Raw genomic sequence first — 95,001 nt, 5'->3', positions numbered from 1 at the left:
GGAGGCGTAGGAGGCGCCGCCGCCGCCGTGGACGTGCAGGTCGACGAAGCCGGGGACGACGGTGTACCCGGTCAGGTCGAGGTCGCCGGGTTCGGTGTCGCCGCCGAGGCCGGCGATGCGCTCGCCCTCGACGGCGAGGCGGTCGCCGTCGACGACGCCGCCGGGCAGGACCAGGCGGGCGCCGGCCAGGGCAGTTCGGTCACGGTCCGCGGTGGTCACGCGGTCACCTCCATGGTGAGCAGATCCCAGGCGAGCAGGCCTGCGCCCAGGGACGCGGCGGTGTCTTTGAGCATGGCGGGTACGACCTTCGGGGGCATCTGGAAGGTCAGTCGCTCGGTGACGGCCGCGCGCAGCGGAGTGAAGAGCGTGTCGCCGGCCTCCGCCAGCCCGCCGCCGACGATCACCGTGGACGGGTCGAGCAGGCTCTGGGCCAGCACGATGCCGTCCGCGAGGGCGTCGACGGCCTGCTGCCAGACCGCGAGGGCGCGGTCGTCCCCGGCGTCCACCGCGGCGGCGCAGGATGCCGCGTCGGCGTCGGGGTCGCCGCTGGCCTCGGCCCAGGCGCGGGAGACGGCGGAGGCGGAGGCCAGTGTCTCCAGGCAGCCGCGGGCGCCGCAGCCGCACGGCGGTCCGCCCGGGCGGACCACGACGTGGCCGATCTCGCCGCCGTAGCCGTGCGCGCCCGCCTCGATCCGGTCCCCGATGCCGATCGCGCCGGCGATGCCGGTGCCGAGGGCGATGAACAGGAAGCGGTCGACGCCGCGACCGGCTCCGAGCCGGCCCTCGGCCAGGCCGCCGGAGCGCACGTCGTGGCCGAGGGCGACCGGCATCGGGCCGCCGTCCGGTCCGGCCAGGCGCTCGCCGAGGAGCTTGCGCAGCGGGAGGTCGCGCCAGCCGAGGTTGGCGGAGAAGACCGCGATGCCGTTCTTCTCGTCGATCGTGCCCGGGACGGCGACGCCGGCCGCGAGCGGGGCGACGCCGAAGCGGCTGCGGCCCTCGTCCGCCAGGTCGGCGGCGAAGTCGAGGATGGCGGCGACGACGGCGTCCGTGCCGTGCTCCCGCCCGGTCGGTCGGCGTGCTTCGAACAGCACGGAGCCGTCCTGGGCGAGCAGCGCGGCCTTCATGCCGGTGCCGCCTACATCGAGTGCGATGACGTGCTTCACGGAGGACAGTTTCCCTTGGGCGGGTCGAAGAGGTCTAGTCCAGTTGTCGGATTGGTCTGGTCCATACTGGGTGAGCTTTGTCGCAGCTGCGGGGGTGTGCGGGGCTTTGCGCCCGGGGGCGGGGCCGGGAGCCGAACGGGATGTGCGGGGTGGGGGCGGGGGTTTTGTTGCGCATTGTGCAATGACTCCGCGCACTTCGATAACTACCGGGGCGACCCCGGTCGGTGGTGTGGACCGGTGGTCGGCGGGTTTGGCAGTGTTGCGCCTCCCCCCGCCGGATTTCCCCCGATCCGGTCGACGTACATCCACGTTCATCCCCCCGAAGGCGGTACCCGCGTTGAACAGGCGCGTCCACGTTCCCACCCGTGTGCTCGGCGGTGCGCTGGCCGGAGCACTGGTCCTCACCGCGGTCAGTGCCTGCGGCGGGCAGGACGACGGACCGGTCACCCTCAGGCTGGTCGCGGCCGACTACGGGGAGAGCCCCGAGACGAGCTCCCAGCACTACTGGGACACCGTCGCCAGGGACTTCGAGGCCGCGAACCCCGGGATCAAGGTCAGCGTCGAGGTGGACAGCTGGACCGAGATCGGCAAGAAGGTCGAGGACATGATCGCGGCCGGCAAGTCGCCGGACCTGCTCCAGACCGGCGGCTTCGCCGACCAGGTCGCGGCGGACCGGCTCTACCCGGCCTCCGACGTGCTCTCGGTGGACACCCAGGCCAGGTTCCTGGACACCTTCGCCCACGCCGGGCAGGTGCTCGGGACGCAGTACGGGATCCCGTTCGTCTCCTCGTCGCGGGTGCTCTTCTACAACAAGGCGATGTTCCGGCAGGCCGGGATCACCCAGCCGCCCGCCACCTGGAACGAACTGCGGCAGGACGCGGAGAAGATCAAGGCCAAGGTGCCGGGGGTGACCCCGTACGGGCTGCCGCTGGGGCCGGAGGAGGCGCCGGCCGAATCGATGCTGTGGACGCTGAGCGGCGGCGGCAGCATCTCCGACGACGTCGGCAACTACACCATCGACAGCGCCCAGAACCAGGCGACCTTCGGCTGGCTGAAGAGCAACCTGGTGAGCACCGGGCTGACGTACCCGGACCCGGGCGGGATGAACCGCACCCCGGTGTTCCAGGACTTCGCCGCCGGGAAGGTCGCGATGCTGAACGGGCACCCGACGCTGCTGCGGATGGCGACCGCCGGGAAGATCGACTTCGGGACGGCGCCGATCCCCAAGAAGGACGGCGTCGGGCGGACCGGGAGCCTCGGGGTCGCCGACTGGATGATGGCGCTCAAGGCGAACGGGCACAAGAACGAGATCAAGAAGTTCCTGTCCTTCGTCTACGGCAAGGACAACCAGCTGAAGTTCGACGAGCAGTACAACCTCCTGCCGGTCACCCAGGACGCCTTCGCCCAGATGTCGTCGGACCCCAAGCACGAGGACCTCAAGCAGTTCGCGGTCGGGCTGGCCAACGCGAGCTTCTACCCGTTCGGCGACCCGGCCTGGGGCGAGGTCAGCAACGGGATCAAGGCGGGGATCGGGCAGGCCGTCACCGGGGATCCCAAGCAGGTGCTCGGGGGACTGCAGGACGCGGCGGTGAAGGAAGCGGCCAAGGTCCGCAAGTAGGACCGGGGGCCGGGGCGGGGTCGGGACCCGCCCAGGCCCCGGCGGGGGTGTGCTTCAGGGGAGCGTGATGGCGTAGGCCTTGCGGAGGGTCTCGTGGACCGTCCAGGTGGTGCGGTCGCCCTCGCGCAGGACCGCGCAGTCGCCGGGGCCGACCTCCAGGGTCGGGCCGCCCTCGATCTCGATGGTGGCCCGGCCGCTGAGCACCACGAACATCTCGTCCGCCTCCACGTCGGTGACCACACCGGGGGTGATCTGCCAGAGACCGCGCAGATGGCGGCCGTCGGCCGACTCGGACAGCACCTTGCCGGTGACCTCGGGAGAACCGGAGACGACCTGGGACGGGTCCAGCGGATCGGGGTCGAGGTCGGCGGTGGGGACGTGCAGGGCGAAGCTGGGCGTGGTCATGGGGGTGACGGTAGCCGGGCGCGGGGAGCGGTGGGGCGAGCAGGGTGTGTCGGGGTCGCGCGCGAGAATGACACTCCGTAGCGGTGGACGGAGGTGGTTCCGGTGGGCGAACCGGGCGGGCTGAGTGAGCGGGAGCGGGCGGTGCTGGCGCTGGAAGGGCGGCAGTGGCGTACGGCGGGGGCCAAGGAGCGGGCGATCCGGGAGGAGCTGGGGCTCTCCTCGACGCGGTACTACCAGGTGCTGAACGCTCTGCTGGACCGGGAGGCGGCGTTGGCGCACGCGCCGGTGCTGGTGAATCGGTTGCGGCGGGTTCGGGAGGCCCGGCGGGGGGCCCGGTGACGGGGCGGCTCTCGGAAGGGCGGCTGGGCGCCGGGGTGGGGGAAAGGGGTTGCGGGCGCCACGCGGGTGGGTGCGGAGGGGGCGGTCCGGGGTAGGGGCTTCGGTATGGGTTTTGAAGAGATGTTCGTGCCGGGGACCGAGGCTGGGCGGGACGGGGTGCGGGCCGTCCTGGCGGCGCCCGGGGATGCCGTGATCGGGTTGGACTTCGACGGGACCTTGGCGCCGATCGTGGCGGATCCGGGGCGGGCGCGGGCGCATCCGGGGGTGGTGGGAGCTCTGCGGCGGTTGGGCTCGGTGGTGGGGGCCGTGGTGGTGGTGACGGGCCGGCCGGCCGCGGTGGCGGTGGAGTACGGGGGGTTCGCGGGGCTGCCGGGGGTGGTGGTGCTGGGGCACTACGGGGCCGAGCGGTGGGAGGACGGGAAGCTCTCGGCGCCGGAGGCGCATCCGGGGGTGGCGCGGGTGCGGGACGTGCTGCCGGTGGTGCTGGAGCGGGTCGGGGCGCCCGAGGGGACGTGGGTGGAGGACAAGGGGCGGTCGGTGGCCGTGCACACCCGGCGGACGGCGGCGCCGGAGGAGGCGCTGCAGCTGCTGCGGGCGCCGGTGGGGGACCTGGCGGCCGAGCACGGGCTGGTGGTGGAGCCCGGCCGGCTGGTGCTGGAGCTGCGGCCGCCGGGGGTGGACAAGGGGGCGGCGCTGACCGGGTTCCTGCGGGAGCGGGGGGCCCGTGCGGTGCTCTACGCCGGGGACGACCTGGGGGACGTGGCGGCCTTCGTCGCGGTGGAGAAGCTGCGGGGCGAGGGCGTGGCCGGGGTGCTGGTGTGCGCCGGTGCGGTGGGGGACGCGCCGGTGCGGGAGCTGGCCGACCGGGCGGATCTGGTGGTCGCCGGGCCGGAGGGGGTGGTGGAGCTGCTGGGGGCTCTCGGGGAGGCGCTCACAGGGCGTTGAGCTGGTCCAGGAACCACTGCTGCGGGGGGAGTGCGGTGGCCGCCGCGGCCAGGCGCCCGGTGCGGTCGGCGCGCTCCTTCGGGTCCATGGTGAGAGCGGCGTGGAGGGCGTCGGCGGTGGCGATGACGTCGTAGGGGTTGACGGTGAGGGCGTCGTCCTTGAGTTCGGCGTGGGCGCCGGCCTCGCGGGAGAGGACGAGGGCGCAGCCGTTGTCGGAGACCACCGGGACTTCCTTGGCGACCAGGTTCATGCCGTCGCGGATGGGGTTGACCAGGGCGACGTCGGCCAGGCGGTAGGCGGCGAGCGAGCGCGGGAAGTCGTCGTCGACGTGGAGGAGCAGCGGCTGCCAGGCGGGGGTGGCGAATTCGGCGTTGATCTCGTCGGCGAGAAGCTGGACGGTGGCCGTGTAGTCGCGGTACTCGGCCAGGTCGGTGCGGGAGGGGTAGGCGAAGGCGATGTGCACCACCCGGTCGTGCCACTCGGGGCGGGTGCGGAGCAGGTGCCGGTAGGCCTGGAGGCCGCGGACGATGTTCTTGCTCAGCTCGGTGCGGTCGACCCGGACGATGGTGCGGCGGTCGCCGACGGTCCGGCGGAGGGCGGCGAGGCGTTCGTCGACGTCGGGGCGGTGGGCGCGTTCGCGCAGGAAGTCGGCGTCGGCGCCGAGGGCGTGGACGCCGAGGCCCGTGGTGCGGCCGTCGAGGGTGACGGTGAGCGCGTCGAGGTCGACGGTCGCGTCCAGGAGGTCCTCGCAGCAGGCGGCGAAGGCGCGGGCCCAGCGTTCGGTCAGGAAGCCGGCCCGGTCGGCGCCCAGGATGCCGGTGAGGACGGCCCGGGCGACGTCGTCGGGCAGCATCCGGTAGTACTCGGGCGGGGCCCAGGGGGTGTGCGAGAAGTGGCCGATCCGCAGGTCGGGGCGGGCCGCCCGGAGCAGGGCCGGGACCAGGGAGAGGTGGTAGTCCTGGACGAGGACCGCGGCGTTCGGGGCGGCCTCGGCGGCCAGGGCCTCGGCGAAGGCCTCGTTGTACGCCCGGTAGGCGGCCCACTCGGTGCGGAAGCCGGCGTCGAAGGCGGGTGCCGTGGGGGTCGCGTAGAGCAGGTGGTGGACGAACCACAGGGTGGAGTTGGCGACGCCGTTGTAGGCGCGGGCGAAGGTCTGCGGGTCGATGTCCAGCATCCGTACGGCCTGGCCGCCGACCTCGTGGCCGGCCAGGTCGAGGCGGCCGTGCGGCGCCTCGGCGGCGGCTCTGCGGTCGGCGTCGTTGAGGGCGGCGCAGACCCAGACGGCGTTCGGGTCCGCGATGGCGGAGAGGCCGGAGACCAGTCCGCCGCCGCCGCGGCGCAGGGTCAGCGTGCCGTCGTCGGCGGTGCTGAAGGACACCGGTCCCCGGTTGGAGGCAACCAGGACGGGGGCGGTGCCGGTCGCGCTCGAACGGTTGGTCGTGAGATCGCCCATGGTTGGGATGTTGCCGGGGGTTCGGGGCGGCAAACCCCTCAATGACGGGTCGCGTATTCGGGGACGGTGTGCATCGGGGGGCGTTCCAGGGCGGTCACCGGGTGGGTGTGGGCGGTGAAGGCGCGGGTTTCCGGGTCGCGGGTGAACTGGGTGAGTTGGGGGTGGACGAGGTCGGCGGAGGCCTTGAGGCGGTGGGTGCGGTCGAGGCGTTCCAGGGCGGTCCGGTAGATGGTGGCGGCCATCCGGCCGAGGGCCTGGCCGTCCTGGTGGCGGTGGTGCCGGACGCCGACGTCCACCTGGGCCAGGGCGTCCAGACCGGCCAGTTCCAGGGCGTCGACCAGCAGGCCGAGTTCGACGCCGTAGCCGGTGGGGAAGGGCAGCCGTTCGAGCAGTGAGCGGCGGGCCGCGTACTCGCCGCCGAGGGGCTGGACGAAACCGGCGAGTTCCGGCCAGTGGAGGTTGAGCAGGGGCCGGGCGACGAGTTCGGTGACCCGGCCGCCGCCGGCGGGCAGGACGGCGCCCTCGGATTCCAGCGGGCGGTCGTACATGGCCTTGACCAGTTGGATGGACTCGTCGGTCAGCAGCGGGCCGAGGATGCCGGAGACGAGGGCCGGGTCGAATTCGCGCAGGTCGGCGTCGACGAAGCAGACGATGTCGCCGCGGGTGACCAGCAGCGAGCGCCAGAGCACCTCGCCCTTGCCGGGGACGGCGGGCAGCCGGGGCAGGACGGCGTCGCGGTGCTCGACCCGGGCGCCGGCCTCGGCGGCGACGGCGGCCGTGGCGTCGGTGGAGCCCGAGTCGACGACGACGAGTTCGTCGACGAGCGGCAGGCGTTCCATCAGCTCGCGGCGGATGGTGCGGACGATGTCGCCGACGGTGGCCTCCTCGTCCAGGGCGGGGAGGACCACGCTGACGGTGCGGCCGGTGCGTTCCTTGGCGGCGAGGAGGGTGTGGACCGGCCGGTCGGCCGCGCTCCAGGAGCGGCGGCGCAGCCAGGACGCCGCCTGCGGGAGGAGCTCGGGAATCGGTTCGGCGGGCACGGAGGTCTCCTCGGCGGGGTCGGTGGGACGGGTCATCTCGCGTGGCGGACGGACCCGTTCAGGATTGACGCCTTCGGATACAGTCTTCGTACAGCGGTCGGACCTTTGCACGCCGGGGTCGCCGTTGAGCATCACCACAATTTCACAAGCTCATCCAGAGGGACTGAGGGAACGGCCCGTTGACGTCCCGGCAACCTTCCCGCGCGGCTGTCTGTCGACAGGCCCCGGCGGGACAGGTGCCAATTCCGGCCTGTGGCGCGACCGTGCCACGGGGAAGATGAGGAGAGAGGCCTCGCCATCATGGCTATCGACACCGCCGCACCTGTTTCCGTCGACCTCGGCCCCGCCGCCGCGCTGTCCTGTCGCGAGTGCGGCACCCGCTTCCCGCTCGGCCCCAGCTTCGCCTGCCTGGAGTGCTTCGGCCCGCTGGAGATCGCCTACGAGTTCGGCAGCGAGGGCGCCGAGGAGCTGCGCAAGCGGATCGAGGCCGGTCCGGCGTCCATCTGGCGGTACGCGCCGCTGCTGCCGGTTCCGGCCGACGTGGCGTCGAAGCCCAATCTGAACCCGGGGTGGACCCCGCTGGTGAAGGCGGACAACCTGGGCCGGGAGCTCGGTTTCACCGCCCAGCTGCACGTCAAGGACGACTCCGGGAACCCGACGCACTCGTTCAAGGACCGGGTGGTCGCCTGCGCGATCGAGGCGGCCCGGGCGTTCGGGTACACCACGCTGTCCTGCTCCTCCACCGGCAACCTGGCCGGCGCGGTGGGGGCGGCGGCGGCCCGGGCCGGGTTCCGGTCCTGCGTGTTCATCCCGCACGACCTGGAGCAGGGCAAGGTCGTCATGGCCGGGGTGTACGGCGGCGAGCTGGTCGGCATCGAGGGCAACTACGACGACGTGAACCGCTTCTGCTCGGAGCTGATCGGCGATTCGGCCGGCGAGGGCTGGGGCTTCGTCAACGTGAACCTGCGGCCGTACTACGGCGAGGGTTCCAAGACGCTGGCGTACGAGATCTGCGAGCAGCTCGGCTGGCGGCTGCCGGAGCAGATCGTGATCCCGATCGCCTCGGGCTCGCAGCTGACGAAGATCGACAAGGGCCTCCAGGAGCTGATCAGGCTCGGCCTGGTCGAGGACCGGCCGTACCGGATCTTCGGCGCCCAGGCCGAGGGCTGCTCGCCGGTGTCGGCCGCGTTCAAGGCCGGCCGGGACGTGATCAAGCCGGTCAAGCCGGACACCATCGCCAAGTCGCTGGCGATCGGCAACCCGGCCGACGGCCCGTACGTGCTGGACATCGCCCGCCGCACCGGTGGCGCGGTGGAGGACGTCACGGACGCCGAGGTCGTGGCGGCGATCCGGCTGCTGGCGCGGACCGAGGGCATCTTCGCCGAGACCGCCGGCGGGGTGACCGTCGGCGTGCTGAAGAAGCTGGTCGAGACCGGGCAGCTGGATCCGGCCAAGGAAACCGTCGCGATCAACACCGGCGACGGCCTGAAGACCCTGGACGCCGTCTCCGACGCCGGGATGACCGCCGTCATCCGCCCGACGCTGGACTCGTTCCGCGCCGCCGGCCTCGCGTCCGTCTGAACCACCCGATCGGCCCCGCCCCCGCAAGGAGAGTCATGAGCGCCAACGTCCGCATTCCCACCATCCTCCGCACCTACACCGACGGTGCCGCCGTGGTGACCGCCGAGGGTGCCACCCTGGCCGAGGTCGTCGCCGACCTGGAGAAGAACCACCCGGGCATCTCGGCCCGCATCCTGGACGACACCGGCAAGCTGCGCCGCTTCGTGAACGTCTACGTGAACGACGACGACGTGCGTTTCGCCGAGGGCCTGGCGACCGAGATCGAGGACGGCGCCGGCATCTCGATCATCCCGGCGGTGGCCGGCGGCTGCTGAGCCTTCGCGACCAACCAGCGGTCGCCCGCGCGTACGGAATTCCGTTTCCCGTATGCGCGGGCGACCGCTGGCATTCCGGCCGGAATATTTCCCGGTCGAGTCGGAGTAGAGTGTGGCTCGGTTGGGAACAGGGTTTCCCTTTCGGCCCCCGCAGTGCTCGGCCCGGGGGCGTCCGGCCGGCGGGACCGGCCCGTGAAACATGTCAGGCGGATGTCAGAATTCCCGCGGACATTTGAGTAATTCGTCCGCTATGTCCGGCGTGAAATGCCGAGATTATTCCGATTCGGCCCGTCCTGTCCCTTGACATCGAGGCGGAATTACCGGTGGTTGGCCCTGTTGCAGAGGGCGTCGATCCGGATACATTCAGCGGCGGTCGACGCAATCACCCGCTCGCCGGAAGCCGCCTGGCGTCCTGCACGGAGGGTTGCGGCGTGCACGGCTGCGCCCAGGGGGGGTTCCCCGGGCCGGCCTTCAACCAATCCGGGCCCGCGACCTGCGGGCGCGTGAAGGGCCAGCACAGCACTAGGGGAGTTCGGAATGGCTCAGGGCACCGTCAAGTGGTTCAACGCGGAGAAGGGCTACGGCTTCATCGCGGTCGACGGTGGTGCGGACGTCTTCGTCCACTACAGCGCGATCCAGATGGACGGCTACCGCACCCTCGAGGAGGGCCAGCGGGTCGAGTTCGAGATCTCTCAGGGACAGAAGGGCCCGCAGGCGGACATGGTCCGCGCCGCGGTCTGACCCCTTCCGACCCCAGGAGCTCGGCGCGGCCCTGCGGCTGGTGACCTCTCGCTTCTCGACGGGCCCGTGCGACTCGTGTCGCACGGGCCCGTCGGCGTTCCCGGGCGGCCCCGGCGGCGGCTCGCGGATTGCCGATTGGGCTTGCACTCGCCCACCCGGAGTGCTAATCATTGGCGTTAGCACTCACAGTGTGAGAGTGACAGCGGACCGGGTCGGTGAGGCCCCCGGGAGCGGAGGGAATGGACCTCCGCGCACCAGGGCCGTCCGTCGCGGGCACCCCTTGGTCCGAGCAGTCGACCGTGTCCCGGAGGACCACTTCTGATGGCCAAGATCATCGCCTTTGATGAGGAAGCTCGCCGCGGCCTTGAGCGTGGCATGAACCAGCTCGCCGACGCGGTGAAGGTCACGCTCGGCCCCAAGGGCCGCAACGTCGTGCTGGAGAAGAAGTGGGGCGCCCCCACGATCACCAACGACGGTGTCTCCATCGCCAAGGAGATCGAGCTCGAGGACCCGTACGAGAAGATCGGTGCGGAGCTCGTCAAGGAGGTCGCCAAGAAGACGGACGACGTCGCGGGTGACGGCACCACCACCGCCACCGTGCTCGCCCAGGCCCTGGTTCGCGAGGGTCTGCGCAACGTCGCCGCCGGCGCCAACCCGATGGCCCTGAAGCGCGGCATCGAGAAGGCCGTCGCCGCCGTCTCCGACCAGCTGCTGGCCCAGGCCAAGGACGTGGAGACCAAGGAGCAGATCGCCTCCACCGCCTCCATCTCGGCCGCCGACACCCAGATCGGCGAGCTGATCGCCGAGGCCATGGACAAGGTCGGCAAGGAAGGCGTCATCACCGTCGAGGAGAGCAACACCTTCGGTCTGGAGCTTGAGCTCACCGAGGGCATGCGCTTCGACAAGGGCTACATCTCCGCCTACTTCGCCACCGACCTGGAGCGCATGGAGGCGACGTTCGAGGACCCGTACATCCTCATCGCCAACTCCAAGATCGGCTCGGTCAAGGACCTGCTCCCGCTGCTGGAGAAGGTCATGCAGAGCGGCAAGCCGCTGGTCATCATCGCCGAGGACGTCGAGGGCGAGGCCCTGTCGACCCTGGTCGTGAACAAGATCCGTGGCACCTTCAAGTCCGTCGCCGTCAAGGCCCCGGGCTTCGGTGACCGCCGCAAGGCCATGCTCGGCGACATCGCCATCCTCACCGGTGGCACCGTCATCTCCGAGGAGGTCGGCCTCAAGCTGGAGAACGCCGGCATCGACCTGCTGGGCACCGCCCGCAAGGTGGTCATCACCAAGGACGAGACCACCATCGTCGACGGTGGCGGCGACAGCGAGCAGGTCGCGGGCCGCGTCAACCAGATCCGCGCCGAGATCGAGAACAGCGACTCGGACTACGACCGCGAGAAGCTCCAGGAGCGCCTCGCCAAGCTGGCCGGCGGCGTGGCCGTCATCAAGGCCGGCGCGGCCACCGAGGTGGAGCTCAAGGAGCGCAAGCACCGCATCGAGGACGCCGTCCGCAACGCCAAGGCCGCCGTCGAGGAGGGCATCGTCGCCGGTGGTGGCGTCGCCCTGCTGCAGGCCGGTGTCGCCTTCGACAAGCTGGAGCTGGACGGCGACGAGGCCACCGGTGCCAACATCGTCAAGGTCGCGCTGGAGGCCCCGATCAAGCAGATCGCGACCAACGCCGGCCTGGAGGGTGGCGTCGTGGTGGAGAAGGTGCGCAACCTCCCCGCCGGTCACGGCCTGAACGCGGCCACCAACACCTACGTCGACCTGATCGCCGAGGGCATCATCGACCCGGCCAAGGTCACCCGCTCCGCGCTGCAGAACGCCGCCTCCATCGCGGCGCTGTTCCTCACCACCGAGGCCGTCATCGCCGACAAGCCGGAGAAGGCCGCCGCGGCCGCCGGCGGCGGCATGCCGGGCGGTGACATGGACTTCTGATCCTGATCGTTTCGATCGGATCGGTTGGACCTCGTCCGTGTGGGCGGTTCCCTTCGGGGGGCCGCCCACACGGCGTTTCGGCGTTCCGGTCGTTTCGGTGTTCCGGACGTGTCGACGGAGAATGGACGGATGGCTGCTGACGACATCGAGACCGCCCTGCACAACGCACGGGCACTGATCCTGGCCGACCTCACCGCGCGGGACGTGGCGGACGCCGCCGTCGTCTCGCTGGTGGAGCAGGCCGTGACGCACCGCCGCTGGTGGCTGGAGCAGTGGCCGGACGGCACCGAGTACGTGCTCGGGCTGGTCGCCCAGGACGTCCAGGACGCGCTGCTGGAGGCGTACGGGCGCTGGCCGCTGTGCGCCGACTGCGCGGCCGACGGGGACCCGCACGCCCTGGGCGTGGAACCCGAGCTGGGGCCGGACCCGCACTGGGTGTGCGGCAAGCAGGGCGCGGTGGTGGCACCCGTGGGGAAGCTCGGGTAGACCCGTGCGTACGGTGGCGGCATGAGGCGCTGGGTGTGGGGTGCGGCGGGCGGGTGCTGCGGGCTCGGGCTGTGGTGGGCCGCGGTGGAGCTGTCGGGGGCCGACCAGGACGCGTGGTGGGCCGTGGTGGGTCGCCTGCCCGCGGTGCTGGCGGGAATGGCCGCCGCGGACCGGGTGCTCGCGCGGCGGGGCTGACGGGCGTCAGAGGGCGCCGAGTTCGGCCGTCAGATTGGTCCGCGCGGCGGCCGTGAAGCGCTCGCGGGCGGCGGGGGTGCGGTAGAGCGCGGGCAGGGCGAGCAGGTGGCGCAGGACGGCGGCCCGGCCGGCCGAGAAGTCCGGCGCGGGGACGAAGCCGTACTCCTCGCGGACGGCGGCCGCGTACGCCGCGTACGCCTCGGGGCTGCCGCCGAGGACGGCGAGGTCCGCGTCGCAGAGCACCTCGCCGTTGCGGTCGCCGGGCGCCGGGTCGTGGCCGACGGTGAGCAGCACCAGGCGCTCGACCTCGGCGACCCGCTCGGCGGGCAGTCCGGCGGCGGTCAGCGCGCGGACGGCCAGGGCGGCGCTGCGCTCCTCGTTCTCGGTGCGGTCGGGGCGGTGGACGGCGTCGTGGAACCAGGCCGCGAGCCGGACGGCCTCCGGGTCGTCGGCGTACCCGGCCAGCTCGTCGACGTGTTCCAGCACGGCGTGCAGGTGGGTGACGGTGTGGTAGCGGCGCTGCGGCTCCGACCAGCGGCGCAGCAGCTCCCGGCCGTACGGTTCGGGCTCGACGGCGGCCCCGCAGCGGTGCAGCAGGGCGGTCCAGGCGGCGAGCAGGCCGTCGGTGAGCGGGCCTTCGGTGAGCGGGCCTTCGGTGAGCGGGCCTTCGCCGAGCGGCCGGTGCCCGGGGGCGGACGGTCGGTGCCCGGCGGCGGACGGGTCGTGCTCGGTGGTCGGCATGGCGACCATTGTGGCGGCCCGGCCGGGCGCTGGACCTATAGGTAGGTTGACGATATATGTAGTCGTATGACTGAACGCTCCATGCAGGAGCCCACGCTGCTGCTGCTCACCGCGCTGGCCGACGCCCCGCGGCACGGCTACGCGCTCATCCAGGAGATCGCCGCGATCTCCGACGGCCGGGTCAGGATGCGCACCGGCACGCTCTACGGGGCGCTCGACCGGCTGCTGGGCCAGGGCCTGATCGAGGTCGCCGCCGAGGAGGTGGTGGACGGCCGTGCCCGGCGCAGCTACGCGCTGACCGGGGCCGGCCGGGACGCGCTGGCCGCCGAGGCGGAGCGGCTGCGGGCGGTGGCCACCGAGGCCGAGCGCCGGCTCAGCAGGATCCGGTCGATGCTGCCGGGCAAGGCCGGGTCGCAGGGGCGGCCCGCGGCGGGGGGAGGCCTCTCATGAGTACGCCGGCGATCGGCACGGCGCCCGCGGCGGTGCTGCGGGCCGCGCTCCAGCTCTACCCGGAGCGGTACCGCCGCGAGCGCGGCGAGGAACTGGCCGAGGTGTTCGCCGACACGACCGCGGCCGGCGGCCGGCTGGCGGTCGCCCGGGAGGTCCTCGGCCTGGCGGTGTACGGGCTGCGGGTGCGGCTCGGACTGACCGGGGCCTCGCCGACCGGGCGGCTGCTGGCGCTGCTCGCGCCGATGCTCGCCGGGGCGGTGGCCGGGGCGGCCTTGGCGGCCTGGCTGACCACGGCGGACCGGGTCGCCAACCGGTTCGCCTGGGACGACTCGTTCGGGACCCGGTTCGCCATGTTCTGCCCGCCGGTGGCCGCCGCGCTGCTGGTGGTGGCGGCCCTCCTGGGCCGGTGGGCGGCGGTGCGGGGCAGCGCGCTGATCCTGGGCGCGTCGGCGCTGTACGAGCTGGGGGGTGCCGTGTGGCACGACCTGGCGGACGCCGCGCTGTACCCCCGCTTCGACCTGTGGTGGAGCGGCTACATCGGGATGGCCACGCTGCCGTTCGTCGGGGCCGCGCTGCTGCTGGTCGCGGCGCCGACCGACCTGCTGCCCCGGCCGACCTGGCGCACGGGCGGCCTGGTGCTGGCCTCGGTGGCGGTGGGCGCACTGCTGGAGGCGGCCCAGAACTGGGACGACACCGACTTCCCGCTGGACCTGGGGTGGGTCGTGGTGATGCTGATCGTGCCGCTGCTGCTGACCCTCGCCGGGCTGCGCGGTCGGATGGCGCCGGCGGCGGTGGGGGCGGCGGTGCTGGTGCTGACCGGTCCCGGCTCCCTGTTCAACATCTGGCGCGAGTCCCGCGGGGTCTCGCACCTGCTCCCGGTGGTGGCGCCGACGGTGGCCGTGCTGCTGCTGGTGGCGGTGGCGGTGCACCGGTTCGGGCGGCGGGAGGCGGTCGGGGCGGTCCAGGAGCCGGCCTGACCGGGAGGAGCGGGGAGGCCGTTTCCGGGTGACCGGAACGGCCTCCTCGGAGTTTCCGGGGGCGGACGGATGTGGCAGGCTGTCGAATATGTCTAGACCAATTTTCGAAGTCATCGCGCTGACGCCCCAGGACGCCCAGGCCGCCGAGTCGGGCGGCGCCGACCGGCTCGAACTGGTCACCGACATGGCCGCCGACGGGCTCACCCCGTCCGTCGAGGACTTCGGCCGGATCCGGGCCGCCGTCGGCATCCCGCTGCGGGTCATGCTGCGGATCCGGGACGGCTTCGCCCCCGGTGACGTGGACGGGCTGTGCGCCCGGGCCGCCGCCCTGCGGGCCGAGGGGGCCGAGGAGTTCGTCCTCGGCTTCCTCGACGCCGACGGCGCCGTCGACCTGGCCGCCACCACGGCCGTCGCCGGGGCGATCGCCGGCTGCCGCTGGACCTTCCACCGGGCGATCGACCACAGCGCCGACCGGGCCGCCCTGCGGGCCGCCGTCGGCGGGCTGCCCGGCCTGGACACCTTCCTCACCTCCGGCGCGGCCGCCGGGGTGGACGCCGGGCGCGAGGTGCTGTCGGCCGAGCTGGCCCGGGCCGGCGAGCCCGGGTACCGGCAGCGGATCCTGATCGGCGGCGGCCTGCGGGCCGAACACCTGAAGGAGCTGCGGGCGGAGGGCTTCGACGCCTTCCACGTCGGCGGCGCGGTGCGGGTCGACGGCTGGCGGACGCCGGTGGACGCGGCCAAGGTCGCCGAGTGGCGGGCGCTGATCGACGCCTGAACGCCCGCGGCGGGCGCCGTACCGCGCGCCCGCGGTGGCCGGCCGCGGGCGGCCACCGGGCGAAAGGGCCGGTCCCCGGACCGGCCCTTTCGCCCGCTACCGCAGCTGCTCCGGCAGCGGCTCGCCGTGCAGCACCGTCAGCCCGGAGACGGCACGGGTCAGCGCCACGTACAGCCGCCGCAGGCCGGTCCGCTCGTCCGGCTCCCCGGCGATCACCGCGGCCGGCTCGTCCAGCACCACGTAGTCGTACTCCAGGCCCTTGGCCAGCGAGGCCGGGACGAGGGTGAGCCGGGCCTCCGCGCTGGTCTCGGCGCCGGGGGAGAGGTGCGGCAGGCCCGCGGCGGTCAGCGCCTCGGCGAGCCGCGGGATGCGGGCGTCGGCGGCGATCAGGCCGGTCGATCCCTCGTGCCCCAGCGCCTTCCGGCAGGCCGCCAGGACCGCCTCCGTGGTGTCCCCGTCGGCGACCCGGCGGATCGTCAGCGAGCCCGGGGCCTCACGGACCGAGGAGGCCGGGGCCAGACCGGGGGCGATCGCCGGGAGCAGCCGGGAGGCGTACGCGATGACCTCCTCCGGCACCCGGAAGCCCTTGGTCAGCTCCTCGATGTGCGCCTCCGGCTTGCCCAGGTGACGCAGCGCCTCCGGCCAACTCGCCGTCGCCCACGGGGTGGTGCCCTGGGCGAGGTCGCCGAGGACGGTCGCCGAGCCGGTGGTGCAGCGCCGGCCCACCGCGCGGTACTGCATCGGGGAGAGGTCCTGGGCCTCGTCCAGCACCACGTGCCCCAGCGAGGGGGTGCGCTGCACCAGGTCGGTCGCCTCGTCCACCAGGACGGCGTCGGCCGCCGTCCAGCGGGCGGTCCGCACCGAACGGTCGGGCTTGGGCCGGAGCACCGCCTGCTGCTCCTCGGGCGTCAGCACGCCCTCGGCGCACGCGGCCAGGAACTCCGGCTCGGAGAGCAGCCGCAGGACGACCTTCGCCGGATCCACGGCCGGCCAGCACTCCTTGACCACCGCCTTGACGGCGCTGTTGCGGGCCACCGCGTCCTGCACCCGGTCGTCCGGGGCCTCGCCGCCCTGCTCCATCTTCAGCAGCACGGCGTGCGCGATGCGCTGCGGCAGGGCGTCCCGCGCCGCGCCGTAACGGACCTCACGGCCCTTCAACTCCTCGATGATCTCGGCCAGTTCGTACACCGGCACGCGCCAGCGGCGGGAACCGCGGACCACCACGCAGGGCTCGGTGGGCAGGGTGATGCCCGAGCGCACCGCCCGGCGCAGCACCTCGGCCATCCGGGCGTCGCCCTTCAGCCGGGCCGCCCGCGGGTCGTCCTCGCCCCTCACCTCGACGTGCCCGACCAGCTGCTGCACGGTGGCCTGGGCGACGTCCAGCTCGCCGAGGGCCGGGAGCACCTGCTCGATGTAGGACAGGAAGGCGTTGTTCGGCCCGATCACCAGGGTGCCGGTACGGGCGAGGCGCTCGCGGTGCGCGTACAGCAGGTAGGCGACGCGGTGCAGGCCGACGGCGGTCTTCCCGGTACCCGGCGCCCCCTGGACGCAGATGGTGCCCGTGATGTCGGAGCGGACGATCTCGTCCTGCTCCGGCTGGATGGTGGCGACGATGTCGCGCATCGGGCCGACGCGGGGCTTCTCGATCTCGGCGGCCAGCAGGGCGGAGGCGGTGTCGTCCTCGGCCGGATCGCTGAGGTGCTCGTCCTCGTAGGCGGTGAGCTCGCCGCCGGTGTAGCCGAAGCGGCGGCGGCGCTCGACGTCCATCGGCGCGGTGCGGCTGGCCCGGTAGAACGGCTGGGAGACCGGCGCGCGCCAGTCGATCACCATCGGGTCGCCGTCGGCGTCGTGGACGTGCCGGCGGCCGATGTAGAAGTTCTCCCCGCCTCCGCCCTCGCTCAGTTCCTCGCTGATCGCGTGGAGGTAGTCGAGGCGGCCGAAGAACAGCGGGGTGTGCGAGAGGTCGGCCAGTGCGGCGATCCTGGCCTCGATCTGGTTCTGGAGCACGAGGGCGGTGACCCAGGTGCCGGTCACGTCGCGGATGTCGAGCGACTCGACGTCCTCGCGCATGGCGCGCAGCGCGGCCCGGGACGCGGCCAGGTGGTCGCGTTCGCGCTGGAGGGGGTCGGTGATGGGGGTGGCGGGCACAGCGAACCTTCCCGGCTGCCCCGGTGGCGGGCGCAGCGGATCGTAGGAGCTCACAGTGGGCACGCCGACCGGTTGCCGTGCGGTCGGCACCTCCCCCGGCTGCCTGCGGGACTTCAGCAGGTACCACGGTTCGGGAGGGGGCAGACGGACGATCCTAGACCCGTCCGCCCGGCGGTTCCAGCCCGGTGGCTCCCGGGGTCGGCCCCTGCGGGGTCTCGGGGTTCCTCCCCGCGGGGCGTCGGGGACCGCCGTACACCGGCAGGACGACCCGTGCACCTGCGGATACGGCCTTTGGAGTGATGCCGTCGGCCGTCCGGGTGCCTACCGTTGAAGACATGAGCACCACGAACCGCATCCCCCGATCCGGCCCGGCCGGCGCCACCGCCGTCTCCGGGCGTCACCGCAATCCGCTGAGCACCGTCGTGCGCAACGTCGGCATCGCCCTGGACACCGCCGCGCGCGTGATCTTCCTCGGGCGCGACGGTGTCCGGTACTGAACGCGACGGTGTCCGGTACGGAACCGGTGCCGGACAGCCGTCCTACAGCACGTCGTCCGCGTCGATGATCCGGTACGCGTAGCCCTGCTCGGCCAGGAAGCGCTGCCGGTGGGCGGCGAAGTCCTGGTCCACGGTGTCGCGGGCGACCACCGAGTAGAAGTGCGCCGCGTGGCCGTCCGCCTTCGGGCGCAGCACCCGGCCGAGGCGCTGGGCCTCCTCCTGGCGGGAGCCGAAGGTCCCGGAGACCTGGATGGCCACGGTGGCCTCGGGCAGGTCGATCGAGAAGTTCGCGACCTTGGAGACCACCAGGACGCCGATCTCCTTGTTCCGGAAGGCGTCGAAGAGCTTCTCGCGCTGGGCGTTGCTGGTCTCGCCCTTGATCACCGGGGCGTCCAGGGCCTCGCCGAGCTCGTCCAGCTGGTCGATGTACTGGCCGATGATCAGCGTCTGGTCCTTCTCGTGCTTCCTGACCAGCGCCTCCACCACCCGCCGCTTGGTCGCCGTGGTGGCGCAGAAGCGGTAGCGCTCCTCCGGCTCGGCGGTCGCGTAGGCGAGCCGCTCGGAGTCGGTCAGGGTGACCCGCACCTCGCAGCAGTTGGCGGGCGCGATGTAGCCCTGGGCCTCGATCTCCTTCCACGGCGCGTCGAAGCGCTTGGGGCCGATCAGGCTGAACACGTCGCCCTCGCGGCCGTCCTCGCGCACCAGCGTGGCGGTCAGGCCGAGCCGGCGGCGGGCCTGGAGGTCGGCGGTGAACTTGAACACCGGCGCGGGCAGCAGGTGCACCTCGTCGTAGACGACCAGGCCCCAGTTGCGGGCGTCGAACAGCTCCAGGTGGGCGTAGACGCCCTTCCGCTTGGTCGTCATCACCTGGTAGGTGGCGATGGTGACCGGGCGGATCTCCTTCTTCGTCCCGCTGTACTCGCCGATCTCGTCCTCGGTGAGCGAGGTGCGCTTGACCAGCTCGTGCTTCCACTGGCGGGCCGAGACGGTGTTGGTGACCAGGATCAGCGTCGTCGACTTGGCGTGCGCCATCGCGGCCGCGCCGACCAGCGTCTTGCCGGCGCCGCAGGGCAGTACGACCACGCCCGAGCCGCCGTGCCAGAAGCCCTCGACGGCCTGCGCCTGGTACGGGCGCAGCTGCCAGCCGTCCTCGTCCAGGTCGATCGGGTGCGCCTCGCCGTCCACGTAGCCGGCGAAGTCCTCGGCGGGCCAGCCGAGTTTGAGCAGCACCTGCTTGATCTGCCCGCGCTCGGAGGGGTGCACCACCACGGTGTCGGGGTCGACCCGGGCGCCGACCAGCGGGACGATCTTCTTCGAGCGCAGCACCTCCTCCAGCACCGGCCGGTCGGTGGTGGTGAGCACCAGCCCGTGGGTCGGGTGCTTGAGCAGCTGGAGGCGGCCGTACCGGCCCATGGTGTCCGCCACGTCCACCAGCAGCGCGTGCGGCACCGGGTAGCGCGAGTACGTCACCAGGGCGTCCACCACCTGCTCGGCGTCGTGCCCGGCCGCCCGCGCGTTCCACAGGCCGAGCGGCGTCACCCGGTACGTGTGCACGTGCTCGGGTGCCCGCTCCAACTCGGCGAACGGCGCGATGGCGCGACGGCAGTCGCCGGCCTTGGGGTGATCGATTTCCAGGAGAAGAGTTTTGTCGCTCTGGACGATGAGCGGTCCGTCGTTCACGCGGGGAAGCCCTCCACTGGCTGACAGGGTGGATTGACGCAGACCCTCCAGTGTCGCGCATTCCGCCGCGAGCGTGGGCGGGCCGGTTCCGGGCGGCTACTTCCACTCGTAGAACTTGCCGGTGATCTTGCCTCCGGCGTCCGTCTCGAACTCGAAGACGCCGACGACGCCGTTGAGGCGTTCGAGGGCGGGCGAGGCGGTGGAGAAGAAGATCGCGCCGCGGAAGCCGGTGCCTCCGCCGTCGGTGAAGTGGCCGATGCCGCTGCCGTGCCAGCCGACGCCCTGGCCGTCGGCGGTCATGTCGACGCCCTGGCCCTCGCCGAACAGGGAGCCGTCGGAGCGCAGTTCGGACTCGTAGGTGGCGATGGTGCTGACGGCGGTGCCGTAGTAGCTGCCGGTGCCCTTGATGGACACCTCGACGACCGGGTGCCCGTCTCCGGCGGAGAGGACGCGTCGGCCGGTCTCCTCGCCCTGGATCTCACCGATCAGTTCGCCGAGCATGGTGGGTGCCTCCTTGTCGGAATCCCCTGCTTCCGGACTACGCCGATGGGACCGGCCCGTCAATTACTTCGAGTGACCACGGTGCGTACTCGCTCGTTGAGCCGGCCATGAAGAAGTCGAAGCGTGTTCTCACCGCCCTCGCCCTGATGGGCTCGGCCTTCGCGGCCACCGCCTCCTCGGCCGGTTCGGCCCACGCCCTCGCGGGCATCGGCGAGGGGCCCGGCGGCCTGCTCGCGGCGCCCGGGTTCCTGCTGGCGGACACCGTCACCGGGGGCTCGATGCCGGTCGGGCAGGGGCAGATCGGCAGCCTGGCGGACAAGGCCGTCCAGGACAAGATGAAGGAGGCGCAGCAGGGGCACTGAGGCCCCGTACTCACTCGTCGAGTTCCGCGACGCCGGTGATGCGGTGCAGGGCGAAGGTGCGGAGTTCGTCGGCGTGGTGGTCGAAGGCGGTGACGAAGCCGCCTTCGACCTTGACCGGGTCGATGATGCGCTGGCTGGCGATGCCCTCGGCGTTGAGGTAGCCGATCCACATGCGCTCGCCGAGCAGGACGGCCGTCTGCAGGGCGGCCAGGGTCTCCGCGGCGGCGGTGCGGGGGAGCCGGCGCGGGTCGGAGGCGGGATCGCGGCGGGTGGCGGTGGCCGCGCGGTCGCCGGCCCGGATGGCCTTGATGGCGGCCGCGAGCAGGGTGTCGTCGGGCGAGGGCGGGCCGTCGGGGACGGGCACGGGAGCCGTCCGGGGCGGGGTGCGGTGGCTGTCCGGGCGGGTGATCAGTACGTCGCCCTCGGCGGATTCGGCGGCCGGGGCGTAGCCCATGGTGCGCAGGGTCGCGAGCAGCACGTCCGGGGCGGCCTGGGAGGCGAGGACGGTGGGCGCGAGCAGCCGCAGCCGCAGGTCGGCGGAGCGGCGGTCGGCGAGCACCTCGCCGAGCAGGGACGGGTCGTCGCAGCGCAGGTAGGAGGAGGCGGCGCCGACCCGCAGGACGCCGTGCCGGCGGGCGATGTCGTCGATCAGGTAGGCGAGCGGCTGCGGGACGGGCGTGCGGCTGTGCTGCTCCAGGAAGGACCGCAGGTCGGTGGCGGTGCGGCCGGCGTCGAGGGCACGGCGCACCGAGGCCGGGGTGAAGCGGTAGACGGTGGCGCCGCCCTTGGACTCGATGTCGGCGCACAGGGCGAGGGCCTGGGCGAGCGGGGTGAGCAGCGGGCCGGGGGCGATCGCGGTGAGGTCCGGCTGGAGGATCACGTGGTCCAGCGGCTGGGGGAGCAGCGGGGCGAGCACCTCGGCCGGGTCGGACTCGGCGGTGAGCAGGGCACGGGCGGGGGCGGCCAGGGCGCCGCGGCCGGTGATGCCGAGGAGTTCGGCCTCGTCGAGGGTCCAGGCGGTGAGCTCGTCGCGCAGTTCGCGGCCGTCCGGGCCGGTGGGGCCACCGCGCAGCGGGCGCTGCCAGCGCAGGGTGGGGAGCAGTTCCTCGGCGGTGGCCGGGGTGCCCGGCGGGAGTTCGGCGAGCAGGGCGAGGGCGGCGCGGCGGACGGAGGGGGCGAGGGTGCGGTCGAGTTCGGGGCCGAGGGCGGCGCGCGGCTTGCCCCGGCCGTCCGCGGTGCCGGTGAGGGCGGGGACGCGGGTGGCGGCGAGCCAGGCGGAGGCCAGCACGGACCAGCGCTCGGCGGTGTCCAGGTGCAGCCAGGTGTCGTACCCCGGGGTGGGGGCCCAGCGTTCGTCCACCTCGCCGTCGGGGGCCAGCAGCCCCGCGGTGTAGGCGAGTTCGAGCCAGAAGGCGGTCTGCCGCTCGGTGCTCTCCAGGGCCTGGGCGGTGCGTTTGAGGTCGCGCACGCCGAGGCCGCCGGCGCGCAGGGTCAGCGGTGGGGTGAGGCCCCAGCCGTCCAGCAGTTCCTCGACGGTCTTGACCGCGGTGTGCGCCTGGCCGGCCGCGGCGCCGTCCACGGCCCGGGGGTCGCGCGGGGCGGCGGCGGGCGCGGGCTCGGGCTGGACCGGTTCGACGGTGCGGTGGGTGCGGCCGCCGCGCAGGTGCAGGGCGAGTTCGCGGGGCAGCACGACGCTGCCGGGGCTGTTGGGCAGCAGCAGACCGCGGGCGAGCAGCCACTCGACCGGGCTCTGGGCGTCCTCGGCGGTGACCGGGCGGGCGGCGTCCGGGACGGTGCCGGTGGGCGGGCCCCAGACCAGCCGTTCCAGCAGCCGCCGCGCGGCCTCGGGCGCGGTGTCGAGCAGCGCCGCGCAGCGGGTGCGGTCGGTGAGCAGTGCGGTGAGCGCGGCGACGGCGCTGACCGGGTCCGGGGTGGCGGGCTGTCCGGCGGAGGCGAGCAGCTGCTGCAGCCGGGCCGGGGACATGCCGATGGTGGCGTCGGCGAGGGTGGGGCCGAGGCCGGTGCGGCCCGGGTTGCCGGTGGTCGGGGCGAGCGCCTCGCGGACGGCGAGGACCAGCCGCAGCCCGTTGTCCGGGCCCCAGAGCAGCGCCCGGTCGCGCAGGGTGGCGATCGCGCGCGGCAGGGCGGTGGCGACGGCGGACCGGTCGGCGGGGGTGAGCGGGCTCGCGCCGGGGTGCGGCTTGACCTTCGCCGGGCCGGTCAGCAGGGTGCGGACGGTGCTCAGCGAGGTGCCGTCCGGGGCGGTGGCCAGCGCCTCGGCGACCTGGAGGGTGAAGCGGTCGAGCCGCTCCAGGGCGCGCAGCGCGGAGGCGCGCGAGGAGAGCCGGGCGGACAGCTGGGTGAGGTCGCCGGGGACGGGGTTCAGCAGGTCGGGGCGGGAGCGGAGCAGGGCGGCGAGCGCGTCGTCCGGACGGGCGCGCAGTTCCTCGGCGAGGGTGCGCGGGCCGGTGGCGGACCTGCTCCGGCGTTGAGGGCCCTGCTGTGTGGTCATTCGACCTAGGTTAGTCGGGCGCGGGGACGACGGGGTGTCCCTCGTCCCGCCGCACCCGCGGCGCACCGCGGACCCGCGGACGGACTCGCGCGGGCGGGGGCGGGGTGGGTAGCGTCACGCCGAGGGCGGTTCGGTGGGCGGCCGGTACGGGCGAGGCGGGGTGGTCGGTGATGACGGACGGCGAGTGGTGGCGCAAGAGCGGGCCGTGGAGCGAGCGCTCGGGCGGCGGCCCGGAGGCCGGCGCGGGCTCCGGTTCCGGCGGCGCCGCGGAGGCTCCGTCCGCCCCCTCCTCCGGTCCCGTCCCCGCCCCGGGGCCCGTGCCGGACTTCGACCCCGACAGCGTGTACGACCCGCCGGCGCCGAGCGCGGCCGGCATCCCGTCCGTACCGCTGGACCCGCCGGACCTGGCCACCGCCGAGGCGCGGGCGCACGCGATCCCGCCGCCCACGGTGTCGAGCACCGGCCCGTGGACGATGACCCTCTTCGACTTCTCGGACGGGCCGCGGCCCGCGCCGAAGCCGATCCCCGAGCAGCGCACCGGGGAGGAGGCCGTGCCCGCGCCGGAGCCGGCGGTGCCCGCCGCGGACCTGAGGAAGAAGCCGCGCAGGGGCCGGATCGAGCAGACCCCGGCGGCGCCCGCCGCCCCTGCCGGGAAGGCCGCGGGCCAAGCGAAGGGTAAGGGGAAGGCGAAGGGCAAGGGCCAGGGCCAGGAGGCGCAGAAGGACGCGCCCGCCCGCAAGCCCTCCCCGCTGATCCTGCTCTCCTGCGGCCTGCTGGTCGGCGGGGCGGTCTCCGGTTTCCTCCCGGCCATGCTGGCCGGCTGGGGCCTCGGCTACCTGTCCCGCCAGATCTCCGACCTGATGCGCAAGTTCGTGATCCTCGGCATTCCGCTGGTCACGATGAGCGCGACCACCCTCTACTCCATGCGGCAGGCCAAACAGGCCGGGGGGCAGGGCGGCGGCCTCCAGTCGGGCTCGCCGCTGGGCCAGATCAGCTGGTCGTCGGCCCCGAACGTGCTGCGGCTGGCCGCGGTGCTGTCGGCGGTGGTCCTGCTGCTGCTCGCCATGCGCCGCCGCCCGCCGCAGCAGGGCTGAGCCGGGGGCGGTCGGCGGCGGCCGCCGGGTGACGGCCGTTCGCGGCTCGGCGGCTCCATGGTTCGGGCGCTCACGGCTCGGGTGACGCCGACGACGGGGCACGGGCCGGGCGTCAGTCGTCGGCGAGGTGGACGAGGCGGCGGAAGGTCGCCGGGTCGCCGAGGTGGCCGACGATCCAGTGCGCGACGGTGGCGCGGGTGGCGGTGCCGGCGCGGGGAAGCGGCCGGTCGTAGGAGATCTGCGGGCCCACGGACGGCGGTCCGTCCTTGAGCATCGGTACCCGGACGACCGTCCAGGCGGTGTCGGAGCCGGCGAGCACCGCCTCCATCCGGGCGAGGTCGTGATGGATCTCCCGGTACAGCCGGTCGACCACCAGCCTGGTCACCACCCGCTGGGCGAACGGGAGCCGGCTGGTGTCCAGGCCCGCCGAGCTCATCGTCACCAGGTGCCGGACGCCGCCGTCCCGGACCGCCGCGGTCAGCTCCCGGGCGCCGTCGGAGAAGACGGTGGTGGCCCCGCGGCCGGTGCTGCCGAGGGTGGCGACTACGGCGTCCTGGCCGTTCAACGGGCCGTGCAGGGAGCCGGGTTCGCCGACGTCGGCCCGCGCGGTGAGCGCGCTGCCGTGCGTGTGCGCCGGTAGCCGGGCGGGGTCGCGGGCGACGGCGGTGACGGTGTGTCCGGCCGCCAGTGCGAGGTCGACCACCAGGCGGCCGGTGCGTCCGGTGGCGCCCACGACTGCGATCCTCATCGGTTCCTCCTCAGGATTCCGGGACTCGGGGACTTCGGGACTCGGACGGTCCGGGGTCGGTGCTCGGCCGGTGTCCGGGTCGGGTCGGTGCTTGTCATTCATTCAGACGGACTGTATGAATGAAACCAAGTGAACCACAGCACACCGCGAGTGCAAGTCCAAAGGAGCGATGGGACATGGGAGTTCTGCAGGCTCGGTACCCCGATCTGGCCGGCCGGGTGGTCGTGATCGCCGGCGGCAGCCGCGGCATCGGTGCGGAGACCGCCCGCGCCTTCGCCCGGCAGGGTGCGGCCGTCGCCGTCCTCGGCCGCGACGAGGCGGCGCTGAAGGAGGTGGCCGGGGAGCTGCGGGCGGAGGGCGCCCAGGCACTCGGACTGGTCGCCGACTGCACGGACGCGACGGCGCTCGGCTCCGCCGCCGCGCGGATCGAGCAGGACCTCGGCCCGGTCGACGTCCTGGCCGCCTTCGCCGGCGGCGACGGCTACCCGGTGCCGACCGTCCGCGAGACCGAGGAGCACTGGCGGGCCGTGCTGGACGGCAACCTCACCGCCACCTTCCTCACCGTCCAGGCCTTCCTGCCCGGCCTGCTGGCCCGCGGCAGCGGTTCGATCGTCACCATGGCCTCCACGGCGGGCCGGCTGCCCAGCGGCGCCTCCGCCGCCTACGCCACGGCCAAGGCGGGCGTGCTGATGTTCACCCGGCACCTCGCCCTGGAGGTCGCCGGTGAGGGCGTGCGGGTCAACGCCGTCGCGCCGGGTGCCGTCCGGACCGAGCGGACGGCGGCGCAGATGCCGCCCGAGGTGCAGGCCGCGGTCGCCGCCGCGCACCCGCTGGGCCGCCTCGGCGAGCCGGTGGACATCGCCTCGGCCGTGCTCTTCCTGGGCTCCGACGCGTCCTCCTGGATCACCGGGCAGACCCTGGACGTCAGCGGGGGGCGAGTCATCCTCTGAGCGGTGGGGCCGTCCCTGCGGATGCCGGGGCGGCCCCGCCCGGGGGAACCGATCGGCGATACTGCCAGTTCACGCGGACGAGCGGAACGAGTGGAGGCGAGCGGGATGAGCCCCCGGTCCTACCGGATGGGACAGCGGCAGGCGGAGGTCGACGAGACCCGCGCCCGGATCGTCGCGGCCGCCCGCGCGCACCTGGCCGAGACCGGCGGGGTCTCGCTGGACGCCGTCGCCCGCCGCGCCGACGTCGCCCGGGCGACCGTCTACTACCAGTTCGGCTCCAAGGCGGGCCTGCTGGAGGCGGTCTGCGACGCCCTCGCCGCGCAGGGCGGCATGGCCGGGCTCGCCGAGGCCTTCACCCTGGCCGACCCCTGGGCGGCGGTGGACCGCTTCGTCGAGGTGATGGGCGGCTTCTGGGCGGTCGACCGGGTCTGCACCCGGCGGCTGCGGGCCCTCGCCGCGCTCGACGAGGAGGTGGGCCGGGTCATCGCCGACCGCGACGCCCGCCGCCGCGAGGGTGCCGCCGTCCTGGCCGGCCGGCTGCCCGCCGCCCCGCCGGACGCGGCGAGCCTGCTCTTCGTCCTCACCGCCTTCGAGACCTACGACGCGTTGGAGGCGGAGGCGGAGGCGGGGAAGGGGACGGAGACAGGGACGGGGACGGCGGGCGCGCCGGACGGCGGTGGTGGTGGTCCGGCCGCCGCCACCCCGGCCGTCATCCGTCTGGTCCGCGCCGCGCTCGGTGGGCCGGTGGAGCGGCCGTAGCGGCGGCGGGCCGCCCGTCGGCCCCGGCGCCGCCGGGAGCCGCGCCCCGGCGGCCGCCCCGGTCAGCCGGTCTGCCGCGCGGCCATGCCGAGGATCCCGGCGGTGACCGCCGCGGGGTCGTCGGTGGGCAGCGAGTGTCCCGCGCCGGGGACGATCTCGACCCGGGCGGCGGGCACCAGCTGGCGCAGGCGGTCGGCGACGGCCCGGGAGTCGTGCAGGGCGCTGCGTTCGCCGAGGAGGAAGAGGGCGGGGGCGGTGAGTCGGCCGAGTTCCTCGTCGGTGAGGGTGGCGGCCGGGGGCAGCCGGCGGCGGAAGCCCACCGAGGCGCGGACCAGGGCCATCAGTTCGGTCTCCAGGACGGCGCTGTTGCCGACCAGTCGGGCCAGCCTGGGGCGCAGCGGTCGCGGCGCCATGGCGGCGAGGCCGCCGAGGATCATCCAGGTGTAGAAGCGGCGGTCCAGGTCGGCCAGGCCCGCCGTGTCGACCAGGGTGAGTCCGGCGGTCCGGCCGGGGTGGTGGATCTGGTGGTTGAGGGCGATCCAGCCGCCGTAGGAGCAGCCGACCAGGTGGGCGGTGGGCAGGTCGAGGGCGGTGAGCAGGTCCTCCAGCCAGGCGGCGGCGTCGCGGCCGTCCGTGATGGGGGCGCTCTGCACGCTGGCGCCCGGTTCGCCGACGGTGTCCACGGCGATCACGGGGTGTTGTGCGGCGAGGGTGTCGAGGTGGCCGTGCCACATCAGCGCGTTGCCGCCGGAGCCGGGCAGCAGCACGATCGGCCGTCCTTCGGCGGGGCCGGTGCGGTAGACGCGGGTGGTGCCGTAGCCGGTGGGGACGTCGAGCGGCGTCCACGGCCGGGGCCGCAGTTCGGTCAGCGCGCGCTCGTAGGCGGTGCGGAAGCGGGCTTCGGCCTTGCCGTTCCTGAACTCGCTGATTCGCATGGTACATGTGTATCACATGCATGATACGGGTGTACCAGGAGAACGGGTCGGACGTACGGAGGCCGGAACATGACCGCGAAGGTCGACCACGAGGAACGCCGCCGGCAGATCGCCGAGGCCCTGCTGCGCATCGCCGACACCCAGGGCCTGCAGTCCGCCAGCATGCGGGCGGTCGCGACGGAGGCCGGCGTCTCCCTGCGACTCGTGCAGTACTACTTCACGACCAAGGAGGGCCTGCTCCTGGACGCCCTGGCCAGGCTCGGCACCCAGCTCCAGGCCCGGATAGAGCAGTGGATCGGCCCGGCGCGCGCCCCCCGGGAGGTGGTGACGGCGGTCCTGTCCTGCATCCTGCCGACGGACGCCGAGAGCCGCCGGATCACCAGGACGTACGCGGCGTACTACACGCTGGTCCTCGGCGACCCCGAGGTGCTGGAGAAGCAGGCCGCGCAGCCGCCCGCCGTGCTGGAGGGCTTCCTCGCCAAGCAGCTGCGCGCGGCGCAGCAGGCCGGGGAGATCGGGCCGGAGCGGGACGTCGACACGGTCGCGGCCGGGCTGCTGGCGATGGTCAACGGACTCGGCTCCAGCGTCCTGGGCGGCCAGCGCACCGGTGAGCAGGCGCTCGCGGTCCTCGCGTACCACCTGGACGAGCTGTTCGGCCGGCCGGAAGCCTGCTGAGGGGCCCGGCTCCCCGATCCCCGTCCCGCCGGTTCTCCGCCCGCCGGTTCCCCACCCCGCCGCCTCCCCGCCCCGCCGATCCCGGCGGCGGGCCGGCACCCCTCGCGGCACGGGGGTTAACACCCGTACGGGACGGGTGCTTTCCCCGTTCTGCGGGCGGGCGGGCCGCCGCCAGAATCGGGGCATGCCCGCGCAGCCCGTGATGACGACCGAAGCGCCCGAAGCCCCCTCCCCCCGGCCGGGGAGCGGCGGCAGCGACTTCGCCCAGTTGACCCGCCGGATAGCCGCCGAGGGCCTGCTCGACCGGCGCCCCGGCTACTACGCCGTCCGCGCGGGCCTGGTGCTCGCCGCCTTCCTCGGTGGCTGGTACGCCCTGTTCGCGCTGGGCGACACCTGGTGGCAGATCGGCCTGGCGGCGGCGATGTCCGTCGTCTTCGCCCAGATCGGCCTGCTCTCCCACGACCTGGCGCACCGCCAGGTCTTCGACCGGCGGCTGCCGAGCGAGATCGGCGGCCGGATCGCCGCCAACCTGCTGATGGGCATGAGCTACGGCTGGTGGATGAACAAGCACACCCGCCACCACGCCAACCCGAACCACGAGGAGCGGGACCCGGACGTCGCACCCGAACTCCTGGTGTGGTCCAAGCGGCAGGCCCGGCAGGCGAGCGGCCTCGCCCGGTTCATCGGCCGCCGGCAGGCGTACCTGTTCGTCCCGCTGCTCCTGCTGGAGGGCCTCAACCTCAGCTTCAACAGCTTCCGCGCGCTGCGCAGCCCCGTCATGAAGCGCCCGGTGCTGGAGGGCGTGCTGCTGGTGGTCCACTTCGCCGGCTACTTCGGCCTGGTGTTCGCGGCGCTCCCGGTCGGCAAGGCGGTCGCCTTCCTGGCCGTCCACCAGGCGCTGCTCGGGGTCTACCTGGGGTGCGTCTTCGCCCCGAACCACAAGGGCATGCTGATGGTGACGCCCGGGATGAAGCTCGACTTCCTGCGCCGCCAGGTGCTCACCTCGCGCAACGTCCGCGGCGGGGTGCTCATCGACTCGCTGATGGGCGGCCTCAACTACCAGGTGGAGCACCACCTGTTCCCCAGCATGCCGACCCCGGCGCTGGGGCGGGCCGCCCGGATCACCCGGGAGTTCTGCGCCGAGAAGGGCGTCCCGTACTGCGAGACCGGCCTGTTCCGCTCCTACCGGGAGATCTTCGCCCACCTGCACCGGGCCGGCGAGCCGCTCCGCTCCGACGGGTGACCGTCACCTCCGCCGCGGCGGCCGGCGGTCACCTCCGCCGCGGCGGGAGGGGTGGGAGGGCGTGAACGCCGCTGTCCCGCGCGGGAGCTCGGACCGGCCGACGTCCCGTGCGGACCGGCCGTCCTGCGGTACCGCCCGTACGGTTGCGCGTTCGCGCCCGTACGATGCCCGAGCGGGGTGGGCGGAGGCCGGAGGTGGATGTGGTTCGGTTCTGGCTGCGGTGGGTGATGATCGCGGTCCTGGGGACGGCGGTCGTGTTCGGCGGCTGGGCGGGGTGGCGGCTCTACCGCGCCACGGCCATCCCGGCCCCTCCGGACGTCCCGGGGATCGCACAGGCCCCGGTGACCGGGGAGGCCCGCCGGGCGGCCGAGGAGCGGATGGCCGACCGGATCGACCGGCTGCCCGAACTACTGCCGTGGGCGCAGGGGTTGGGGAGGTCGACGGTCGACGTGTGCCGCACCGACTACCGCGGTGATCTGTTCAGCCGGGGTACGTGGCTGCCGGTGGCCTGCGAGCGGACCGTGAACGTCTACCTGGCCTTCGACGGGGGTGACGTCCGCTCCCGGCTGGCCGATCTGGACCGGTACCTGGACGGCCAGGGCTGGCGCAGCTCACAGAGGTGGAACAGCCTGGTCGCGGCCGACGAGTACGACCACCAGCCACCCGCCGACCCGACCCCGGAGGAGGCGGCGGAGGCGGCGGCCAGGCCGATCGCCCCGTCCGTGGAGTTCGCGCTGGCGACGGGCGAGGCGGTGCGGACGGAACTGGCCGTGAACGTCACCCGGCCGCCCGGCCCCGAACTCCTGACCTCCGGTGAGGACTACTGGTACGAGAAGTACGGAAGCCGGCGCTACCGGAACGACGAGGGGCAGCGGTCCGAGTACCTGACCTGGCAGCCCGTGCGGCCGAGCGAGGTCACGAAGGCGGCCGAGGGCCGGTACGTGGCGGTCCTGGGCTTCACGACCAGGTACGCGCAGCACGAGGCCGGGTAGGGCCGGCCGGCCGCGGCCGGTTCTGTCCCGGGCCTGCCGGGCCCATGCCTCGGGCCCTGCCGGGCCCCGGGCCCGTCGGTCTCAGGCCTTCCGCTCGAAGCCGGCCAGCAGGCCGCGCGGGTCGAAGGTGACCCGGATCCGGGCGATCCTCCCGTCCTCGACGTGCATCCAGTTCGCCGTGGGCGCCGGCGGGGCGATGCTCGTGCACAGCTCGAACCAGGTGATCACCTCGTCGCCCTCGGCCACCCGGACCTTCACGTCGATCTTCTCCAGCACCTGCCCGAGCCCCTTCAGCCCGGCCAGCGCCTCCTCCACCCCGGAGGCCGTCCCCAGCGCGCCGACGAAGTCGACGTCCTCGGCCAGCAGTCCACGGACGGTCTCGAAGTCGCCCGCCTCCCAGGCGGTGAAGTAGGTCTCGGCAAGCTCACGCGCGGTCTTCGTCGTCGTCATGCCTCCATCCTCCCGGCCACCACGACCATCCGTCCAACAGATGAATCAGATGGCTTCTATCTCTGCTGATGATGAAAGAAGGATGCGCTGCGTGACCGGTGGGCCACGACTGTCACGCTGAGTGAAGGTCAGCTGAGGTGGTTTCGGACCGTTCGGGCCGGTAAGGCGCTCATCGCTGGAATGCGAAGGAGGCGTGAATCGTGATCACCGAACAGCAGGCCCGCTCCATGCTGCACCAGCCCGTCCGCGACGTACGGGGCAGCCGGATCGGCAAGGCGGACCACGTGTTCCTCGACGACGTCACCGGCAAGCCGGAGTGGGTCAGCGTCAAGACCGGATGGTTCGGGGCGGGCGAGTCGTTCGTGCCGATCCGCGACGCCCGGGTCGTCGGCGACCACCTGGAGGTGCCGTACCCCAAGGAGAAGGTCAACAACGCGCCGCTGGTGGACGTGGACCGTGGCGGACACCTCTCCGAGCGCGAGGAACATCGGCTCTACCAGTACTACGGCATCGGGGACGGGGCCCGGAAGGCGGCCGACCGGCCCGCCGCGGGCACCGGCACCACTGCCGCGGCCGCCGCTGCCGGAACCACCGTCGCGAGCGGGCACACCGGCACCACGGGCCGCACCGGTGCGGTCGGCACGGCCGGTCCCGCGGGCATGACCGGAGCTGCCGCCGAGACCGGCCGTGCCGCCGCGACCCCGACCGCCACCACGCGTGCCGCCGCGGCTCCGGGCGCCGCCTCCGCCGCCGGGCGGACCGGTGTCCACCCGGGCAAGGGCGGCGTGATGACCCGTTCCGAGGAGCGGATGCGCGTCGGCGTCGAGCGGTACGAAACCGGCCACGCGAAGCTGCACAAGTACGTCGTCACCGAGGAGGAGCGGCAGACCGTGCCGGTGCGGCACGAGGAAGTCCACGTCGAGCACGAACCCATCGCCGAGGCCGACCGCGGTGCCGCGATGACCGGCGAGCTCATCTCGGAGGCCGAGTACGAGGTCACCCTGCACGCGGAGCGGCCGGTCGTGCGCACCGAGGCCGTCCCGGTCGAGCGCGTGCGGCTGGTGACCGAGGAACGCGTCGAGGAGCAGACCGTCACCGGCCGGGTGCGCAAGGAGCGCATCGAGGCCGACCTGCCCGACGGCGGGACGGCACGGACGCAGGGCAAGGAGATCCAGGGCAAGGAGATCCAGAGCAAGGAGATCCAGGGCAAGGACCGCCGCCGGTGACGTCGGCCGGGCCGTGACCGCCCCGCGCGGCCGCGGTCCGTCCCCGCGGGTCGTTCGAGGCGGTCCGTCCCCGCCGGGTCGTCCCGTCAGGTCGCTCGTCCGGCGGACCGATCGGCCGAGCGGATGGAGCGCCCGGTCGAATATCGTCACCGGTCATGGAGATGCACCAGCTGCGCTACTTCGCCGCCGTGGCCGACGAGGGGACCTTCACCGCCGCCGCGGCCCGGCTGCACGTGAGCCAGTCCGGCATCAGCACCCAAGTGGCCAAGCTGGAGCGGGAACTGGGCCAGCTGCTGCTCGACCGGGCGGGCCGGCAGGTGCGCCTCACCCCGGCCGGCGAAGCGGTCCTCCCGCTGGCGAAGAACGCCCTGGCCACCCTCGACGCCATCCAGCACACCGCCGCCGAGTTCGCGGACGCCGTCCGCGGCCGGGTCCGGCTGGGCATGATCACGGGCTGTTCGATCCCGCCCTTCCTGGACGCCGTCGCCGACCTCGGCCGCAGTCACCCCGGCATCGAACTCAGCCTGCACGAGGGGCACTCCGAGGACCTCCAGGCGCAGGTCCTGGCCGGCTCGCTCGACCTGGCCCTGATCGGCTACGCGGGCGAGGTCTTCCCGGGCCTGGAGGCCACCGTCGCCATCGACGAGCCGATCGCCGCCGTCGTCCCGGTCGGGCACGCCCTGGACCGGGCGCGGCTGCGGCTCGCGGACCTGCGGGGCGAGAAGATCCTCTGCCTCTCCCCGGGCACCGGCATCCGTGCCGCCTACCGGGGCTCCTGCCGGCGGCTCGGCCTCGACCCGCGGGTGGACATCGAGGCCAGCTCCCCGGTCGCCCTGCTCCGGCTCGCCGAGCGCGGCGCGGGCGTGGCCGTCCTCAGCCCCTCCTCCGCCGCGGGCGACGGACTGCGGGCCGTCCCGCTGGTCGACGCCGCCATCCGGGCCCGGCTCGGGCTGGTCGCCCGCCGTGATCAACCCTCCCCGGCCGTAGGGCTGTTGATGGCCCGCCTGAGGGAGGCGCTGCGTCAGGGCTGATCCCGTACCGCTCGTGCGGCCCGGCCCGGCCCGGCCCGGCCCGGCCGGGTCCGGTGTCCTCGGCTCAGGCCTTCCCGTGCGGGTCGCGGCCCGAGGCGGCCAGCGCGCGGTCCCACGCGGGGGCGCCCTCCGGCAGGGCCACCGCCTCGGCGAAGCCCGCGTACTGCCGGTACAGCTCGGCGTTCTCCGCCACGATCTCCCCGGTCAGCAGGGCGAGTTCCTCGTCGACCTCGATCCGCCCGCCGGTCGCCCGGGCCACGTCCCAGCCGTGCAGCAGCAGCTCCAGGATCAGCATCCGGGCGATGCCGACGGCCGGCATCGGGGTGCCGCCGAGGTCGACGTCCCCCTCCCAGGCGGCCGGGTCCGCCCAGGCCGCGACCGCGCGCTCCAGCTGGGCCGCGTAGGCGGAGCGCCAGTCGGCGTCGGCGGCGAAGTCCCGCGCGTTCAGCTCCTCGGGCAGCTCGATCCGCCGGGCCCGGTGCTCCAGGCCGTGCGAGGTGTAGAGCACCCAGTGGTTGATCAGCGCGCGGGTGTCGAACTCCGGGCAGGGCGTCGGCGCGTCCAGCGGCTGGTCGGCGGGGACGGCGGCGGCGACACCGGCCGCGGCGGAGGCGGCGCGGGTCAGGAACGGGTGCATCGGGTGGGCGTTCATGGCCTCGATTCTGGGCCGGGCCGCACCGGCGGGTCTTGAAGAAACGCGACGACTAGCCTGGCGGCATGGGCATGGACTCCCCGGCCTCCCCGGACGCCCCCGACCTCGGCCGGGGCGTGCTCCACCCCGCCCGGGCGGCGGAGCTGATCACCGTGGACCGGCTCGCGCCCGACCCGGCCGTGGCGGTGTTCGTCGAGTACTACTGGCTGGTTCGCTGGGACCTGCACGGCCTGCCGCCGTACGAGCAGAAGGTGCTCGCCCACCCCAACGTCCACCTGGTCTTCGAGGCGCCGGGGGCGCGGGTGTACGGGGTGGACCGCTCGCTCTTCGTCCGCCGGCTGGAGGGCGCCGGGCACGTGCTGGGCGCGCGGTTCCGTCCCGGCGCCTTCCGCGCCTTCGCCGGGCACCCGGTGAGCGGGCTCGCCGACCGTTCCGTGCCCGCCGCCGAGTACTTCGGGCCCGGGGCCGACCGGTTCAACGCGGAGGTCCTCGGGGCGCCCGGCGATCCGGCCGCGCTCGCCGACGCCTTCCTCCGCCCCCGGCTGCCCGCGCCCGACCCGGTCGCCGCCGAGGTCGCCGCCGTGGTGGACCGGATCACCCGCACACCGGACCTTCGCCGGGTGGACGAGCTGGCCGCCGAGTCGGGCCTGACCGTCCGCCGTCTCCAGCGGCTGTTCGCCGAGTACGTCGGCGCCTCCCCGAAGTGGGTGCTGCGCCGTGCCCGTCTCCACGAGGCCGCCGAACGCGCCGGTACGGACGGCGGGTTGGACCTGGCCGCGCTCGCCGCCGAGCTGGGTTACGCCGACCAGGCGCACCTCACCCGGGACTTCACCGCGGCCGTCGGCGTCTCCCCGGCCCGTTACGCGGGGGCGCGCCGGACCCCGGCTACGCCCCCAGGAAGCGCTGCAGCTCGTCCAGCACGTAGTTGGCCCCGGTGTACCCGATCCCCTGGAACCACAGCTGGTCGTCCACCGGGAACGCCCGGTGCCCCTTGACGGCTCCCAGCGCCCGCCACCCCGGGCTCGCGAGTGCCGCGGTGGCGCCCGACAGCTCCGGATCGCCGTACGTGGCGTACAGCAGCAGGTCACCGTCGGCCCGGGCGAGCTGGTCCGGCGGGATCGCGAAGTCCGACTGGTCGACGTTCTGCGCGTCGGGCCGGCCGATCTGGGCGTCGGAGAGCACCGTCCCGGGGAAGCTCTGCCGCCCGAACAGCCGGATGCCGCCGCCCTCCACGAACCGCACCAGGCTCACCTTGCGCCCCGACAGCTTCGCCGCCGCCAGCGCCTGCGCGACCTGTCCGGCGTGCTTCTGGTACGCGCCGGCGAAGGCCGCCCCGGCCGCCTCCCGGCTCAGCGCCTGGGCGTGCAGCTGGAAGTCGGCCTTCCACGGCGCCCCGGACGTCTGGGTGAGCACGGTGGGGGCGATCTCCCGCAGCTGCTCGTAGCGGTCGCCGTCGCGGGTCTGGTTGGAGAGGATCAGGTCCGGCCGCAGGGCCCGTACGGTCGGCAGGTCGGGTGCGCCGGCCGGGCCGACCAGCCGGATCCCGGCCGTCCGGGAGGCCGGCCAGTACTCGGGGTAGCTGGTGTCGCGGCCCGGCAGCGCGGCGCCGACCGGGGTGATGCCGAGGGTCAGCGCGGAGTCGAGCACGTCGGTGTCCAGCACGACCACCCGCATCGGCGCGCCCGGCACCACGACCGGGCCGGTGGCGGCGTTCACCGTCACCGGCGGCACCGGGGCCGGGGACGGCCAGGCGCCGGTGGCGAGGCCGTCCGCGGTCCCCGGGGCCGGGTGCCCGGTGGTGCAGCCGGCGGCCGCCGCGAGCGCGCCCGCGCCGAGGCCGGTCAGGAGGGTGCGGCGGGAGATCCGGGGCATCGGCGGTCCTCTGGCGGCGCGGGCGGGTCGGGGCGCCGTCGATTATGTCCGAAATGGCAGCTAAAGTGCCGTTAAGCGGGAGCGCCGTCCGGGGTGAGCGCCGCCCACGGGGCGCCCGGCACGACCAGCGGGGTGCCGGTCACCGGGTCCGGCACCACCACCGAGTCCAGTCCGAACACCTCCCGCACCAGCTCGGCCGTCACCACGTCCCCGGGCGGGCCCTGCGCCACCACCCGGCCGTCCCGCATCGCCACCAGGTGGTCCGCGTACCGGGCGGCCTGGTTGAGGTCGTGCAGCACCGCGACGACCGTCCGACCGCGCTCGACGTTCAGCCGGCGGACCAGGTCCAGCACCTCCACCTGGTGCGCGATGTCCAGGTAGGTGGTCGGCTCGTCCAGCAGCAGGATGTCGGTGCCCTGGGCGAGCGCCATCGCGATCCAGGCGCGCTGGCGCTGGCCGCCGGACAGCTCGTCCATGCTCCGCTCGGCCAGTTCGGCGGTGGAGGTGCGCTCCAGCGCCTCGGCGACCGCCGCCTCGTCCTCCGGCGACCACTGCTGCCACCAGCTCTGGTGCGGCTGGCGGCCGCGCGCGACCAGGTCCGCCACCGAGATGCCCTCGGGGGCGGTCGGCGACTGCGGCAGCAGGCCGAGCCGCTGGGCGATCCGCTTGGTCGGGATCCGCGCCAGCTCCTCGCCGTCCAGCAGCACCGCGCCCCGGACCGGCTTCAGCAGCCGGCCGAGGGCCCGCAGCAGGGTCGACTTGCCGCACGCGTTCGGGCCGACGATCACCGTCACCCGCCCGTCCGGAACGGCCACGTCCAGGCCCTCGACGACCGTGCGCGCCTCGTAGGCCAGGGTGAGGCCCCGGGCCTCCAGACGGTGAGCGGACATCAGGAACCTCCACGGCGGGATCGGATCAGCAGCCACATCAGGTACGGGGCGCCGACCATGCCGGTCACCACGCCCACCGGCAGCTCCGTCGGAGCGAGCAGCCGCCGGGCGATCAGGTCGGCGAGGACCACCACCAGCGCGCCGGTCAGCGCCGAGCAGAACAGCGGGATCTGCGCCGAGCGGGCCAGCCGCAGCGCGATCTGCGGGGCCATCAGCGCGACGAAGTCCACCGGCCCGGCGGCCCCGGCCGCGCACGAGGCCAGCACGATGCCCAGCAGCGCCATGCCGAGGCGGATCCGGTCCAGGCGCAGGCCGAGGCCGACGGCGGTGGCGTCGTCGAAGGAGATCGACCGCTGGGCGCGGGCGGCCCACAGCGCGACCGGCAGGGCGGCGAGCAGCACCCGGGCGAGCCATCCGGCCTGGTCGTAGCCGGCGCCGTTCAGGCTGCCGGTCATCCAGACCTTGGCGGCCTGGGCCTGGAAGCCGTCGCCCTTGGTCAGGAAGACGGAGGTGAGGGAGGACAGCGCGACGCTGATGCCGATGCCGATCAGCACGAAGCGCTGCGCGTGCAGGCCGCGCCGCCAGGCCAGCGCGTACACCAGCAGCCCGGCCACCAGCCCGCCGGCCACCGCCGCGTACGGGGCCTGGCCGGTCGAGCCGACCACGCCGTACGCCATCAGGCCGACCACGGTCGCGGTCGCGCCCCAGGTCACGCCCACCACGTCGGGGCTGGCCAGCGGATTGCGGGCGACGGTCTGGATCAGCGCCCCGGCCAGCCCGAGCGCCAGGCCGACCAGCAGCCCGACCACCACCCGGGGCAGCCGGAACTCGCCGACCACCAGCTCGTGCGGGCTGGGCCGTCCGAGCACCACCTTGACCACCTCGCCCGGCGGGACGGTGGACTCGCCCAGGCAGAGCGAGGCCACCACGGTCGCCGCCAGCGCCACCAGCAGCCCGACGGCGACGGCCACCGAGCGCCGGTGCAGCAGGAACGACGCCCGTCCGGCCCGGACGACGGAGTACCCGCGCAGGGGGACGGAACTCATGCGGCCACCACCTTCCGGCGGCGGACCAGGGCCACCAGCACCGGGACCCCGACCAGGGCCGTCATCACGCCCGCCGGGACCTCGGACGGCGGGAACAGGACCCGGCCGAGGGTGTCGGCGAGCAGCAGCAGTGCCGGGCCGAGGACGGCGGAGAAGGCGAGGATCCAGCGGTGGTCGGCGCCGGCCACCGCGCGGGCCGCGTGCGGGACGGCGAGGCCGACGAAGGCGATCGGACCGGCCGCCGCGACCGCGGAACCGGTCAGGACGGTCGCGCCGAGCGCGCCGACCGCCCGGACCAGGCCGGTCTTGGCGCCCAGCCCCTTCGCGGTGTCGTCGCCGAGCGCCAGCGCGTCCAGTCCGCGCGCCACCGCGACCACCAGCACCGTGCCGACGGCCAGGAACGGCAGCAGCTGCCAGGCCACGTCCGAGGTCCGCCCGGAGAGCGAGCCGACGTGCCAGAAGCGGAACTGGTCCATGGTGGCCGCGTCGGTGGTCAGCACCAGGGTGTTGAGCGAGGCGATGAAGGCGGACGTCGCCGAGCCGGCCAGCGCCAGCTTGATCGGCGTGGCCCCGCCCCGGCCGCGCCCGGCGAGCCCGTACACCAGCGCGGTGGCGATCACGGCGCCGACGAAGCCGAACCAGACGTACCCGGTGAGGGTGGAGACACCGAAGCCGGAGATGGCGACCACCACGCCGGCCGCCGCGCCCTGGGAGACGCCGAGGATGCCGGGGTCGGCGATCGGATTGCGGGTCAGGCCCTGCATGACGGCCCCGGCCAGGCCGAGCGCGGCGCCGACGGCCAGGCCGACGACGGTGCGCGGCACCCGCAGCTCGCGGATCACCACGGCGTTGGCGGTGTCGCCGCCGTGCAGCAGGGCGTCGAGCGTGTCGCCGAACGGGATGGTCCGGCTGCCGACCGCCAGGCTCAGCAGCACCGCGGCGGCCAGGACGGCGAGGGCGGCGGCGAGCCACAGTGCTCGGCGCCGAGGCGCGCGGTACGGCGAGCCGGGCGGTGCGCCGGGCGGTGCGCTGGTGTCGGTCATGGGCCCTCTCCGCAGACAACTCAGGTAAACCTAAGTTCAGCTGAGAAGCCCGGGCAAATCGCCTCGTGGTCCGCGGCGCCGGTTGGGTAGCCTGACGGCATGTCCGCGACCCCACCCGCTCCGCTCACCGTCGGCTTCGACCTCGATATGACGCTGCTGGACACCCGGCCGGGTATCCGCGCCACCTACCTGGCGCTCTCCGCCGAGACCGGCACCTACATCGACGCCGACCTGGTGGTCACCCGGCTGGGCCCGCCGCTGCTGGACGAGATCCGCAACTGGTTCCCGGAGGCCGACGTGGAGCGGGTCGCCGACCGCTACCGCGAGCTCTACCGCGACCACGCCTTCGCCCCGACCGTGGCCCTGCCCGGCGCGCACGCCGCCGTCGAGGCGGTCCGCGCCCACGGCGGCCGGGTCGCGGTGATCACCGGCAAGTACGAGCCGAACGCCCGCCTCCACCTGGAGCACGCCGGGCTGGCCGCGGACACCGTGATCGGCGACCTGTGGGCGGAGACCAAGGGCGAGGCGCTGCGCGAGCACGGCGCGAGCGTCTACGTCGGCGACCACGTGGGCGACATCCGGGGCGCCCGGCACGCGGACGCCGTCGCGGTCTGCGTGCCCACCGGCCCGTACAGCGCGCAGGAGCTGCGCGAGGCGGGTGCGGACGTGGTGCTGGCGGACCTCACCGACTTCCCGGACTGGCTCGCCGCGCACCTGGCCGAACGCTAGCGCCGACCCGCAGCGGCCCGTAGCGGTCAGGCGGGCCCGTAGCGGTCCGCGCGGCCCGCAGCCGGTCCTCGGCGGCCGTCCCGGCCGTCCTCAGGACTCGACGGGCGCGCTCCGGCGGCGCTGGGACCGCGCGTTCAGCAGCAGCCCGGTCAGCGCGGCCAGGAAACCGGCCGGCATCAGCATGCTCAGCCAGTAGGCCGCCGTCGGCAGCGGCGTCAGGTGCAGGAACAGCGGGACGAAGGTGACCAGGGTGGCGAGTGCGCCGACACCGAAGACGATCGCCCCGGCCTTGACGTACACGTCGCCGGGGTCGGTGCTCTGGCTGCTCACGTCTGCTCACTCCTCCGGGCCGGTCGGCACTGTCCCCAGTCTGGCAGAGCGGCGGCCGGGGGCCGCCACCGGAGCGGGTCGGTCACGTTGCGCAGTTTCCCGGCAGCTGAACGTTTTGATCCCTGTTGAGCGGGGGTATGCACGGGGTGCCGAGGGGCGCTACAGGTGCGCCCCGCGTCCTCAGACCCGGGGGGTGTCAGCCGATGGACCGCGCGGAGCCGCGCCCCGGCCGTGCCGGCGCCGGGTTGCCCGTGACCGCGAGATCCCGGTCCCGCCGCCCCGACCGGGCCTCGGAACGCGGATCCCTCGCGGAACGCGGATGAGGCAGTGACGGACGGTTAGTCTGCTCCTGACCGCGTGCCGGCCATGAGCGCCCACGGGCGCCGAGTCGAGGCCGGTCGTTTTTTCCCACCACCCAGTGATCCCCGGCCCGGGCCGGGATCCCCCACACCCATTCGAGGACTGTTCGAGATGCCCACCGGCCAGGTCAAGTGGTTCAACGAGACGAAGGGCTTCGGCTTCCTGTCGCGCGACGACGGCGGCGACGTCTTCGTCCACACCAAGGCGCTGCCCTCCGGTGTCACGTCGCTGAAGCCGGGCCAGCGGGTCGAGTTCGGCGTGGTCGCCGGGCACCGCGGGGACCAGGCGATGGCGGTGCAGCTGCTGGAGGCGCTGCCCTCGGTGGCCGCCGCCCAGCGCCGGAGCGCCGACGACATGGCACCGATCGTCCAGGACCTGATCACCACGCTGGACGCGGTGCTGCCCGGTCTCCAGCGCGGGCGCTACCCCGCCAAGCCGACCGGCCAGAAGCTGGCCGGCCTGCTGCGCGCGGTGGCCGACCAGTTCGACCTCTGACCGTCGGCCGGCCGCCGGCTAGAACGCGAGCGCACCCGGGTCGAGCGGGGGCACCAGCCCCTCCGCGGCGGCCCGGGTGAGCAGCGCGCGGACGGCGGCGTAGCCCTCCTCGCCGAGGTCCTCGCTGAACTCGGTGACGTACAGCCCGATGTGCTGCTCGGCGACGTCCAGGTCCATCTCCTGGGCGTGCGCCAGCACGTACTCGCGGCTCGCCGCCGGGTCCGCCCAGGCCTGCCGCACGGAGGCGCGGATCGCGTCGGCGATCGCCCGCAGCCGCTCGGCGCCGAGCGAGCGCCGGGCGACGATCGCGCCCAGCGGGATCGGCAGGCCGGTCTCCTGCTCCCAGGCCTCGCCCATGTCGGCCAGGCTGTGCAGGCCGTACTGCTGGTACGTGAAGCGGGCCTCGTGGATCACCAGGCCGGCGTCCACCCGGCCGTCCCGGACGGCGGGCATGATCTCGTGGAACGGCAGGACGACGATCTCGCCGAAGCCGCCGGGCACCGCCTTCGCCGCCCAGAGCCGGAACAGCAGGTAGGCGGTGGAGCGCTCGGAGGGCACCGCGACGGTCTTCCCGGCCAGGTCGGCGGGGGAGGCCACGCCCGGCAGGGTGAGCACCAGCGGGCCGCAGCCGCGGCCCAGCGCGCCGCCGCAGGGCAGCAGGGCGTACTCCTCCAGGACCCAGGGCAGCGCGCCGTAGCTGATCTTCAGCACGTCCAGCTCGCCGCGTTCGGCCCGGCCGTTGGTGACGTCGATGTCGGCGAAGGTCACCTCGGGGGCGTCCGCCCCGGGCACCAGGCCGTGCGCCCAGGCGTGGAAGACGAAGGTGTCGTTCGGGCAGGGCGAGTACGCGATGCTCAGCCGTTCAGCCACGGCCGGCCTCCTCAATCGGTTCGTGCCGCGCGGCCGGGTCCGGTTCGTGGCGCGCGGCCAGGTCGTGCACGGGCAGCGCGGCGAAGGCCCGCTCCAGGGCGGCCAGCGCCTCGCCGATCCGCCAGGCGGCCCGGTCGCGCGGGCCCACCGGATTGGACACCGTGCGCAGTTCGAGGGCCGGCACGCCGTACCGGGCGGCGGCCTCGGCCACCCCGAAGCCCTCCATCGCCTCGGCGACGGCACCGGGGTGGCGGGCGGCCAGTTCGGCGGCCCGCGCGGCGCTGCCGGTGACGGTGGAGACGGTCAGTACCGGGCCGACGGCGAGGCCCGGACCGCCCAGCGCCCGCGCGACCAGCGCGACGGCGGCCGGGGGCGGGGCGTGCCGGACGGTGCCGAAGCCCAGCTCGGTGACGTCGGCGAAGCCCTCGGGGGTCTCGGCGCCGAGGTCCGCGGCCACGATCGCGTCGGCCAGCACCGTGGAGCCGACCGGGGCGAGCGGGGCGAAGCCGCCGGCGATCCCGGCCGAGACGGCCAGCGCGTACGGGTGGGCCGCCAGCGCGGCGCCGGCGCCGGCGGCGGCGGCGGCCGGGCCGACCCCGGCGGCCAGCACGTCCACGGGCACCTCCTGGGCCCGGTGCAGCGTGCCGCCGGGCAGCGGCACCGCGGCGGTCTCACCGGGCAGGCCGCGCAGTACGGACTCGGCCTCGGCGGCCACCGCGACGACGACGAGCAGCCGGGCCCGTGCGGGGCCCGACTGCTCGGTGCGGCCGTCGGTGACGGCGGGCGCGGTCATCGCAGGCCCGGTCAGCCGTTGTCGGAGCTGTTGCCCTCGGTCTTCAGCTGGAAGTACCAGACGGCGATCGGGGCTTCCTGGTTCGGGTCGCCCTCGACCACGGTCACCACGGTCTTGCCGCTGGAGTTGAGCACCTTGTTCGCCGACTGGGCGCCCGACCAGGTCGGGCCCTTGGCGGCCGAGAACAGGGTGTAGCGACCGCCCTGGTTGGACGAGCCGCCGTTGGTGAAGGCCCACCAGCCCGTGTCGGCCACGTTGGGGGAGACCCCGACGCCGACCCGGTCGCTCCCCACGACGTCCGAGGTGGGCAGCGTGCCGTCGTGCAGGGCCTTGGTCGCGTCCTCCTGGCACTTCTGCTGCTGGTCGTCGGTGAGCGGGCTGCCGGCGTTCCAGCACAGCGGGTCCGCGACGATCGAGGAGTTGCCGACCGTGAGGGTGGCACGGTGCGAGATGTGCTCGGTCTGGCCGGCGGCAATGGCGACGGAGGTGCCCACCGTGGCGGCGCCGACCACGACGACGGCGCCGAGGGCGGCGATGGCACGGGAATTGAGGCTCATGCGTCAGAATCTACCGGGCCCGGCCGATCACGCGACGCGGGGGTCGGCACCGCGTGTTGCCGCGCCGGCGCGGTCAGGCGACCCGGGGCGTCGCCGGGTGCCGCCGCGGCCCCACCCGCAGGAGTGAGCGCAGCGTCCACAGCAGCGCCAGGCCGACCACCCCGGCGGCGATCGACAGGCCCAGCTTCCCGTTCAGCGGCAGCAGGATGCCGACCGCGCCGCCCGCCACCCAGGACAGCTGCATCAGGGTCTCCGAACGGGCGAACGCCGAGGTCCGCACCGCTTCCGGGACGTCCCGCTGGATCAGCGCGTCCAGGGCCAGCTTGCCCAGCGAGGCCGCCATCCCGGCCACCGCGGCGACCACGACCACCGTCACCACGCCGTACCAGAGCGCGGCCGCGGCCGTCGCGCAGGTCGCCAGCAGCAGCATCGCGCTGATGGTCTTCTCCGGGCCCCGGGTGCGCAGCCAGGAGCCGAGCACCGAGCCCAGCGCGTTGCCCGTCCCGGCGGCCAGCGCCACCAGGCCCAGCGCCACCGTCGGCCGCAGCCCGCCGATCGGCTCCTCCCGCAGCAGGAAGGCCAGGAACATCACCAGGAAGCCGACCAGCCACTTCATCGCCGACATCGCCCGCAGCGCCAGGATCACCGAGGGGCCGACCGTGCGCAGCGAGGCCTTGACCGGCGGCGGCCTGTGGTGGATCAGGTGCGAGCCCTCGCCGTGCACCTCGGCGTGCAGGACGGCGCGCTGCTCGCCCTTGGCGGAGTCCACCGCGGGCGGCAGGTGGAAGGCCATCAGGGTGCCGACCACGAACACCAGGAAGGCGCCGCGCAGCGGCCAGCCGGGCCCGACCAGGTGCAGCAGCCCGCCCACCCCGGCCGCCACGCCGGTGGCCAGCAGTCCGGCCAGGGTGACCCGGGAGTTCGCCTTCACCAGGGACAGCCGGCTCGGCAGCAGTCGCGGCACCACCACGCTGCGCACCACGCCGTACGCCTTGGACGCGACCAGCACGCCGAGCGCCTCAGGGTAGAGCGCGATGCCGCCGCCGACGATCACCCCGGCCATCGTCCAGGCCAGCACCGCCCGGGCCAGCATCGCCATCGCCATGGCCGCCCGGCGGCCGTGCGGCAGCCGGTCCAGCAGCGGGCCGATCACCGGGGCCAGCAGGGCGAACGGGGCCATCGTGATCAGCAGGTAGAGCGCGACCCGGCCGCGGGCCTCGCCGGTGGGCACCGAGAAGAAGATGGTGGACGCCAGCGCGACGGTGATCAGCATGTCGCCGAAGGAGTTGAGCGCGTGCAGCTCGATCAGCTTCGCGAGGCCGGACTCGCCCGCGCCCTCGGCGGCGGTGGCCCGGCGGATCCGGCGGCCGGTGCCGTGCACCACCTTGCCGGTGCGGGAGCCGGCGGCGGAGGCGGTGCGGATCAGGAAGTGCCGGCGGGGCTCGGGGGCCTCGTCCTCGTCCCCGTCCGGCTCCCGCGGGGCCCGGTCGGGGCCGTCCGGGGCTTCGGCCACGGAGGGGTCCACGGTGTCTGCGGGCGCCCCGGGGCCGTCCGCCGGCCGCGGTTCGTCCGCGCCGGGGACCGGGGGCTGCTGTCGCGGCACGGCGTCCGTAGGGTCGGGGCTGCCGGCCTGTGGGTCGCGCAGTGCGTGCTGCGACGGGTCGTGGTCCGCCACAAGCCCATCCTGCCCCAGAATCGCCGAGCCGACGCGGGAGCGGGCCCGGCTCGGCGCGGTCCCGGAAGGGCCGGGTCCGCCCCGGACTGTGCCGGGGCGCCGACCGACGGGTAGCCTGCCCAAGGTCGACCCGCCGACCCGCCGGGGCGCCGGCAGGCCGGTCGAGCGGCGCGGCCGGTACCCGAGGGGGCTCCCGGTCACGCAGAATGGACGAGGGACACCGAGCCGCGACGGAACAGGCAACACGCCGTGGGCGACAGAAGAACTGGGAGAGAATCGACGCCGTGAGTGCTGCGATGCGAAGCCGTACCCCCGACCGGCTCTGTGCCGAGGCCGTCGAACTCGCCCGTCAGGCCGCCGAGGAGGCCGTCGGTGCGGAGGCCGTCGGACTGCACCTGGGTGTCCAGGCGGACGCCGACCGCGTCGTCACCCATACCTTCGAGTGCCTCGACGCGGCCTACCGCGGCTGGCACTGGGCGGTCACCGTCGCCCGTGCGCCGCGCGCCAAGAACGTGACCCTGGACGAGGTCGTGCTGCTGCCCGGCCCCGACGCGGTGCTCGCGCCCCAGTGGGTGCCGTGGAGCGACCGGCTGCGCCCCGGCGACATGGGCCCGGGCGACCTGCTGCCCACCGGCGCCGACGACCTGCGGCTGGAGCCCGGCTGGACCGGCGAGGACGAGCCCGCGCCGAACTCCGCGGTCGCCCTGGCGCAGGACGAGGACCTGGTCGTCACCGATCCGCACGTCCAGCCCGCCCCGGCCCGCGCCCGGATCGACGCCGTCGCCGAGGAGCTGGGCCTCGGCCGCAGCCGGGTGCTCTCCCGGCTCGGCCTGCACCTGGCCGCCGAGCGCTGGGAGAAGTCCCACGGCTCGCAGACCCCGATGGCGCAGGCCGCCCCGGCCTCGTGCGCGAGCTGCGGCTTCCTGGTCCCGATCGGCGGCTCGCTCGGACAGGCCTTCGGCGTGTGCGGCAACGAGTTCGGCCCGGCCGACGGCCAGATCGTCTCCTTCGCGTACGGCTGCGGCGGGCACTCCGAGGCGGCCGTCATCCCGGCCCCGCCGGCGCCGTCCGAGCTGATCCTGGACGAGCTGGTGGTCGAGCCGCTCCCGCTGCACCCCGACCGGACCTCCGGCTCGGTCGAACCCGACGCCCCGGCCGAGGAGCTCGGCCACTCCTGAGCCGGGCACGCGCCCAGGCTCCAGCGGCCCGCCCGGTCAACGACCGGCGCGGGCCGCGCTGCTTTCCGGCCGGCGGACGGCGGGTGCCGGGCGGGCGGCGGAAAGGCCGTCAGGTCCGCCGCCGGCGCCGTCCCCGGCCCGCCGGCGGCGGGGCCCGTGGTCGGGAGCAGTCAGTGGGGCAGGGAAGAATGCCCTACGACGAACAGGGCAGCGGAAGGCGGCAGGTCCAGTGGAACCTCGGATCATCGGCAGCGGCACGGACGAGCACCTCGCGGACCCCTTCGGCAGCGCCGCGCTGCGCCGACGGGTGCTGGCCGCCTGGGCCGCCTCGCCGGCCCGGTTCCGGGAGGACGCCAACGCGGAGGAGGAGCTGGCGCTCGGCGGCTACCGGGACCGCCTGGTGGTCGAGTTGGCGCAGAATGCGGCCGACGCGGCGGTCCGGGCCGGGCACGGCCCCGGCCGGCTGCGGCTGACCCTCGCCGACGGCGTGCTCGCCGCCGCCAACACCGGCGCCCCGCTGGACGAGGCCGCCGTCGAGTCGCTGTCCACCCTGCGCGCCTCCTCCAAGCGCGGTGAGACGCCCGCCGTCGGCCGGTTCGGGGTCGGCTTCGCCGCCGTCCTCGCGGTCACCGACGAGCCCGCCGTGCTGAGCGCGACCGGCGGGGTGCGCTGGTCGCTCGGCGAGGCGCGGGCGCTGGCCGCGGCCCAGCCCGAGCTGGCCGACGAACTGCGCCGCCGGGACGGCCACGTGCCGCTGCTGCGGCTGCCGTTCGCGGCCGAGGGCCCGGCCCCGGCGGGCTACGACACGGTGGTGGTGCTGCCGCTGCGGGACGCCGCCGCCGAGGACCTGACCCGCCGCCTGCTGGCCGGGATCGACGACGCGCTGCTGCTCACCCTGCCCGGCCTGCGCGAGGTCGTGGTGGAGACCCCGGACGGCGCCCGGACGCTCACCCGGGACGCCGCGGAGACCCGCCCGGACGGGGTCACCGAGGTCACCGTCACCGACGACGCGGGCGGCCGGCTGCGGCAGACGGTCTGGCAGACCGTCGGGGCCTCCGGCACGCTCTCGGCCGAGCTGCTGGGCGACCGGCCCACCGAGGAGCGCGCCCGCCCGTACTGGACGGTGACCTGGGCCGTCCCGGTCGGCCCGGACGGCGTCCCGCAGCGGCCCAAGATCGCCTCCGTGCTGCACGCGCCCACCCCCAGCGACGAGCCGGTCGGTCTGCCCGCGCTGCTGATCGCCTCGTACCCGCTGGACTCCACCCGCCGGCACGTCGCCCCCGGCCCGCTGGCCGACTTCCTCACCGAGCGCGCCGCCGACAGCTACGCGGAGCTGCTGCGCGCCCGCGGCGCCGACCTCGGCTCGCTCGGCCTCGTCCCGGCCCCGCTCGGCCAGGGGGCGCTGGACAACGCGCTGCGCGCCGAGGTGCTCTCCCGGCTGCCCGGGACGCCGTTCCTGCCGCACCCGGCGCCGGTCGAGGAGGGCACGCCCGCGCTGCGGCCGCGGGACGCGACGCTGCTGGAGGGCGCGGACGGCTCGGTGGTCGAGGCGCTCTCGCCGATCTTCCCGGGGCTGCTGCCGGCCGGCCTGGAGCGGCGCACCGAGCTGCGGGTGCTGAACGTGCGCCGGGTGCCGCTGGCCGAGGTGGTGGACCAGCTCGGCGGGCTGGACCGCGAGCCCGCCTGGTGGCGCAACCTGTACGCGGCGCTGGGCGCGGCCGACCCGGAGGCGCTCGGCGCGCTGCCCGTCCCGCTCGCCGACGGGCGGACGGTCACCGGGCCGCGGCGCGTCCTGCTGCCCTCCGAGGACGCCGACTGGGCGGCCTTCCCCGGCTACCCCGGGTCGCTGGCGGGCGCGCTCGCCGCGCTCGACCTGCGTCTGGCCCACCCCGAGGCCGCCCACCCGCTGCTGGCCAAGCTCGGCGCCGGCACCGCCACCCCGGCCGGGGTGCTGGACACCCCCGAGGTGCGGGCCGCCGTCGCCCGCTCCTACGACCTGGCCGAGGACGACCTGGACGCGGCGCTCGAACTCGCCGACGCCGTCCTGGCCCTGGTGAAGGCCGCCGCCCCGGAGCCGGGCGCCCACCCCTGGCTGGCCCGGCTCGCGCTGCTCGACGACGAGGGCGAGCCCGCCCGGGCCGGCGAACTCGTGCTGCCCGGGAGCCCCTTCGCCGCGCTCGCCCGCGAGGAGGACGCCGGCTGGGTGGACGACGAGCTGCTGGAGCGCTGGGGGCCGGAGGTGCTGACCGCCGTCGGCGTGCTGGCCGACTTCGTGCTGGTGCGCGCCGAGGACGTGGTGCTCGACCCGGACGACCTGGAGCGGCTCGACCCCACCGTCCCGGCCGACCGCGCGGCCGGCGGCCACCCCACCGGCCTGCTGGACGAGGCGCCGGACGGGCTCGCCGAGTGGGCCGAGGACGCGCTGGAGGCGCTGCAGGCCGACGAGGCGGTCGGCGTCCCGCCGGTGGCCGCCGAGCTGCTGGCCGTGCGCGACCTCGACCTGGTGGACGACGACGCCTGGCCGGAGGCGCTCGCGGCGCTGGCCCGCCCGCCGTACCGGGACGCCGTGGTCGCCCCGGTGCGCACCCTGCTGCCGGACGGCTCGTACGCCGACCTGCCGCCGTACACCGCGTGGTGGCTGCGCGACCACCCGGTGCTGGCGGGCCGGGAGCCGGCCGGTCTGCGCGCCGCCGGGGCCGACCCGCTGCTGCGCGGCCTGTACGACGAGGCCCGCACCACCCTGGACGACCAGTTCCTGCACGCGCTCGGGGTGCGCACGACGCTGGCCGCGCTGCTCGCCGAGCCGCACGGGCCGGACGAGGTGCTGGACCGGATGACCGACCCGGAGGCCGAGGTCGGCCACCGTCAGCTGCACGGCATCCACACCGCGCTGGCCCGGGTGGACCGCGGGCGGATCGAGCCGCTGGACGTGGTGCGGGCGCTGCCGCCGCTGGACCCGGACACCGGGCGCCGGCCGGACCACACCGTGGTGGTGGACGCGACCGAGGCGGTCGTCGCCGACGCCCCCGACCTGGTCCAGCTGCTGCACCCGTACCCGCTGCTGCCGGTCGCCCCGGCGCTGGCCGCCGACCTCGCCGAGCGGCTGCACGTGTCGCTGGCCAGCGAGGTGGCGGGCGGCCGGGTGCTCTCCGAGGGCGTGCTGCACCGGGTCCCGGCGGTGGTGCGGGAACTGCTGCCCGGCTGCCCGGTCGCCTACGAGGAGCACGAGGAGCTGCTGGTCGTCGGGCCGGACGGCGGCGAGGCGGCGGTGGACTGGCGCTGGGACACCGGGGCGGACGCCCCGGAGCCGCCGTACGACCCGGAGCTGGCCGAGGCCGCCGACGAGGACGACGAGTTCGAGGTCCCGCCGGTGCCCGGTCTGCTGCACGCGGCCACTCCGGAGGGCCTGGCCGCCGGGCTGGCCTGGTCGGTCGGGCAGTGGCACCGCCGCTTCGAGGTGCTGGCCGCCCTCAGCGAGCCGGACCGCGCCTACGAGCTCTCGGCCGCCCGCGACTTCGAGGGCTGAGCGCCCCCCCCCGCGGGCCCGCCCCGACCGGCGGGCCCGCGGGGCGGGTCACTCCATGCCGCGGCGCTTCATGAAGCGCCAGGTGATCTCCAGGGCGATGCCGCAGACCACCGCGATGGCGACGCCGATCAGCGGGTCGCGGAAGCCGACCAGGGAGAGGTCGAAGAAGGACTTCAGCGGGGGCACCAGCAGCACCAGCGCGAAGGCGCCGCCCATGCTGCCGATCAGCAGCAGGCGCCACCAGTTGTACGGGCGGGCGACGATGGCGAGGACCCAGAGGGCGATCAGGAAGAGCGTCAGGGTGGCCACGCTGGTGTCGGCCTTGAGGTCGGTCGCGTGGTCGGCGCGGGCGAGCGAGTAGGCGACGAAGGTGCCGGTGCCGGCGATGGCCCCGCCGGGGATCGCCAGCCGCAGCACGCGCTTCACGAAGCCGGTGCGGGCCCGTTCGTCGTTGGGGGCGAGCGCGAGGAAGAAGGCCGGGATGCCGATGGTCAGCGAGGACAGCACGGTGGAGTGCCGGGGCAGGAACGGGTACGGCGAATGGGTGAAGATCACCAGGAGCGCCAGCAGGACCGAGTAGACGGTCTTCACCAGGAAGAGTGAAGCGACCCGCTCGATGTTGCCGATCACCCGGCGGCCCTCGGCCACCACCGACGGCAGCGAGGCGAAGGAGTCGTTCAGCAGCACGATCTGGGCGACCGCCTTGGTGGCGTCGGAGCCGGTGCCCATCGCCACGCCGATGTCGGCGTCCTTGAGGGCGAGCACGTCGTTGACGCCGTCGCCGGTCATCGCCACGGTGTGGCCGCGGGACTGCAGTGCCCCGACCAGCTGGCGCTTCTGCTGCGGGGTGACCCGGCCGAAGACGCTGGTCCGGTCGGCGGTCTCGGCGAGTTCCTCCGGGTCGGCGGGCAGGGAGCGGGCGTCCAGCGGGTGGTCGGCGCCGGGCAGGCCCAGGTGGCCGGCCACCGCGCCGACCGAGACCGCCGCGTCGCCGGAGATGACCTTGGCCCGGACCCGCTGGCTCTCGAAGTAGCGCAGGGTCTCGGCGGCGTCCGAGCGCAGCCGCTGCTGGAGCACCACCAGGGCCAGCGGGGTGAGGTCGGCCGCCGGGTCGGGGGAGTCCAGCGGGACGGGCGTGCGGCCCAGCAGCAGCACCCGCAGGCCCCGGGCGCCCAGCTCGTCCACCTCGGCCAGCGCCGGGTGTCCGGCGGGCAGCAGCACGTCGGGCGCGCCGAGCAGCCAGCTGGCCTCGCCGCCCTGCGGCTCCAGCAACTGCACGCCGCTCCACTTGCGGGCGGAGGAGAAGGGCATCGCCTCGATCACCCGCCAGCCGTCGTGGCCGGAGCGGGCGCCGTCGTCGCCGCGCCCGTACGCGTCGATGACCGCCTGCATGGACGGGTTGGGGCGGGCGTCGGCGCCCGCCATCACGGCCAGGGCGTGCTGGACGGTCTCCGGGGCGACGGCGCCGGGCTCCCCGTCGGAGAGCACCCGCAGGTCGATCACGTCCATGCCGCCCTCGGTGAGGGTGCCGGTCTTGTCCAGGCAGACGGTGTCCACCCGGGCCAGGCCCTCGATCGCCGGGAGCTCCTGGACCAGGCACTGCTTGCGGCCGAGCCGGACCACGCCGATCGCGAAGGCGACCGAGGTCAGCAGCACCAGCCCCTCGGGGACCATCGGCACGATGCCGGCCACCATGCGCCGTACGGCCTCCCGCCAGTCCCGGCCCTCGACGGCCAGCTGGCTGATGATCAGGCCGAGGGCGGTGGGGATCAGCAGGTAGGTGATGATCCGCAGGATGCTGTCGATGCCGGAGCGCAGCTCCGACTTCACCAGGGTGAACTTGCTGGCCTCCTCGGCGAGCTGGGCCGCGTAGGCCTCGCGGCCGACCTTGGTGGCGGTGAACGCGCCGGCACCGGCCACCACGAAGCTGCCGGACATCACCTGGGCGCCGGGCTGCTTGAGGACCGGATCGGGTTCGCCGGTGAGCAGCGACTCGTCGACCTCCAGGCCGTCCGCCTCGGTGACCTCGCCGTCCACGATCACCTTGTCGCCGATGCCGAGCAGCACGGTGTCGTCGAGGACGATCTCGGAGACGCCGATCTGCTGGACGGCGCCGTCCCGGCGGACCTGCGGTCGGGCCTCGCCGATCAGGGCCAGGCTGTCCAGGGTCTTCTTGGCGCGCAGCTCCTGGATGATGCCGATCGCCGTGTTGGCCACGATGACCAGGCCGAACAGGCCGTCCTGGATCGGACCGACGATCAGGATGATCCCGAACATCACGCCGATGATCGCGTTGAAGCGGGTGAAGACGTTGGCCCGGACGATCTCCCGGGTGGACCGGCTGGACCGTACGGGGACGTCGTTGACCTGACCCTTCGCGACCCGCTCGGCCACCTCGGAGGCCGTCAGGCCGCCGCGTCGGCCGGGCAGCAGGCCGAGGGGGTGCGCTCCGTCCGGGCGGTCTTCGTCGGTCGGCCGCTCTTCCGCTGGCTGGGCAGGCTGCGTCATGGCACCGACTCTACGGGCGCCTTATGTCCGGTGCGTGCTACTAAAGGACCATTCAGTCCGACCGGGTGGCCGGACCCTGGCCGTCGTCCCCGGTCGCCCGTTCGGCCGTGTGCCCCGGCGCCGGTCCGGCCGCCTCGGCGGCGCGGCTGCGGGCGATCGCGTCCCGCCGGGCGCGGCAGTACCAGAGGCCGATCAGGCCGAGCAGGCCGCCGGAGAGGCAGATCCAGGGCCAGGTGCCGTGGCCGTGCGCGGAGAGGCTGCCCTGGAAGGGGAGCAGGGCGAGGAAGGCGATGAACCACAGCACCGTGCCGCCGCCGACGATGGCGACGTCGTTGGCCTCCAGCGGAGGGGGCGAGGGGTGCAGTGGCGTCTTGGGCATGGGGTCTAGCGTACGGTGCGGTGGGGTGGCTGCGCGGGCGCCGGGACCCCCCGCAGGCTCTACGCGCGAAGATAGCGCGTGTGCGATCGGGAAACCATACTTAAAGATCTGCGCCCGGCCACCGTCGCCCCGGGCGTCCCCCACCCTCTCCTCAGCTCCCCCACAGAGGACGCACGCATGCCTGTGGTCCAGCCGACCACCGAGTCGCCCGAACCCGCCGACGCCGCGCCGAAGCCCCCCACGAGCGCCGTCGACCGCTTCTTCCGGATCAGCGAGCGAGGCTCCACCCTGCCGCGCGAGATCCGCGGTGGTGTCGCCACCTTCTTCACCATGGCGTACATCCTGGTGCTGAACCCGATCATCCTGGCCAGCGGCACGGACGTCACCGGGGCCCACCTGGACAGCGGCCAGCTGGTCACCGCCACCGCCCTCACCGCGGGTCTCACCACCCTGCTGATGGGCGTCATCGGCAACGTCCCGATCGGCCTGGCCGCCGGCCTCGGCGTCAACACGATCGTGGCGCTCCAGCTCGCTCCCAGGATGACCTGGCCGGACGCCATGGGCATGGTCGTGCTGGCCGGTTTCGCGATCATGCTGCTGGTCGCCACCGGTCTGCGCGAGCGCGTCATGAACGCCGTCCCGCTCGGCCTGCGCAAGGCCATCGCGATCGGTATCGGTCTGTTCATCAGCCTGGTGGGCCTGGTCGACTCCGGCTTCGTCAGCCGCATCCCGGACGCCGCCCACACCACCGTCCCGCTCCAGCTCGGCGGCAACGGGCACCTGCTCGGCTTCCCGGTGCTGATCTTCGTGGTCGGCCTGCTGCTCACCCTGGTCCTGCTGATCCGCAAGGTGCCCGGCGCCATCCTGATCAGCATCGCGGTCTCCACGGCGCTCGCCGCGGTCATCGACAAGGTGGCCGACGTCCCGGCGGCCAAGTGGGGCCTCACCGTCCCGACCTGGCCGGGCAACCCGGTCTCCGCGCCGGACTTCGGACTGGTCGGCAAGGTCAGCCTGTTCGGCGGCTTCGAGAAGGTCGGCGTGCTGACCGGCCTGCTCTTCGTCTTCACCGTGCTGATGTCCTGCTTCTTCGACGCGATGGGCACCATCCTCGGCGTGGCCGACGAGGCCCACCTGCTGGACGAGAAGGGCGACCTGCCCGGCATCAACAAGGTCCTGATGGTCGACGGCATCGCCACCGCGGCCGGCGGTGCCACCTCGGCCTCCGCCAACACCTGCTTCGTCGAGTCCACCGCCGGTGTCGGCGAGGGCGCCCGGACCGGCTTCGCCTCGATCGTCACCGGCCTGCTCTTCGTGGTGGCGCTCTTCCTCACCCCGCTCGCCACCATGGTCCCGGCCCAGGCCGCCACCCCGGCCCTGGTCACCGTCGGCTTCCTGATCCTGGCCAACTCGATCAAGGCGATCGACTGGGCCGACTACACGATCGCGATCCCGGCCTTCGTGACCATCGTGATGATGCCGTTCACGTACAGCATCACCAACGGCATCGGCATGGGCTTCATCGTCTTCTGTGTGATGCGCCTGGCCGCCGGCCGCGGCCGGGAGGTCCCCGTCCCGATGTACGCGGTGGCGACGGTGTTCGCCTTCTACTACCTGATGCCGGCCTTCGGCCTGCTCTGACGCCGTACGCCGACCGAGCCCCGTCCTCCCGGTTCCGGGAGGACGGAGCTCCGGCGTTCCCGCGGGCGGCCGTCCGGTCAGTGGACGCAGAACTCGTTGCCCTCCGGGTCCCGCATGACGGTCCAGGCGCCGCCGGGTTCCTCGACGTGCCGCAGGACGGCGGCGCCGAGGGATCCGAGGCGGGCGACGGTGGCCTCGCGCTCGCCCGGGCCGGGGTGGACGTCGAGGTGCAGGCGGTTCTTGCCCCGCTTGGGCTCGGGGACGGCCTGGAACAGGACACGGCGGCCGAGGCCGGTGTCCGAGGCCGGATCGAACGGGTCCTCGGGGTGGCGGACGGCGGCCAGGGAGCGCCAGGCCGGGCGGCCGTCCAGCTCGGTGAGGTCCTCCGGGCCGACCGCGCCGGCGGCGAGCAGCCGGGTGATCAGCGCGCCGTGGTCCTCCTGCCTGTACTCCAGGGCGGCGGCCCAGAAGGCGGCCAGGCGGTGCGGATCGGCGCAGTCGATGACGAGCTTCCAGTGCAGCGGCATGTAACCGTTTGTACCGGTTACCGGGAGGGCGGGCAACGACCGGCCGTCAGAAGTTGTCAAAAAGGCACTCGTGTAGGCGAGTTGGCGGTGGGAATACTGCCTGGACGGAGAAGGGGGAGGGGACTCGACCGATGGTGCAACAGGATCCGCCGGGGGGCGTCGAGGCACAGCTGCTTCCGGAGCTGTTCCGGACGACGGACAAGGCCTCGCTGGACGGCCAGCGCGAGACGCTGCGCTGGTACCGCGGACTGATCGCGATGCTGGTGGTCGCCGCTGTGATCGGGTCGTTCCCGGGCCCGGACGACAAGGGTGACTTCGACGTCTGGCCGCTGTTCTCGGTCGCCGCCTTCCTGGTGGCCGGCTACTTCTGGTCCCGGCTGCGCCGCAGCAACCCGCAGGGCCGCTGGTACCAGGCCCGGGCGGCGGCCGAGTCGGTCAAGACGCTGGCCTGGAAGTACACCGTCCGGGCCTGGCCGTTCGACGGCCCGGCCGAGTCCGCGGACGTCGACCGCGGCTACCTGCTCCAGGTCGAGGACGTGCTGCGGGCCTTCGAGGACCCGGAGATCGTGCCGCCCGGCAGCGTCGCCGAGATCACCCCGGAGATGCGCCGCCGGCGCGCCGAGAGCCTGACCGCGCGGCGCACCCTCTACCTGCGCACCCGGGTCGAGGGCCAGCGCACCTGGTACCGCTCCCGGGCCGAGGCCTGCGACTCGCAGGCGGTCTCCTGGGGGCTCGGCGTCGCGGTGCTGATCATCGTCGGTGCCGCGGCGGCCGTCGCCCAGGCCACCGGCGCGCTGCCGGTGCACCTGTTCGGCGCCACCTCGGCCGCGGCCGCGGCGATCATCGCCTGGACGCAGCTCAAGCAGCTCGGCCCGCTGGCCGCCGCCTACCAACTGGCCGCGCGCGAGCTGGAGAACGTCGGCAACCAGCTGTCCGACCTCGACCTCCGGGCGCCGGACGCCGAGGCGGACTGGGCCCGGCTGGCCGCCGAGGCCGAGGACGCGGTCTCCCGGGAGCACACCACCTGGCGGGCCCGCAGGGCGTTCCCGCGCTGAGCCGGGCCGGGCGGGGAAGAGTACTCGACCGGAGCGGGGACTTGGGGAGATCCGGCGAAACGCGGGGCGCAGGTGTGCGGGGTGCGTGAGGGTAGAGCGCCCAGGTACGGACCGTAATCATTACGTGTCCATGCCCTGGTTTCATCGCCTGCGCGCGACCCCAGTTCCCGCCGGAGGCCCTCCTTGCGCATTCTCCTGATCGCCAGCGCGTTCAACAGCCTGACCCAGCGCGTCCACACCGCCCTGCGCGAGCGCGGCCACCAGGTCGCCGTCCAACTCGCCCTCGACGACGAGCGGATGAGGGCGGCGGTGGCCCGCACCGACCCCGAGCTGATCGTCTGCCCGATGCTCACCAAGGCCGTCCCGCAGGACATCTGGTCCACCCGGACCGTCCTGATCGTGCACCCGGGCCCCAAGGGCGACCGCGGCCCCTCCTCGCTCGACCGGGCGATCACCGAGGGGGTGGAGCGCTGGGGCGTCACCGTGCTGCAGGCCGTCGCGGAGATGGACGCCGGCGACATCTGGGCGTCCGTCGAGTTTCCCGTCCCCGCCTGCGGCAAGAGCGAGTTGTACCGGGGCGAGCTCGCCGACGCCGCCACCGAGGCCGTCCTGCTGGCCGTCCAGCGGTACGAGGGCGGGCTGTTCACCCCCGAGCCGCTGGACTACGCCCGGCCGGACGTGCACGGCGAAGCGCGCCCCTTCCTGCGCCAGGAGGAACGCCGGATCGACTGGGAGCGGGACGACACCGCCACCGTGCTGCGCAGGCTGCGCGCCGCCGACTCCCAGCCCGGCGTCCTGGACGAGCTGTACGGACGGGAGTTCTTCCTGCACGGCGGCCACCCCGAGGACGAACTGCGCGGCCCGGTGCCCGGCGCCGTGCTGGCCACCCGGGACGGCGCGATCTGCCGGGCCACCGTGGACGGCGCGGTGTGGATACCGCAGCTGCGCCCGCGCCGCACCCCCGGCGGGCCGGTCACCTTCAAGCTGCCGGCCGCCACGGTGCTCGCCGACGAGCTGTACCGGGTCCGCGAGGTGCCGGTGAGCCCGGAGCGGGCGGGCCGCCGGGACACCTGGTCGGAGCTGCGCTACCGGGAGGAGGGCGAGGTCGGCTTCCTCGAATTCGCCCACGCGGGCGGGGCGATGAGCACCGAGCAGTGCCGTCGGCTGCTCACCGCCTACCGGGAGGCGGCCGACCGGCCGACCTCGGTGCTGGTGCTCGGCGCGCCCCGGGACTTCTACTCCAACGGGATCCAGCTCAACGTCATCCAGGGCGCGCCCTTCCCGGCGCTGGAGTCCTGGGAGAACATCAACGCGATGGACGACTTCGTCGAGGCGGTGCTGACCACGACGGACAAGGTGACGGTGGCGGCGCTGGCCGGGAACGCGGCCGCCGGCGGGCTGATGGCGGCGCTCGCCGCCGACGAGGTGTGGTGCCGGGAGTCGGCGGTGCTCAACCCGCACTACCGGCTGATGGGCCTGTACGGCTCCGAGTACTGGACGTACACCCTGCCCCGCCGGGTCGGCGCCGAGCAGGCCGAGCGGCTCACCGCCGAGGCGCTGCCGGTCGGCGCCGACCACGCCCGCCGGATCGGCCTGGTGGACCGCACGGTCGGCGGGGACGCGGCCGGGTTCCGCCGCTGGGTGGCGCGCGAGGCGGCCCGGATCGCCGCCGCGCCGGACCTCACCGGGCGGCTGGTGGACAAGAAGCGCCGCCGCGCGGTCGACGAGGAGGCCAAGCCGCTGGCCGAGTACCGGGCGGAGGAACTGCGCCGGATGCACGCCAACTTCTACCGGGCGGGCGAGCCGTACCACGCGCTGCGGCGGGACTTCGTGCACAAGGTCTGCCCGGTGGCCACGCCGGAGCACGTGGCGGGGCTGCTCGGGCGGCCCGGACAGCCGTAACGGTCGGCCCGGGCCCCGGCGGGGGCCGCAGGCGGGGACCGCGCGGATACCGGGGGCGGGGACGGGCGGCGCCCGGCCGGGGTGGGGGGCCCGGCCGGACGCCCGCTCGGGCCCCCGCTCCCGTGCCCGGCCTCAGCGCCGGGCGGCCCCGCCCAGCGGCCGCCGCTGCGGGAGCAGCGGGCTGCCCTGGTCGCCCGGGGTGCGCGCGGCCCCCGCGGCCCGCGCGGTCCCGGAGGCGCGCTGGGGCCGCGGAGGCAGCGGGGCGGCCGGACCGGCCAGCAGGGGCTGGGAGTCGGACCGGCTCGGCGAGACCGCGAAGGCCAGCGAGCCGAAGAACACGTAGCAGCCCAGCCCGACCCCGAGCGGGAAGATGAACTGGAGCGCCATCACGCCGGCCTCGGTGGAGCGCGAGAAGTCCAGCTGGACGGAGAGTGCCGCCATGCCGGTGTAGTGCATCGCGCAGACCGCCACGCCCATCACCGGCGCCGCCGCCAGCACGGCGAGCGTGCCCCGGATGTTGAGCGCGGCCCAGAGCGCGGCCGTGGCCGCGACCACGGCGATGGCCACCGAGGCGGCCACGGTGGGCCGGTCGTAGCCGAGCGTGCCGGGCAGGACCATCGCGGCCATGCCCAGGTAGTGCATGGCCGCGACCCCCAGACCGGTGGTCAGCCCGCCGACCAGCAGCGCCAGGACGCGGCGCCGCCAGTAGCCGACGGTGAAGAGCCCGACGCCGACCACGGCGACGGCGACCAGCAGGCTGAGCACGGTCAGGCCGGGCCGGTAACCGATCTCGACGCCGGTCACGGAGAAGCCGAGCATCGCGATGAAGTGCATGGACCAGATCCCGGCCCCGAGCGAGGTCGAGGCGAACAGCAGCCAGACGGCCCGGGTGCGGCCCCGGGAGACGAGTGCCCAGCGGGCGCTGCGCAGGGCGACGAAGGCGCCGACGCAGGCGACGAAGTACGAGACCGCCGGTGTCACCCAGCCGTGGTCGGCATGGTGGATCTCACCCAATGGAGCTCCCTGGACGAGGGTTGAGGGCACCGGGGCGCGGGCGGACGCGGCTGGCCGGGGAAGGCGCGCGGCAGCGGGCACCGGAGCGGGAACGTGCTCCCGCAGGGGAGGAGCCTGGCATGTGGTGCCCCTGACAATCGGGGAGAGTAACCACTGCCCGGCGGTCGCACAATGTTCGTGCTTTTCGTGAAGTCCCAGGTCAGGATGGGCCTTTACGCGGCCTGCATGATCCCGGCACCAACCCCTGACACTGCCTGCGCACCGCCTCCGGGTGGCTGCGGTCCGCCGTCGGCGCTCACTCCAGGGGGGCTAGCCCGAACGGGTGGCCGGCCGGGTCGATCAGCACCCGCAGGGTGCGGCCGTGCTGGTAGGCGGGCTCGGTGGCGCCGAGCGCGAGGGCCTTCGCGGTGGCCTCGTCCAGGTCGTCGACGTAGAAGTCGAGGTGGAAGTGCTTGCTGCCGTCCGGTTCCGTCCACGGTTCCGGCCGGTAGCCGGTCACCCGGCCGAAGCCCAGCGGGCTGCCGCCCTCGGGGTTGTCCAGGATCGCGAAGCGCTCGTCCGCGTGCCTGGTCTCCCAGCCCAGCAGCTCGCCGTAGAACGAGGCCAGCGCGACCGGGTCGGCGCAGTCGATGGTGACCATGGCGAGCCGGGCGAAGCCGGTGTCGCCGGGCCCGGTGCGCGCGGACCGTTCGGACGGCTGCGACTGTTCGGACCGCTGGGACCGCTCGGACTGCTCGGTGGCGAGGTCGGACATGGCAGGTCGGCCCTTCTGGGAGAGAGCTGAGGCCCATGACCAATATGGCACCGCGGTGACCCTCCGGCACGGCGGCGGATCTCATTTTCCTTAGCGAGAGTAATGACGTAGGCTAAAGAGATGCCCGAGATGTCCGAGCAGGACCTCGCAGCGATCAGTCAGCTGCGATCGTCCACGATGCGCCTCTCCCGACGACTCAAACACCAGCGGGTGGAGGAGTCGCTGAGCCCCACCGAGATGGGAGTGCTGGGCACCCTCGCCCGGTGCGGAAAGGCGACGCCGGGTGAGCTCGCCCGGAAGGAGCACGTGCAGCCTCCTTCGATGACCAGGATCGTCGCGATGCTGGAGGAGAAGGGGCTGGTGCGGCGCGAACCGCACCCCGAGGACCGCCGCCAGGTGGTCGTCAGCAGCACCGAGCAGGCCGAGACGATCCTCGCGGAGAGTCGTCGACGCCGGAATGTCTGGCTCGCCGAGCTCGCCCAGGGGCTCGACGAGGAGGAATGGGCCGTCCTCAGGGAGGCCGCGCCCGTGCTCTACAAGCTCGCCCACCTGTAGCTCGTACACCTCCGAGGCACACCGACCCCGGCCGGCCGCCGGGAGAAGAAGGAGCCCGCATCACCGCAGGACCGACCACCGACACCAGGAGCGCGACGGCCACCGCCATGGCCGTCGCGCCACGAGGGGAGACCAACGTGACACCGCCGGCCGCAGCCAGCGCCGCCGCCATCCGCACCGACGACCCGACCACCGACCCCGCCGCGGCCACTGCCGCGGCCGCCGACGCCCAGGCACCCGCCCCCGCGGGGCTGCCCGGCAACGGCGACGACGACCCCGACGAACGCACCGCGGCGGACTCCGCCGCCCAGCGCCGCGCCCACGCGGCCGCGTCCCCGACCGGCACCCGCTTCACCAGGCCCGGGGGGATGTTCTCCTCACTGCGCGTTCGCAACTACCGCTACTACTTCGCCGGCCAGGTGGTCTCCAACACCGGCACCTGGATGCAGCGCATCGCCCAGGACTGGCTGGTGCTGAGCCTCACCGGCAGCCCGCTCGCGGTCGGCATCACCACCGCCATGCAGTTCCTGCCGATGCTGCTGTTCGGCCTGTTCGGCGGCGTGCTCGCCGACCGGATGCCCAAGCGCCGGCTGCTGGTCTTCACCCAGGGCGCGATGGGCCTGCTGGCCGCCGGCCTCGCGGTGCTGACCGTCGGCGGCGTGGTGACGCCGTACTACGTGTACGCCTTCGCGCTGCTGCTCGGCCTGGTCACCGTGGTGGACAACCCGACCCGGCAGGCCTTCGTCTCCGAGATGGTCGGGCCCAAGGACCTCGCCAACGCCGTCAGCCTGAACGCCGCCAACTTCCAGACCGCCCGGCTGGTCGGCCCCGCCGTCGCGGGCCTGCTGATCGCCGCGGTCGGCAGCGGCTGGGCGTTCGCCGTCAACGCGCTGTCCTTCGCCGCCGTGATCGGCGGGCTGCTCGCGATGCGGGAGAGCGAACTGCGCCCGACCGAGCCGATCGCCCGCGAGAAGGGTCAGCTGCGCGAGGGGCTGCGGTACGTCAAGGAGCGGCCCGAGCTGCTCTGGCCGATGGTGCTGGCCGGGTTCATCGGCACCTTCGGCTTCAACTTCCCCACGCTGCTCTCCGGCTTCGCGTACGACACCTTCAAGGTCGGCGCCGGCCAGTACGGCCTGCTGAACACCGCGATGGCGATCGGCTCGCTGACCGGTGCGCTGCTCGCCGCCCGCCGGGGCGTGCCGCGGCTGCGCCGGCTGGTCGGCGCGGCGCTGGCCTTCGGAGCGCTGGAGGTGGTCGCCGCGTTCGCGCCCGACTACTGGACCTTCGCGCTGCTGCTGATGCTGGTCGGGGTCTTCGGGCTGAGCTTCAACACCTCGGTCAACTCCTCGCTGCAGCTGGCCACCGACCCCGCGATGCGCGGCCGGGTGATGGGCCTGCTGGTGCTGGTCTTCACCGGCGGCACGCCGATCGGCGCCCCGATCGTCGGCTGGGTGACCGCCTCGTACGGGCCCCGGCTCGGCCTGCTGGCCTGCGGACTGGTGTCCGCGGCGGCGGCCGGCACGGTCGGCCTGGTGCTGGCCCGCAGCGCGGACCTGCGGGTGCGGTTCGACCTGCACCCGGGCCGCGGCGGCCGGGTGGTGGCCTTCGTGCCGCGGACCGCGCCGGCGGCCAAGTCGGAGCTGGCCGCCGCCTGCTGACCGCCCGTCGGGCCCCCGGGAGGCGTCCCGGGGGCCCGTGGCGGTTCAGAGCCGGATGGCGAGGACCTGGCCCGGCCAGACGCCGTCCGGCCGCTCGACCTCGAAGCCCTCGGTCTCGGTGAAGCCGAGCGTCCGGTACTGGGCGACCAGTCCGCGGTCGGCGCCGGCGTAGCAGTCCACCCGGAGCAGGCCGATGCCGCGGCGGCGGGCCTCCTCCACCGCGTCGGCGATCAGCGCGGCGCCGATGCCCGAGCCCTTGCGGGTGCGGTCGGTGACCAGGTTGCGGACGAACAGCTCGCGCTCGGCCACGGCGGGGACGTACGCGCCGCGCTCCTCGGACAGCACGCAGGAGCCGACCGTGCGGCCCCGGTCGTCCACCGCGAGACGGATCAGGAACGGCTCGGCGCCGTACTTCGCGATGTGCTCCACCCGGGCCGGGTCGGTGCTGAAGGGCCGGTCGCCCCACTGGCCGGTGCGGCCGCGGCCGGCCAGCCAGGCCACGGCGCCGTCGAGCAGGGCGAGGACGTCGGGGATGTCCTCGGGGCCTCCGGTGCGGATCTTCACGCCGCTGGAATCGATCATGGATCCGTTCTATCCCGAACCGGGGTGCGCGGGAAGATTGATCCATGAGGTTGTTCGTGGCGGTGCTGCCGCCCGCAGAGGCGCTGCAGGGGCTCGGCGACGCGGTCGCACCGCTGCGGGAGCTGCCCGGGGCGGAACGGCTGCGCTGGACCGGCGTCGAGGGCTGGCACCTGACCCTGGCCTTCCTGGGCGAGGTGCCGGCCGAGCGGCTGCCGGAGCTGGCGGCGGGCCTGGACGCCGTCGCCGAGGTCCACCCGGTGCACCGGCTGCGGATCGCGGGCGCCGGGCGGTTCGGCGACCGGGTGCTCTGGGCCGGGGTCGAGGGCCGGACCTGGGCGCTGCGCCGGCTGGCCGACGCCGTCACCGCGGCCACCGCCGAGGTCACCGGGGCGACCGACGACTACGCCTTCCACCCGCACCTCACCCTCGCCCGGGCCGGCTCCTCGCGCGGCCACCGCAGGGCCGTGCGGCGGGTCGCGGCGGCCGAGCTGGACGGCCTGGTGGCGGCGCTGGCCGACTACCGGGGGCCGGAGTGGGACGCCACCGGGCTGCACCTGGTGCGCAGCGACCCGGGCGGCGGCTCCGTCCACTACGAGTCGCTGCGCTCCTGGCCGCTGGCGGACTGGGGCTGAGGCCCCCGGGGGTGGGTTCCGGGACCGGGGCCGCGAGGTCCGGGGACGACCCCGGGAAGGCCCGGGGCCAGGGCCCGGGAGGAGTCCGGGGCGGGCCGGAGGTACGCTCGATGACCGTGGATCCCAAGACTCGTATGCGCATCGTCTCCGGCACCCTGGTGCTGATGCTGGTCGTCGTGCTGATCAGCTCGCTGGCCGGCCGCTAGGGCGGCCCCCGGCCCGGCCCCGGAACGGCGAGAGGGCCACCGCCCGTCGGCGGTGGCCCTCGGCCGTGTCCTCGGGGGACCGGTCAGACCTGCGCGAGCTGCTCGACCACGTGGTCGATGCAGTGGGTGAGCGCCTCGACGTCCGCCGGGTCGATCGCCGGGAACATCGCGATGCGCAGCTGGTTGCGGCCCAGCTTGCGGTACGGCTCGGTGTCCACGATGCCGTTGGCACGCAGTGCCTTGGCGACCGCGGCGGCGTCCACCGACTCGTCGAAGTCGATGGTGCCGACCACCTGGGAGCGCTCGGCCGGGTTCGCCACGAACGGGGTGGCGTAGGCGGACTTCTCGGCCCAGGAGTACAGCCGGGACGAGGAGTCCGCGGTGCGGGCGACCGCCCAGTCCAGCCCGCCGTTGCCGTTCAGCCACTCCAGCTGGTCGGCCAGCAGGAAGAGGGTGGAGAGCGACGGGGTGTTGTACGTCTGGTCCTTCGACGAGTTGTCGATGGCCGTCGGCAGCGAGAAGAACGGCGGGATGTAGCGGCCGGAGCCGGCGATCTCGGCGGCGCGCTCCAGCGCGGCCGGGGAGAAGGTCGCCAGCCACAGGCCGCCCTCGGAGGCGAAGGACTTCTGCGGGGCGAAGTAGTAGACGTCCGTCTCGGTGATGTCCACCGGCAGGCCGCCGGCGCCCGAGGTCGCGTCCACCAGGACCAGCGAGCCCTCGTCCGCGCCCACCGGACGCCCGATCGGCATCGCGACGCCGGTCGAGGTCTCGTTGTGGGTGAGCCCGTAGACGTCCACGCCGGCCTCGGCGACCGGCAGCGGGTGGGTGCCCGGGGCGGTCTTGATCACGGTCGGCTCGCCGAGCCACGGCGCGGCCTTGACCGAGGAGGCGAACTTCGAGGAGAACTCGCCGAAGTCCAGGTGCTGGGACTTCTCCCGCACCAGGCCGAAGGCGGCGATGTCCCAGAAGGCGGTGGAGCCGCCGTTGCCGAGGACGACTTCGTAGCCGTCCGGCAGCGAGAACAGGCTGCTCACGCCCTCGCGCACGCGCTTGACCAGGTCCTTGATCGGGGCCTGGCGGTGCGAGGTGCCGAGCAGGGAGGTCTGGGTCGCGGCGAGGGCACTCAGGGCCTCGGGGCGCACCTTGGACGGTCCGCAGCCGAAACGGCCGTCTGCGGGCTTGATGTCAGCGGGGATCTGGATCTGAGCCACGCGCGCAGCCTACCGGCCGGAGGGTTCGGCGGGGTACGGCCGTCCGCCCGCTGAGACCGTGATCACTGTTGCTCGGAGGCGGGCCGCAGACAGGCGGCAGCGGGCCCGGCCGGAGCCGGACCCGCTGCTCAGGGGCACTGTCCGGACGCTCGTCCGGTATCCCCGGGGAGGGGATCAGCGGACGATGGCGTCCCAGCCCTCGATCTCCTCGGGGCGGCGCGGGCCGGGGCCGATGTAGCGCGCGGAGGGGCGCACGAGCCGGCCCGTGCGCTTCTGCTCCAGGATGTGCGCCGACCAGCCGGCGGTACGCGCGCAGGTGAACATCGAGGTGAACATGTGCGCCGGGACCTCGGCGAAGTCCAGCATGATGGCGGCCCAGAACTCGACGTTGGTGGCCAGCACGCGGTCGGGGCGACGGTTGTGCAGCTCCTCCAGCGCGGCCTTCTCCAGCGCCTCGGCGACCTCGAAGCGCGGCGCACCGAGCTCCTTGGCGGTGCGGCGCAGCACCCGGGCGCGCGGGTCCTCGGCGCGGTAGACGCGGTGGCCGAAGCCCATCAGGCGCTCGCCCTTGTCCAGGGCGTTCTTGACCCAGGCGGTCGCGTCGCCGGTGCGCTCGATCTCCTCGATCATGCCGAGCACGCGCGACGGCGCGCCGCCGTGCAGCGGGCCGGACATCGCGCCGACCGCGCCCGAGAGGGCGGCCGCGACGTCGGCGCCGGTGGAGGCGATGACCCGGGCGGTGAAGGTGGAGGCGTTCATGCCGTGCTCGGCGGCCGAGGTCCAGTAGGCGTCGACGGCCTTGACGTGCTTCGGGTCCGGCTCGCCCCGCCAGCGGATCATGAACCGCTCGACGACCGTCTCGGCCTTGTCGATCTCGCTCTGCGGGACCATCGGCAGGCCCTGGCCGCGGGCCGACTGGGCGACGTAGGACAGGGCCATCACGGCGGCCCGGGCGAGGTCGTCGCGGGCCTGCTCGGCGTCGATGTCCAGCAGCGGCTTGAGGCCCCAGACCGGGGCGAGCATGGCGAGTGCGGACTGCACGTCGACCCGGATGTCGCCGGAGTGCACGGGGATCGGGAACGGCTCGGCGGCCGGCAGGCCGGGGTTGAACTTGCCGTCCACCAGCAGGCCCCAGACGTGGCCGAAGGAGACGTTGCCCACCAGGTCGTCGATGTCGACACCGCGGTACCGCAGGGCGCCGCCCTCACGGTCGGGTTCGGCGATCTCGCTCTCGAACGCGACGACTCCCTCAAGCCCGGGTACGAAATCGGACATGCGACGGCTCCCTCAGTTCTGTGATCGGCGCTCCGCCGTGGTGGGGCGGCGCACCAGTGACCGAATGGTGTTTGGCACTCGGTGCCAGAGTGACAGGCACGGGGTGCATTGCGCCATACACCACCGTGGTGATGTTTCCCGCGGGCCCGCTCGACGTGCCCGCCGGAGGGGCCGGTCGCGCCCGGGGGAGCGCCGGAACCCCTGCGATCCCGGGAACCAAACGCCTTGTTCCGGACAATTCCCCACGGGGCGGGCGGTCAAGCGGCGGCGGGTCACCTCATCTCCCACCGGGGTTTGTCCGGAGGTAGCGGCGCCCGTTGCTTGTCGTACGGGATGATGTTGGCGTGCAGACCCCGGATCGCGCCCAGTCGACGCCCCCGAGCCCCGCCAACCGGACCCTGGCCGACGAGGCCCGCCCCGGACCGGACCTCACCGTGATGCGCAAGCACTACAGCCACGAGGGCCTGGTCGAGGAGCGGCTCGCGCCCGAGCCGATCGGCCAGTTCACCCGCTGGTTCCACGAGGCGGACGACGCCGGGGTGGTGGAGCCCAACGCCATGGTGCTCTCCACCGCCGACGCCGAGGGGCGGCCCAGCTCGCGCACCGTCCTGCTCAAGGGCTACGACCTGCGCGGCTTCGTGTTCTTCACCAACTACGGCTCCCGCAAGGGCTCCGAGCTGGCCGCCAACCCGTACGCGGGGCTGCTCTTCCCGTGGATCGCGCTGGCCCGCCAGGTGATCGTCCAGGGCCGGGTGGAGAAGGTCGGCCGGGACGAGACCGCCGCCTACTTCCGCACCCGCCCGCACGGCTCCCAGTTGGGCGCCTGGGCCAGCGAGCAGTCCAGCCCGGTCGGCGGCCGGGAGGTCCTCGAACAGCGCTACGCCGAGCTGGAGCGGCGCTACCCGGAGGGCGAGGGCGTGCCCGTCCCGCCGTTCTGGGGCGGGTACCGGGTGGTCCCGCAGAGCGTCGAGTTCTGGCAGGGCCGGGAGAACCGGCTGCACGACCGGCTCCGCTACGTCGCCGACCCGTCCGGCCCGACGGGGTGGCGGGTGGAGCGGCTCTGCCCGTGATCCCTTCGGCCCAAAGGCTCCGCGCGGCGTCCGCGCGGAGCTGATGGACCGTCATCCGTCCGGTAGGATGCCCGTCGCGGACCTGGGCCGATGCAGCTCCGGCCGGCGGCCCGCCGTGCCGACACGATCGAGTGAGGGACTGAGTGAGGGACTGATGGGCGTCACCGGTGCGGGAACCGCCGCTGGACTCGGCTCTGACCTGGTCGACGTCGCCGCCCTGCCGCTCGACGAACTCGACGCCCTGCCCGACACCGTCCTCGGTGACCTGCTGCGCCGGGTGGTCGCGGACGCCCTGACCCCCGGCGCGGAGCCGCTCGCGGCCTTCCAGTCGGCGCTCGACCGGTAGCACCGCGGGAGCCCGCGCCCCCGCACCCGGCGCGTCGAGCCCGACGGGCGCCCGCGCCCCCGCCGGTGCGCCCCCTGAGCGCCGGAGCGCCCCCGGCCGGGGAAGTGCGCCTGACCACCGGCTAAACCCCACGAGGCGGCCGAATCCGCCAACTCGCCAGCGTGGACGGTGGAGTTCGGGACATGCTGGGGTATGAAACCAGCGCCGTCGCGGACCGTTGGGCACGGGGGGAACAGGTGATGGAGCAGGAACAACACCGGCCGTACTTCTTCTTCAGCTACGCGCGTCGGGACTTCGAGGCCGAGGACGCCTTCGTCAACCAGTTCTTCAACGACCTGCGGGACGAACTCGGGCGGCTGGTCGGCACCGGCGTGCGCAGCGAGGAACTGGCCTACCGGGACACCGAGCAGCTGCGCCTGGGCGACGACTGGGCCGAGCGGCTGGCCACGATGCTCGGCCGCAGCCGGACCATGATCGCGCTCTACTCCCCGGCCTACTTCACCAGCCTCTACTGCGGCAAGGAGTGGACCGCCTTCCGCGGCCGGGTCCGGCGCCACCACGAGGAGACCGGGGAACTCATCTCGGCGCTCGTCCCGGTGCTCTGGGAACCCGTCGAGCCGGGCGACCTGGCCGACGAGGTCAACAAGATCCAGTGGGCCCAGCCGGACATGGGCGAGGCCTACGCCCGGTACGGCCTGCGGGCACTGCTGCGCACCGCGCAGGGCGGGGCGTACGAGCAGGTCGTCCGGGTGGTCGCGGAGCGGGTCCGGGACGCGGCCGCGCGCCGGCTCGGCGAGCTGCCCGAGTTCGACCTCGGCGCCGTGCGCGGCTACTTCCCGCCCCCGGCGGCGCCGCCCGCGGCGTCCGCCCCCGGGATGGTGCGGCTGTTCATCGCGGCCGGGCGCGCCTCGGAGTCCGCCGCCGAGGGCGGCTGGTACGGCTCCAAGCCGTGGCACTGGGCGCCCTACCACCCGCCCGTCCAGCCGTCCCTGGCGGCCCGCGCCCAGCAGGTGATCACCGGCGCCGGACACACCACCACGCTGGAGGAGGTCGACACCGCCCTCGCCGACAAGCTCGACCAGGCCCGCGAGGACAGCCAGGTCAGCATCCTGCTGGTGGACCCGTGGGTGGCCGGAGCCGAGCGCTACCGCTCCGCGCTGCGCGCGTACGACGAGCAGAACCACCCCGTCACCGGCGTGATGGTGCCCACCGGCAGCGGCGACCCGGCCGACGGGCCGGAGCGCGACGCGCTCTGGGCGGGCGTGCGCGACGTGTTCCGGCGCAACTGGCTGCGCCGGAGCGACCTGGAGCACTTGTTCCGGGTCAAAGTGAGCCGGGAGAGCTTCGACAACGACCTCACCATCATGGTGACGGTCGCTCAGAACAAGCTCATGGACGACAACCTGGATTGGGGGGACGATGGCGGCGACGCCTTCGGCCTCGGCCCCGGCGGCCCGGACACCGGCCCGGCGATGCCCGGGCTGACCATCCCGGCCGGCCCGCCGGGGCCCCGCCGGGGGCCCGCACACGTCAACCGGGGCCTCCCGGGTTCCACCGACCTGCCGCACCAGAGCCGGGGCAAGGACACCGCTGTCCCGCTGAGGGGGGAGAAGAACGATGACCACTGAGCCCGGCGCGGATCCGGAGCGCGGCGGACCGGGATCGGTCGTCACGTTCTACTCCTTCAAGGGCGGCACCGGCCGCACCATGGCGCTCGCCAACGTCGGCTGGATCCTCGCCAGCCGCGGCCTGCGCGTCCTGGTCGTCGACTGGGACCTGGAGGCGCCCGGCCTCCACCGCTACTACCACCCGCTGCTGGTCGACCCGGAACTGCACTCCACCGACGGCCTGATCGACCTGCTGCGCTCCTACGTCAAGCAGGCGCTGCCCTCCACCGCCGGGCCGGTCGGGCAGTCCCCGGCCGCCTGGCTGGACGAGCCCGGGCGCCTGGACGGCTACGTCTGCGGCCTCGCCCTCGACCTGCCGCCCGGCGGCCGGCTCGACTTCCTGCCCGCCGGCCGGCAGAACGCCGCCTACGCCGCCGCCGTCACCAGCTTCAACTGGCGCAGCTTCTACCACGGCCGGGACATCCGCGGCGGCGAGTTCCTGCGCGAGCTGCGCGACCGCTGGGCCCGCGGCTACGACTACGTGCTCATCGACAGCCGCACCGGCGTCAGCGACACCTCCGGCATCTGCACCGTCCTGATGCCCGACACCGTGGTGGACTGCTTCACCTTCAGCGTCCAGAACATCCGCGGCGGCGTCGACGCGGCCCGCGACATCGCCGCGGCCGAGGAGCGGGCGATCCGGGTCCTGCCGGTGCCGATGCGGGTCGAGGACGCCGAGCAGGAGCGCCTGGAGGCCGGCCGCGACTACGCCCGCGAGGCCTTCGCCCCCTACCTCGGCCGCTGGCTGGCCGGCGACCGCCGGGCCGGCTACTGGGCCGACGTCGAGGTGCCGTACAAGCCCTTCTACGCCTACGAGGAGGTGCCCGCCACCGTCGCCGACCGGCCGCAGGAGGCCCGCAGCCTGCTCAACGCCTTCGAGCGGCTGGCCGGCTGGATCACCGACGGCCGGGTCCGCGCCCTGCGCCCGCTCACCGCCGAGACCCGCCGCCGGCTCTACGGCGCCTACCTGCGCTCCGCCCGGGCGGTTCCGCGCCAGGTGTTCGTCAGCTACGCCCCCGAGGACCGGATGTGGGCCGAGTGGGCCGCCGGGACGCTCACCCGCTTCGGCTACCAGACCTCCCTGCACAGCGCCGCCGAGCCGTACAGCGGCCCCCGGCCGCCGGAGGTCGCCGGGCCGGTCGACGGCCAGGGCCGGCTGCTCGCGCTGCTCTCGCCCGAGTACACCGCGCTGCCCCGCGCGGCCGAGGTCTGGCAGCTCCTCCAGGGGCGCGAACTCGCCTCCGGATCACCGTCGTTGGTCGCCTTCCGGCTCCAGGACTCGGACGAGCCGGTGCCCCGCCCGTTCACCGGGCCGCCGGTGCCCGACCTGGTCCGCTCCTCCGCGGTCGGCGCCGAGTCCCAGCTCTACGCCGAACTCGGCCCGCCGCCCGGCAGCAGCCGCCAATCGGACACCGACAGCGGGGAGTTCGCCGCCCCCGCGCGGTTCCCCGGCACCGCCCCGCAGGTCCAGGAGGCGCCCTCGCGCAACGCCGCCTTCATCGGCCGCGGCAAGCTGCTCGAACTGCTCCGCAACCGCTTCACCGGCGGACCCGCCGCCGTGCTCAGCCAGGTGCTCTACGGCTTCGGCGGCGCCGGCAAGTCCCAGATCGCCGCCGAGTACGCGCACCGCTTCAAGGCCGCCTACGACGTGGTCTGGTGGGTGCCCGCCGAGGAGCCCGCCAACATCCCGCAGAAGCTCGCCGAACTCGCGCCCCGGCTCGGCGTGCCCACCAGCGACGACGTCGCGCACACCGCCGCCGCCGTGCTCGACGCGCTGCGCCGCGGCCAGCCGTACCGCCGGTGGCTGCTCGTCTTCGACAACGCCGGCACCCCCGAGGAGCTCGCCCCCTGGCAGCCGGCCGGCTCCTCCGGCGGGCACGTGCTGATCACCTCCCGCAACCAGGGCTGGGCCCGGCACGCCGGCCTGGTGGAGGTCGACGTCTTCCTCCGCGAGGAGAGCGTCCGGCTGCTGCGCCGCTTCAACGGCGGGCTCTCCTCGGAGGACGCCGACCAGGTCGCGCAGCGCCTCGGCGACCTGCCGCTCGCCGTCGGCCAGGCCGCCGTCTGGCTCCAGGAGACGTCGATGCCGATCGCCACCTACCTCGAACTGCTCGACGAAGAGCTCACCGAGATGCTGGAGCGCACCCGGCTGCGCGCCGCCGACTACCCGCACTCGGCCGCCGCGACCTGGCGCATCTCGGTCGAGGAGCTGCGCCGGATGAACGCCCCGGCCGCCCAGATCCTGGAGATCTGCGCCTTCTTCGGCCCGGACGCCATCCCGATGCGGCTGCTCTACAGCCGAGCCGTCACCCGCGCCCTGCGGCTGCCCCCGCGCGCGCCCCGCGACAAGCTCGCGATCGGCGAGTTCCTGCGCGCCATCAACCGCTTCGGGCTCGCCCGCACCGACCAGGGCAGCGAGACCATCACCGTGCACCGGCTGGTCCAGGCGGTGCTGCGGGACCAGGTCGAGGAGGAGCGGCGGGCCGAACTGCGCGGCGTCGTCCACGCCGCGCTCGCCACCGCCAACCCCGGCGACCCGGACGTGCCCGTGAACTGGGCCGAGTACGCCGAACTCCTGCCCCACCTCTGGCCGTCCGGAGCGCTCGACAGCGCCGACGAGGACGTCCGGCAGTGGATCATCGACTCGGTCCGCTACCAGTGGAAGCGCAGCCTGCACGAGTCCGGCCGGGAACTCGCCGAACGGACCCTGGAGCACTGGCGCCAGGACGGCTACGGCGGGCCCGGCTTCGACGTCGACAACGACGCCCAGACGCTCATGCTGCGCACCCAGCTGAGCAACATCCGCCGCTCCCAGGGCGCCCTCCAGGAGGCGTACGAGATGGACCGGGACATCCTGGAGCGCTTCACCGCGACGCTGGGCCCGGAGCACTCCCACACCCTCGCCGTCGCCAACAGCCTCGGCGCCGACCTGCGCTTCCTCGGCCGCTACGACGAGGCCCGGGCGCTCGACCGACGCACCCTGGACGCCGCCCGGCGCACCCTCGGCCCGGACCACCCCCGGACCCTGATGATCACCAACAACCTCGCCGTCTCCGACTACCTGGCCGGCGACCGCAGGGCCGCCCTGGAACGGCACCGCAGCAACTACCTCCAGCAGCGCGACGCGCTCGGTGCGCACAGCCTCTACGCGCTCTCCTCGGCCTCCAACTACGCCCGCGACCTGCGCGAGACCGGGCGGCTGCGGGAGGCCCTGGACCTGCTGGAGGAGACCGTCCGGATCTACCAGCAGACCATCGGCGACAGCCACACCGACACCCTGCGCGCCCGCAAGAACCTGGCCGTGGCGCTGCGCCGGGCCGGCCGGTACCACGAGGCCCTGGAGATCGACGAGGACATCTACCAGCGCTACCTGGACATCAACGGCCCCGAGCACCCCGACACCCTGGCCGCCGCCACCAACCTGGCCAGCGACCTCAACGCGCTCGGCGACACCGGGCGGGCGATCCCGCTGGCCGAACGGGCGCTGGCGCGGTACCGCGACTACCTGGGCGAGAACCACCCGGTGACGCTGGCCGGCGCCAACAACCTCTCGGTGTACCTGCGGCTGGCGGGGCGCGCGACGGAGGCGCGCGAGCTGTCCGGCCGTACGCTGGCGCAGTTCCGCACCGTCCTCGGCGCGCACCACCTCTACATCCCGATCGCGATGATGAACCACGCCAACGACCTGTCGCTGGCCGGGGAGCTCCAGGACGCGCTCGACCTGGAACTGGAGGCCGCGCCGCTGATGACCGAGGCCCTCGGCCAGGACCACTACGACTCCATCGGCATCAACTCCAACCTCTCGCTGTCGATGGCCGCCCTCGGGTACGCCGAGCGGGCGGCGGAGCTGCGGGCGGACTGCATCCGGCGGGCCCGGATCACCCTGGGGGAGGAGCACCCGACGACGATCGCGGTGCGGGCCGGGACGCGGCTGGACTCCGACGTGGAGCCGCCGCACGTGTGACGGACGGTCGGCCGGCGTGGCCTAGGCTCACCGGCATGGTGCCGTTCCGGCAGTTCCTGCTGAAGATCCACAGTCGGTGCAACCTGGCCTGCGACTACTGCTACGTGTACGAGGGCGCGGACCAGAGCTGGCGCGGGCGGCCGCGACGGATGGAACTCGCGACCGTCCGCCGCACCGCCCGGCGGATCGAGGAGCACGCGGCCGAGCACGGGCTGGACGAGGTGTCCGTGGTGCTGCACGGCGGCGAGCCGCTGCTCGTCGGCGCGGCCCATCTGGACGCGCTGCTGGCCGAGTTGGCGGCCGTCCGGCCCCGGAAGCGGTTCACCGTGCAGACCAACGGGCTGAGGCTGCTGGACGAACCGGCCCTGCTCGACGTGCTGCACCGGCACCGGGTCGCGGTCGGGGTCTCGCTGGACGGCACCCGGGCCGACCACGACCGGCACCGCAGAACGCCCTCCGGCACCGGCAGTTGGGCGCGTACCGCGGAGGCGGTGCGGCTGCTCGGCTCGGACCGGCACCGGGACCTCTTCGCCGGCCTGCTGTGCGTCGTCGACCTGGAGTCCGACCCGGTGGCCACCTACGAGGCGCTGCTGGAGTTCGCGCCGCCCCGGATCGACCTGCTGCTGCCGCACGCGACCTGGCGGGAGCCGCCGCCCGGCGTCCGGCCGCGGCCGCTGCCGGACGCGCCGCCGTCGGGCGCGGAGCCGGCGCCGTACGGGCAGTGGCTGATCGCCGCCTTCGACCGCTGGTACGACGCGCCGCGCCGGGAGACCGGGGTGCGGCTGTTCGAGGAGCTGGCGGTGCTGCTGCTCGGCGGGCGGGCGGCCAGCGAGGCGGTCGGGCTGGCGCCCGTCGACCTGGTGGTGGTCGAGGCGGACGGGACGATCGAGCAGGCGGACAGCCTCAAGGTGGCCTACGACGGCGCCCCCGGGACCGGCCTGGACGTGTGGCGGCACGACTTCGCGCGGGCGGGCGCGCACCCGGCCTTCCGGGCCCGCCAGCGCGGCCTCGCGGGCCTCGGGCCGGTCTGCGCCGGCTGCCCGCTGGCCCGGGTCTGCGGCGGGGGGCTGTACGCGCACCGGTACGCGGGGGACGGCTTCGGGCACCCGTCGGTGTACTGCGCGGACCTGGACCGGCTGGTCCGGCACATCGCGGGGCGCCTGCGGGCGGGGGTGGCGGGGCTGGCGGGGAGCTGAGGACCGGCGCGGGCCCGGGTGGCGGGTTCCTGGTGGGCGTCGGGCGTCGGCGGGCGGCGGTTCGGCTCACCCGTCCGGGTCATGCCCGGCCGCCGTCCGGCTGATCCGCCCCGGCGCGGGGAGACTGCGGACGGACCCGGCGGGTTGGGCGATGGGCCGGCCGACCGGGCCGGGAGCCGAACGGACGAGGAGGAGGACCGGTGGCGGGTACGGGCGAGGTGGTGGCGGCCGGGGTACCGGGCGCCCGCGGGGCGGACGGGCTGCCCCGGCACGGCGTGGACCGGGAGACGTTCCGGGCGATCGCGGGCGCGCGCGGCGGGCCGCAGGCCGTCCGGCTGCTGCGCGGCGGGCAGTTGAGCAAGCGGGCGCTGCTGCTGCTGGCGCTGCGCCGGGCGGTGCCGGAGCACGACGGCTACCGGGAGGCGTACGCCCGGGTGCGGGCGCTGCAGCGGGACGACCGGGAGCGGTGGGAGGAGGTGCTGCTGCGGCCCGAGTTGGACGCCTGGGCGGCGGACTGCCTGCGCGGCGCGGCGGCGGGGGAGGACGTTCCGCTCGGCGGGCTGGGCGAGTTCCTCCGCCCCGGCTCCGGCGCGCCCCTCGCGCTGGAGTGCGACGGGCTGCGCTGGGCGCCGTCGATCGACCACGCCGGCCCGCGCCGGGTGGACTACGGACGTCCGCCGGCCGGTCCGCTCGCCGGCGCCGAACTCGGGCTCTGGGAACAGCGGGTGTCCGAGGCCTGGGACATCCTGGTGCGCCGTCACCGCCGCCATGCGGCGGCCGTCGCGGCCTGCGTGACCACCGTCGTCCCGCTGCGGCCCGCCCCCGGCGGGGAGGCGGTGAGCGCCGCCGCCCGGCGGGCCTACGGCGCGGTGGCGGCCTCGCTGCCGGGCGATCCGGTGCTGCTGGCACTGGCCCTGGTGCACGAGTTCCTCCACGTCCAACTCGGCGCCCTGCTAGACCTGGTGCCGCTGCACCGCCCCAGCGGCCCGGCCATCCACCACGCCCCCTGGCGGCCCGACCCGCGCCCGGCCGGGGCGCTGCTCCAGGGGGCGTACGCGCACCTGGGCGTGGCGGACTTCTGGCGGGCGGAGGCGGCCGCCGGGGCGGGCGACGCCGCCCGCGCGCACGGGGAGTTCGCGCGCTGGCGGACGCACACCCTGGCCGCCGGGCGGACGCTCCTGGGCTGTGGCGAACTGACGTCGAGCGGGCTGGAGTTCACCGAGGAGCTGGTGCGGACCGTCCGGGAGCTCGGCGAGCCGGGGGAATGAATCCCGGACATCGGACGCTTGGCCGGATGGCGTGCTTGTCGGAGGGCATCCCCGGGCACTCCCGGGGTGTGCCCAGGTACTGGTTCAGGTGCTGGTCCCGGTCCTCCTCCGGGTTCTCTTCCGGATGCGGGCCCGGGTGTTCGTCCGGGTGCTCGTCCCGGCGGTGCGCTTCGGCGTGCGCCAGGGCAAAGTGCGCGACCGCTGAACGGGTGAATTCTGGGGGCTCAGCGCGCTGTCGTACGACGTGGACCGCCTGGGGAGTTCAACGTGAGTCCGCAAGGTGCCGCGCGGAGTCTTCGCTGGCACTACATTGGTCGCAACCGGGTGGGCTTACCCACCCTCGGCAGGTCCTAACCGCGCCTAAGGAAACGAATATGACCCCGGTAACCAGCACCAGGCCGGCCGGCAAGCTCACTGACCCTCAGGAGACGCCGGAACGCCCCTCCCTCGCCGATCTCGCCGCGCTCGGCGCGGAAGAGCTCGCCTCCCGGCTCCAGCGCGCGCTCCCCGGCGCGGAATCCGGCCTCGTGCCGGTCGCTGCCTTCAACTCCTCGATCTGACCCGACCCGGACCTCCGAGCGGAACCCAGACCGAGCAGACCGAACCGAGCCGAACAGTTCCATGACGACGTCGATTCCGCTGCCGTTGACGCAGTTCGTGGTCAAGATGCACAGCAGGTGCGATCTGGCCTGCGACCACTGTTACGTCTACGAGCATGCGGACAGCAGCTGGCGCTCCCGGCCGAAGGTCATCGCGGACGGGATCATGGCCAAGGCCGCCGAGCGCATCGGTGAGCACGCGGCCGCCCACCGGCTGCCCGCCGTCCGGGTCGTCCTGCACGGGGGAGAACCCCTGCTCGCCGGCCCGGACCGCTTGCGCCGCGCCGCCGGGACGCTCCGGGCGGCACTCCCGCCCGGCTGCGTGCTCGACCTGCGCATCCACACCAACGGCGTGCTGTTGAGCCGGGACTTCTGCTCGCTGTTCGCGGAGCAGGACATCAAGGTCGGCATCTCGCTGGACGGCGACCGGGCCGCCAACGACCGCCACCGGCGGTTCGCCGACGGACGCAGCAGCCACCCGCAGGTGCTGCGGGCGGTCGCGCTGCTGAACGAGCCCGAGCACCGGCACCTGTTCGCCGGGCTGCTGTGCACGATGGACGTCGAGAACGACCCGGTGGCCGTGTACCGGGCGCTGGCCGAACTCCGCCCGCCCGCCGTGGACTTCCTGCTTCCGCACGCCACCTGGGACGATCCGCCCGCGCGCCCCGCCGGACCGGCCACCACCCCGTACGCCGACTGGCTGCTGACCGTCCACGGGCTGTGGGAAGCGGACGGACGGCCGTTCGCCGTACGGACCTTCGAGTCCGTGCACCGGACCCTGCGCGGATTCTCCAGCCTCACCGAGTCGCTCGGCCTGGAGCCCTCCGACCTGGCGGTCCTGGAGACGGACGGGACCTTCGAGCAGGCCGACAGCCTGAAGACCGCGTACGACGGCGCGCCCGTCACCGGCATGAACGTTTTCGCGCACAGCCTCGACGACCTGGCCCGCCACCCCGGCATCGCCGCCCGCCAGTCCGGCCTGGCCGGGCTGAGCGAGGCCTGCCGCGCCTGCTCCGTGGTCCGCTCCTGCGGTGGCGGGCTGTACGCCCACCGCTATCGGAGCGACGATGGAGGAGGCAGCTTCGACCATCCCTCCGTCTACTGCGGTGATCTCATGACGTTCATCAACGGCATTGCGGGGAACGGGAGTTCGACTGGCGTTCCGGTGCGGGCGGCCGAGGCCGACCGGCCCGGCGCCGAGCCGCTGCCGCCCGGCGCGCTCACCCCGTCGCAACTCGACGAGCTGGCGCGCGGATACGGGAGCGCGGAGACCATCGCCGCGCTCGGCCGCTCCCAACTCGCCCTCACCCGAGCGATGCTGGCCGCCGCCTGGGACGCCTCCGGACAGGGGCGGGCCGAGGCGTGGGCCCTGCTGGCGGAGCTCGACTCGGCGGCCCCCGCCGCCGTGGACACCGTGCTCGCCCACCCGTACGCCCGCTCCTGGGCGGCCCGCAGACTCGCCGGGGACCTGCCGGTCGGGCTCGGCCCGCTGGCCGCGCTCGCCGCGGCGGCCGCGGTGCGGGCCGGGCGGGGGGACGCGATGGCGGTGCCCGTCCGCGGCGGGTGGCTGCACCTGCCGACGCTCGGCCGGATCGCCGTACCCGACGGCGAGGCCGTGGTCACCGGGCGGGCCGACGGCTTCGAGGTGCGGGCGTCCGACGGCTCGGTGCACACCGTCCCGGACGAACCGCTGCGGCGGGTCCGGCTGGCCGGCGGCTGGACGGTCGCCCTGGAGGACACCGACCCGCTGCGCGACTGCCACGACCACCCGGTGGCGGACCGCCTGTCCGAGGGCGAACTGCTCGACTGGACGGGCGCGTTGCGCGAGGCCTGGGAGCTGCTCGGGCGGGACCTGCCCGGGTACGCGGAGGGCATCCGGGCCGGCCTGGCGACGGTCACCCCGTTGCGGCCGGGCCCGACCGGCCGGGACGTCAGCTCGGCGGCCCGACAGGCGTACGGCGCGGTCGGCATCGCCCGGCCCGCCACCGCGCCGACCCTCGCCCTGCTGCTCGCGCACGAGTTCCAGCACGTCAAGCTCGGCGCGGTGCTGGACCTGACGGACCTGTACGACCGCGCCGACACCACGCTGTACCTCGCCCCCTGGCGGCCCGACCCCCGGCCGCTCGAAGGGCTGCTCCAGGGCACGTACGCCCACCTGGCCGTCACCGAGTACTGGGGCACCCGCACCCGCGCGTACGACGGACTGCCGGGACCGGCCGCCGACCGGGCACGGGAGCAGTTCGCGCTCTGGCGGCGGTACACCGCCGAAGCCGTGGAGCGGCTGGCGTCGTCCGGGGCCCTGACCGGGACCGGCTCGCGCTTCGCCGACGGCATGCGTGCCACCGTGGCACCCTGGCTCGCCCTGCCGCTGCCCGCCGCCGCCGAGCAGGCGGCCGACCGGGTACGGCGCGAACGGGCCGGGGTCTGACCTCCCACTCCCGCCGCCCCGGGTCCTCCCTCGCCCGGGGCCATCAACCCCGGGGAAACGCCATCCTCACCGAACCCCGCGGCGGCGTCGCCGTCGCCTCCCCCGTCCATCCCCTCGTCCGCGACCTCGCCGACCTCGGGGTCCGTCCGGGCACGGTGCTGCACGTCCAGGCGTCCCTGCGCGCCCTCGGACCGGTGCCCGGAGGGGCGGCCGGTGTGGTCGAGGCCCTGCTCGAAGTCCTCGGCCCCGACGGCACCCTGGTCGCCTACACCGCCACGCCCGAGAACTCCGCCACCTCCCGCGTCCACCAGCGCGCCACCGCCGGTCTCTCCCCGGCGGCGGTGGCGGACTACCAGGCCCGGATGCCCCGCTTCGATCCGGCCACCACCCCGGCCTCGCCCTCCATGGGGGCGCTGTCGGAGGCGGTCCGCACCCACCCGGGCGCACTGCGCAGCCACCACCCGCAGACCTCCTGGGCGGCCGTGGGCCGGCTCGCCCGGGAGATCACCGGGCGCCACCCGCTGACTTCCCACCTCGGCCCGGAGTCGCCGCTCGGGCGGCTCTACGAACTGGACGCCCGGGTGCTGATGCTCGGCGTGCCGATGGGCCGGTTCACCGCCTTCCACCTGGCCGACCTGCGCATGCCCGACGTCACGGTGCGCGAGTACCGCTGCGTCGGGGCGGACGGCTGGACCACCTTCCGGGCCCCCGACCTCGACGACCTCCACTTCGACCGCCTCGGGGAGGAGGTCCTGCGCACCGCCCGCGGCATCACCACCGCCCGCATCGGCACCGCCGACTGCCGGCTCGTCCCGGTGCGGGAGGCCGTCGACCTCGCCGAGGCCGTCCTGCGCCGCGGCCGCCCCTGAACCCCGCTCCTCGTTCCCATCCCTCAACACCTGATCCCGCCCCTCCTCCTCGCCCCGCCCGTCCCCATCGCGTGCGCGGGAAGTCGGCCCGGCCGACTTCCCGCGAGACTTCGGGGGTCGGTGTTTCGGCGGCGGGGCCGGCGGGTGCGGGACGTCCGGGCGGTGCGGGGAAAGTCCAGGGGGCGGCTGTCCGTGCGGTGCTACGGTCGGGCGCCATGAGCTGGCTTCCCGATGACTTCGTCCATCCCGTCCGGGTGCCGCTGCCGGGCGGGGCCCATCACCTGCGGCCGGTCCGGGAGGTGGATGCCCCGCTCGACTACCCGGCCGTGACGGGCTCGCGCGAACGGCTGTGGACCCTCTTCGGTCCGGCCTGGGGCTGGCCCGCGGCCACCATGACCTTCGAGGCCAACCAGGCCGACCTGCTGCGGCACGAGAAGGAGATTGCCGCACACCAGTCCTTCAACTACGCGCTGCTCGACGCGGCCGAGACGGCCCTGCTCGGCTGCGTCTACATCGACCCGCCCGCGAAGGCCGGTGCGGACGGCGAGATCGCCTGGTGGGTGGTGGACGAGCTGGTGGGCAGCGAGGTCGAGCGGGCCATGGACGCCCTGGTGCCGCGGTGGATCGCCGCCGACTGGCCGTTCGAGCGGCCCCGCTTCCTCGGCCGTGAGATCTCCTGGTCGGACTGGCTCGCCCTGCCCGCGCACGCCGGCGCGTGAGCCGACCTCGTCCCCCGTGCCCCGGCCCGCGCCGGGGCACGGGGGACGAGCGTCATGGGCCCCTGAGGGCGCGGGCGCACCGGGCACGCCGGCGTGCACCCGGCGGCTACGGCCCGACTGGTTCCAGCCGGAGCCGCCGGGACGGCCAGGGGGCCGGCTCGGCGGGGCCGAACCAGACGCGGACGTCCTCGCCGGTGCGGACGGGCAGTCGGGGGAAGTCGTTCTCGGCGTGCTCGGTGCGGTGCAACGCATGGTCCGGGAGCAAGTGTTCGGTGGCGAAGGAGTCGAAGGCGCCGCCGTGGACGGTCGCCGAGGCGGCCGGGTGGCAGACGGTGGCGAGGACCTCGCGGCCGCCCGCATGCGATGTGAATCCGGGGCCGCGCAGCAGCAGGACGTCGTCGCTGTCGACCATGGTGGCGTTGGCCGCGTCGCGGTGCTCCCGCCAGACCGGGCCGCCGTAGAAGGCCTCCAGGGCGCGCCGCCGGTCGGCCATGTCGGGGAAGGCGCGCAGCCAGACGAAGCGGTCCGGATCGTCGAGGTCGCGGAAGCGGCCGCCGACGGTGATGCCGACCGCCTGCTGGCCGGTCACGAACTCGCGCTCGAACAGCTCGATCAGGGTCTCCCGGGCGCCGGGGTGCAGGGTGTACTGGCGGAGTTCGACGATGAGGTTCATGCCGTGGCCGCGCCGGTGCGGGTGAAGTCGTTCATGCGCCGCAGCGTAGGACCACTCTCCTGACACCACCTGTCAGTGGATACTGGGCGGCATGCGCGCGAGTCGGCTGGTCGCCCTGCTCCTGCTGCTCCAGAACCGGGGCCGGCTGACCGCCGAGCAGCTGGCGGGGGAGCTGGAGGTCTCCGTCCGTACGGTCTACCGGGACGTCCAGGCGCTCGCCGCCGCCGGAGTCCCGCTGTACGGCGACGCCGGGCACGCCGGCGGGTACCGGCTGGTCGACGGCTACCGGACCCGCCTCACCGGGCTGACCGCCGACGAGGCCCAGGCCGCCTTCCTCGCCGCACTCCCGGGCGCCGCCGCCGAGTTGGGCCTCGGCGAGGCGCTCACCGCCGCCCAGCTCAAACTGCGGGCGGCCCTGCCGGCGGAGCTGCGCGAGCACGCCGGGCGGATCCAGGAGCGCTTCCTGCTCGACGCGCCCGGCTGGTACGGCGCGGCGGACGAGACCCCGCACCTGGCCGCCGTCGCCGCCGCGGTGTGGGAGCGGCGGGCGGTGGTGCTGCGGTACCGGCGCTGGCGGGCGCCGGAGGAGATCGAGCGGCGGGTGGAGCCGTACGGGCTGGTGCTCAAGGCCGGGCGCTGGTACCTGGTCGCCGCCGGTCCGGGCGGGATGCGTACGTACCGGGTCGATCAGGTCGTCCGACTGCGCGAGCTGGACGAGGAGTTCGCGGTGCCGGACGGCTTCGGCCTGGGCGCGTACTGGACGGGCTACCTCGCCGACTTCCGGGCCCGGCTGCACACCGGGGAGGCGCTGGTCCGGCTCACCCCGGAGGGCGCCCGGCGCCTCGGGGTCGCCGCCGCGGACGAGGGCTGGGCGGAGGCCCGGGTGCCGATCGAGTCGCTGGACCACGCGCACGGGGAGTTCCTGCGGCTGGGCGCCGACGTCGAGGTCCTGGAACCGGCCGAACTCCGTGACCGCATCGCCAGGACGGTACGGGCCCTGGCCGCCCGCTACGGGGGGTGATCCGCGGGCTCGGACAGCCGACCGCCCGGCCGGCGGGGTGCCGGTCGGGCGGGGGCGGGCGGGTCAGGCGACGAAGTGGTCGAACTCGCCGGCCTTGGCGCCGAGCACCCAGGCGTTGAACTTGATGCGGGTGGTGGTGACGACGAGGGTGGGGTCGTCGGACTGCCGGATGTAGACGTGGTCGCCCTCGGAGGCGATCTCGATCCAGTCATCCTTGTCGCTGCTGGTGCTGGACCTCTGCCAGTCGAGGTGGTCCACGAGTGCCCTCCTGGTGGTGCGTGGCGGCCGTATCGAGGGTACTGGTCCCAGTGCACGGATGGCGGCATCGTTTCGGTCATGTCAATTCGTGCGAGACGTTGTGCTATTCCATTGGGGTGTCAGTCGTTCCTACACTGAAGCCCCGCCGCACGGGGGCTGCGGGAGGCAGGTTTGCCGACGGGCCCGGGGGAGGCGCGTGTGACTGACCGGGGCTGGGACGAGGACGACGCCCGGCCGTACTTCTTCCTCTCCTACGCGCACACCCCCAAGGCCGGTGCGCGGGGCGCGAGCGACCCGAACCACTGGGTCAGGCAGTTGTACCGGGACCTCTGCGAGGCGGTGCTCCAGCTCACCACCGTCCCGGACGGGGCCGCGGTCGGCTTCATGGACGAGTCCATGCACCAGGGCGAGCTGTGGGCCGAACGGCTGTCCGACGAGTTGGCGACCTGTCGGGTGTTCGTGCCCCTGTACTCCCCGAGGTACTTCAACAGCGTTCCGTGCGGCCAGGAATGGCACGCCTTCACCCGCCGGCCGGTCTACCCGGCGAACCTCGACTCCGAGCGCACCAGCGGCATCGTCCCGGTGCTGTGGGCGCCGATGAGCCGCTACCGGCTGCCGAACGTGGCCAGTGAACTCCAGTTCAACCACGCCAGTTTCGGGCCCGAGTACGCCACCGAGGGCCTGTACGCCCTGATGAAGCTCAGCTACTTCCGCTCCTCCTACGAGCTGGCGGTGCACCGGCTGGCGGCCCGGATCGTGCAGGTCGCGGAGGAGACGGTGATCCCGGTCGGGCGGCGGCTGGGATTCAACGGCCTGCCGAGCGCGTTCAACGTCACCGCCCCGACCAAGCAGCTGCGGATCTCCGTCCTCGCCTACCACCAGAACGAGTTGCCCGCCGACCGCAGCCCCGACTACTACGGCGAGCGGCGCACCGACTGGCACCCGTACCGGCCGGTCGGCTCGCCGATCGCCCAGCACGCGGCGCGCCTCGCACGGCAGTTGGGGTTCCAGCCGACCGTGCACGAGTTCGACGAGGAGGTCGAGTCGATCATCGGGGGCAACGCCGAGGCGCCCGGCCTGCTGCTGCTCGACCGCTGGGCGCTGCGCGACCCGCGCCGGCGCGAGCTGGTCCGGCGCTTCGACCGCTCGGACGCCACCTGGGTGAGCATCCTGGAGCCGTTCAACGGCGACGACCCGGAGTGCGCCGACCGCGCCGACGAGCTGGGCGACCTGACCGACGAGACGCTGCGCATCACCCGGCGGGCGAGCCGGCCGAGCTTCCTCGGCGCGACCGGACCGACCGGGCTGCACTCCCTGGAGGACTTCGACGACGCGCTGCCCCGGGCGGCGATGAAGGCCAAGTACGCGTTCGAGGGCCGCACCCGGGCCGAACCGGAGGAACCGCCGCCGCCCCGGCCGAGCCTGCGGGACGCGTTCCGGCGCGGCGCGGGCGGGTACGGACCGGACGGATCCCCGGCGGACCCCTTCGAGGACGACCAGGGCGACGACCGCGCCGACGGAGACGGCACCGGCCGCACCACCAGCACCACCCACCGACGTCGGGACAACGGCGACGACCCGCACCGCGAGCGCGACCCGCATCGTGAGCAGGACCCGCACCGCGAGCGCGACCCGCATCGTGAGCGCGACCCGCACCGCGAGCACGACCCGTACCGCGACGACGGCGATGAACCCGATGACGGGATGGCGCCCTTGGGAGGACGAGGACCGCGATGACTGACAACCGCACCAGGAACCTCCGTCTCGGCGGGCTCACCTCCGCCGACCTGGCCGCCCAGCGGGAGGCCGAGCGGCAGGCGGCGGAACAGGACCGCAACGGCCGGATCATCACCTTCTACTCGTACAAGGGCGGCACCGGCCGCACCATGGCGCTGGCCAACACCGCCTGGATCCTGGCCGCCAACGGCTTCCGCGTGCTCACCGTGGACTGGGACCTGGAGGCGCCCGGCCTCGCCAAGTTCTTCCACCCGTTCCTCGACCCGGCCTCGCTGGCCGGGACCACCGGGATGATGGACCTGATCGCCGAGTACCGCGAGGAGGCGCTGCGCCCGGTCGAGCACGCCGAGGGCTGGCACCTGGACTTCGCCCGGGTGCACCCGCACGCGCTCTCGCTCACCTGGCCGCACTTCCCGGACGGCGGCAGCCTGGACTTCCTCTCCGCGGGCCAGTTCAACCGGGACTACTCCGAGGCCGTCACCCACCTCGACTGGGACATCTTCTACGACCGCTTCGACGGCGGGCAGTTCTTCGACGCACTCAAGGCCGACATGGCCAAGCGCTACGACTACGTGCTGATCGACTCCCGCACCGGCCTCTCCGACATCGCCGAGATCTGCACCGTCCAGATGCCCGACGACCTGGTGGTCTGCTTCACCCTCAGCGACCAGTCCATCGACGGTGCCTCGCGGATCGCCCAGCACATCCACGACCGCTACCGCGAGCGCGGGATCCGCATCCTGCCCGTCCCGATGCGCATCGACGAGGGCGAGAAGGAGAAGGCCGACGCCGGCCGCGCCCTCGCCCGGGTCCGCTTCGACGGGCTGCCGGCCGGCTTCGACGGCGAGGAACTCGCCCAGTACTGGGGCTCGGTGGAGATCCCGTACCGGCCGTTCTACGCCTATGAGGAGATCCTCGCCACCTTCGGCGACCAGACCGGCACGCCCACCTCGATGCTGGCCGCCTGCGAGCGGCTCACCTCCATGATCACCGAGGGCCGGGCGGCCGGCCTGCCACCGGTGGACGAGGAGGTGCGGCTGCGCTTCGTGGACGCGTTCACCCGCCGCCGCCCGTCCGTGCCCGCCGACCTCTACCTCTCCTACGTCCCCGAGGACCGGATGTGGGCGGACTGGATCGAGTCCGTCCTGACCAGGGCCGGCTTCCGGGTGCTGCCGCGCGACCTCAGCGCCGGCACCGACCCGCGCGAGGAGACCGAGCGCGGCATCGACTCCGCGTACCGGACGGTCGCCGTGCTCTCGCCCGCCTACCAGCGCTCCCCGCAGGCGCGGGCGCTGTGGGAGTCGGTGGTCAGCTCCGACCCCTCCGGCACCCGCCGCCAGCTGCTGCCCGTCCGGGTCGGCGACGTGCGGCTCACCGCGCCGTTCAGCAACCGCAACCCGGTCGACCTGGTCGGCCGCGACGAGACGCAGTCGATCCAGAGCCTGCTGCGCGCGCTCGGCCGCGGCGACACCCCGCTCGACGACGCGCCCAGCGGCGGCCCGCGCTTCCCCGGCAGCAAGCCCTCGGTGTGGGACGTCCCGCCGCGCAACCCCTCCTTCACCGGCCGCTCCGCCGTCCTGGAGCAGCTGCGCAACCAACTGCGCGGCGGCATGGCGGCCGTGCTGCCCACCCCGCAGACCCTGTACGGGCTCGGCGGCGTCGGCAAGACCCAGGTGGCGCTGGAGTACGCCCATCGCTTCATGTCCGACTACGACCTGGTCTGGTGGATCGACGCCGAGCAGACCGAGCTGGTCGCGCCGGCGCTGGCCGAACTCGCCCGCCGGCTGGGCCTGCGGGTCGGCGACTCGGTGACCGAGGCCGCCGAGGCGGCCAGGGAGGCGCTGCGGCGCGGCGTGCCCACCTCGCGCTGGCTGCTGATCTTCGACAACGCCGACGAGCCCGCCGAGATCCGCCGGTTCTTCCCCGGCGGCTCCGGCCACATCCTGGTCACCTCCCGCAACCAGGCCTGGACCGGGCACGCCGAGGCGCTGGAGGTCGACGTCTTCACCCGCGGCGAGAGCGTCGAGCACCTGTGCCGGCGCGCCCGCAGCCTCTCCCGCCCGGACGCCGACCGGGTCGCCGAGGCGGTCGGGGACCTGCCGCTGGCCGTCGAGGTGGCCGCCGCCTGGCTGGACACCACCGGCACCCCGGTGGAGACCTACGTCTCCCAGCTGCACGCCGAGGCCGCCCGCGCGCTGGCCGTCGGCCGCCCGGCCGACTACCCGACGCCGGTCGCCGCGACCTGGAACGTGTCGATCGGACGGCTGCGCCAGCAGTCCCCGGCGGCCGTCCGGCTGCTCCAGCTGTGCGCGTTCTTCGCGCCCGAGCCGATCTCGATGAACCTCTTCTACAGCGACCAGATGATCCGGGCGCTGGTGAAGTTCGACGCCGACCTCAGCGACAAGTTCATGCTGGGCAAGGTGATCCAGGCGATCGGCCGGTACGCGCTGGCCAAGGTCGACGCCGGCAGCAACAGCTTCCAGGTGCACCGGCTCGTCCAGGCGGTGATCCGGGCCGGGATGACCGCCGACGAGCAGGAGATCGCCGTCCACGAGGTGCACCGCATCCTCACCGGCGCCCGGCCCGTCCTCGGCGACACCGACGACCCGGCCAACTGGCCCGCCTTCGACGAGATCTGGCCGCACCTGTCGCCGTCCAAGGCGCACAACTGCGACGAGGCGGACACCCGCCAACTGCTCATCGACCGGGTCCGCTACCTGTGGAAGCGCGGCGAGCTCGACCGCGCCCGCGACCTCGGCCACGCCCTGGACGTGGAGTGGACCGGCAAGCTCGGCGAGAACGACCGGCAGACCCTGCTGCTGCGCTTCCAACTCGCCAACGTGCTGCGCTCCCAGGGCAACTACGGTGAGGCGCTGGCCCTGGACGAGGACACCCTGGAGCGCCAGCGGGGCCTGCTCGGCGAGCACCACCCGTACACCCTGATGACGGCCGGCTCGCTCGGCGCCGACCGCCGGGCGCTCGGCCGGTTCCAGGCCGCGCTCGACCTCGACCGCGAAATCCTCGACCAGTTCCGCGAGTTGTTCGGCGACGACAACCCGCGCACGCTCTCCATGGCGAACAACCTGGCGATCGACTACCGGCTGGTCGGCGACAGCGAGGCGGCCCGCGAACTCGACCAGGAGACCCTCGACCGGCGCACCGCCGTCCTCGGCCCCAAGCACCCCTACACCCTGTCCACCAAGTCCAACCTGGCCCGCGACCTGCGCGAACTCGGCGACTACCGCGGCTCGGTGGACCTGCTCCAGGAGGTCACCTCCGACCTCGGCGACGTGCTCGACCCGGACCTGCCGGAGAACCTGCGCAACGCCAAGTCGCTGGCCGTCTCGCTGCGCCGGATCGGCCAGCTCGCCGAGGCCCGCCGGATCACCAAGGAGACCTACGAGCGCTACCTGGAGCGCTACGGCGCCGACGCCCCCGACGCGCTCGCCTGCGCGCTCAACCTGGCCGCCGACCACAGCGCCTCCGGCGACAAGGAGGCCGCCCGCGACCTCTGCTCCACCGTCTTCGAGGGCCACCGGCGGCTGTTCGGCGACGAGCACCCGTTCACCCTGGCCTGCGCCAACAACCTCGGCATCTACCTGCGGGGCAGCGGCGACGTCCCGGGCGCCATCGAGCGCGGCCGGCTCACCGTCGAGGGGCTGACCCGCTCGGTCGGGCCGGAGCACCCGTACACCCTCAACGCGATGATCAACCTGGCCAACGCCTACGGCGACGACGGGCAGCTGGACCGCGCCGAGCGGCTCGGCCGGGCCGCGTACCAGGGGCTGTGCGACCGCTACAGCGCCCAGCACCCGGACGCGGTGGCCTGCGAGGCCAACCTGGCGATCACCCTGCGGTCCGGCGGGCGGCACACCCAGGCGGCCGAGCTGAGGGCACGGGCGATCTCCGAGTTGATCCGACAGGTCGGCGAGGAGCACCCCAACACGGTCTCCGCGCGGGGCTGGAAGCGGATCAACCGCGACCTGGAGCCGCAGCCGGTCTGACCGGGAAGGGGGCGGGGCGCGCACCCGAACCAGGGGCGCGCAGCCGGCGAGCGGCGCGCCGCCGGACCGGGGTGCGCCGCCGGACCGGGGGTACGCTCCCTGACCATGAGCACCCCGCCCCCGGTCCTGGTCACCCGGCGCCTCGCCCCCGGCGTCGTCGAACGGCTCACCGCGCACCACGCCGCCACCTGCCACGACTCCGACCTGGCGATGGACCGGGCCGCGCTGCTGGACGCCGTCCGCGGCCGGCGGGCCGTGATCACCACCCTGGACGACCGGGTGGACGCCGGGTTCCTCGACGCGGCCGGCCCGCGGCTGGCCGTCGTCGCCAACCACGCCGTCGGCTACCACAACGTGGACGTGGCCGCCTGCGCCGAACGCGGCGTCCTGGTCACCAACACCCCGGGCGTGCTCACCACCGCCACCGCCGACATGGCCTGGGCGCTGCTGCTGGCCGCCACCCGCCGGCTCGGCGAGGGCGAACGGCTGCTGCGCTCCGGCGCGTCCTGGGCCTGGGCGCCGAACTTCCTGCTCGGCCTGGAGCTGGCCGGCACCCCGCTGGGCGTGCTCGGCATGGGCCGGATCGGCCGGGCGGTGGCCCGCCGGGCCCGCGCCTTCGACATGCCGGTCAGCTACCACAACCGCCGCGAACTGCCGACCGGTCAGGCCGAGGGCGCCGACTGGAAGCCGCTGGAGGACCTGCTCGCCACCTCCACCGTGCTGGTCGTCACCTGCCCGTTCACCGAGGGGACCCGGCACCTGCTGGACGCCCGCCGCCTCGCCCTGCTGCCGCGCGGCGCGGTGGTGGTCAGCATGACCGCGGGCGTGGTGGACGAGGAGGCGCTGGCCGCCGCGCTGGAGTCCGGCGCGCTGTTCGCCGCCGCCGTGGACAACTTCGAGCACGAGCCGGCCGTCCCGTCCGCGCTGCTCGCCCAGGAGCGCGCGGTGCTCGCCCCGCACCTGGGCAGCGCCACCGTCCGCACCCGGCAGGCGATGGGCGGCCTGGCGGTGGACAACGTGCTGGCGGTGCTCGGCGGCTCAGCGCCCCTGACGCCGGTGGAGGTCTGAGCCCGGGCCGCCCCAGCCCGCGGCCCAGGCCAGCGCGGTGGTCATCACCCGGAACGCCCCGAAGTGCGCGGCGCCGGGCTCCAGGAACAGTTCGGCGTCCGGGATGTGGTCGGCCAGCCAGCGGGAGTGGTCGACCGGCGAGAACTGGTCGTCCGCGCCGTGCCAGAGCCAGGTCGGCACCCGGACCGACCCGACCTCGAACCCCCAGTCGGCGGTGAAGGCCAGCACGTCGTCGATCCAGCCGTCGGCGCCGTGCCGGAACGCCTCCCGGTAGTTGCTCTGGAGCATCCGCCGCAGTCCGCTGTCGGCCACCACCTCCCGGTCGGCGGCGGAGAGTTCGGTGCGCAGCCCGTTCAGCAGCCGGACCGGGTCGTCCTTGATCTGCCGGGAGCGGAACTCCATCGCGTCGGCGATCCGGCCGTGCCCGCGCTCGGCCTCCTGGTAGGCGCGGACGTTGGACGGCGTCATCCCCGCGTACCAGTCCAGGCCGGCCGCGTTGCGCGGCGCGAGGCCGACCAGCACCGCCGCCCGGCTGACCCGTCCCGGCAGCAGCGCCGCGCAGGCCAGCGCGTGCGGGCCGCCGCCGGAGCGGCCGAGCACCGCGAAGCTGTCCAGCCCGAACTCGTCCGCGATGGTCCGCACGTCCGCGGCCGCCGCGCTCACCCGGCGGCCGAACAGCCGGGTCGAGTCGCCGTAGCCCGGCCGGTCGTACGAGATCAGCCGCACGCCCAGCCGGTACAGCACGGTGCTGCGCGGGTGCGGGCCGACCCGGCTGCCGGGCATGCCGTGCAGCAGGAACACCGGACGGCCGCGCGGGTCGCCGAGGGACTCGACGGCGAGCGCGCGGTCGTCCGCCGTTTTGATCATCCGTAACGACACCTGCGGCCTCCTCAGTGCTCCGGGTCGGTTGCGTGCTCCCGGTCGGTGGTGGTGCGTACCTCCCGGCGGGCCTGCCAGGTGGTGTGCTCGCGGGAGATCGCGTCCTCGGCGTCCCGGGCCAGACGGGCCCAGATCTCCTCGGCCTCCATCGACTCCAGGTCCAGCTGGGCGAGTTGGCGCTGGATCTGCGCCAGCTCCTCGGCGGCCAGGGCGTACGCGGCGGCCAGTGGCCGGTACTGGCGCAGCTGCGCCCAGGCGGCGACCGAGGCGGCCACCGCCGAGACCGTGCCCAGCGCGTCGTAGCTGAACGCGCCGAGCGCCCGCAGCAGGGCGAGCACCAGGCCGATCGCCGGCAGCAGCACGCCCAGCACCCCGGCCCAGTGCCCGGCGCGGGCGCAGTAGCGGGCCTTGGCGCGGTACCAGTCGTGCTGCAGCTGGATCCGCTCGGCCAGGTACACCTCGCGGCGCACCGCCAGCGGCTGGCCGCGCAGGTCGTGCATGGCCGGGGTGATGTCCACTCCGGCCTCCGGGACGGCCACCGGGCTGTCCCGGAACGCGCCGAGCACCCCGGAGAGCTGGAAGCGGTACAGGCCCTCGGCGTCCGGCAGGGCGCGCGGCGGGGGCTGGTAGGCGTCGGCCCGGACGGCGTACTTCCAGGCCAGCGTCTTCACCGACTCGGCGGCGGCCCGCCCCTCGTACCAGAGGCCCTGCGGGTTCTGCCGGCTGATCACCACCGCCAGCACGATCGCGCCGAGGTAGGCGGCCGCCGCCGGCCAGGCCCAGGGCTCGCCGTCGGCCGAGCCGGTCGCCGCGGCGACCACCAGCAGGACCAGTTCCCAGGCGGAGAGCAGCACCGAGCGCCGCTGCCCGCGCAGCGACGCCGAGTCGGCGGCCCAGAAGAACTCGGGCAGCAGGTCCCGCTCACGTACCCACCCGGTCCGTCCCGCAACAGACGCCATGTTCGGCCCCCACCAGTCGCTCCGGTCGCACCGCTCTCCTGCCCCGGGGGATTCGCCGGTACGCCTGGTGACGGCCGGGGCGGCCGGATGTGGCCGGGAAGCCCCGGTGGTTGTCCGGTACTCCCCGTGTTCGGGTCGGCACCCAGCGTGCGGGAGGTGGCGAGGGCGCGCACCGGCCGGCGGATGTGCGCGGGCGACCTGCCGGTGCGGCCCGGCGGAGTGCGGGCCGGTGCGCGCGGCCGGCGGGTGCGGCACGGCGGGTGCCGCTCAGTAGGTGTAGAAGACCCGCTCGGCGTTCTCGGCCATCTGCTCGGCGTTCCACTCGGTGCCGCCCGGGACGTTGCCGGAGCGGAACAGCGGCGGCGCGGGGCACTCCCCGGCGGCCGCCCGGTCGGCCAGCCGGCCGACCGCCGAGGCGACCACGGCCTGCATCAGCGCGCTGGTCACGATGGTGGAGACCGGGCCGAAGGTGGTCTCGGCGCCCGGGTGGGTCAGCTCGCCGTCGCCGACCGCGATCTTGCTGTCCAGCACCACGTCGCAGTGGTCCTTCAGGTAGGTGCCGGTCGGGTGCGCCGAGGGCACCTCCCGCGGGTACGCCAGTGAGGTCACGCCGACCACCGTGAGGCCGCGCTCCCGGGCGTAGCGGGCCAGCTCGACCGGCATCACCTGGCGGCCGGAGAGCGAGATCACGAACAGCAGGTCCCCGGCGGTCGCCGGGGTCAGGTCCAGGGTGGCGGTGGCCAGCCCGGAGACCCGCTCCAGCGCGCTGGACAGCGGCGCGGGCATCACCGTCACCCCGGCCGTCCCGGGCACGTTCAGCAGGTTCACCGGGACCAGTCCGCCGGCCCGGTAGACCACGTCCTGGGCCGGCAGTGCGGAGTGCCCGGCACCGAAGGTGAAGACCCGGCGACCCTCGGTCATCGCCTCCGCCAGCAGCGCGGCGGCGGCCTCGATGGTGTCGGCCTCCTCTTCGCGGACCCGCTGGAGGTGGGAGATCGCGGCGTCGAAGTACCGGCCGACCAGGTCGTTCATCTGCTGCCTTCGCTCTCTGCCGGTGGGGGATTCCGGCCGGGTGGGGTGGTCCGGGTGGTCCAGACCGCCGGTGGAGAAAGCTTCGGCGAGCACGGTCGCGCCCCGGTGGCATCGTTGTCAACAGGAACAAAACGGGCCTCCGGAGCCCCGGGGCGGGCCCGGTTGTCGGTCCGGTACGTCAGAATTGGCGGTGAGGACACCGAAGAACGGAGCCAGCGGCGATGTCTGGGCTGATCGACACCACTGAGATGTACCTTCGCACCATCCTGGAGCTGGAGGAGGAGGGCATCGTCCCGATGCGTGCCCGGATCGCGGAGCGCCTGGAACAGAGCGGCCCCACCGTCAGCCAGACGGTCGGCCGGATGGAGCGCGACGGGCTGCTCCAGGTCGCCGGGGACCGCCACCTCGAACTGACCGAGGAGGGCCGTCGGCTCGCGGTGCGCGTCATGCGCAAGCACCGCATCGCCGAGTGCCTGCTCGTCGACGTGATCGGCCTGGAGTGGGAGCAGGTGCACGAGGAGGCCTGCCGCTGGGAGCACGTGATGAGCGAGACGGTCGAGCGCAAGGTGCTCGCCATGCTCGGCCACCCCACCCAGTCGCCGTACGGGAACCCGATCCCGGGCCTGGACGAGCTGGGCGACACCAAGGCGGAGGGCGAGGGCTTCGACGCCGGGCTCGTCCCGCTGGACACCGTCAAGCCGGGCGAGGCCGGGGCCGACGTGGTGGTCCGCCGGATCGGCGAGCCGATCCAGACGGACAGCGCGCTGATGAGCACCCTGCGTCGGGCCGGTGTCAGGCCGGGCTCCACGGTCAAGGTGAGCGCCGGCGTCGGCGGCGTGCTGGTCGGCACCGGGGACAACGCGGCGGAGCTGGGCAAGGACATCGCCCAGCACGTCTTCGTCGCCCAGGCCTGAGGCACCGGACGCGAACAGCCGAGCGGGCCCGCTGCTCCACGTGCAGCGGGCCCGCTCGCCTCCCCGTTCCCTCCCGTTCCCTCCCGTCCCCTCCTGTTCCCCTCCCGCTTCCCCTCCGTCGCCGCCGCCCGGCTTCCCCGTCCGAGCGCCCCTGCCGGCGTCCCCACACACCGCAATTCCTCCCCTCGGCCGATCATGGCAATCCTTGAGTGCCGTCACTCGTACGAGGGGCTTCTCCCGTTGACCAGCGGGTACACGGAAGCCTTATCCGGACATGCGTATGACGGGCCCCGTCCCCGGTGGGAGACAAGGCCCGTCACTCGCGCGCGTTGTGTCGCGCGGTGCGCACCCTCACCCGATCGGCGGAGGGCGGCCGTTCGAGGGGCCGGGCGGAACCGGCGGAACTCAGCCCACCGGCGTCGGCCGGGCGGCCCGGACGGCGCGGACCGAGGGCGTCTCGCGGGCGCAGGCGTACGCGAGCGGGCCGATCACTTCTGCGGCGTCCGGCAGCCAGCGGTTGAGCGCGGAGGGGGAGCGGGCCCACTGGGCGTACCCGAGGGAGCCGATCCGGGACGGCGGGGCGACCGTCCAGTCCCCCTCGCCCCGGGCGACCAGGTCCAGCCGGCCCGGCGGCCGGCCGAGCCGGCGGAGCATCTCCGGGAGCCTGGCCGCGGCCCCGGGCAGCACCAGGAAGTGCAGCCGCCGCCCGATCCGCCCGGACGCGGCGGGCTGGACCACCACCGGGCCGAGCTGGAGGTCCATCCGCTCCATCCGGGCGAGCGCCAGGCAGCCGGCCGTCTCCGGGACGTCCAGCACGTCGAACGAGCGCCCGGTGGGCAGCAGGATCGACGCCCGGGGCCGGTCGGTCCACCAGCTCCGCACCGCGCCGGGACCGGCGCTCGCCGTCCGCGCCCAGTCCGCGTCCAGCGGGTGGGCGCCCGGCAGTGTGCAGCGGCGGTCCCCGCAGGAGCAGCGGACACCGCCGCCGCCGTCGTCGATCAGCCAGGCGCCCGGGGCCACCTCCCAGTGGCGGTTCTCGGCGTAGCCGACGGCTTCGACGAGCAAGGGGGGTGGAGCGGCCTTCTCGTTCCGGTCCGAGGCGTCGGGGATGTCTTCCACGGGGTACTCAACTACCGTGTGTGAGGCTGGTTACGGCCCGATGGCGCCCGGTTGGGTGCATCCCGGCAATGTCACCCGTTCCGGTTAGTCGACCGAGTTGGTGGGGCCGAGGGCAGGCGCAGTGGGGGCGCACAGGAGCATTTCCCAGGGCGCAAGGGGGGTGCGGTTCGTCACCGTGGGTATCCCGCTGGCGTTGCTGATCGCTAACCTGGTGTCAGATTCCTTGGACGGTCGGACAGTCGGCAACAGATCAGCAGAATCGTCGCCCGCCGGCCGGGACCGGAGGGTGTGGGGAGGCGAAGCCCAATGGCCGCGAGACCACTCGTCGCACGACAGCCCAACGAGCGTCTGCAGCAACTGATCCAGGAGGCCAGCTGCTCCAACGCCGGCCTGGCCCGGAGGGTCAACCTCTGCGGCGCCGAGCACGGGCTGGACCTTCGGTACGACAAGACCTCCGTGGCCCGCTGGCTGCGCGGGCAGCAGCCGCGCGGGCAGGCGCCGGCCGTGATCGCCGAGGCCCTGGGCCGCAAGCTCGGGCGCAGCGTGTCGGTCGAGGAGATCGGCATGGCGGACGGCAAGAACCTGAGCTCCGGCATCGGGCTCCAGTTCGCGCCGACCATCGGTGCCGCCCTGGAGCAGGTCTGCGAACTGTGGCGCAGCGACGTCGGCCGGCGGGACTTCCTGACCGGCGCGACGGTCGCCGCCTCCGCGCTGGTGGAACCCAGCCGGGACTGGCTGATCACCCCGCCGGACCCGGTGGTGGCGCGGGCCGGCGGCCCCCGGGTCGGCCCGACCGACGTGGCCGCGATCAGGGCGACCACCACGATGCTGGTCGACCTGGACCACCGCTTCGGCAGCGGCCATGTGCGCCCGGTGGTGGTGCACTACCTCAACTCGGTGGTCTCCGGCCTGCTCGGCGGCGCCTACCGGGAGGAGACCGGTCGCCAACTCTTCGCCGCCGTGGCCCGGTTGACCGAACTGGCCGGCTACATGGCGGTGGACACCGGGCAGCCCGGCCTCGCCCAGCGCTACTACATCCAGGCGCTGCGACTGGCCCAGGCCGCCGACGACCGCGGCTACGGCGGCTACGTGCTGGCCGCCTCGATGAGCCACCTGGCGGCGACCCTCGGCAACCCGCGGGAGATCGCCCAACTCGCCCGCGCCGCCCAGGAGGGCGCCCGCTCGGTGGCCACCCCGACGGCGATGGCGATGTTCTACGCCGCCGAGGCCCGCGGTCACGCCCTGCTCGGCGACGCCCGCTCCTGCGAGACGGTGTCGGCCAGGGCCCTGGAGATGATGGAGCGCCGCCGCCCGGAGGACGACCCGGACTGGATCGCCCACTTCGACGACGCCTACCTCGCCGACGAGTTGGCCCACTGCCACCGGGACCTGGAGCAGGCCGGCCAGGCCGAGCACTACGCCCGCCGGGCGCTCGACCTGCACCCGCCGACCCGGGTCCGGCGCCGTGCGGTGGACCTCGTCCTGCTGGCCACCGCCCAGCTCCAGCAGCGGGACCTGGAACGCGCCTGCGAGACGGGCGCCCAGGCGGTCCGGTTGCTGAGCGGGCTGCGGTCCAACCGGGGCGTGGAGTACCTGGACGAGTTCCGGCGCCGGCTGGAGCCGTACCGGGAGCAGCGCGTGGTCCGGGAGTTCCACGCCCGCGCGGACGCCGAGGCGGCCTAGCGGGTGCCGGGCCGGTCTCCGTGCCCCGGGCGCGGGCCCGCCTCCGTGCCCCGGGCGCGGGCCCGCCTCCGTGCCTCGGGCCCGGGGGCGGCCCGGGCCCTGGGCGGTCGCGGATCGTCTGTGCAGGGAGCGTGACGGATGTCCCGCCCACGTGGTCACCCGGTGAGGCGAACCGGTAGCGTGGGCGCGACGTCCAAGGAACTGTGATGCTCCCAAGAACCGACGAGATGTGGTCCGCCGTCAGTGCGCGGTCCTGCACAGGTGAGGAATCGCGTTGAGTCAGCGCCGCTCGTACCCGAACTCCGGTGACTTCAACCTGGACGACCTGTTCCGCCCCGAGCCCGGTCAGCCGCAGGGGCAGTCGGGCCAGCCGCAGGCCCACTCGGCCGTGCCGCCGGTGGGACAGCCGTCCGGGCAGCCGGAGTACCTCGGCGAGGGCGCGCACGCGCTGCCGACCCAGGCGATGCCCGCGCAGCCGGTGCCGGGCCAGTCGATGCCCGGGCACTCGCTGCCGGGCCGGCCGATGCCGGGGCAGGGGGCCCCGTGGGGCGCGCCGCAGCCCGGGTACGGTGCCCCGCAGCCCGATCCGGCTCCGGAGACCCAGTACCTGCCGCCGTACCCCGCCGGCGACCCGCAGGCGGCCGGC

General features: G+C 74.3%; 86 protein-coding genes, 1 pseudogene and 1 riboswitch (1 of these 88 cut by a window edge). Of the genes and pseudogenes, 50 read left to right on the top strand and 37 right to left on the bottom strand.

Annotation, left to right across the window (positions count from 1 at the left end):
- Positions 1-219, bottom strand: a pseudogene (locus tag ACZ6EM_RS24320) (N-acetylglucosamine-6-phosphate deacetylase); the annotation flags it as partial.
- Positions 216-1,163 (bottom strand): ROK family protein, encoded by a 948-nt coding sequence (locus ACZ6EM_RS24315; RefSeq protein WP_359905868.1) that lies wholly within the window; start codon positions 1,161-1,163, stop codon positions 216-218. The gene ACZ6EM_RS24315 and the pseudogene ACZ6EM_RS24320, both read right to left, overlap by 4 nt.
- A gap of 337 nt (positions 1,164-1,500) precedes the next feature.
- Between ACZ6EM_RS24315 and ACZ6EM_RS24310 the strand changes: the two genes are divergently transcribed.
- On the top strand, positions 1,501-2,781 hold the full coding sequence (locus ACZ6EM_RS24310) for an extracellular solute-binding protein (RefSeq protein WP_401056169.1): 1,281 nt from the start codon (positions 1,501-1,503) through the stop codon (positions 2,779-2,781).
- A gap of 54 nt (positions 2,782-2,835) precedes the next feature.
- Here the strand turns inward: ACZ6EM_RS24310 and ACZ6EM_RS24305 are convergent, their stop codons facing one another.
- Positions 2,836-3,186 carry a cupin domain-containing protein gene (locus tag ACZ6EM_RS24305; protein WP_359905862.1) on the bottom strand — a complete coding sequence of 117 codons (351 nt, stop codon included), beginning with the start codon at positions 3,184-3,186 and terminating at the stop codon, positions 2,836-2,838.
- A 93-nt stretch (positions 3,187-3,279) separates the two neighbouring features.
- On the opposite strand from ACZ6EM_RS24305, the gene ACZ6EM_RS24300 reads away from it, so the two are divergent.
- Entirely contained in the window at positions 3,280-3,525 is a 246-nt protein-coding gene (locus ACZ6EM_RS24300) for a DUF3263 domain-containing protein (protein ID WP_387691654.1), read from the top strand.
- 120 nt (positions 3,526-3,645) lie between these two features.
- Complete coding sequence (gene otsB, locus ACZ6EM_RS24295) at positions 3,646-4,470, top strand: trehalose-phosphatase (protein WP_452180884.1); 825 nt, start codon at positions 3,646-3,648, stop codon at positions 4,468-4,470.
- Here otsB and ACZ6EM_RS24290 read toward each other — a convergent pair.
- On the bottom strand, positions 4,457-5,923 hold the full coding sequence (locus ACZ6EM_RS24290; RefSeq protein ID WP_401048143.1) for an alpha,alpha-trehalose-phosphate synthase (UDP-forming): 1,467 nt from the start codon (positions 5,921-5,923) through the stop codon (positions 4,457-4,459). The genes otsB and ACZ6EM_RS24290 overlap by 14 nt on opposite strands.
- 38 nt (positions 5,924-5,961) lie before the next feature.
- Positions 5,962-6,999, bottom strand: coding sequence for a glucosyl-3-phosphoglycerate synthase (locus ACZ6EM_RS24285; RefSeq protein WP_401048140.1), 1,038 nt, complete (start codon positions 6,997-6,999; stop codon positions 5,962-5,964).
- Between the two features lie 111 nt (positions 7,000-7,110).
- Positions 7,111-7,247: riboswitch (SAM riboswitch) on the top strand.
- A 16-nt stretch (positions 7,248-7,263) separates the two neighbouring features.
- Here ACZ6EM_RS24285 and thrC point away from each other — a divergent pair.
- The 6 genes from thrC (at position 7,264) to ACZ6EM_RS24255 (ending at position 12,224) form a co-directional block, all read left to right on the top strand.
- Positions 7,264-8,544 carry a threonine synthase gene (gene thrC / locus ACZ6EM_RS24280; RefSeq protein WP_401048138.1) on the top strand — a complete coding sequence of 427 codons (1,281 nt, stop codon included), beginning with the start codon at positions 7,264-7,266 and terminating at the stop codon, positions 8,542-8,544.
- Between the two features lie 35 nt (positions 8,545-8,579).
- Positions 8,580-8,858, top strand: a complete 279-nt coding sequence (locus tag ACZ6EM_RS24275; protein ID WP_359905845.1) for a ubiquitin-like small modifier protein 1 — start codon at positions 8,580-8,582, stop codon at positions 8,856-8,858.
- Positions 8,859-9,395: 537 nt separating this feature from the next.
- Positions 9,396-9,599, top strand: a complete 204-nt coding sequence (locus ACZ6EM_RS24270; RefSeq protein WP_030289665.1) for a cold-shock protein — start codon at positions 9,396-9,398, stop codon at positions 9,597-9,599.
- 321 nt (positions 9,600-9,920) lie between these two features.
- Entirely contained in the window at positions 9,921-11,543 is a 1,623-nt protein-coding gene (groL, locus tag ACZ6EM_RS24265) for a chaperonin GroEL (RefSeq protein ID WP_359905842.1), read from the top strand.
- A 129-nt stretch (positions 11,544-11,672) separates the two neighbouring features.
- On the top strand, positions 11,673-12,029 hold the full coding sequence (locus tag ACZ6EM_RS24260) for a hypothetical protein (protein ID WP_401048136.1): 357 nt from the start codon (positions 11,673-11,675) through the stop codon (positions 12,027-12,029).
- Between the two features lie 21 nt (positions 12,030-12,050).
- Positions 12,051-12,224, top strand: a complete 174-nt coding sequence (locus ACZ6EM_RS24255; protein ID WP_401048134.1) for a hypothetical protein — start codon at positions 12,051-12,053, stop codon at positions 12,222-12,224.
- 6 nt (positions 12,225-12,230) lie between these two features.
- Here ACZ6EM_RS24255 and ACZ6EM_RS24250 read toward each other — a convergent pair whose 3' ends face one another.
- Positions 12,231-12,965 carry an HD domain-containing protein gene (locus ACZ6EM_RS24250; protein ID WP_465773219.1) on the bottom strand — a complete coding sequence of 245 codons (735 nt, stop codon included), beginning with the start codon at positions 12,963-12,965 and terminating at the stop codon, positions 12,231-12,233.
- Between the two features lie 66 nt (positions 12,966-13,031).
- Here ACZ6EM_RS24250 and ACZ6EM_RS24245 point away from each other — a divergent pair, with 66 nt between their 5' ends.
- The 3 genes from ACZ6EM_RS24245 (at position 13,032) to ACZ6EM_RS24235 (ending at position 15,167) form a co-directional block, all read left to right on the top strand.
- Positions 13,032-13,415: a PadR family transcriptional regulator gene (locus tag ACZ6EM_RS24245; RefSeq protein ID WP_380349060.1), complete on the top strand. Its 384-nt coding sequence runs from the start codon at positions 13,032-13,034 to the stop codon at positions 13,413-13,415.
- Positions 13,412-14,392 carry a hypothetical protein gene (locus tag ACZ6EM_RS24240; protein ID WP_401055152.1) on the top strand — a complete coding sequence of 327 codons (981 nt, stop codon included), beginning with the start codon at positions 13,412-13,414 and terminating at the stop codon, positions 14,390-14,392. Before ACZ6EM_RS24245 ends, ACZ6EM_RS24240 begins: the two co-directional genes overlap by 4 nt.
- Positions 14,393-14,480: 88 nt before the next feature.
- A complete protein-coding gene (locus ACZ6EM_RS24235; protein WP_380538292.1) occupies positions 14,481-15,167 on the top strand; it encodes a copper homeostasis protein CutC in 687 nt (228 codons plus the stop codon).
- A 96-nt stretch (positions 15,168-15,263) separates the two neighbouring features.
- Here ACZ6EM_RS24235 and ACZ6EM_RS24230 read toward each other — a convergent pair whose 3' ends face one another.
- Positions 15,264-17,315, bottom strand: a complete 2,052-nt coding sequence (locus ACZ6EM_RS24230; protein ID WP_465773218.1) for a HelD family protein — start codon at positions 17,313-17,315, stop codon at positions 15,264-15,266.
- 335 nt (positions 17,316-17,650) lie between these two features.
- Between ACZ6EM_RS24230 and ACZ6EM_RS24225 the strand changes: the two genes are divergently transcribed.
- Positions 17,651-17,812, top strand: a complete 162-nt coding sequence (locus ACZ6EM_RS24225; RefSeq protein WP_359905820.1) for a hypothetical protein — start codon at positions 17,651-17,653, stop codon at positions 17,810-17,812.
- Between the two features lie 42 nt (positions 17,813-17,854).
- Here the strand turns inward: ACZ6EM_RS24225 and ACZ6EM_RS24220 are convergent, their stop codons facing one another.
- Together ACZ6EM_RS24220 and ACZ6EM_RS24215 are read right to left on the bottom strand one after the other, a co-directional pair.
- Positions 17,855-19,492, bottom strand: coding sequence for a DNA repair helicase XPB (locus ACZ6EM_RS24220; RefSeq protein ID WP_359905817.1), 1,638 nt, complete (start codon positions 19,490-19,492; stop codon positions 17,855-17,857).
- 96 nt (positions 19,493-19,588) lie between these two features.
- Positions 19,589-19,993 (bottom strand): hypothetical protein, encoded by a 405-nt coding sequence (locus ACZ6EM_RS24215; protein WP_401053818.1) that lies wholly within the window; start codon positions 19,991-19,993, stop codon positions 19,589-19,591.
- A gap of 107 nt (positions 19,994-20,100) precedes the next feature.
- Here ACZ6EM_RS24215 and ACZ6EM_RS24210 point away from each other — a divergent pair, with 107 nt between their 5' ends.
- Entirely contained in the window at positions 20,101-20,355 is a 255-nt protein-coding gene (locus ACZ6EM_RS24210; RefSeq protein WP_049652328.1) for a hypothetical protein, read from the top strand.
- Positions 20,356-20,365: 10 nt separating this feature from the next.
- Here ACZ6EM_RS24210 and ACZ6EM_RS24205 read toward each other — a convergent pair whose 3' ends face one another.
- Positions 20,366-22,867, bottom strand: a complete 2,502-nt coding sequence (locus tag ACZ6EM_RS24205) for a helicase-associated domain-containing protein (protein WP_465773217.1) — start codon at positions 22,865-22,867, stop codon at positions 20,366-20,368.
- Positions 22,868-23,037: 170 nt separating this feature from the next.
- Here ACZ6EM_RS24205 and ACZ6EM_RS24200 point away from each other — a divergent pair, with 170 nt between their 5' ends.
- Positions 23,038-23,961, top strand: coding sequence for a hypothetical protein (locus ACZ6EM_RS24200; protein ID WP_465773216.1), 924 nt, complete (start codon positions 23,038-23,040; stop codon positions 23,959-23,961).
- Positions 23,962-24,073: 112 nt separating this feature from the next.
- On the opposite strand, the gene ACZ6EM_RS24195 is transcribed toward ACZ6EM_RS24200, so the two are convergent.
- Positions 24,074-24,709 (bottom strand): NAD(P)-dependent oxidoreductase, encoded by a 636-nt coding sequence (locus tag ACZ6EM_RS24195; RefSeq protein ID WP_452179005.1) that lies wholly within the window; start codon positions 24,707-24,709, stop codon positions 24,074-24,076.
- Positions 24,710-24,885: 176 nt separating this feature from the next.
- Between ACZ6EM_RS24195 and ACZ6EM_RS24190 the strand changes: the two genes are divergently transcribed.
- Positions 24,886-25,659: an SDR family NAD(P)-dependent oxidoreductase gene (locus tag ACZ6EM_RS24190; RefSeq protein WP_465773215.1), complete on the top strand. Its 774-nt coding sequence runs from the start codon at positions 24,886-24,888 to the stop codon at positions 25,657-25,659.
- A 105-nt stretch (positions 25,660-25,764) separates the two neighbouring features.
- On the top strand, positions 25,765-26,418 hold the full coding sequence (locus ACZ6EM_RS24185) for a TetR/AcrR family transcriptional regulator (protein ID WP_465773214.1): 654 nt from the start codon (positions 25,765-25,767) through the stop codon (positions 26,416-26,418).
- 62 nt (positions 26,419-26,480) lie between these two features.
- Here ACZ6EM_RS24185 and ACZ6EM_RS24180 read toward each other — a convergent pair whose 3' ends face one another.
- Positions 26,481-27,353, bottom strand: a complete 873-nt coding sequence (locus ACZ6EM_RS24180) for an alpha/beta fold hydrolase (RefSeq protein ID WP_465773213.1) — start codon at positions 27,351-27,353, stop codon at positions 26,481-26,483.
- Positions 27,354-27,422: 69 nt separating this feature from the next.
- On the opposite strand from ACZ6EM_RS24180, the gene ACZ6EM_RS24175 reads away from it, so the two are divergent.
- From ACZ6EM_RS24175 to ACZ6EM_RS24165, 3 genes are all read left to right on the top strand, one after another.
- The gene (locus tag ACZ6EM_RS24175; protein WP_465773212.1) at positions 27,423-28,028 is read left to right on the top strand and encodes a TetR/AcrR family transcriptional regulator; all 606 of its coding nucleotides are present in this window, start codon (positions 27,423-27,425) and stop codon (positions 28,026-28,028) included.
- Between the two features lie 202 nt (positions 28,029-28,230).
- Positions 28,231-29,271: a fatty acid desaturase family protein gene (locus tag ACZ6EM_RS24170; RefSeq protein WP_465773221.1), complete on the top strand. Its 1,041-nt coding sequence runs from the start codon at positions 28,231-28,233 to the stop codon at positions 29,269-29,271.
- A 194-nt stretch (positions 29,272-29,465) separates the two neighbouring features.
- Positions 29,466-30,263: a hypothetical protein gene (locus ACZ6EM_RS24165; protein ID WP_401045515.1), complete on the top strand. Its 798-nt coding sequence runs from the start codon at positions 29,466-29,468 to the stop codon at positions 30,261-30,263.
- Between the two features lie 81 nt (positions 30,264-30,344).
- Here the strand turns inward: ACZ6EM_RS24165 and ACZ6EM_RS24160 are convergent, their stop codons facing one another.
- Positions 30,345-30,713: a nuclear transport factor 2 family protein gene (locus tag ACZ6EM_RS24160; RefSeq protein ID WP_360348212.1), complete on the bottom strand. Its 369-nt coding sequence runs from the start codon at positions 30,711-30,713 to the stop codon at positions 30,345-30,347.
- A 200-nt stretch (positions 30,714-30,913) separates the two neighbouring features.
- On the opposite strand from ACZ6EM_RS24160, the gene ACZ6EM_RS24155 reads away from it, so the two are divergent.
- The gene (locus tag ACZ6EM_RS24155) at positions 30,914-31,939 is read left to right on the top strand and encodes a PRC and DUF2382 domain-containing protein (protein ID WP_465773211.1); all 1,026 of its coding nucleotides are present in this window, start codon (positions 30,914-30,916) and stop codon (positions 31,937-31,939) included.
- 155 nt (positions 31,940-32,094) lie between these two features.
- Positions 32,095-32,970, top strand: a complete 876-nt coding sequence (locus tag ACZ6EM_RS24150) for a LysR family transcriptional regulator (RefSeq protein ID WP_465773210.1) — start codon at positions 32,095-32,097, stop codon at positions 32,968-32,970.
- A gap of 64 nt (positions 32,971-33,034) precedes the next feature.
- Here ACZ6EM_RS24150 and ACZ6EM_RS24145 read toward each other — a convergent pair whose 3' ends face one another.
- Positions 33,035-33,622, bottom strand: a complete 588-nt coding sequence (locus ACZ6EM_RS24145) for a TIGR03086 family metal-binding protein (protein ID WP_452179010.1) — start codon at positions 33,620-33,622, stop codon at positions 33,035-33,037.
- A gap of 65 nt (positions 33,623-33,687) precedes the next feature.
- Here ACZ6EM_RS24145 and ACZ6EM_RS24140 point away from each other — a divergent pair, with 65 nt between their 5' ends.
- Positions 33,688-34,617 carry a DUF6597 domain-containing transcriptional factor gene (locus ACZ6EM_RS24140; RefSeq protein ID WP_452179012.1) on the top strand — a complete coding sequence of 310 codons (930 nt, stop codon included), beginning with the start codon at positions 33,688-33,690 and terminating at the stop codon, positions 34,615-34,617.
- Here the strand turns inward: ACZ6EM_RS24140 and ACZ6EM_RS24135 are convergent.
- From ACZ6EM_RS24135 to ACZ6EM_RS24120, 4 genes are all read right to left on the bottom strand, one after another.
- Positions 34,508-35,494, bottom strand: a complete 987-nt coding sequence (locus ACZ6EM_RS24135; RefSeq protein WP_401051313.1) for an ABC transporter substrate-binding protein — start codon at positions 35,492-35,494, stop codon at positions 34,508-34,510. The genes ACZ6EM_RS24140 and ACZ6EM_RS24135 overlap by 110 nt on opposite strands.
- 71 nt (positions 35,495-35,565) lie before the next feature.
- Complete coding sequence (locus tag ACZ6EM_RS24130; RefSeq protein ID WP_401051315.1) at positions 35,566-36,384, bottom strand: ABC transporter ATP-binding protein; 819 nt, start codon at positions 36,382-36,384, stop codon at positions 35,566-35,568.
- Complete coding sequence (locus ACZ6EM_RS24125) at positions 36,384-37,430, bottom strand: FecCD family ABC transporter permease (RefSeq protein ID WP_452179013.1); 1,047 nt, start codon at positions 37,428-37,430, stop codon at positions 36,384-36,386. The genes ACZ6EM_RS24130 and ACZ6EM_RS24125 overlap by 1 nt, the downstream gene beginning before the upstream one ends.
- Positions 37,427-38,473: a FecCD family ABC transporter permease gene (locus ACZ6EM_RS24120; protein WP_401051319.1), complete on the bottom strand. Its 1,047-nt coding sequence runs from the start codon at positions 38,471-38,473 to the stop codon at positions 37,427-37,429. Before ACZ6EM_RS24120 ends, ACZ6EM_RS24125 begins: the two co-directional genes overlap by 4 nt.
- A gap of 99 nt (positions 38,474-38,572) precedes the next feature.
- Here ACZ6EM_RS24120 and ACZ6EM_RS24115 point away from each other — a divergent pair, with 99 nt between their 5' ends.
- On the top strand, positions 38,573-39,202 hold the full coding sequence (locus ACZ6EM_RS24115; RefSeq protein ID WP_465773209.1) for an HAD family hydrolase: 630 nt from the start codon (positions 38,573-38,575) through the stop codon (positions 39,200-39,202).
- 90 nt (positions 39,203-39,292) lie between these two features.
- Here ACZ6EM_RS24115 and ACZ6EM_RS24110 read toward each other — a convergent pair whose 3' ends face one another.
- Positions 39,293-39,532 (bottom strand): hypothetical protein, encoded by a 240-nt coding sequence (locus ACZ6EM_RS24110; RefSeq protein WP_401051325.1) that lies wholly within the window; start codon positions 39,530-39,532, stop codon positions 39,293-39,295.
- A gap of 471 nt (positions 39,533-40,003) precedes the next feature.
- On the opposite strand from ACZ6EM_RS24110, the gene ACZ6EM_RS24105 reads away from it, so the two are divergent.
- A complete protein-coding gene (locus tag ACZ6EM_RS24105) occupies positions 40,004-40,387 on the top strand; it encodes a cold-shock protein (protein ID WP_401053585.1) in 384 nt (127 codons plus the stop codon).
- Positions 40,388-40,405: 18 nt separating this feature from the next.
- Here ACZ6EM_RS24105 and ACZ6EM_RS24100 read toward each other — a convergent pair whose 3' ends face one another.
- The 4 genes from ACZ6EM_RS24100 to ACZ6EM_RS24085 form a co-directional block, all read right to left on the bottom strand.
- On the bottom strand, positions 40,406-41,257 hold the full coding sequence (locus ACZ6EM_RS24100) for a 1,4-dihydroxy-6-naphthoate synthase (protein WP_359905752.1): 852 nt from the start codon (positions 41,255-41,257) through the stop codon (positions 40,406-40,408).
- Positions 41,250-42,050, bottom strand: coding sequence for a futalosine hydrolase (locus tag ACZ6EM_RS24095; RefSeq protein WP_465773208.1), 801 nt, complete (start codon positions 42,048-42,050; stop codon positions 41,250-41,252). Before ACZ6EM_RS24095 ends, ACZ6EM_RS24100 begins: the two co-directional genes overlap by 8 nt.
- An 11-nt stretch (positions 42,051-42,061) precedes the next feature.
- Positions 42,062-42,607, bottom strand: a complete 546-nt coding sequence (locus ACZ6EM_RS24090) for a hypothetical protein (protein ID WP_359905746.1) — start codon at positions 42,605-42,607, stop codon at positions 42,062-42,064.
- Positions 42,608-42,680: 73 nt separating this feature from the next.
- On the bottom strand, positions 42,681-44,120 hold the full coding sequence (locus ACZ6EM_RS24085) for an MFS transporter (RefSeq protein WP_465773207.1): 1,440 nt from the start codon (positions 44,118-44,120) through the stop codon (positions 42,681-42,683).
- 458 nt (positions 44,121-44,578) lie between these two features.
- Between ACZ6EM_RS24085 and ACZ6EM_RS24080 the strand changes: the two genes are divergently transcribed.
- Both ACZ6EM_RS24080 and ACZ6EM_RS24075 read left to right on the top strand, forming a co-directional pair.
- Complete coding sequence (locus tag ACZ6EM_RS24080) at positions 44,579-45,460, top strand: DUF3027 domain-containing protein (protein ID WP_452179017.1); 882 nt, start codon at positions 44,579-44,581, stop codon at positions 45,458-45,460.
- A 229-nt stretch (positions 45,461-45,689) separates the two neighbouring features.
- Positions 45,690-48,986, top strand: coding sequence for a sacsin N-terminal ATP-binding-like domain-containing protein (locus ACZ6EM_RS24075; RefSeq protein WP_465773206.1), 3,297 nt, complete (start codon positions 45,690-45,692; stop codon positions 48,984-48,986).
- A 48-nt stretch (positions 48,987-49,034) separates the two neighbouring features.
- Here the strand turns inward: ACZ6EM_RS24075 and ACZ6EM_RS24070 are convergent, their stop codons facing one another.
- Positions 49,035-51,494, bottom strand: a complete 2,460-nt coding sequence (locus tag ACZ6EM_RS24070) for a cation-translocating P-type ATPase (RefSeq protein ID WP_401052718.1) — start codon at positions 51,492-51,494, stop codon at positions 49,035-49,037.
- A 52-nt stretch (positions 51,495-51,546) separates the two neighbouring features.
- The gene (locus tag ACZ6EM_RS24065; RefSeq protein WP_359905737.1) at positions 51,547-51,873 is read right to left on the bottom strand and encodes a DUF2530 domain-containing protein; all 327 of its coding nucleotides are present in this window, start codon (positions 51,871-51,873) and stop codon (positions 51,547-51,549) included.
- Between the two features lie 177 nt (positions 51,874-52,050).
- Between ACZ6EM_RS24065 and ACZ6EM_RS24060 the strand changes: the two genes are divergently transcribed.
- Positions 52,051-53,511, top strand: a complete 1,461-nt coding sequence (locus tag ACZ6EM_RS24060) for an NCS2 family permease (RefSeq protein ID WP_401052474.1) — start codon at positions 52,051-52,053, stop codon at positions 53,509-53,511.
- A gap of 77 nt (positions 53,512-53,588) precedes the next feature.
- Here ACZ6EM_RS24060 and ACZ6EM_RS24055 read toward each other — a convergent pair whose 3' ends face one another.
- A complete protein-coding gene (locus ACZ6EM_RS24055; RefSeq protein WP_465773205.1) occupies positions 53,589-54,038 on the bottom strand; it encodes a VOC family protein in 450 nt (149 codons plus the stop codon).
- A 131-nt stretch (positions 54,039-54,169) separates the two neighbouring features.
- On the opposite strand from ACZ6EM_RS24055, the gene ACZ6EM_RS24050 reads away from it, so the two are divergent.
- Positions 54,170-55,093, top strand: coding sequence for a DUF4231 domain-containing protein (locus ACZ6EM_RS24050; RefSeq protein WP_401052469.1), 924 nt, complete (start codon positions 54,170-54,172; stop codon positions 55,091-55,093).
- A gap of 183 nt (positions 55,094-55,276) precedes the next feature.
- A complete protein-coding gene (locus ACZ6EM_RS24045; protein ID WP_401052466.1) occupies positions 55,277-56,995 on the top strand; it encodes a hydrogenase maturation protein in 1,719 nt (572 codons plus the stop codon).
- 132 nt (positions 56,996-57,127) lie between these two features.
- Here the strand turns inward: ACZ6EM_RS24045 and ACZ6EM_RS24040 are convergent, their stop codons facing one another.
- Both ACZ6EM_RS24040 and ACZ6EM_RS24035 read right to left on the bottom strand, forming a co-directional pair.
- Positions 57,128-58,009, bottom strand: a complete 882-nt coding sequence (locus ACZ6EM_RS24040) for an MHYT domain-containing protein (RefSeq protein WP_380349023.1) — start codon at positions 58,007-58,009, stop codon at positions 57,128-57,130.
- A 295-nt stretch (positions 58,010-58,304) separates the two neighbouring features.
- Positions 58,305-58,763: a VOC family protein gene (locus tag ACZ6EM_RS24035; protein WP_452181075.1), complete on the bottom strand. Its 459-nt coding sequence runs from the start codon at positions 58,761-58,763 to the stop codon at positions 58,305-58,307.
- Positions 58,764-58,883: 120 nt separating this feature from the next.
- Between ACZ6EM_RS24035 and ACZ6EM_RS24030 the strand changes: the two genes are divergently transcribed.
- Complete coding sequence (locus ACZ6EM_RS24030) at positions 58,884-59,318, top strand: MarR family winged helix-turn-helix transcriptional regulator (protein WP_030235202.1); 435 nt, start codon at positions 58,884-58,886, stop codon at positions 59,316-59,318.
- A 107-nt stretch (positions 59,319-59,425) separates the two neighbouring features.
- On the top strand, positions 59,426-60,976 hold the full coding sequence (locus ACZ6EM_RS24025) for an MFS transporter (RefSeq protein ID WP_465773204.1): 1,551 nt from the start codon (positions 59,426-59,428) through the stop codon (positions 60,974-60,976).
- A 45-nt stretch (positions 60,977-61,021) separates the two neighbouring features.
- On the opposite strand, the gene ACZ6EM_RS24020 is transcribed toward ACZ6EM_RS24025, so the two are convergent.
- The gene (locus ACZ6EM_RS24020) at positions 61,022-61,558 is read right to left on the bottom strand and encodes a GNAT family N-acetyltransferase (protein ID WP_465773203.1); all 537 of its coding nucleotides are present in this window, start codon (positions 61,556-61,558) and stop codon (positions 61,022-61,024) included.
- A 44-nt stretch (positions 61,559-61,602) separates the two neighbouring features.
- On the opposite strand from ACZ6EM_RS24020, the gene thpR reads away from it, so the two are divergent.
- Complete coding sequence (thpR, locus tag ACZ6EM_RS24015; RefSeq protein ID WP_401052409.1) at positions 61,603-62,190, top strand: RNA 2',3'-cyclic phosphodiesterase; 588 nt, start codon at positions 61,603-61,605, stop codon at positions 62,188-62,190.
- A gap of 289 nt (positions 62,191-62,479) precedes the next feature.
- Here thpR and serC read toward each other — a convergent pair whose 3' ends face one another.
- Complete coding sequence (gene serC, locus ACZ6EM_RS24010; protein WP_401052412.1) at positions 62,480-63,607, bottom strand: phosphoserine transaminase; 1,128 nt, start codon at positions 63,605-63,607, stop codon at positions 62,480-62,482.
- Positions 63,608-63,781: 174 nt separating this feature from the next.
- Entirely contained in the window at positions 63,782-64,882 is a 1,101-nt protein-coding gene (locus ACZ6EM_RS24005) for a citrate synthase 2 (protein ID WP_387691571.1), read from the bottom strand.
- 437 nt (positions 64,883-65,319) lie between these two features.
- Between ACZ6EM_RS24005 and pdxH the strand changes: the two genes are divergently transcribed.
- The 10 genes from pdxH to ACZ6EM_RS23955 all read left to right on the top strand — a co-directional run bounded on the left by pdxH (position 65,320) and on the right by ACZ6EM_RS23955 (position 79,008).
- Entirely contained in the window at positions 65,320-65,952 is a 633-nt protein-coding gene (pdxH, locus tag ACZ6EM_RS24000) for a pyridoxamine 5'-phosphate oxidase (protein ID WP_380538477.1), read from the top strand.
- Between the two features lie 154 nt (positions 65,953-66,106).
- Positions 66,107-66,298: an FxSxx-COOH cyclophane-containing RiPP peptide gene (gene fxsA / locus ACZ6EM_RS23995; protein ID WP_359913861.1), complete on the top strand. Its 192-nt coding sequence runs from the start codon at positions 66,107-66,109 to the stop codon at positions 66,296-66,298.
- 239 nt (positions 66,299-66,537) lie between these two features.
- Positions 66,538-67,926, top strand: a complete 1,389-nt coding sequence (locus ACZ6EM_RS23990; RefSeq protein ID WP_452179031.1) for a TIR-like protein FxsC — start codon at positions 66,538-66,540, stop codon at positions 67,924-67,926.
- Positions 67,916-71,929 carry an FxSxx-COOH system tetratricopeptide repeat protein gene (fxsT, locus tag ACZ6EM_RS23985; protein WP_401050230.1) on the top strand — a complete coding sequence of 1,338 codons (4,014 nt, stop codon included), beginning with the start codon at positions 67,916-67,918 and terminating at the stop codon, positions 71,927-71,929. Before ACZ6EM_RS23990 ends, fxsT (ACZ6EM_RS23985) begins: the two co-directional genes overlap by 11 nt.
- Before the next feature lie 35 nt (positions 71,930-71,964).
- Complete coding sequence (locus ACZ6EM_RS23980) at positions 71,965-73,125, top strand: FxsB family cyclophane-forming radical SAM/SPASM peptide maturase (protein ID WP_465773202.1); 1,161 nt, start codon at positions 71,965-71,967, stop codon at positions 73,123-73,125.
- Positions 73,126-73,325: 200 nt separating this feature from the next.
- Positions 73,326-74,393 (top strand): aKG-HExxH-type peptide beta-hydroxylase, encoded by a 1,068-nt coding sequence (locus ACZ6EM_RS23975; RefSeq protein WP_465773201.1) that lies wholly within the window; start codon positions 73,326-73,328, stop codon positions 74,391-74,393.
- Between the two features lie 374 nt (positions 74,394-74,767).
- On the top strand, positions 74,768-74,953 hold the full coding sequence (locus ACZ6EM_RS23970) for a hypothetical protein (protein ID WP_355268748.1): 186 nt from the start codon (positions 74,768-74,770) through the stop codon (positions 74,951-74,953).
- Between the two features lie 61 nt (positions 74,954-75,014).
- The gene (locus ACZ6EM_RS23965) at positions 75,015-77,420 is read left to right on the top strand and encodes an FxsB family cyclophane-forming radical SAM/SPASM peptide maturase (RefSeq protein ID WP_401053479.1); all 2,406 of its coding nucleotides are present in this window, start codon (positions 75,015-75,017) and stop codon (positions 77,418-77,420) included.
- 155 nt (positions 77,421-77,575) lie between these two features.
- Positions 77,576-78,289 carry an AAC(3) family N-acetyltransferase gene (locus ACZ6EM_RS23960; RefSeq protein ID WP_380538373.1) on the top strand — a complete coding sequence of 238 codons (714 nt, stop codon included), beginning with the start codon at positions 77,576-77,578 and terminating at the stop codon, positions 78,287-78,289.
- A gap of 215 nt (positions 78,290-78,504) precedes the next feature.
- Positions 78,505-79,008, top strand: coding sequence for a GNAT family N-acetyltransferase (locus ACZ6EM_RS23955; protein WP_465773200.1), 504 nt, complete (start codon positions 78,505-78,507; stop codon positions 79,006-79,008).
- A 106-nt stretch (positions 79,009-79,114) separates the two neighbouring features.
- Here ACZ6EM_RS23955 and ACZ6EM_RS23950 read toward each other — a convergent pair whose 3' ends face one another.
- A complete protein-coding gene (locus ACZ6EM_RS23950; RefSeq protein ID WP_401054306.1) occupies positions 79,115-79,681 on the bottom strand; it encodes an NIPSNAP family protein in 567 nt (188 codons plus the stop codon).
- A 91-nt stretch (positions 79,682-79,772) separates the two neighbouring features.
- Here ACZ6EM_RS23950 and ACZ6EM_RS23945 point away from each other — a divergent pair, with 91 nt between their 5' ends.
- Complete coding sequence (locus tag ACZ6EM_RS23945) at positions 79,773-80,702, top strand: helix-turn-helix transcriptional regulator (protein WP_465773199.1); 930 nt, start codon at positions 79,773-79,775, stop codon at positions 80,700-80,702.
- A gap of 63 nt (positions 80,703-80,765) precedes the next feature.
- Here ACZ6EM_RS23945 and ACZ6EM_RS23940 read toward each other — a convergent pair whose 3' ends face one another.
- A complete protein-coding gene (locus tag ACZ6EM_RS23940; protein ID WP_359902156.1) occupies positions 80,766-80,960 on the bottom strand; it encodes a DUF397 domain-containing protein in 195 nt (64 codons plus the stop codon).
- Between the two features lie 198 nt (positions 80,961-81,158).
- Between ACZ6EM_RS23940 and ACZ6EM_RS23935 the strand changes: the two genes are divergently transcribed.
- From ACZ6EM_RS23935 to ACZ6EM_RS23925, 3 genes are all read left to right on the top strand, one after another.
- Positions 81,159-82,697 carry a TIR-like protein FxsC gene (locus ACZ6EM_RS23935; RefSeq protein WP_465773198.1) on the top strand — a complete coding sequence of 513 codons (1,539 nt, stop codon included), beginning with the start codon at positions 81,159-81,161 and terminating at the stop codon, positions 82,695-82,697.
- Positions 82,694-86,701: an FxSxx-COOH system tetratricopeptide repeat protein gene (gene fxsT / locus ACZ6EM_RS23930; RefSeq protein ID WP_465773197.1), complete on the top strand. Its 4,008-nt coding sequence runs from the start codon at positions 82,694-82,696 to the stop codon at positions 86,699-86,701. Before ACZ6EM_RS23935 ends, fxsT (ACZ6EM_RS23930) begins: the two co-directional genes overlap by 4 nt.
- 105 nt (positions 86,702-86,806) lie before the next feature.
- Positions 86,807-87,769, top strand: coding sequence for a 2-hydroxyacid dehydrogenase (locus tag ACZ6EM_RS23925; protein WP_401053074.1), 963 nt, complete (start codon positions 86,807-86,809; stop codon positions 87,767-87,769).
- On the opposite strand, the gene ACZ6EM_RS23920 is transcribed toward ACZ6EM_RS23925, so the two are convergent.
- The 3 genes from ACZ6EM_RS23920 to ACZ6EM_RS23910 form a co-directional block, all read right to left on the bottom strand.
- Complete coding sequence (locus ACZ6EM_RS23920) at positions 87,740-88,636, bottom strand: alpha/beta fold hydrolase (RefSeq protein WP_359902164.1); 897 nt, start codon at positions 88,634-88,636, stop codon at positions 87,740-87,742. The genes ACZ6EM_RS23925 and ACZ6EM_RS23920 overlap by 30 nt on opposite strands.
- 23 nt (positions 88,637-88,659) lie before the next feature.
- Positions 88,660-89,607, bottom strand: a complete 948-nt coding sequence (locus ACZ6EM_RS23915) for a DUF4231 domain-containing protein (RefSeq protein WP_465773196.1) — start codon at positions 89,605-89,607, stop codon at positions 88,660-88,662.
- Positions 89,608-89,874: 267 nt separating this feature from the next.
- Complete coding sequence (locus ACZ6EM_RS23910) at positions 89,875-90,639, bottom strand: sugar isomerase domain-containing protein (protein ID WP_401053080.1); 765 nt, start codon at positions 90,637-90,639, stop codon at positions 89,875-89,877.
- A 221-nt stretch (positions 90,640-90,860) separates the two neighbouring features.
- Between ACZ6EM_RS23910 and ACZ6EM_RS23905 the strand changes: the two genes are divergently transcribed.
- Positions 90,861-91,553, top strand: coding sequence for a metal-dependent transcriptional regulator (locus ACZ6EM_RS23905; protein ID WP_049649967.1), 693 nt, complete (start codon positions 90,861-90,863; stop codon positions 91,551-91,553).
- 405 nt (positions 91,554-91,958) lie between these two features.
- Here the strand turns inward: ACZ6EM_RS23905 and ACZ6EM_RS23900 are convergent, their stop codons facing one another.
- The gene (locus ACZ6EM_RS23900) at positions 91,959-92,672 is read right to left on the bottom strand and encodes a bifunctional DNA primase/polymerase (RefSeq protein ID WP_401054684.1); all 714 of its coding nucleotides are present in this window, start codon (positions 92,670-92,672) and stop codon (positions 91,959-91,961) included.
- 306 nt (positions 92,673-92,978) lie between these two features.
- Here ACZ6EM_RS23900 and ACZ6EM_RS23895 point away from each other — a divergent pair, with 306 nt between their 5' ends.
- Together ACZ6EM_RS23895 and ACZ6EM_RS23890 are read left to right on the top strand one after the other, a co-directional pair.
- The gene (locus tag ACZ6EM_RS23895) at positions 92,979-94,355 is read left to right on the top strand and encodes a tetratricopeptide repeat protein (RefSeq protein WP_359902173.1); all 1,377 of its coding nucleotides are present in this window, start codon (positions 92,979-92,981) and stop codon (positions 94,353-94,355) included.
- Between the two features lie 274 nt (positions 94,356-94,629).
- Positions 94,630-95,001: the start of a hypothetical protein gene (locus tag ACZ6EM_RS23890; protein WP_465773195.1), read on the top strand. It continues 849 nt past the right edge of the window; 372 of the gene's 1,221 nt are visible here — the first part of the coding sequence; its start codon is at positions 94,630-94,632; its stop codon lies beyond the right edge, outside the window.

It is taken from the genome of Kitasatospora sp. NPDC041917 (genome assembly GCF_055589745.1).
Note: the sequence above shows the minus strand (reverse complement) of the source record. Positions and strands in the feature narration are given on the sequence as shown.

What these genes read in the sequence shown, in the direction of transcription:
- ACZ6EM_RS24305 (WP_359905862.1), bottom strand. Translation starts at nt 3,186, where the DNA reads ATGACCACGCCCAGCTTCGCCCTGCACGTCCCCACCGCCGACCTCGAC.
- otsB (WP_452180884.1), top strand. Translation starts at nt 3,646, where the DNA reads ATGTTCGTGCCGGGGACCGAGGCTGGGCGGGACGGGGTGCGGGCCGTC.
- ACZ6EM_RS24290 (WP_401048143.1), bottom strand. Translation starts at nt 5,923, where the DNA reads ATGGGCGATCTCACGACCAACCGTTCGAGCGCGACCGGCACCGCCCCC.
- ACZ6EM_RS24285 (WP_401048140.1), bottom strand. Translation starts at nt 6,999, where the DNA reads ATGACCCGTCCCACCGACCCCGCCGAGGAGACCTCCGTGCCCGCCGAA.
- thrC (WP_401048138.1), top strand. Translation starts at nt 7,264, where the DNA reads ATGGCTATCGACACCGCCGCACCTGTTTCCGTCGACCTCGGCCCCGCC.
- ACZ6EM_RS24275 (WP_359905845.1), top strand. Translation starts at nt 8,580, where the DNA reads ATGAGCGCCAACGTCCGCATTCCCACCATCCTCCGCACCTACACCGAC.
- ACZ6EM_RS24270 (WP_030289665.1), top strand. Translation starts at nt 9,396, where the DNA reads ATGGCTCAGGGCACCGTCAAGTGGTTCAACGCGGAGAAGGGCTACGGC.
- groL (WP_359905842.1), top strand. Translation starts at nt 9,921, where the DNA reads ATGGCCAAGATCATCGCCTTTGATGAGGAAGCTCGCCGCGGCCTTGAG.
- ACZ6EM_RS24260 (WP_401048136.1), top strand. Translation starts at nt 11,673, where the DNA reads ATGGCTGCTGACGACATCGAGACCGCCCTGCACAACGCACGGGCACTG.
- ACZ6EM_RS24255 (WP_401048134.1), top strand. Translation starts at nt 12,051, where the DNA reads ATGAGGCGCTGGGTGTGGGGTGCGGCGGGCGGGTGCTGCGGGCTCGGG.
- ACZ6EM_RS24250 (WP_465773219.1), bottom strand. Translation starts at nt 12,965, where the DNA reads ATGCCGACCACCGAGCACGACCCGTCCGCCGCCGGGCACCGACCGTCC.
- ACZ6EM_RS24245 (WP_380349060.1), top strand. Translation starts at nt 13,032, where the DNA reads ATGACTGAACGCTCCATGCAGGAGCCCACGCTGCTGCTGCTCACCGCG.
- ACZ6EM_RS24240 (WP_401055152.1), top strand. Translation starts at nt 13,412, where the DNA reads ATGAGTACGCCGGCGATCGGCACGGCGCCCGCGGCGGTGCTGCGGGCC.
- ACZ6EM_RS24235 (WP_380538292.1), top strand. Translation starts at nt 14,481, where the DNA reads ATGTCTAGACCAATTTTCGAAGTCATCGCGCTGACGCCCCAGGACGCC.
- ACZ6EM_RS24225 (WP_359905820.1), top strand. Translation starts at nt 17,651, where the DNA reads ATGAGCACCACGAACCGCATCCCCCGATCCGGCCCGGCCGGCGCCACC.
- ACZ6EM_RS24215 (WP_401053818.1), bottom strand. Translation starts at nt 19,993, where the DNA reads ATGCTCGGCGAACTGATCGGTGAGATCCAGGGCGAGGAGACCGGCCGA.
- ACZ6EM_RS24210 (WP_049652328.1), top strand. Translation starts at nt 20,101, where the DNA reads ATGAAGAAGTCGAAGCGTGTTCTCACCGCCCTCGCCCTGATGGGCTCG.
- ACZ6EM_RS24205 (WP_465773217.1), bottom strand. Translation starts at nt 22,867, where the DNA reads ATGACCACACAGCAGGGCCCTCAACGCCGGAGCAGGTCCGCCACCGGC.
- ACZ6EM_RS24200 (WP_465773216.1), top strand. Translation starts at nt 23,038, where the DNA reads ATGACGGACGGCGAGTGGTGGCGCAAGAGCGGGCCGTGGAGCGAGCGC.
- ACZ6EM_RS24195 (WP_452179005.1), bottom strand. Translation starts at nt 24,709, where the DNA reads ATGAGGATCGCAGTCGTGGGCGCCACCGGACGCACCGGCCGCCTGGTG.
- ACZ6EM_RS24190 (WP_465773215.1), top strand. Translation starts at nt 24,886, where the DNA reads ATGGGAGTTCTGCAGGCTCGGTACCCCGATCTGGCCGGCCGGGTGGTC.
- ACZ6EM_RS24185 (WP_465773214.1), top strand. Translation starts at nt 25,765, where the DNA reads ATGAGCCCCCGGTCCTACCGGATGGGACAGCGGCAGGCGGAGGTCGAC.
- ACZ6EM_RS24180 (WP_465773213.1), bottom strand. Translation starts at nt 27,353, where the DNA reads ATGCGAATCAGCGAGTTCAGGAACGGCAAGGCCGAAGCCCGCTTCCGC.
- ACZ6EM_RS24175 (WP_465773212.1), top strand. Translation starts at nt 27,423, where the DNA reads ATGACCGCGAAGGTCGACCACGAGGAACGCCGCCGGCAGATCGCCGAG.
- ACZ6EM_RS24170 (WP_465773221.1), top strand. Translation starts at nt 28,231, where the DNA reads ATGACGACCGAAGCGCCCGAAGCCCCCTCCCCCCGGCCGGGGAGCGGC.
- ACZ6EM_RS24160 (WP_360348212.1), bottom strand. Translation starts at nt 30,713, where the DNA reads ATGACGACGACGAAGACCGCGCGTGAGCTTGCCGAGACCTACTTCACC.
- ACZ6EM_RS24150 (WP_465773210.1), top strand. Translation starts at nt 32,095, where the DNA reads ATGGAGATGCACCAGCTGCGCTACTTCGCCGCCGTGGCCGACGAGGGG.
- ACZ6EM_RS24145 (WP_452179010.1), bottom strand. Translation starts at nt 33,622, where the DNA reads ATGAACGCCCACCCGATGCACCCGTTCCTGACCCGCGCCGCCTCCGCC.
- ACZ6EM_RS24140 (WP_452179012.1), top strand. Translation starts at nt 33,688, where the DNA reads ATGGGCATGGACTCCCCGGCCTCCCCGGACGCCCCCGACCTCGGCCGG.
- ACZ6EM_RS24135 (WP_401051313.1), bottom strand. Translation starts at nt 35,494, where the DNA reads ATGCCCCGGATCTCCCGCCGCACCCTCCTGACCGGCCTCGGCGCGGGC.
- ACZ6EM_RS24130 (WP_401051315.1), bottom strand. Translation starts at nt 36,384, where the DNA reads ATGTCCGCTCACCGTCTGGAGGCCCGGGGCCTCACCCTGGCCTACGAG.
- ACZ6EM_RS24125 (WP_452179013.1), bottom strand. Translation starts at nt 37,430, where the DNA reads ATGAGTTCCGTCCCCCTGCGCGGGTACTCCGTCGTCCGGGCCGGACGG.
- ACZ6EM_RS24120 (WP_401051319.1), bottom strand. Translation starts at nt 38,473, where the DNA reads ATGACCGACACCAGCGCACCGCCCGGCGCACCGCCCGGCTCGCCGTAC.
- ACZ6EM_RS24115 (WP_465773209.1), top strand. Translation starts at nt 38,573, where the DNA reads ATGTCCGCGACCCCACCCGCTCCGCTCACCGTCGGCTTCGACCTCGAT.
- ACZ6EM_RS24105 (WP_401053585.1), top strand. Translation starts at nt 40,004, where the DNA reads ATGCCCACCGGCCAGGTCAAGTGGTTCAACGAGACGAAGGGCTTCGGC.
- ACZ6EM_RS24095 (WP_465773208.1), bottom strand. Translation starts at nt 42,050, where the DNA reads ATGACCGCGCCCGCCGTCACCGACGGCCGCACCGAGCAGTCGGGCCCC.
- ACZ6EM_RS24090 (WP_359905746.1), bottom strand. Translation starts at nt 42,607, where the DNA reads ATGAGCCTCAATTCCCGTGCCATCGCCGCCCTCGGCGCCGTCGTCGTG.
- ACZ6EM_RS24080 (WP_452179017.1), top strand. Translation starts at nt 44,579, where the DNA reads ATGCGAAGCCGTACCCCCGACCGGCTCTGTGCCGAGGCCGTCGAACTC.
- ACZ6EM_RS24070 (WP_401052718.1), bottom strand. Translation starts at nt 51,494, where the DNA reads ATGACGCAGCCTGCCCAGCCAGCGGAAGAGCGGCCGACCGACGAAGAC.
- ACZ6EM_RS24065 (WP_359905737.1), bottom strand. Translation starts at nt 51,873, where the DNA reads ATGCCCAAGACGCCACTGCACCCCTCGCCCCCTCCGCTGGAGGCCAAC.
- ACZ6EM_RS24060 (WP_401052474.1), top strand. Translation starts at nt 52,051, where the DNA reads ATGCCTGTGGTCCAGCCGACCACCGAGTCGCCCGAACCCGCCGACGCC.
- ACZ6EM_RS24055 (WP_465773205.1), bottom strand. Translation starts at nt 54,038, where the DNA reads ATGCCGCTGCACTGGAAGCTCGTCATCGACTGCGCCGATCCGCACCGC.
- ACZ6EM_RS24050 (WP_401052469.1), top strand. Translation starts at nt 54,170, where the DNA reads ATGGTGCAACAGGATCCGCCGGGGGGCGTCGAGGCACAGCTGCTTCCG.
- ACZ6EM_RS24035 (WP_452181075.1), bottom strand. Translation starts at nt 58,763, where the DNA reads ATGTCCGACCTCGCCACCGAGCAGTCCGAGCGGTCCCAGCGGTCCGAA.
- ACZ6EM_RS24030 (WP_030235202.1), top strand. Translation starts at nt 58,884, where the DNA reads ATGCCCGAGATGTCCGAGCAGGACCTCGCAGCGATCAGTCAGCTGCGA.
- ACZ6EM_RS24025 (WP_465773204.1), top strand. Translation starts at nt 59,426, where the DNA reads ATGGCCGTCGCGCCACGAGGGGAGACCAACGTGACACCGCCGGCCGCA.
- ACZ6EM_RS24020 (WP_465773203.1), bottom strand. Translation starts at nt 61,558, where the DNA reads ATGATCGATTCCAGCGGCGTGAAGATCCGCACCGGAGGCCCCGAGGAC.
- thpR (WP_401052409.1), top strand. Translation starts at nt 61,603, where the DNA reads ATGAGGTTGTTCGTGGCGGTGCTGCCGCCCGCAGAGGCGCTGCAGGGG.
- ACZ6EM_RS24005 (WP_387691571.1), bottom strand. Translation starts at nt 64,882, where the DNA reads ATGTCCGATTTCGTACCCGGGCTTGAGGGAGTCGTCGCGTTCGAGAGC.
- pdxH (WP_380538477.1), top strand. Translation starts at nt 65,320, where the DNA reads ATGCGCAAGCACTACAGCCACGAGGGCCTGGTCGAGGAGCGGCTCGCG.
- fxsA (WP_359913861.1), top strand. Translation starts at nt 66,107, where the DNA reads ATGGGCGTCACCGGTGCGGGAACCGCCGCTGGACTCGGCTCTGACCTG.
- ACZ6EM_RS23990 (WP_452179031.1), top strand. Translation starts at nt 66,538, where the DNA reads ATGGAGCAGGAACAACACCGGCCGTACTTCTTCTTCAGCTACGCGCGT.
- fxsT (WP_401050230.1), top strand. Translation starts at nt 67,916, where the DNA reads ATGACCACTGAGCCCGGCGCGGATCCGGAGCGCGGCGGACCGGGATCG.
- ACZ6EM_RS23980 (WP_465773202.1), top strand. Translation starts at nt 71,965, where the DNA reads ATGGTGCCGTTCCGGCAGTTCCTGCTGAAGATCCACAGTCGGTGCAAC.
- ACZ6EM_RS23970 (WP_355268748.1), top strand. Translation starts at nt 74,768, where the DNA reads ATGACCCCGGTAACCAGCACCAGGCCGGCCGGCAAGCTCACTGACCCT.
- ACZ6EM_RS23965 (WP_401053479.1), top strand. Translation starts at nt 75,015, where the DNA reads ATGACGACGTCGATTCCGCTGCCGTTGACGCAGTTCGTGGTCAAGATG.
- ACZ6EM_RS23955 (WP_465773200.1), top strand. Translation starts at nt 78,505, where the DNA reads ATGAGCTGGCTTCCCGATGACTTCGTCCATCCCGTCCGGGTGCCGCTG.
- ACZ6EM_RS23950 (WP_401054306.1), bottom strand. Translation starts at nt 79,681, where the DNA reads ATGAACCTCATCGTCGAACTCCGCCAGTACACCCTGCACCCCGGCGCC.
- ACZ6EM_RS23945 (WP_465773199.1), top strand. Translation starts at nt 79,773, where the DNA reads ATGCGCGCGAGTCGGCTGGTCGCCCTGCTCCTGCTGCTCCAGAACCGG.
- fxsT (WP_465773197.1), top strand. Translation starts at nt 82,694, where the DNA reads ATGACTGACAACCGCACCAGGAACCTCCGTCTCGGCGGGCTCACCTCC.
- ACZ6EM_RS23925 (WP_401053074.1), top strand. Translation starts at nt 86,807, where the DNA reads ATGAGCACCCCGCCCCCGGTCCTGGTCACCCGGCGCCTCGCCCCCGGC.
- ACZ6EM_RS23920 (WP_359902164.1), bottom strand. Translation starts at nt 88,636, where the DNA reads ATGATCAAAACGGCGGACGACCGCGCGCTCGCCGTCGAGTCCCTCGGC.
- ACZ6EM_RS23915 (WP_465773196.1), bottom strand. Translation starts at nt 89,607, where the DNA reads ATGGCGTCTGTTGCGGGACGGACCGGGTGGGTACGTGAGCGGGACCTG.
- ACZ6EM_RS23910 (WP_401053080.1), bottom strand. Translation starts at nt 90,639, where the DNA reads ATGAACGACCTGGTCGGCCGGTACTTCGACGCCGCGATCTCCCACCTC.
- ACZ6EM_RS23905 (WP_049649967.1), top strand. Translation starts at nt 90,861, where the DNA reads ATGTCTGGGCTGATCGACACCACTGAGATGTACCTTCGCACCATCCTG.
- ACZ6EM_RS23895 (WP_359902173.1), top strand. Translation starts at nt 92,979, where the DNA reads ATGGCCGCGAGACCACTCGTCGCACGACAGCCCAACGAGCGTCTGCAG.